The organism is Micromonospora tulbaghiae, from assembly GCF_900091605.1.
In the GTDB taxonomy this organism is placed as follows: Bacteria; Actinomycetota; Actinomycetes; order Mycobacteriales; family Micromonosporaceae; genus Micromonospora; species Micromonospora tulbaghiae.
The window spans coordinates 1-112,173 of record NZ_FMCQ01000005.1; the positions used below are offsets into that span (position 1 = coordinate 1).

106 protein-coding genes, 2 tRNA genes and 3 pseudogenes (1 of these 111 only partly in view) are annotated in these 112,173 nt (G+C 73.4%); 65 read left to right on the forward strand and 46 right to left on the reverse strand.

The window, feature by feature from the left end:
* The 4 genes from GA0070562_RS16010 to GA0070562_RS16025 form a co-directional block, all read left to right on the forward strand.
* Positions 1-728: ABC transporter ATP-binding protein (locus tag GA0070562_RS16010; RefSeq protein ID WP_091422096.1), on the forward strand; the 728-nt coding region annotated here is incomplete at its 5' end.
* Positions 725-1,729, forward strand: coding sequence for an ABC transporter permease (locus tag GA0070562_RS16015; protein WP_091422099.1), 1,005 nt, complete (start codon positions 725-727; stop codon positions 1,727-1,729). The genes GA0070562_RS16010 and GA0070562_RS16015, both read left to right, overlap by 4 nt.
* 13 nt (positions 1,730-1,742) lie before the next feature.
* Complete coding sequence (locus GA0070562_RS16020; protein WP_091422104.1) at positions 1,743-2,729, forward strand: ABC transporter permease; 987 nt, start codon at positions 1,743-1,745, stop codon at positions 2,727-2,729.
* 107 nt (positions 2,730-2,836) lie between these two features.
* Complete coding sequence (locus tag GA0070562_RS16025; RefSeq protein WP_091422106.1) at positions 2,837-4,582, forward strand: ABC transporter substrate-binding protein; 1,746 nt, start codon at positions 2,837-2,839, stop codon at positions 4,580-4,582.
* 46 nt (positions 4,583-4,628) lie between these two features.
* On the opposite strand, the gene GA0070562_RS16030 is transcribed toward GA0070562_RS16025, so the two are convergent.
* Positions 4,629-6,773, reverse strand: coding sequence for a prolyl oligopeptidase family serine peptidase (locus GA0070562_RS16030; RefSeq protein ID WP_091422110.1), 2,145 nt, complete (start codon positions 6,771-6,773; stop codon positions 4,629-4,631).
* Between the two features lie 85 nt (positions 6,774-6,858).
* Between GA0070562_RS16030 and mshB the strand changes: the two genes are divergently transcribed.
* The 3 genes from mshB (at position 6,859) to GA0070562_RS16045 (ending at position 8,824) form a co-directional block, all read left to right on the forward strand.
* Entirely contained in the window at positions 6,859-7,782 is a 924-nt protein-coding gene (gene mshB, locus GA0070562_RS16035) for an N-acetyl-1-D-myo-inositol-2-amino-2-deoxy-alpha-D-glucopyranoside deacetylase (RefSeq protein WP_175438760.1), read from the forward strand.
* A complete protein-coding gene (locus GA0070562_RS16040) occupies positions 7,779-8,273 on the forward strand; it encodes a hypothetical protein (RefSeq protein ID WP_091422117.1) in 495 nt (164 codons plus the stop codon). Before mshB ends, GA0070562_RS16040 begins: the two co-directional genes overlap by 4 nt.
* 86 nt (positions 8,274-8,359) lie before the next feature.
* Positions 8,360-8,824 (forward strand): hypothetical protein, encoded by a 465-nt coding sequence (locus GA0070562_RS16045; RefSeq protein ID WP_091422119.1) that lies wholly within the window; start codon positions 8,360-8,362, stop codon positions 8,822-8,824.
* A 12-nt stretch (positions 8,825-8,836) separates the two neighbouring features.
* Here the strand turns inward: GA0070562_RS16045 and GA0070562_RS16050 are convergent, their stop codons facing one another.
* Entirely contained in the window at positions 8,837-9,808 is a 972-nt protein-coding gene (locus GA0070562_RS16050; RefSeq protein ID WP_091422122.1) for a GNAT family N-acetyltransferase, read from the reverse strand.
* Positions 9,809-9,887: 79 nt separating this feature from the next.
* Here GA0070562_RS16050 and fdxA point away from each other — a divergent pair, with 79 nt between their 5' ends.
* From fdxA to GA0070562_RS16075, 6 genes and pseudogenes are all read left to right on the forward strand, one after another.
* On the forward strand, positions 9,888-10,214 hold the full coding sequence (gene fdxA, locus GA0070562_RS16055) for a ferredoxin (RefSeq protein ID WP_091422126.1): 327 nt from the start codon (positions 9,888-9,890) through the stop codon (positions 10,212-10,214).
* A complete protein-coding gene (gene dapC, locus GA0070562_RS16060) occupies positions 10,211-11,320 on the forward strand; it encodes a succinyldiaminopimelate transaminase (protein WP_091423223.1) in 1,110 nt (369 codons plus the stop codon). The genes fdxA and dapC overlap by 4 nt, the downstream gene beginning before the upstream one ends.
* Position 11,321: 1 nt before the next feature.
* On the forward strand, positions 11,322-12,338 hold the full coding sequence (locus GA0070562_RS16065) for a prephenate dehydrogenase (protein ID WP_091422129.1): 1,017 nt from the start codon (positions 11,322-11,324) through the stop codon (positions 12,336-12,338).
* A gap of 5 nt (positions 12,339-12,343) precedes the next feature.
* Positions 12,344-12,901, forward strand: a pseudogene (locus tag GA0070562_RS16070) (SIMPL domain-containing protein); the annotation flags it as partial.
* Between the two features lie 3 nt (positions 12,902-12,904).
* Positions 12,905-12,988, forward strand: a pseudogene (locus GA0070562_RS31035) (SIMPL domain-containing protein); the annotation flags it as partial.
* On the forward strand, positions 12,988-13,635 hold the full coding sequence (locus GA0070562_RS16075) for a nucleoside/nucleotide kinase family protein (RefSeq protein ID WP_091422132.1): 648 nt from the start codon (positions 12,988-12,990) through the stop codon (positions 13,633-13,635). The pseudogene GA0070562_RS31035 and the gene GA0070562_RS16075, both read left to right, overlap by 1 nt.
* Before the next feature lie 43 nt (positions 13,636-13,678).
* On the opposite strand, the gene GA0070562_RS16080 is transcribed toward GA0070562_RS16075, so the two are convergent.
* Both GA0070562_RS16080 and GA0070562_RS16085 read right to left on the reverse strand, forming a co-directional pair.
* Positions 13,679-16,264, reverse strand: a complete 2,586-nt coding sequence (locus tag GA0070562_RS16080; protein ID WP_091422135.1) for a hypothetical protein — start codon at positions 16,262-16,264, stop codon at positions 13,679-13,681.
* Positions 16,265-16,347: 83 nt separating this feature from the next.
* Complete coding sequence (locus GA0070562_RS16085; protein ID WP_091422138.1) at positions 16,348-16,914, reverse strand: sugar O-acetyltransferase; 567 nt, start codon at positions 16,912-16,914, stop codon at positions 16,348-16,350.
* Positions 16,915-17,054: 140 nt separating this feature from the next.
* Between GA0070562_RS16085 and GA0070562_RS16090 the strand changes: the two genes are divergently transcribed.
* A complete protein-coding gene (locus tag GA0070562_RS16090; protein WP_091422141.1) occupies positions 17,055-20,405 on the forward strand; it encodes a S8 family serine peptidase in 3,351 nt (1,116 codons plus the stop codon).
* 51 nt (positions 20,406-20,456) lie between these two features.
* Here the strand turns inward: GA0070562_RS16090 and dapD are convergent, their stop codons facing one another.
* On the reverse strand, positions 20,457-21,416 hold the full coding sequence (gene dapD, locus GA0070562_RS16095) for a 2,3,4,5-tetrahydropyridine-2,6-dicarboxylate N-succinyltransferase (RefSeq protein WP_091422142.1): 960 nt from the start codon (positions 21,414-21,416) through the stop codon (positions 20,457-20,459).
* Positions 21,417-21,520: 104 nt separating this feature from the next.
* On the opposite strand from dapD, the gene dapE reads away from it, so the two are divergent.
* On the forward strand, positions 21,521-22,594 hold the full coding sequence (gene dapE / locus GA0070562_RS16100; RefSeq protein WP_091422145.1) for a succinyl-diaminopimelate desuccinylase: 1,074 nt from the start codon (positions 21,521-21,523) through the stop codon (positions 22,592-22,594).
* A gap of 46 nt (positions 22,595-22,640) precedes the next feature.
* Here the strand turns inward: dapE and GA0070562_RS30275 are convergent, their stop codons facing one another.
* On the reverse strand, positions 22,641-22,805 hold the full coding sequence (locus tag GA0070562_RS30275; protein WP_175438761.1) for a hypothetical protein: 165 nt from the start codon (positions 22,803-22,805) through the stop codon (positions 22,641-22,643).
* Between the two features lie 173 nt (positions 22,806-22,978).
* Here GA0070562_RS30275 and GA0070562_RS16105 point away from each other — a divergent pair, with 173 nt between their 5' ends.
* From GA0070562_RS16105 to GA0070562_RS29975, 8 genes and pseudogenes are all read left to right on the forward strand, one after another.
* A complete protein-coding gene (locus GA0070562_RS16105; RefSeq protein ID WP_377640090.1) occupies positions 22,979-23,842 on the forward strand; it encodes an LOG family protein in 864 nt (287 codons plus the stop codon).
* Positions 23,843-23,845: 3 nt separating this feature from the next.
* Complete coding sequence (locus GA0070562_RS16110; protein ID WP_091422149.1) at positions 23,846-24,391, forward strand: LOG family protein; 546 nt, start codon at positions 23,846-23,848, stop codon at positions 24,389-24,391.
* 378 nt (positions 24,392-24,769) lie between these two features.
* Positions 24,770-28,396, forward strand: coding sequence for an ATP-dependent helicase (locus GA0070562_RS16115; protein WP_175438783.1), 3,627 nt, complete (start codon positions 24,770-24,772; stop codon positions 28,394-28,396).
* 55 nt (positions 28,397-28,451) lie between these two features.
* Complete coding sequence (locus GA0070562_RS16120) at positions 28,452-31,856, forward strand: ATP-dependent helicase (RefSeq protein WP_091422152.1); 3,405 nt, start codon at positions 28,452-28,454, stop codon at positions 31,854-31,856.
* Positions 31,857-32,060: 204 nt separating this feature from the next.
* Positions 32,061-32,264, forward strand: coding sequence for a transcription antiterminator/RNA stability regulator CspE (gene cspE, locus GA0070562_RS16125; RefSeq protein WP_013288421.1), 204 nt, complete (start codon positions 32,061-32,063; stop codon positions 32,262-32,264).
* Positions 32,265-32,441: 177 nt separating this feature from the next.
* A pseudogene (locus GA0070562_RS16130) lies at positions 32,442-33,846 on the forward strand (DEAD/DEAH box helicase).
* Positions 33,847-33,960: 114 nt separating this feature from the next.
* On the forward strand, positions 33,961-34,146 hold the full coding sequence (locus GA0070562_RS16135; RefSeq protein ID WP_091422159.1) for a hypothetical protein: 186 nt from the start codon (positions 33,961-33,963) through the stop codon (positions 34,144-34,146).
* Positions 34,147-34,261: 115 nt separating this feature from the next.
* Positions 34,262-34,432 carry a GNAT family N-acetyltransferase gene (locus GA0070562_RS29975; protein WP_225853322.1) on the forward strand — a complete coding sequence of 57 codons (171 nt, stop codon included), beginning with the start codon at positions 34,262-34,264 and terminating at the stop codon, positions 34,430-34,432.
* A gap of 11 nt (positions 34,433-34,443) precedes the next feature.
* Here the strand turns inward: GA0070562_RS29975 and GA0070562_RS16140 are convergent, their stop codons facing one another.
* The 4 genes from GA0070562_RS16140 to GA0070562_RS16155 are packed head-to-tail and all read right to left on the reverse strand — an operon-like array spanning position 34,444 to position 37,603.
* Positions 34,444-34,887 carry an RrF2 family transcriptional regulator gene (locus GA0070562_RS16140; RefSeq protein ID WP_091422161.1) on the reverse strand — a complete coding sequence of 148 codons (444 nt, stop codon included), beginning with the start codon at positions 34,885-34,887 and terminating at the stop codon, positions 34,444-34,446.
* 4 nt (positions 34,888-34,891) lie between these two features.
* Positions 34,892-35,776: an ABC transporter permease gene (locus GA0070562_RS16145; protein ID WP_030503657.1), complete on the reverse strand. Its 885-nt coding sequence runs from the start codon at positions 35,774-35,776 to the stop codon at positions 34,892-34,894.
* Positions 35,766-36,545 (reverse strand): ABC transporter ATP-binding protein, encoded by a 780-nt coding sequence (locus GA0070562_RS16150; RefSeq protein ID WP_091422165.1) that lies wholly within the window; start codon positions 36,543-36,545, stop codon positions 35,766-35,768. Before GA0070562_RS16150 ends, GA0070562_RS16145 begins: the two co-directional genes overlap by 11 nt.
* Positions 36,542-37,603 carry an ABC transporter substrate-binding protein gene (locus tag GA0070562_RS16155; protein ID WP_091422170.1) on the reverse strand — a complete coding sequence of 354 codons (1,062 nt, stop codon included), beginning with the start codon at positions 37,601-37,603 and terminating at the stop codon, positions 36,542-36,544. Before GA0070562_RS16155 ends, GA0070562_RS16150 begins: the two co-directional genes overlap by 4 nt.
* Positions 37,604-37,834: 231 nt before the next feature.
* Here GA0070562_RS16155 and GA0070562_RS16160 point away from each other — a divergent pair, with 231 nt between their 5' ends.
* The 3 genes from GA0070562_RS16160 to nudC are packed head-to-tail and all read left to right on the forward strand — an operon-like array spanning position 37,835 to position 41,473.
* Positions 37,835-39,145 (forward strand): M16 family metallopeptidase, encoded by a 1,311-nt coding sequence (locus GA0070562_RS16160; RefSeq protein ID WP_091422175.1) that lies wholly within the window; start codon positions 37,835-37,837, stop codon positions 39,143-39,145.
* Positions 39,146-39,200: 55 nt separating this feature from the next.
* Positions 39,201-40,529, forward strand: a complete 1,329-nt coding sequence (locus tag GA0070562_RS16165) for a M16 family metallopeptidase (protein WP_091422181.1) — start codon at positions 39,201-39,203, stop codon at positions 40,527-40,529.
* Positions 40,526-41,473 (forward strand): NAD(+) diphosphatase, encoded by a 948-nt coding sequence (gene nudC / locus GA0070562_RS16170; protein ID WP_091422184.1) that lies wholly within the window; start codon positions 40,526-40,528, stop codon positions 41,471-41,473. The genes GA0070562_RS16165 and nudC overlap by 4 nt, the downstream gene beginning before the upstream one ends.
* 155 nt (positions 41,474-41,628) lie before the next feature.
* Here nudC and GA0070562_RS16175 read toward each other — a convergent pair whose 3' ends face one another.
* From GA0070562_RS16175 to GA0070562_RS16185, 3 genes are all read right to left on the reverse strand, one after another.
* A complete protein-coding gene (locus tag GA0070562_RS16175; RefSeq protein ID WP_091422188.1) occupies positions 41,629-41,898 on the reverse strand; it encodes a hypothetical protein in 270 nt (89 codons plus the stop codon).
* A gap of 196 nt (positions 41,899-42,094) precedes the next feature.
* Positions 42,095-42,334, reverse strand: coding sequence for a DUF397 domain-containing protein (locus GA0070562_RS16180; protein ID WP_091422192.1), 240 nt, complete (start codon positions 42,332-42,334; stop codon positions 42,095-42,097).
* 71 nt (positions 42,335-42,405) lie between these two features.
* Positions 42,406-43,386, reverse strand: a complete 981-nt coding sequence (locus GA0070562_RS16185) for a helix-turn-helix domain-containing protein (protein WP_091422195.1) — start codon at positions 43,384-43,386, stop codon at positions 42,406-42,408.
* Between the two features lie 202 nt (positions 43,387-43,588).
* On the opposite strand from GA0070562_RS16185, the gene GA0070562_RS16190 reads away from it, so the two are divergent.
* A complete protein-coding gene (locus GA0070562_RS16190; RefSeq protein ID WP_091422199.1) occupies positions 43,589-44,842 on the forward strand; it encodes an MFS transporter in 1,254 nt (417 codons plus the stop codon).
* Between the two features lie 58 nt (positions 44,843-44,900).
* Here GA0070562_RS16190 and GA0070562_RS16195 read toward each other — a convergent pair whose 3' ends face one another.
* On the reverse strand, positions 44,901-45,143 hold the full coding sequence (locus tag GA0070562_RS16195) for a mycoredoxin (RefSeq protein WP_091422205.1): 243 nt from the start codon (positions 45,141-45,143) through the stop codon (positions 44,901-44,903).
* Between the two features lie 91 nt (positions 45,144-45,234).
* Between GA0070562_RS16195 and GA0070562_RS16200 the strand changes: the two genes are divergently transcribed.
* The 3 genes from GA0070562_RS16200 (at position 45,235) to GA0070562_RS16210 (ending at position 48,238) form a co-directional block, all read left to right on the forward strand.
* The gene (locus GA0070562_RS16200) at positions 45,235-47,358 is read left to right on the forward strand and encodes an ATP-dependent DNA helicase UvrD2 (protein ID WP_091422210.1); all 2,124 of its coding nucleotides are present in this window, start codon (positions 45,235-45,237) and stop codon (positions 47,356-47,358) included.
* A gap of 129 nt (positions 47,359-47,487) precedes the next feature.
* On the forward strand, positions 47,488-47,742 hold the full coding sequence (locus GA0070562_RS16205; protein ID WP_091422214.1) for a hypothetical protein: 255 nt from the start codon (positions 47,488-47,490) through the stop codon (positions 47,740-47,742).
* A 130-nt stretch (positions 47,743-47,872) separates the two neighbouring features.
* The gene (locus GA0070562_RS16210; RefSeq protein WP_091422217.1) at positions 47,873-48,238 is read left to right on the forward strand and encodes a WhiB family transcriptional regulator; all 366 of its coding nucleotides are present in this window, start codon (positions 47,873-47,875) and stop codon (positions 48,236-48,238) included.
* 314 nt (positions 48,239-48,552) lie between these two features.
* Here the strand turns inward: GA0070562_RS16210 and GA0070562_RS16215 are convergent, their stop codons facing one another.
* The 3 genes from GA0070562_RS16215 to GA0070562_RS29980 all read right to left on the reverse strand — a co-directional run bounded on the left by GA0070562_RS16215 (position 48,553) and on the right by GA0070562_RS29980 (position 51,367).
* On the reverse strand, positions 48,553-49,899 hold the full coding sequence (locus tag GA0070562_RS16215; protein WP_091422220.1) for an ABC1 kinase family protein: 1,347 nt from the start codon (positions 49,897-49,899) through the stop codon (positions 48,553-48,555).
* Between the two features lie 10 nt (positions 49,900-49,909).
* The gene (locus tag GA0070562_RS16220; RefSeq protein WP_139135464.1) at positions 49,910-51,022 is read right to left on the reverse strand and encodes a TOMM precursor leader peptide-binding protein; all 1,113 of its coding nucleotides are present in this window, start codon (positions 51,020-51,022) and stop codon (positions 49,910-49,912) included.
* A 177-nt stretch (positions 51,023-51,199) separates the two neighbouring features.
* Positions 51,200-51,367, reverse strand: a complete 168-nt coding sequence (locus GA0070562_RS29980; protein WP_007464795.1) for a DUF5679 domain-containing protein — start codon at positions 51,365-51,367, stop codon at positions 51,200-51,202.
* Positions 51,368-51,840: 473 nt separating this feature from the next.
* Between GA0070562_RS29980 and GA0070562_RS16225 the strand changes: the two genes are divergently transcribed.
* Positions 51,841-52,362, forward strand: coding sequence for a M48 metallopeptidase family protein (locus tag GA0070562_RS16225; RefSeq protein WP_091422225.1), 522 nt, complete (start codon positions 51,841-51,843; stop codon positions 52,360-52,362).
* A 109-nt stretch (positions 52,363-52,471) separates the two neighbouring features.
* Positions 52,472-53,101: a hypothetical protein gene (locus tag GA0070562_RS16230; protein WP_091422228.1), complete on the forward strand. Its 630-nt coding sequence runs from the start codon at positions 52,472-52,474 to the stop codon at positions 53,099-53,101.
* Between the two features lie 100 nt (positions 53,102-53,201).
* Here the strand turns inward: GA0070562_RS16230 and GA0070562_RS16235 are convergent, their stop codons facing one another.
* Positions 53,202-54,473 carry a zinc-dependent metalloprotease gene (locus tag GA0070562_RS16235; RefSeq protein WP_091423230.1) on the reverse strand — a complete coding sequence of 424 codons (1,272 nt, stop codon included), beginning with the start codon at positions 54,471-54,473 and terminating at the stop codon, positions 53,202-53,204.
* 115 nt (positions 54,474-54,588) lie between these two features.
* Between GA0070562_RS16235 and GA0070562_RS16240 the strand changes: the two genes are divergently transcribed.
* From GA0070562_RS16240 to GA0070562_RS16265, 6 genes are all read left to right on the forward strand, one after another.
* Positions 54,589-55,602, forward strand: coding sequence for a YlbL family protein (locus GA0070562_RS16240; RefSeq protein ID WP_175438762.1), 1,014 nt, complete (start codon positions 54,589-54,591; stop codon positions 55,600-55,602).
* Positions 55,603-55,730: 128 nt separating this feature from the next.
* Positions 55,731-58,718 (forward strand): UPF0182 family membrane protein, encoded by a 2,988-nt coding sequence (locus tag GA0070562_RS16245; RefSeq protein WP_225853321.1) that lies wholly within the window; start codon positions 55,731-55,733, stop codon positions 58,716-58,718.
* 147 nt (positions 58,719-58,865) lie between these two features.
* Positions 58,866-59,375 (forward strand): RNA polymerase sigma factor, encoded by a 510-nt coding sequence (locus GA0070562_RS16250; RefSeq protein ID WP_013288396.1) that lies wholly within the window; start codon positions 58,866-58,868, stop codon positions 59,373-59,375.
* Complete coding sequence (locus tag GA0070562_RS16255; RefSeq protein ID WP_091422240.1) at positions 59,365-60,291, forward strand: hypothetical protein; 927 nt, start codon at positions 59,365-59,367, stop codon at positions 60,289-60,291. The genes GA0070562_RS16250 and GA0070562_RS16255 overlap by 11 nt, the downstream gene beginning before the upstream one ends.
* 50 nt (positions 60,292-60,341) lie before the next feature.
* Positions 60,342-60,415, forward strand: a tRNA-Met gene (locus GA0070562_RS16260).
* Between the two features lie 134 nt (positions 60,416-60,549).
* Positions 60,550-60,623: transfer RNA gene (locus GA0070562_RS16265), tRNA-Met, on the forward strand.
* A 41-nt stretch (positions 60,624-60,664) separates the two neighbouring features.
* Here the strand turns inward: GA0070562_RS16265 and GA0070562_RS16270 are convergent.
* Together GA0070562_RS16270 and GA0070562_RS16275 are read right to left on the reverse strand one after the other, a co-directional pair.
* Positions 60,665-61,240 carry a TetR/AcrR family transcriptional regulator gene (locus GA0070562_RS16270; protein ID WP_091423233.1) on the reverse strand — a complete coding sequence of 192 codons (576 nt, stop codon included), beginning with the start codon at positions 61,238-61,240 and terminating at the stop codon, positions 60,665-60,667.
* Positions 61,227-62,759, reverse strand: coding sequence for an MFS transporter (locus GA0070562_RS16275; RefSeq protein WP_091422243.1), 1,533 nt, complete (start codon positions 62,757-62,759; stop codon positions 61,227-61,229). The genes GA0070562_RS16270 and GA0070562_RS16275 overlap by 14 nt, the downstream gene beginning before the upstream one ends.
* Positions 62,760-62,896: 137 nt before the next feature.
* Between GA0070562_RS16275 and GA0070562_RS16280 the strand changes: the two genes are divergently transcribed.
* Positions 62,897-63,145: a hypothetical protein gene (locus GA0070562_RS16280; RefSeq protein WP_091422247.1), complete on the forward strand. Its 249-nt coding sequence runs from the start codon at positions 62,897-62,899 to the stop codon at positions 63,143-63,145.
* A gap of 49 nt (positions 63,146-63,194) precedes the next feature.
* On the opposite strand, the gene GA0070562_RS16285 is transcribed toward GA0070562_RS16280, so the two are convergent.
* The gene (locus tag GA0070562_RS16285) at positions 63,195-64,520 is read right to left on the reverse strand and encodes an ABC transporter substrate-binding protein (protein WP_091422252.1); all 1,326 of its coding nucleotides are present in this window, start codon (positions 64,518-64,520) and stop codon (positions 63,195-63,197) included.
* 121 nt (positions 64,521-64,641) lie between these two features.
* On the opposite strand from GA0070562_RS16285, the gene GA0070562_RS16290 reads away from it, so the two are divergent.
* On the forward strand, positions 64,642-65,475 hold the full coding sequence (locus GA0070562_RS16290) for a phosphoribosylaminoimidazolesuccinocarboxamide synthase (protein ID WP_091422255.1): 834 nt from the start codon (positions 64,642-64,644) through the stop codon (positions 65,473-65,475).
* Between the two features lie 3 nt (positions 65,476-65,478).
* On the opposite strand, the gene glpK is transcribed toward GA0070562_RS16290, so the two are convergent.
* Positions 65,479-66,963, reverse strand: coding sequence for a glycerol kinase GlpK (gene glpK, locus GA0070562_RS16295; protein WP_217493429.1), 1,485 nt, complete (start codon positions 66,961-66,963; stop codon positions 65,479-65,481).
* A gap of 64 nt (positions 66,964-67,027) precedes the next feature.
* Between glpK and GA0070562_RS16300 the strand changes: the two genes are divergently transcribed.
* Positions 67,028-67,966, forward strand: a complete 939-nt coding sequence (locus GA0070562_RS16300) for a ribose-phosphate diphosphokinase (protein ID WP_091422264.1) — start codon at positions 67,028-67,030, stop codon at positions 67,964-67,966.
* An 8-nt stretch (positions 67,967-67,974) separates the two neighbouring features.
* Here GA0070562_RS16300 and GA0070562_RS16305 read toward each other — a convergent pair whose 3' ends face one another.
* A complete protein-coding gene (locus GA0070562_RS16305; RefSeq protein WP_091422268.1) occupies positions 67,975-68,442 on the reverse strand; it encodes an ATP-binding protein in 468 nt (155 codons plus the stop codon).
* A gap of 115 nt (positions 68,443-68,557) precedes the next feature.
* Here GA0070562_RS16305 and macS point away from each other — a divergent pair, with 115 nt between their 5' ends.
* Together macS and GA0070562_RS16315 are read left to right on the forward strand one after the other, a co-directional pair.
* Positions 68,558-69,679, forward strand: coding sequence for a MacS family sensor histidine kinase (gene macS, locus GA0070562_RS16310; RefSeq protein ID WP_091422273.1), 1,122 nt, complete (start codon positions 68,558-68,560; stop codon positions 69,677-69,679).
* An 11-nt stretch (positions 69,680-69,690) separates the two neighbouring features.
* Positions 69,691-70,323 carry a response regulator gene (locus GA0070562_RS16315; protein WP_175438784.1) on the forward strand — a complete coding sequence of 211 codons (633 nt, stop codon included), beginning with the start codon at positions 69,691-69,693 and terminating at the stop codon, positions 70,321-70,323.
* 4 nt (positions 70,324-70,327) lie between these two features.
* Here the strand turns inward: GA0070562_RS16315 and GA0070562_RS16320 are convergent, their stop codons facing one another.
* The 3 genes from GA0070562_RS16320 to GA0070562_RS16330 all read right to left on the reverse strand — a co-directional run bounded on the left by GA0070562_RS16320 (position 70,328) and on the right by GA0070562_RS16330 (position 72,707).
* Entirely contained in the window at positions 70,328-70,900 is a 573-nt protein-coding gene (locus GA0070562_RS16320) for a DUF5709 domain-containing protein (RefSeq protein ID WP_091422280.1), read from the reverse strand.
* Between the two features lie 80 nt (positions 70,901-70,980).
* Positions 70,981-71,652 (reverse strand): ATP-binding protein, encoded by a 672-nt coding sequence (locus tag GA0070562_RS16325; protein ID WP_091423236.1) that lies wholly within the window; start codon positions 71,650-71,652, stop codon positions 70,981-70,983.
* A 56-nt stretch (positions 71,653-71,708) separates the two neighbouring features.
* Positions 71,709-72,707, reverse strand: a complete 999-nt coding sequence (locus GA0070562_RS16330; RefSeq protein WP_091422283.1) for an SDR family oxidoreductase — start codon at positions 72,705-72,707, stop codon at positions 71,709-71,711.
* A 191-nt stretch (positions 72,708-72,898) separates the two neighbouring features.
* Between GA0070562_RS16330 and GA0070562_RS16335 the strand changes: the two genes are divergently transcribed.
* Positions 72,899-74,167, forward strand: coding sequence for a glycosyltransferase (locus GA0070562_RS16335; protein ID WP_091422285.1), 1,269 nt, complete (start codon positions 72,899-72,901; stop codon positions 74,165-74,167).
* Here GA0070562_RS16335 and GA0070562_RS16340 read toward each other — a convergent pair.
* Genes GA0070562_RS16340 through aroA form a run of 4 tightly spaced genes read right to left on the reverse strand, consistent with a single transcriptional unit; the run spans position 74,050 to position 78,347 of the window.
* Positions 74,050-75,015, reverse strand: a complete 966-nt coding sequence (locus tag GA0070562_RS16340) for a hypothetical protein (RefSeq protein ID WP_175438785.1) — start codon at positions 75,013-75,015, stop codon at positions 74,050-74,052. The two genes, GA0070562_RS16335 and GA0070562_RS16340, sit on opposite strands and share 118 nt — an antisense overlap.
* A gap of 60 nt (positions 75,016-75,075) precedes the next feature.
* A complete protein-coding gene (gene hisN / locus GA0070562_RS16345; protein WP_091423240.1) occupies positions 75,076-75,894 on the reverse strand; it encodes a histidinol-phosphatase in 819 nt (272 codons plus the stop codon).
* 60 nt (positions 75,895-75,954) lie between these two features.
* Positions 75,955-77,076: a ribosome small subunit-dependent GTPase A gene (gene rsgA / locus GA0070562_RS16350; protein ID WP_175438764.1), complete on the reverse strand. Its 1,122-nt coding sequence runs from the start codon at positions 77,074-77,076 to the stop codon at positions 75,955-75,957.
* Positions 77,046-78,347 (reverse strand): 3-phosphoshikimate 1-carboxyvinyltransferase, encoded by a 1,302-nt coding sequence (aroA, locus tag GA0070562_RS16355; protein ID WP_091423248.1) that lies wholly within the window; start codon positions 78,345-78,347, stop codon positions 77,046-77,048. Before aroA ends, rsgA begins: the two co-directional genes overlap by 31 nt.
* A gap of 102 nt (positions 78,348-78,449) precedes the next feature.
* Between aroA and GA0070562_RS16360 the strand changes: the two genes are divergently transcribed.
* From GA0070562_RS16360 to rsrA, 5 genes are all read left to right on the forward strand, one after another.
* Positions 78,450-79,157, forward strand: coding sequence for an SOS response-associated peptidase (locus GA0070562_RS16360; RefSeq protein ID WP_091422288.1), 708 nt, complete (start codon positions 78,450-78,452; stop codon positions 79,155-79,157).
* A gap of 213 nt (positions 79,158-79,370) precedes the next feature.
* Positions 79,371-79,763, forward strand: coding sequence for a WhiB family transcriptional regulator (locus GA0070562_RS16365; protein ID WP_091422293.1), 393 nt, complete (start codon positions 79,371-79,373; stop codon positions 79,761-79,763).
* Between the two features lie 98 nt (positions 79,764-79,861).
* A complete protein-coding gene (locus GA0070562_RS16370; RefSeq protein WP_091422297.1) occupies positions 79,862-80,473 on the forward strand; it encodes an alpha/beta hydrolase family protein in 612 nt (203 codons plus the stop codon).
* Positions 80,474-80,700: 227 nt separating this feature from the next.
* Positions 80,701-81,510 (forward strand): sigma-70 family RNA polymerase sigma factor, encoded by an 810-nt coding sequence (locus GA0070562_RS16375; RefSeq protein ID WP_091422299.1) that lies wholly within the window; start codon positions 80,701-80,703, stop codon positions 81,508-81,510.
* A 2-nt stretch (positions 81,511-81,512) separates the two neighbouring features.
* Positions 81,513-81,800, forward strand: a complete 288-nt coding sequence (rsrA, locus tag GA0070562_RS16380; RefSeq protein WP_091423251.1) for a mycothiol system anti-sigma-R factor — start codon at positions 81,513-81,515, stop codon at positions 81,798-81,800.
* Between the two features lie 78 nt (positions 81,801-81,878).
* Here rsrA and GA0070562_RS31040 read toward each other — a convergent pair whose 3' ends face one another.
* The gene (locus GA0070562_RS31040) at positions 81,879-81,953 is read right to left on the reverse strand and encodes a 50S ribosomal protein bL37 (RefSeq protein WP_370461611.1); all 75 of its coding nucleotides are present in this window, start codon (positions 81,951-81,953) and stop codon (positions 81,879-81,881) included.
* A gap of 238 nt (positions 81,954-82,191) precedes the next feature.
* Between GA0070562_RS31040 and GA0070562_RS16385 the strand changes: the two genes are divergently transcribed.
* Both GA0070562_RS16385 and GA0070562_RS16390 read left to right on the forward strand, forming a co-directional pair.
* The gene (locus GA0070562_RS16385; RefSeq protein WP_013288370.1) at positions 82,192-82,407 is read left to right on the forward strand and encodes a biotin/lipoyl-binding carrier protein; all 216 of its coding nucleotides are present in this window, start codon (positions 82,192-82,194) and stop codon (positions 82,405-82,407) included.
* Positions 82,404-82,916, forward strand: coding sequence for a GNAT family N-acetyltransferase (locus tag GA0070562_RS16390; RefSeq protein ID WP_091422302.1), 513 nt, complete (start codon positions 82,404-82,406; stop codon positions 82,914-82,916). The genes GA0070562_RS16385 and GA0070562_RS16390 overlap by 4 nt, the downstream gene beginning before the upstream one ends.
* Positions 82,917-82,963: 47 nt before the next feature.
* Here GA0070562_RS16390 and GA0070562_RS16395 read toward each other — a convergent pair whose 3' ends face one another.
* Positions 82,964-83,539, reverse strand: coding sequence for a TetR/AcrR family transcriptional regulator (locus GA0070562_RS16395; protein WP_091422306.1), 576 nt, complete (start codon positions 83,537-83,539; stop codon positions 82,964-82,966).
* Positions 83,540-83,658: 119 nt separating this feature from the next.
* Here GA0070562_RS16395 and GA0070562_RS16400 point away from each other — a divergent pair, with 119 nt between their 5' ends.
* On the forward strand, positions 83,659-85,251 hold the full coding sequence (locus GA0070562_RS16400) for an MDR family MFS transporter (RefSeq protein WP_091422309.1): 1,593 nt from the start codon (positions 83,659-83,661) through the stop codon (positions 85,249-85,251).
* Positions 85,252-85,321: 70 nt separating this feature from the next.
* Here the strand turns inward: GA0070562_RS16400 and GA0070562_RS16405 are convergent, their stop codons facing one another.
* Positions 85,322-86,923: a tetratricopeptide repeat protein gene (locus tag GA0070562_RS16405; protein WP_091422311.1), complete on the reverse strand. Its 1,602-nt coding sequence runs from the start codon at positions 86,921-86,923 to the stop codon at positions 85,322-85,324.
* 185 nt (positions 86,924-87,108) lie between these two features.
* Here GA0070562_RS16405 and GA0070562_RS16410 point away from each other — a divergent pair, with 185 nt between their 5' ends.
* The gene (locus tag GA0070562_RS16410) at positions 87,109-88,137 is read left to right on the forward strand and encodes an SIS domain-containing protein (protein WP_091422314.1); all 1,029 of its coding nucleotides are present in this window, start codon (positions 87,109-87,111) and stop codon (positions 88,135-88,137) included.
* 25 nt (positions 88,138-88,162) lie between these two features.
* Positions 88,163-89,755, forward strand: a complete 1,593-nt coding sequence (locus GA0070562_RS16415) for a PAS domain-containing sensor histidine kinase (RefSeq protein ID WP_091422317.1) — start codon at positions 88,163-88,165, stop codon at positions 89,753-89,755.
* Here GA0070562_RS16415 and GA0070562_RS16420 read toward each other — a convergent pair.
* Entirely contained in the window at positions 89,730-91,277 is a 1,548-nt protein-coding gene (locus tag GA0070562_RS16420) for a glycosyltransferase family 39 protein (RefSeq protein WP_091422319.1), read from the reverse strand. The two genes, GA0070562_RS16415 and GA0070562_RS16420, sit on opposite strands and share 26 nt — an antisense overlap.
* A 645-nt stretch (positions 91,278-91,922) precedes the next feature.
* Between GA0070562_RS16420 and GA0070562_RS16425 the strand changes: the two genes are divergently transcribed.
* The 4 genes from GA0070562_RS16425 to GA0070562_RS16435 are packed head-to-tail and all read left to right on the forward strand — an operon-like array spanning position 91,923 to position 95,290.
* On the forward strand, positions 91,923-93,632 hold the full coding sequence (locus tag GA0070562_RS16425; protein WP_091423255.1) for a nitrite/sulfite reductase: 1,710 nt from the start codon (positions 91,923-91,925) through the stop codon (positions 93,630-93,632).
* A 22-nt stretch (positions 93,633-93,654) separates the two neighbouring features.
* Positions 93,655-93,813 (forward strand): IS1 family transposase, encoded by a 159-nt coding sequence (locus tag GA0070562_RS29990; protein ID WP_120573286.1) that lies wholly within the window; start codon positions 93,655-93,657, stop codon positions 93,811-93,813.
* Positions 93,810-94,559, forward strand: coding sequence for a phosphoadenylyl-sulfate reductase (locus tag GA0070562_RS16430; RefSeq protein WP_091422323.1), 750 nt, complete (start codon positions 93,810-93,812; stop codon positions 94,557-94,559). Before GA0070562_RS29990 ends, GA0070562_RS16430 begins: the two co-directional genes overlap by 4 nt.
* Positions 94,541-95,290 (forward strand): sirohydrochlorin chelatase, encoded by a 750-nt coding sequence (locus tag GA0070562_RS16435; RefSeq protein WP_175438765.1) that lies wholly within the window; start codon positions 94,541-94,543, stop codon positions 95,288-95,290. The genes GA0070562_RS16430 and GA0070562_RS16435 overlap by 19 nt, the downstream gene beginning before the upstream one ends.
* A gap of 63 nt (positions 95,291-95,353) precedes the next feature.
* On the opposite strand, the gene GA0070562_RS16440 is transcribed toward GA0070562_RS16435, so the two are convergent.
* Positions 95,354-95,611, reverse strand: a complete 258-nt coding sequence (locus GA0070562_RS16440) for a WhiB family transcriptional regulator (RefSeq protein WP_013288358.1) — start codon at positions 95,609-95,611, stop codon at positions 95,354-95,356.
* A 447-nt stretch (positions 95,612-96,058) separates the two neighbouring features.
* Positions 96,059-97,009, reverse strand: coding sequence for a diacylglycerol/lipid kinase family protein (locus tag GA0070562_RS16445; RefSeq protein ID WP_091422330.1), 951 nt, complete (start codon positions 97,007-97,009; stop codon positions 96,059-96,061).
* Between the two features lie 43 nt (positions 97,010-97,052).
* Between GA0070562_RS16445 and GA0070562_RS16450 the strand changes: the two genes are divergently transcribed.
* Positions 97,053-97,454, forward strand: a complete 402-nt coding sequence (locus tag GA0070562_RS16450; protein ID WP_091423258.1) for a hypothetical protein — start codon at positions 97,053-97,055, stop codon at positions 97,452-97,454.
* Positions 97,455-97,522: 68 nt separating this feature from the next.
* Here the strand turns inward: GA0070562_RS16450 and GA0070562_RS16455 are convergent, their stop codons facing one another.
* The 3 genes from GA0070562_RS16455 to sodN are packed head-to-tail and all read right to left on the reverse strand — an operon-like array spanning position 97,523 to position 98,885.
* Complete coding sequence (locus GA0070562_RS16455; protein WP_091422333.1) at positions 97,523-97,927, reverse strand: ATP-binding protein; 405 nt, start codon at positions 97,925-97,927, stop codon at positions 97,523-97,525.
* 32 nt (positions 97,928-97,959) lie between these two features.
* Complete coding sequence (locus GA0070562_RS16460) at positions 97,960-98,484, reverse strand: GNAT family N-acetyltransferase (RefSeq protein WP_091422337.1); 525 nt, start codon at positions 98,482-98,484, stop codon at positions 97,960-97,962.
* Complete coding sequence (gene sodN, locus GA0070562_RS16465; protein WP_013288353.1) at positions 98,481-98,885, reverse strand: superoxide dismutase, Ni; 405 nt, start codon at positions 98,883-98,885, stop codon at positions 98,481-98,483. Before sodN ends, GA0070562_RS16460 begins: the two co-directional genes overlap by 4 nt.
* A 78-nt stretch (positions 98,886-98,963) precedes the next feature.
* Between sodN and GA0070562_RS16470 the strand changes: the two genes are divergently transcribed.
* The 3 genes from GA0070562_RS16470 (at position 98,964) to GA0070562_RS16480 (ending at position 101,675) form a co-directional block, all read left to right on the forward strand.
* Positions 98,964-99,302: a S26 family signal peptidase gene (locus GA0070562_RS16470; RefSeq protein WP_091422340.1), complete on the forward strand. Its 339-nt coding sequence runs from the start codon at positions 98,964-98,966 to the stop codon at positions 99,300-99,302.
* Between the two features lie 157 nt (positions 99,303-99,459).
* Complete coding sequence (locus GA0070562_RS16475) at positions 99,460-100,635, forward strand: NAD(P)-dependent malic enzyme (protein WP_091422344.1); 1,176 nt, start codon at positions 99,460-99,462, stop codon at positions 100,633-100,635.
* 77 nt (positions 100,636-100,712) lie between these two features.
* Positions 100,713-101,675, forward strand: a complete 963-nt coding sequence (locus GA0070562_RS16480; RefSeq protein WP_175438766.1) for a zinc-binding dehydrogenase — start codon at positions 100,713-100,715, stop codon at positions 101,673-101,675.
* Between the two features lie 4 nt (positions 101,676-101,679).
* On the opposite strand, the gene GA0070562_RS16485 is transcribed toward GA0070562_RS16480, so the two are convergent.
* From GA0070562_RS16485 to GA0070562_RS16495, 3 genes are all read right to left on the reverse strand, one after another.
* Complete coding sequence (locus GA0070562_RS16485) at positions 101,680-102,645, reverse strand: alpha/beta hydrolase family protein (RefSeq protein ID WP_091422347.1); 966 nt, start codon at positions 102,643-102,645, stop codon at positions 101,680-101,682.
* A 40-nt stretch (positions 102,646-102,685) separates the two neighbouring features.
* On the reverse strand, positions 102,686-103,219 hold the full coding sequence (locus tag GA0070562_RS16490) for a nucleotidyltransferase domain-containing protein (protein ID WP_091422349.1): 534 nt from the start codon (positions 103,217-103,219) through the stop codon (positions 102,686-102,688).
* 114 nt (positions 103,220-103,333) lie between these two features.
* A complete protein-coding gene (locus GA0070562_RS16495; RefSeq protein ID WP_091422352.1) occupies positions 103,334-104,437 on the reverse strand; it encodes an alpha/beta hydrolase family protein in 1,104 nt (367 codons plus the stop codon).
* Positions 104,438-104,618: 181 nt separating this feature from the next.
* Here GA0070562_RS16495 and GA0070562_RS30280 point away from each other — a divergent pair, with 181 nt between their 5' ends.
* Entirely contained in the window at positions 104,619-104,792 is a 174-nt protein-coding gene (locus GA0070562_RS30280) for a hypothetical protein (protein ID WP_175438767.1), read from the forward strand.
* A gap of 84 nt (positions 104,793-104,876) precedes the next feature.
* Here GA0070562_RS30280 and GA0070562_RS16500 read toward each other — a convergent pair whose 3' ends face one another.
* The gene (locus GA0070562_RS16500) at positions 104,877-105,989 is read right to left on the reverse strand and encodes an acetate/propionate family kinase (protein ID WP_091422355.1); all 1,113 of its coding nucleotides are present in this window, start codon (positions 105,987-105,989) and stop codon (positions 104,877-104,879) included.
* Positions 105,986-108,061 carry a phosphate acetyltransferase gene (gene pta / locus GA0070562_RS16505; protein ID WP_091422358.1) on the reverse strand — a complete coding sequence of 692 codons (2,076 nt, stop codon included), beginning with the start codon at positions 108,059-108,061 and terminating at the stop codon, positions 105,986-105,988. Before pta ends, GA0070562_RS16500 begins: the two co-directional genes overlap by 4 nt.
* Positions 108,062-108,154: 93 nt before the next feature.
* On the opposite strand from pta, the gene GA0070562_RS30285 reads away from it, so the two are divergent.
* Entirely contained in the window at positions 108,155-108,688 is a 534-nt protein-coding gene (locus tag GA0070562_RS30285) for a hypothetical protein (protein WP_175438768.1), read from the forward strand.
* Complete coding sequence (locus tag GA0070562_RS16515) at positions 108,681-110,990, forward strand: bifunctional polysaccharide deacetylase/glycosyltransferase family 2 protein (RefSeq protein ID WP_091422361.1); 2,310 nt, start codon at positions 108,681-108,683, stop codon at positions 110,988-110,990. Before GA0070562_RS30285 ends, GA0070562_RS16515 begins: the two co-directional genes overlap by 8 nt.
* A gap of 36 nt (positions 110,991-111,026) precedes the next feature.
* Here GA0070562_RS16515 and GA0070562_RS16520 read toward each other — a convergent pair whose 3' ends face one another.
* Positions 111,027-111,206 carry a DUF6104 family protein gene (locus GA0070562_RS16520; protein ID WP_091422365.1) on the reverse strand — a complete coding sequence of 60 codons (180 nt, stop codon included), beginning with the start codon at positions 111,204-111,206 and terminating at the stop codon, positions 111,027-111,029.
* A gap of 66 nt (positions 111,207-111,272) precedes the next feature.
* Positions 111,273-112,173 carry the final stretch of a multifunctional oxoglutarate decarboxylase/oxoglutarate dehydrogenase thiamine pyrophosphate-binding subunit/dihydrolipoyllysine-residue succinyltransferase subunit gene (locus GA0070562_RS16525; protein ID WP_091422369.1) on the reverse strand. It continues 2,843 nt past the right edge of the window, so only the last 901 of its 3,744 coding nucleotides appear in the window; its start codon lies beyond the right edge, outside the window; the stop codon is at positions 111,273-111,275.

The following is a 112,173-nucleotide window of genomic DNA, read 5'->3' on the forward strand; positions in this document are numbered from 1 at the left end:
TCTTCCAGGACCCGTACGCGTCGTTGAACCCGCGGCACACGGTCGGGCGGATCGTGGCGATGCCGTTGCAGGTCAACGGGATCACCCCGCCCGGCGGCGTCAAACACCGCGTCCAGGAACTGCTGGAACTGGTCGGCCTGAACCCGGAGCACTACAACAGGTACCCGCACGAGTTCTCCGGCGGGCAACGCCAGCGCATCGGCATCGCCCGCGCCCTGGCATTGAAACCGAAACTGATCGTGGCCGACGAACCCGTCTCCGCGCTGGACGTGTCCATCCAGGCGCAGGTCATCAACCTGCTACGCGACCTGCAAAAAGATCTGGACCTGGCGTTCGTGTTCATCGCCCACGACCTCGCCGTCGTCCGGCACTTCTGCCACCGCGTCGCCGTCATGTACCTCGGCAAGATCGTCGAGATCGGCGACCGCGACACCATCTACACCCGCCCTCAGCACCCCTACACCCGAGCACTGCTGTCCGCCATCCCCGACGTCACCGCCCTCGGCCCCGCCGGACGCATCCGCCTCACCGGCGACGTCCCCACCCCACTCAACCCACCATCAGGCTGCCGCTTCCGCACCCGCTGCTGGAAAGCCACCGACCACTGCGCCAGCGAGGAGCCGGCGCTGGTCACGCGGGACGGCGGCGGGCAGCTCACCGCCTGCCACTACCCGGAGAGCGGACCGGTCGGCGTGCCGACCGGCGAACCCGTGGAGGTGTCGAAATGAGCCTGTCGCCGGTCGAGGGTGTGGCGCTCGCCGAGATCGAGTCCCCCGGGCAGGAGCCGGACGAGAAGAAGCGGCTGGTCGGCCGCTCACCCGGCCAGCTCGTCTGGGCCCGGCTGCGGCGCGACCGCACCGCCATGGTCAGCGGCATCGTGCTGGCCCTGTTCATCCTGGTGGCGGTGGCCGCCCCGCTGATCCAGCGGCTCTACGGCGTGTCGCCGAACCAGCAGTTCGGTGAGCTGCTGGACTCCACCGGCATGCCGCTGGGCTACGTGGGCGGCGTCAGCGGCGACCACTGGTTCGGGCTGGAACCGGGCCTGGGCCGGGACATCTTCATCCGGATGATCTACGGCATCCGGACGTCGCTGCTGATCGCGCTCGGCGCCGCGCTCGTCACCACGACGATCGGCGTGGTGCTCGGGATCGTCGCCGGCTTCCTGGGCGGCGTGGTCGACGCGGTGATCAGCTGGATCACCGACGTCGCGCTGGCGTTGCCGTTCCTCATCTTCGCGCTGGCCGTGGTGCCGACGTTCTCGCTGCGCTTCTACGGCCCCCGGGACGCGGTACCGACGTGGTTCGCGGTGACCACGCTGATCGTGGTCTTCGCCGCGTTCGGCTGGACCGGCACGGCCCGGCTCGTCCGGGGCCAGGTGGTCTCGCTGCGCGAGCGGGAGTTCGTGGAGGCGGCGCGGGCCAGCGGCGCCGGGCTCGGGCACATGCTGTTCCGGCAGTTGCTGCCGAACATCTGGGCCCCGATCCTGGTGGCGTTCTCGCTCGCGGTGCCGTCGTACGTCACGGGGGAGGCGGCGCTGTCCTTCCTCGGCGTCGGCCTGCCCGAGTCGGTGCCGAGCTTCGGCCGGATGATCTACCGGAGCATCGACTACCTGCAGACCGATCCGGCGTACGTCTTCTTCCCCGGCATCACCATCTTCGCGCTCGTGCTGGCGTTCAACCTCTTCGGCGACGCGCTGCGCGACGCGCTCGACCCGAAGTCGTCACGGTAGGGGGTTCGACGCCATGGTGCGGTTTCTGCTGAAGCGGCTGCTGCTCGCCGTCTCGGTGCTGCTGGCGGTGAGCATCGTCAGCTTCCTCATGTTCTTCGCGCTGCCCCGCGACCCGGTGACCGGCATGTGCCCGAAGAACTGCAACGCCGAGCGGCTGGAGCGGGTGCGCACGGAGCTGGGGCTCAACGACCCGAAGCCGACGCAGTACGTCAACTACATGAAGGGCATCTTTGTCGGCCGTGACCTGGGCAGCGCGCAGGGCGGCAAGTGCGAGGCGCCCTGCCTCGGCTACTCCTACGTGAACAGCGAGTCGGTGACCGACACGTTCGCCCGGGTGCTGCCGGTGACGTTGAACATCGTGCTCCCGGCGGCGGTGCTCTGGCTGGCGCTCGGGGTGGGACTCGGGATGATCTCGGCACTACGGCGGGGGTCGCTGCTCGACCGCATCTCGATCGGGTTGACGCTGACGTTCGCGTCGCTGCAGCTCTACTTCGTCGGCGCCGTCCTGCTGCTGATCTTCGTGTACTCGCTGAAGATCCTGCCGACACCCCGGTACGTGCCGTTCCTGGAGAACCCGGTGGAGTGGGCGCGCGGCCTGGTGCTGGCGTGGGTGACGCTCGCGCTGCTCTTCTCCGCGATCTACGCCCGGCTGTCCCGGGCGCAGATGCTGGAGACGCTCTCCGAGGACTTCGTCCGGACCGCGCGGGCCAAGGGCGTGGCGAAACGCAAGGTGTACGGGCGGCACGCGCTGCGCGCCGCGATCACGCCGATCGTGACGATCGCCGGCATCGACGTCGGCGCGGCGCTGGGCGGCACTGTCATCACCGAGACGACGTTCGGCATCCAAGGGCTGGGGCGCACGGCGGTGGAGGCGGTGCGCCAGGGCGACCTGCCGACCATCATGGCCACGGTCCTGGTGTCGGCGTTGTTCGTGGTGGTGGCGAACATCATTGTCGATCTGCTCTACGCGTTCATCGATCCCCGGGTGCGCCTCGGCTGACCCGGGCTTAGCCGGTGGTCGATCGTTGTGGCCCCGTTATCTGCTCGAAATTTACCGCGAGTGAAAGCTAGGCGAAGCTTTCCTTCATCGGACCCGAGGAGTTGAGTATGCGAGCAAGACTCGCCACCGCCGTGGGCGGCGCGATGGCACTGGTGGTCGCCCTCAGTGCGTGCAGCAAGAACACCGGCGACAGCGGCGACAGCGTGGACACGAACAAGCCCCGCAGCGGCGCCATCGCGACCGACCCGAAGGACTCGCTCGGCCCCGCGGCTGAGGTGCCCGGCGCGGCCAAGGGCGGGACCTTCTACATCCTGCGGGAGAGCAAGATCTCCCACCTGGACCCCCAGCGGGTCTACTCGTTCGCCGGCCTGATGGGCAGCCAGCTCTACGCCCGCTTCCTCACCACCTTCAAGGACGACGGCAAGGGCAACGTCACGCTGGTCGGCGACCTGGCCGAGACGCCCGGCAAGAACGTGAACAACGACTGCAAGGTCTGGGAGTTCACGATCAAGGAGGGCGTCAAGTTCGAGGACGGCCGTCCGATCACCTCCAAGGAGATCGCGTACGGCATCGCCCGCTCGTTCGACCCGGACCTGACCGGCGGCCCCACCTACCTGCAGGAGTGGCTGGCCGACACCCCGCAGTACGACACCAAGTGGGACTTCAAGAAGAACAAGACCTCGCTGCCGCCCGGCCTGACCACGCCGGACCCGCGCACGCTGCGCTTCGAGTTCAGCAAGCCCCGCTGCGACCTGCCGTTCGCGGTGTCGCTCCCGGCCACGGCGCCGCTGCCGCCGGACAAGGACACCGGCGTCAACCTGGACAACATGCCGTTCTCGTCCGGGCCGTACCGGTTCACCAAGATCCAGCCCGGCGTGGAGATGGTGCTGGAGCGCAACCCGAACTGGGACCCGGCCACCGACGCGGTGCGGCACGCGTACCCCGACAAGTTCGTCTGGACCCTTGGCCCGGACCAGAACACCCAGACCAACCGGGTCCTCGCCGGCACCGGCAACGACGCGGCGGCGGTGGCCAGCGGTGGCGTGCCGTCCGAACTGCTCGCGAAGATCACCGGTGACCCGGCGCTCAAGGCGCGGATGATCGTCGCCGCGACGCCGAACGTGTTCCGGCTGAGCATCAACACCACCCGCGTCACCGACCTGTCCGTGCGGCAGGCGATCAACTACGCGATCGACCGCAGCAGCATCACCAAGAACCTCGGCGGCCCGTACGGCGCCATGCCGCTGACCACGCTGCTGCCCCCGACCACGCTCGGGTACAAGAAGTTCGACGCGTACCCGGCCGGTGAGAGCGGCGACCCGGCGAAGGCGAAGGAGGCGCTGGGCGGCAAGCCGGTCAACCTGGTGCTCGGCACCGGGGACGAGACCTGGCAGCAGGAGACCGCCACCCAGGTCAAGAACGCGCTGGAGAAGGCCGGCTTCACGGTCACCGTCAAGCCGATCCCGGCCGACGGCTACCTCGACTTCGTGAAGAAGAAGGACAACCCGTGGGACATCTGGGTCGACTCCTGGGCGGCCGACTGGCCCAGCGGCGCCTCGGTCCTGCCGGTGCTCTTCGACGGTCGCGGCCTCAAGGCCGAGGGCAACAGCAACACCTCCCAGCTCAACAGCGAGGCGATCAACGCCGAGTTCGACCGCGTGCTCGCCCTCGACCCGGCCAAGCAGGCCGACGAGTGGAGCAAGCTGGACGAGAAGCTGATGAAGGAGTCGGCGCCCGCGGTGCCGCTCTACAACGAGGTGGTCTCCGTGGCCCACGGTGAGAAGGCCGGCGGCCTCTTCATCGGCAGCATCTTCGGCTGGCCCAGCTTCGTGAACGCGTACGTCAAGCAGTAGCCACACCCGTGGTTGACGGAAGGGCCCCTCGTCGAGGGGCCCTTCCTCACAGGTAGCGGCGCAGGAAGTCCAGCTCCAGCCGGAGCAGGCGCTCGGACACCCCACCGGCGGCCAGGTGGCTCGCGCCGGTGAGCGGCAGCACCGCGTGCGGGCGGCCGGTGGACAGCAGCGCGGCCGACAGCCGCAGCGTGTGCGCGGCGAGCACGTTGTCGTCGGCCAGGCCGTGCACCAGCAGCATCGGCCGGGCCTGCGCCGGGTCGCCGAGCGGCTCGGCGGCCAGTTCGACAAGCGAGTGGTGCGCGTAGACGTCCATCCCGTCGTCCGGCATGCCCAGGTAGCGCTCGCTGTAGGCGGTGTCGTACAGCGCCCAGTCGGTGACCGGCGCGCCGACGATCGCGCACTTGAACAACTCCGGATGGCGCAGCACCGCCAGCCCGGCCAGCCAGCCGCCGAACGACCAGCCGCGCACCGCCACCCGCTCCAGGTCCAGATCCGGGTGCTTGTCGGCGAGCGCGGTGAGCGCGTCCACCTGGTCGGTCAGGATGACGTCCGCGACCCGGCGGTGGATCGCCTTCTCGAACGACGGCGCGATGCCCGGGGTGCCCCGGTTGTCGATGGTGACCACAGCGAAGCCCTGCTCGGCCCACCACTGCCGTTCCAGCCAGACGCCGCGGGCGGCCACCACCTCCTGGTGGCCGGGCCCGCCGTAGACGTCCAGCAGCACCGGCAGCCGGGTGCCCTTGACGTGCTCGGCCGGGTACAGCACCGCGCTGGGCAGCCGCCGGTCGGTCACCCGGACCATCGTCGGCCGCGGCGCGTACGAGCAGGTGGCGGCGAACGAGCGCAGCTCGGCCACCTCGCGGTCGCCGTGCCACACCCGCCAGCGGACCCCGGCGTGCTCCAGCGAGGCGATGCCCACCGCCAGCGTCGACCCGCCGATCGAGGCCGTGTGCCAGCCCGGGTCGCTGCCCATCCGGCGGGCGTCCATGCCGCCGCCGATGGTGGTCCGCACCCGGTAGAGGTGGCGCTGGCTCGGCTCGCCCTCGCTCGCCTCGACCAGCAGGTCCGCCGCCGCGTTCGGGCCGTTCGGCAGCCGCCCGACCACCCGTCGCACGTACAGCGAGGGTGGGGTGAGCAGCGTGCCGTCGGCGAACAGGCAGCGCGCGTCGTACCCGTCGTGGGCCAGCTCGCCACCGACCAGCACCCGCCCGTCGGGCAGGTGCGCCGGGGTTCCCGGGATCGGCTCCACCCAGCGCGGATCGGCCAGCTCGGCGTGCACCTGCGTCTCCCCGGTGCGCGGGTCCACCGCGAGCACCAGGCCGTGCTGCTGCGAGCGGCGCAGCACGGTGATCAGCGGCCCGCCCTCGGCCCAGTCCACCGAACTCAGGTACGGATAGGTCTCCCGGTCCCAGTGCACGTCGACCCAGCCGCCGTCGAGGTCGAGCAGGTGCAGGCTGACCTCCGCGTTCGGCCCACCCGCCACGGGGTACGCGAGTGACGTCGGCGGGCTCGCCGGGTCGGCCGGGTCGTGCAGGTACCAGCGTTCCAGGCGGGACTCGTCGACCCGGGCGGCCAGCACGCTGCGGCCGTCCGGCGCCCACCAGTAACCCCGGTAGCGGTGGAACTCCTCGGCGGCGATGTGCTCGGCCAGGCCCCAGGTGACGCCGCTGTCCTCCCCGGCGAGCAGGTTGTCCGTACCGTCCGGCTCCACCACCCGCAACTGGCCCCGGCGCACATCCTCGGCGGCGTCGGTGACGTACGCCAGCCGCTCGCCGGCCGGGTCGGGCCGCGGGTCGATCACCGGCCCGGCGGCTGCCACCTCGACCACGTCGCCGTGCACCAGGTCGGCCCGGAACAGTCGTCCGGCCAGCGCGAACGCGGCGACCCGGCCGGCCGAGTCCAGCGCGTACGAGCCGATGCCGCCGGAGCTGAGCCGCAACCGCTCGCGCAGCGCCCGTTCACCGGGGGCGAGGCGGGCCGGCTCGGCGTCGGTGCCCAGCAGCACCGCCGGGTCCGCGACCAGTCGTTCCTCGCCGCTGTCGACGTCGAGCAGCCAGAGCGCGTCGGCCGGGTCCTCCGGTCCCGCGGAACGCAGGAAGATCACCCGGGCGCCGTCGCCCGCGACGGAGACGGCGCGCGGCGCCCCGTGGCTGAACCGACGGGTACGGGCGGCCAGCTCGGGAAAGTCCACGCCTGCAGAGTAGGCGGGTGCCGGGGGTGATGTGGCCGACCTGGGCGGACGCATCACCGTCGAGCGGGCAGGACCGCCGGTTAGAGTGACGGGCGTGACGACCCTGCCCGACCGACGCCTCCTGCTGGTCCACGCGCATCCCGACGACGAGTCGATCGGCACCGGCGCGACGATGGCGCACTACGCCGCCACCGGCGCCCACGTCACGCTCGTCACCTGCACGCTGGGCGAGGAGGGCGAGATCCACGTCCCGGCGCTGGCCCAGCTCTGCGCGGCCGAGGCGGACCAGCTCGGCGGCTACCGGATCGGCGAGCTGGCCGCCGCCTGCGCCGCGCTCGGCGTCACCGACCACCGGTTCCTCGGCGGCGCGGGCCGCTACCGCGACTCCGGGATGATGGGCCTGACCACCAACGAGCACCCGCGGGCGTTCTGGCAGGCCGACCTGGACGTCGCCGCCGGGTACCTGGTGGAGGTCATCCGCGAGGTCCGCCCCCAGGTGCTCGTCACCTACGACCCGGACGGCTTCTACGGCCACCCCGACCACATCCAGGCGCACCGGGTGGCGATGCGGGCGGTGGAGCTGGCCGCGGCCGAGGGGATCGCCCCGGCGAAGGTCTACTGGACGGCCATGCCGCGCAGCGTGCTCGACGCGGGCCTGGAGACGTTCACCGAGTCCTCGGACAACCCGTTCGCCGGCATCGAGAGCGCCGACGAGCTGCCGTTCGGCACGCCGGACGCGGAGATCGCCGCCCGGATCGACGGGACCGACCAGCACGCCGCCAAGGAGGCGGCGATGCGCGCCCACGCCACCCAGATCCCGGCCAACTCCTGGCTCTACTCGATCGCCGGCAACTTCGGCGGCGAGTTCATGGGCGTCGAGTACTACACGCTCGCGGTCGGCGAGAAGGGCCCGGGCGCCGGCCCGTACGGCTGGGAGGACGACCTCTTCGCCGGGATCGCCCTGGACGGCACGCACCGGTCCCCGGTCGCGGCGGCCGGTCTCCGGTGACGCTGCCGGCCGTACCCGTGTCGACCCTCCCCGAGCAGCCGCCGACGGCCGCGACGCCGAGCCCGGCGGAGCGGATGCTCGACCGCGCGCTGCGGGTGGCCGGCGGCGTCGTGACGGTCTGGGCCGGCGTCCTGCTGGCGCTGCTCGACCTGATCTTCGCGACCTGGGCCTGGGAGACCGTGCAGGGCCGCTCCGGCGGGCTGCGGGCGCTTCTCGGGGTCGGCCTGGTGGCCGCCGGGGTCGTCGCCGTGGTGGCGACGACGGTGCTGCTGGGCCGGTTCGCCCACCGCTCGACGGGTACGCGCTGGGCGGTGGTGCTCGGCGCGCTGCCGTGGTTCCTGGTGATCGTGGTGGGGGGTTTCCGGACCGTCGAGGGCGATCTGGCGCTCGCCGGTGACAACGTGCTCGGCCTCGCGTTGATCGTGGCCGGCGCGGTCACGTTCGCGGTACTGGGCTTCCGGCACCTGGTGACACCACCGGACGCACGGTGAGGTGCTGACGCCGCACAGCTCGCGGTGGTAGACATTCCTGCCAAGAGGCCCGCCGAGGGAGCGGGCGGTACGGCTGGAGGCGTGCGATGACTCAGCGGTGGCGTGCGGTAGGCGTGCTGGCGGCCGCGTTGTTCGGGGTGAACGTGGTGGCCCGGCTGGTCATCAGATTCGCGTTCCCGGACGACGACACCGCCTCCGGCCGCGTCTCGCTCGCCATGTTCCTGGTCATCGGGCTGATCCTGGCCGGCACCGCGTTCCGGTGGGGCGCCGACCGGCCGCTGGGCCGCTGGGCCGGCGAGCTGGCCGTCGCGGTCGCGGTCGCGCTGGCGCTCACCGTGTTCGTCGGCCCGCTGGTGGTCGGGGAGAACCCGTTCGGTGGCGGCGCCGGCCTCTTCTTCGCCCAGATCTGGCTCTATCTCGCGGCCACCGCGGCGGGCGTGCTGGTCGGTTACCTGATCCTGACCGCGCTGGGCCGGGACTACCGGTCCCGCCAGCTCAAGCGGTACGCCGAGATGAAGCGCACCCGGCCCCGCAAGATCGTCCGGCGCTGACCGGAGCGCCGCTCAGGCCGCCGGGGCGACCCGGGTCAGGTAGGTGTGGTGGGTGGTGAAGCCGAGCCCTCGGTAGAGCGCCACAGCGCCGGTGTTGCTCTGTTCGACCTGGAGGAACGCGTGGGTGGCGCCCTCGCCGGCGCCCCACCCGGCCAGTGCGCGTACGACAGCGACCGCGAGCCCTCGGCGGCGCGCCTGCGGCACCGTCTCCAGCAGGCTGACACCGAGCCAGCGGCCCTCGCCGGTCACCGTGCCCCGCCCGACCGCGAGCAGTCGGCCGTCTTCGCGCAGCTCGGCGAAGCGGACCCGGGGCGTCCCGGTGAGCACCTGCCGGGCGGCGTCCGGCAGCCCGCCCTTGCGGCCGGCGGCGATCGCCAGCCAGTCGTCGGCCGGAGCATCCGCCAGCGTCACCGGCGGCACGTCGGTGGCCGGTGCCGCGGTGGCCGGCGGCGCCGTCAGGGTGCGCAGCGGGACGGTCTGCACCAGCACCGGGGGCCGGGACGTCCAGCCGCGCGCGTCCAGCTCCGCGCCCACCGGGGCGGCCAGCGGCAGCGGGGTGTTCACCAGCGCGGGCCCGCCGCGCTCGGCGTACCAGCGCTGCACCGCGTCCAGCGCGGCGGGCAGCGGGCGGTCCGGGTCGCCGACCGGCAGCGCGCTGTTCGCCCGCCCGGTCCAGCCGTCGGCCCAGCGCAGCCGCCAGTCGCCGAGCCGTCCGCGTACCGGTGCGGGCCACGCCTCGTCGGCGGCCAGCTCCAGCGCGACCACGGCGGCGGCGGTGGGCCGGCGGGCCGGTGGCACCCGCTTTGCCCGGTGCACCTCGGCCACCGGTACGCGCAGCGGCCCGGCGTCGGTGGACAGGGTGATGTGGGTCTCGCTCAGCTCCACGAGCTCGCCGAGCGCGTCGGAGAACAGCGTGCGGCCCTCGCGAATCCCCACAATCCGGCGGACCACGATCCGGTGTCCCACGTCCTGCTGTCGGAGCACGATCGACCCCCTCCCCGGCGAGATACTAGGCTCTTACCGTTGCGGTTGATCGCGACGAGTCTTGCGGAGGAGAAGACCGGTGACCTACATCATCGCCGAGCCGTGCGTGGATGTGCTCGACAAGGCATGCATCGAGGAGTGCCCGGTCGACTGCATCTACGAGGGCAACCGGATGCTCTACATCCACCCCGACGAGTGCGTCGACTGTGGTGCCTGTGAGCCGGTCTGCCCGGTGGAAGCGATCTTCTACGAGGACGACGTCCCGGAGCAGTGGAAGGACTACACCGGGGCCAACTACGAGTTCTTCGAGGAACTGGGCTCGCCCGGTGGCGCCTCGAAGATCGGCAAGGTGGAGAAGGACGCCACCTTCGTCGCCGCGCAGCCGCCGCGCGGCGAGGGCCACTGAACCGGCGCACGCCGGTCTCGGCACGGCTGCCCGACTTCACCTGGGACACCCTGGACGCCGCGGCCGCCACGGCCGCGGCGCACCCGGACGGTCTCATCAACCTGTCGATGGGCACGCCGGTCGACCCGGTGCCAGACCTGATCCGGCAGGCCCTGGCCGACGCGTCCAACGCGCCGGGCTACCCGCTCACCGCCGGTACGCCCGCCCTGCGGAACGCGATCGCGGCCTGGGTCGCGCGGGCCTGCGGCGCGGGCGTCGACGGGCTGGGCGTGCTGCCCACGATCGGCTCCAAGGAGCTGGTGGCCTGGCTGCCCACGCTGCTCGGGCTCGGCCCCGGTGACGTGGTCGTGGTGCCGTCGGTCGCCTACCCGACCTACGAGGACGGGGCCCGGCTCGCCGGCGCGACGACGGTACGCACCGACTCGCTGACCGCGCTGGGCCCGGATCCCCGGGTCCGCCTGGTCTGGGTCAACTCGCCGGGCAACCCGACCGGCCGCGTGCTGCCCGCCGCCCACCTGCGCAAGGTGGTCGAGTGGGCGCGCGAGCGCGGCGCCGTGGTCGCCAGCGACGAGTGCTACCTGCCGTTGGGCTGGGACGCCGAGCCAGTCTCGGTGCTCTCGCCGCAGGTGTGCGGCGGCTCGTACGACGGCGTGCTGGCGGTGCACTCGCTGTCCAAGCGTTCCAACCTGGCCGGCTACCGGGCCGGGTTCGTCGCCGGTGACCCGGCGCTGGTGGCCGAGCTGCTCAAGATCCGCAAGCACGCGGGCCTGATCGTGCCGGCGCCGGTGCAGGCCGCCATGGTGGCCGCGCTCGGCGACCAGGAGCACGCCGACGCTCAGCGGGAGCGCTACCGCGCCCGGCGGGAGAAGCTGCGCGAGGCGTTCACCGGCGCCGGCTTCACAGTCGAGCACTCGGAGGCCGGGCTCTACCTGTGGCTCACCCGGGACGAGGACTGCTGGGAGACGGTGGACCGGCTGGCCCGCCGGGGCATCCTGGTGGCCGCCGGTGTCTTCTACGGCCCGGCCGGCGCCCGGCACGTCCGGGTGGCCCTCACCGAGTCCGACGAGCACGTGGACGCGGTGGCCGGGCGGCTCGCCGGGGTATGACGTGGCGGGCGGGCTGGCGCGGGCGGCGGTGGTCGGCACCGGGCTGATCGGCGGTTCGGTGCTGCTGCGGCTGCGCGACGCCGGGCTCGACGTCGCCGGCTGGGATCCCGATCCGGCGGCCCGCCGGCAGGTACGTGACCGGGGCGTCGACGCTCCCGGCACCGTCGAGGAGGCGGTCACCGGCCGGGACGTGGTGTTCCTGTGCGGCCCGCTGCCCACGCTGCCGACGACGCTGGCCCGGGTCGCCGCCGTGACCGACGACGGCTGCGTGCTGACCGACGTGGGCAGCGTCAAGGCCGAGGTGAGCACCGCCGCCACCGTCCAGGGGCTCGGGCATCGCTTCGTGCCGGGCCACCCGATGGCCGGCGCGGACCGGGCCGGAGCGGGCGCGGCCAGCCCGGAGCTGCTCGACGGCGCCGCCTGGGTGCTCTGCCCGGGGCCGACCGGCCTGAGCGCGTTCCGGCGGCTGGCGGTGCTGCTGGTGGACGTCTTCCACGCCCGGGTGGTGCCCATGTCCGCCCCGGAGCACGACGGCGCCGCCGCGCTCGCCTCGCACGTACCGCACGTGCTGGCCGGCGCGCTGGCCGGGACCGTGCACCGGTCGGCGCTGCGGGACGCGGTGCTGACGCTCGCCGCCGGCAGCTTCTCCGACGGCACCCGGGTCGCCGGCGGGCCGCCCGAGCGGACCGCGAACATGCTGCTCGGCAACCGGGACCGAGTGCTCGCCGAACTGGACGCGCTCGGCGCGTTCCTGGACGAGCTGACCGTTGCGCTGCGCGGTGGCGACGCCGGCGCGCTGGCCGACCGGTTCGCCGAGGGGCGGGACGTCCGCTCCACGCTGCGGGCTCGTACGTTCACCGCACACCGGCGGGAGTTCCCGGCCGCCGCCGACCACGCTGGCGAGCTGGCGTACCTGCGGGAGCTGGGCGCGGCGGGCGGCCACCTGAGCGAGGTCCGGGAGGCGGCCGGCGCGGTCACCTACATGGGGCACCTGCCGGCCACCCCGCCGTTAGGCTGAGCGGCATGGCGGACGCACCGGTCGTGGCGGTACGCGGTGAGGCTTACCGGGAGGTGGCTCCCGAGCTGGCCCGTTTCACGGTGACGGCGACGGCGCGGGACCGGGACCGGGAGACCACGCTGACGCGGCTGGCCGAACGGGCCGCCGCGGTGCGCGCGCTGCTCGACGCGGCCGAGCCGGCCGTGGAGCGCCGGGAGACCGGCCAGGTCCACGTCTGGCCGGTGACGAAGCGCTCCGGCGACCGGGTGGTGGCCTATCAGGGCAGCGTGAGCACCACTGTGACGACCACCGACTTCACGGCGCTCGGTGACCTGATGCTCCGCCTGGCCGACCAGGAGCAGGTCGAGGTGGCCGGGCCGGTGTGGTCGCTGCGGCCGGACAGCCCGGCCTACCGCGAGGTGCGGCACGCCGCCATCGCCGACGCGCTGGTCCGGGCCCGGGAGTACGCCGAGGCGCTCGGCGCCCGGGTGATCGCGTTGCGCGAGCTGTCCGACACCGGGATGAGCGCCGGCCCGCCGATGATGGTCAAGGCGGCGTACGCGCGCTCCGGCGAACAACCGGAGTTCGAGCTGGAACTGGACCCGGCGCCGCAGCCGGTGCAGGCGGCGGTCGAGGCGCGGTTCACCATCAGCGAGCCGGTGCTGGGCTGATGCCACAGGCGGAAGTACTCCCGCTCGACGAGCTGGTCGCCCGGGCGCGCGCGCTGGCCGAGGACGGCCCGCGTCAGCTGCTCGGCATCGCAGGCGCGCCGGGGGCGGGCAAGTCCACACTGGCGGAACGGATCGTGGCCGCGCTCGGCCCGGTCGCCCGGCTGGTCCCGATGGACGGCTTCCACCTGGCCGGGTCGGCGCTGGAACGGCTCGGCCGGGCCGACCGCAAGGGCGCGCCGGACACGTTCGACGTCAACGGCTTCGTCTCCGTGCTGCGCCGGTTGCGCCGGCTGGAGCCGACGTCGGTGTGGGCACCGGAGTTCCGCCGCGACCTGGAGGAGCCGGTCGCCGGGGCGATCGAGGTGCCGCCCGAGGTGCGCCTGGTCGTCACCGAGGGCAACTACCTGCTGCTGCGGGACGACCCGTGGGAGGAGGTGCGCACGCTCGTACACCAGATCTGGTTCCTCGACCTGGACGCGGAGCTGCGGCTGCGCCGGCTCAGCGCCCGCCACGAGTCGTACGGGAAGTCGCCCGAGCAGGCCCGTGCCTGGGCGCTCGGCAGCGACGAGGAGAACGCGCGGCGGGTCGCCGGCACGGCCGCGCACGCCGACCTGGTGGTACGCCTGGCCGACCCGCCGCGGGCGTGACGCCGGGCGTCACCGGCCGACCCGCCGTCGCAGTGGCGCACGGTCAGCCGGTCCGCTGCCGGGGTGACGGCACGGTGCGGCGCAGCAGCCGGGCCACCACCGCCCGCTCGCGGGTGAACTGCACCGCCTCCGGGTAGCCGCTGTGGCTGCGGATGGGCGGGTCGGCCACCTCGCCGCCGGACGGGTGCAGCGCCTCCGGGTCGGCCACCGGCACGTCCCGCTGACCGGCGCTGACCTGCCAGCCCAGCGGGTCGGTGTCCCGCCAGAAGTTCGTCCAGGCCACGTGCCCGCCGGGCCAGGTGAGCGCGCCGGCCAGCGCCCGCAGCCGTTCCGGCCCGAAGTAGGACGGGAAGACCCGCCCGTAGAGCCGGGTGAGCTGGCAGCCGTAGGAGAAGAACCAGGTCCGTAGCCGCCACCGGCGGGGCAGTTGCAGCAGCACCGCGGCGCAGATGACGGTGCCCTGACTGTGCCCGGAGAGGATGACGCCGTCCATCCGGTCGTTGTGGTGCGGCGGCAACGCCAGCAGCCCCGCCACCCGGGTCTGCAGCTCCGGTACGGCGCGTTCGGCGTAGCTGGGCGGCGCGAGCGGATGCGCGGCGCGGGGCCAGAACGTGCACACGTCCCAGATCACGCCGACCGAGCGGCGGACCGAGTCGGTGCGGTAGACGAGCAGCCCGAGCGCCGCCATCACGACCGGAAGCCAGCCGAGGACCGTGTCGCCGCGCTCGGCGGTCCAGTGGATGGCGGTCTGCCAGCCGGACGGGGACAGCGGGCTGGGCCGTTCGCCGGACAGCGCGGCGGCGCAGCAGAGGGTGACCAGGATCGCGCAGAACGCCGCGTAGCAGCCCAGCAGCCGTACCGCGTGCTCGCCGACCAGCCGGTGCAGCGCCCGGTAGGTGCTGACGTCGCGGCAGCGCCGCAGGTCGTGTGCGGACAGGCCGGGTGTGGCGGCCAGCCGGGCGTACTCGACCCGGCGCAGGCGGTGCAGCAGGACGACCGCCCGGATCAGCAGCCCGATCAGCGCGGCCAGGCCGACCGCGCAGGCCAGCCCGGCCCAGAAGACGGCCAGTGGCGGCACGACGCGGCTCGGGCCGCTCGGCTCGGCCGATCCGTCGAGCCGGTCGCTGACCCAGTAGAGCAGCCCGGCGCAGTACGCCACCGCCATCATCCAGCCGAACCCGGCGATGACCGCCGGGGCGCAGCCCCGCCAGGCCAGATCGGTGTACGCGCCGAGCGGCTGGGTCGGCACCGCCGGCCGCAGGCGGGGCAGGAACAGTCCGGCGGTGGCCAGCGCGACGGCCGGGCCGACGAGCATCCAGGTACGCAGCTCGTCCGGCGCGGCGGGCAGCGCGGGCAGGCCGCGTTCGATCCAGGCCGCACCGAGCGGCAGCAGCAGCATGCCGGCGGCGGGCCCGGCCAGCGCCCGGCGGCCGGAGCGGTTCGCCGCGGCGATGGCGAGCAGCAACAGCACCTGGTACGCGATGAGCCAGGCGATCGCGGTGTCGTACCCGGGCAGGGACCGGTCGGCGTGACAGCCGGCGGTGTCCGGTTGCGCGGCGCATCCGGCCGGCGGCCGGTACGTCGACAGCGGCTGCCCGGCCGCCCCGTCGGGGAGCAGCAGCAGGGCGAACGAGCCGATCAGTGCGAGCGCGGTGAGCGTCGCTACCGCCGCGCTCCACCGGCCGAGCGGGGTGGCGCCCTGACGCCGGCTCAGCCACGGCCGGGCGACCGCCACCACGGCGATCATCACCACGACGGCGAGCAGCGCCACTGTGGGCCAGGCGACGGCGGCCCGGACACCGTGCGGCGGGTCCATGATCAGCACCGCGGTGACCGGTACGGCGGCGGCGCTGACCGCCCCGGTGCACAGGTGCAGCACGGCGGCCCGGCGCAGTTGCCCCTCGCCGTTCCAGAACGTCGGGTCCTGGAGCGGGTTCTGCGGGGGTTCACGCGGGTCCGGTCGTTCGACCGGCTCCCCGCCCTCCCGGGCCGGCGCGTGGTGGTGCGGGTCGGCGGGCATCTGCGCCTCGTACTGGTAGGTGCGGAAGGCGACGAGTCCGATCGCGGCCAGCACGAGCAGTGGCAGCAGCAGCCCGAGCGCGAGCGCCCGGGTGTCCTCGCGCCACCAGGAGTCGCCGAGGAACTCCCACGGGCCGGGGAGCCGGCCGAGGCAGTCGGCCTCCACGCACTGCCAGCCGATCAGATCCACTCCGACGCCGGTCAGGGTGAGGACGAGCGTGCAGGTCAGGCTCAGGCAGAACAGGCGGATGAGCCAGGCGGTGATGCCGGACCGGCTGGCCCAGCGTTCCTGGTCGGGGTCGGGCGGGATGCCGGCGCGGGCGTGCAGCGCGACGTTCGCCAGTGCGAAAGGGAGCATCAGCGTCCACAGCGCCCGTTCCACGTCCCGCCGGGTCCGCGCGCCGGAGGTCAACTGCCCCCAGCTGTACGCCTCGACCGTGATCGGGTCGTCCCGGCCCGCGGTGCTCGACCGGTAGAAGCCGGTCACCTGACCGCCGGCGACCAGCGCTGGTTGCGCACTGTCACCGTTGGCGCCGGCGGTCAGGCCGAGCAGCTGATCCGGCGGGGTGTTGGAGACCCCGTGCACGCGCAGTTCGAGGACCCGTTCCATTGTGCCTCCCGGTAAGCGTCCTGCTACCCAGAGTGCGCGACGGGTCGGAAATCCGCATCCGCTGGAACGGTTGTTCTCGCAGCTCAGGACGGTTGAGTCAGGTTCCTGATCGGCCGAGCGGGGTTACCCACCGCCACTACGTTGGCCGGCAGATCGCGGGTGACCACCGCGCCGGCGCCGACCACCGTGTTCTCGCCGATGGTCACTCCGGCCAGCACGATCACGCCCCCGCCGAGCCAGACGTTGTCACCGATGGTGATCGGCTGGGCCGACTCCCACTTCGCCCGGCGCGCCTCCGGCTCCACCGGGTGGGTGGCGGTGAGCAGCTGCACGTTCGGTCCGATCTGGACGTCCGCGCCGATGGTGATGCGGGCGACGTCGAGGAAGACCGCGTTGAAGTTGACGAAGGTGCGCGGGCCGATGTGCGTCCGGTGTCCGTAGTCGCAGTACAGCGGCGGCCGGACCCAGGCGTCCTCGCCGAGTGAGCCGAGCAGCTCGCGCAGGGCGGCGAGGCGGCCCGGCGGGTCGTCGGCGGAGCTGCGGTTGAAGCGTTCACCGAGCCGGGCCGCGCGCTCCAGGTCGGCGATGATCGCGGGGTCGTCGGCGATGTACTGCTCGCCGGCCAGCATCCGGTCCTTCATGGAGGTCATCGCTCGATCGTCCCGGCCGGCCCGGGAACGGGGTGGCGGTTCCGTCGGATCGGCGACTTCCCGTTGCATACGCGGTATGTAATTCTGATATCCGCGTCGATGTGTCTCTCATCGATGAAACGTCCGACGAAGGAGGAAGGTTGCTCCGGAACCGCAGAAAGCTGACGGCGCTCGGCCTCGGCCTGGCGCTGGCGCTCGGCCTGCCGGTGCCCGCGCTGGCCGCCGCGCCCACGGCGCCGACCGGCCCGTCCGCCCGTACCGGGCCGTCCGCCCAGCCCGGCGCCCACCCGGTCACCGTCACCCTGATCACCGGCGACCGGGTCAGCGTCGCCCCCGGCGGCCGTGCCGCGGTACGCCCCGGCGCCGGCCGTGCCGGCATCCAGTTCGTGGTCGGGCGGGAGCGCGACCGGCTCACCGTGCTGCCGCAGGACGCGCTGCCGCTGGTCCGCGCGGGCAAGCTCGACCGGCGGCTGTTCGACGTGACCGGGCTGATCGAGGCCGGCTACGACGACGCGCGCCGCGGCACCGTACCGCTGCTCGTGACGTACCGGCCGGGGGTGGCCCGGCGGACGGCGGACCCGCTCGCCGGCGCCCGGGTGATCCGCGACCTGCCGGCGATCGACGGCGCGGCTGTCGTCGCCGACAAGAGCGACACCGGCGCACTCTGGAAGGCGTTGAGCGCGGACCGCTCCGGCGCCCGGCTCGACGCGGCGGGGGGTGTCGACCGGATCTGGCTCGACGGCCGGCGGCGGGTGACGCTCGACCACAGCGTGCCGCAGATCGGCGCGCCGACCGCCTGGGCCGCCGGCTGGACCGGGAAGGGCGTGCGGGTCGCGGTGCTCGACACCGGCGTCGACCTCACCCACCCGGACCTGGCCGGCAAGGTCGCCGAATCGCGCAACTTCACCGAGGAGGCGGACCCGGACGACATCGTCGGGCACGGCACGCACGTGGCCTCCACCATCGCCGGCAGCGGCGCCGCCTCCGGCGGGAAGTACCGGGGCGTGGCGCCGGACGCCACGCTGCTGTCCGGGAAGGTCTGCGAGATCTACGGCTGCACCGAGTCCGCCATCCTGGCCGGCATGCAGTGGGCCGCGGCCGAGCAGCACGCCACGGTGGTCAACATGAGCCTCAGCGGCGGCGACTCCCCGGAGGTGGACCCGCTGGAGGAGGCGGTCGGGACGCTCACCGAGCAGCACGGGACGCTCTTCGTGATCGCGGCCGGCAACGACGGCGCCGACGGCTCGGTCGGCTCGCCGGCCACCGCCGACGCCGCGCTCGCGGTCGGCGCGGTGGACCAGGACGACGCGCTCGCCGACTTCTCCAGCCGCGGTCCCCGGGTCGGCGACGGGGCGATCAAGCCGGACATCACCGCGCCCGGGGTGGAGATCGTGGCCGCACGGGCCGCGAACGGTCAGATCGGCGACCCGGTGGGGGACCGGTACGCCTCGCTGTCCGGCACGTCGATGGCCGCCCCGCACGTGGCCGGCGCGGTCGCGCTGCTCGCCCAGCAGCACCCCGGCTGGACGCCCGGCCGCTACAAGGCGACGCTGATGGCCTCGGCGAAGCCGCACCCGGAGCAGACCGCGTTCCAGCAGGGCGCGGGCCGGGTCGACCTCGCTCGCGCGATCACGCAGCAGGTGACCAGCGAACCGGCGTCCGTCTCGTTCGGCGTGGCGACCTGGCCGCACACCGACGACCAGCCGATCAGCCGGACCGTGACCTACCGCAACGGCGGGAACGCCCCGCTCACGCTGGACCTGAGCACCGAGTTCACCGGGCCGGGCGGTCGGACCGCACCGGCCGGCATGCTCACCCTCAGCACGTCCCGGCTCACCGTTCCGGCGGGCGGCACCGCCCAGGTGACGGTCGTGGCGGACACCCGGCTCGGCGGCGCCGACGGCTACTGGACGGGCCGCCTGCTCGCCCGCGCCGGCGACGCGGTGGCGGTGACCCCGCTCGCGGTCGACCGCGAGGTGGAGAGCTACGACCTGACCGTCACGCACCGCAACCGTTCCGGTGCCCTGACCGACGGCTACTACACGAGCCTGCTCGGGCTCGACGACGGCAGCTACCGCGACGTGTACGACGCCGACGGCGAGGCCCGGCTCCGGGTGCCCAAGGGCCGGTACGGCGTGCAGAGCCTGATCTTCGTGGACGGCGACCAGGGCTGGTCGGAGATCTCCTTCCTCGCCCAGCCGGAGCTGGTGGTGACCGGGAACCAGCGGCTCGCGCTGGACGCCCGGCGGGCGAAGCCGGTCCGCACCACGGTGCCGCAGCGCGGCGCGGCGCCGCTGCTGATCGACGTCACAGCGGCCTGGGGATTCGACGACTACTACGCCAGTTTCGGGCTCTGGACCGACAGGTTCGAGGGCCTCTACTCGGCCCAGGTCGGCCGTGGCGTCTCCGACAAGGTGTTCGTCGGCTCCCTCGCCAGCCAGTGGGCCGAGCCGACCGCGCCCGAGCGCAGCCCGTACTTCTACGGACTGAACGAGCTGTTCCCGGGCCGCTTCCCGACCGGCTTCGTCCGGAACTACCGGCCCGCCGACCTGGCCACGGTCGCCAACCGGTTCGCCGCCGGCTACACCGGGATGGACAACGAACTGGTCGTGTACCCGGAGCCCGACTACAACATGGGCGGCTCGGCGGTCATCCTGCCCGTCCAGGTGCCCGGCAAGCGGATCGACCACCTCACCACCACCCGGACCCGCTGGAGCGCCGAACTGGCCTTCGGTGAGCGGGACGAGGACGGCTGGTTGCAGCCGCGGGCGGTGCTGGAGTCCGGGCCGACCCGTTACCGGGCCGGTCACACCTACCGCGACGAGTGGAACAAGGCCCCGTTCGGCCCGTCGTTCCCGCAGCCGCGGTGGCCGGAGCAGGGCATCACCCGTACCGGCGACACCCTCGTGGTCTCGCTGCCGGTGCACAGCGACGCCGCCGGGCACCCGGGCGGCTCGCTGAACGACACCGAGCAGACGCGGCTCTACCGCAACGGCAAGCTGTTCGCCGAGTCGCCCTACCCGGGATACGGCGAGTTCACGCTGCCGCCGGGAACGGCGAACTACCGGTTGGAGACCACGGCGACGCGCGGCTTCACCGACCTGAGCACCGAGGTCTCGGCGAGCTGGACGTTCCGCTCCAAGCGGGTTCCGGGTGACGTGCCGGCCCGGCTCCCGGCCATGGCGGTCCGGTTCACCCCGCCGCTGGCGGTGGACAGCTCCGCCCCGGCGGGCCGGACGTTCACGGTGCCGGTGACGGTGCAGCGCCAGCCCGGCGCGCCGTCCGGCCGGGTCGTGGCGCTCACCGTCGACGTCTCGTACGACGGCGGGAAGACCTGGCGCAAGGCGGCGCTGAAGAAGCAGGGCGGGGCGTGGACGGCCACCGTCCGGCACCCGGCCGGCCCGGGGTACGCGTCGCTGCGGGCCACCGCCCGTGACGACGCCGGCAACACCGTGACCCAGCGGATCATCCAGGCGTACCGCCTGCGGTGAGCCGGCCGTCCGGGTCCGCGCGGTGAGCGCGGACCCGGACGGGGGTACGGCTCAGTCGTTGGCGTGCAGCGCGGCGTTGAGCGTGATGCCCTGGCCGGTGCGGGGCTTCGCCTCCAGCGCGCCGGTCACCGAGTTGCGCCAGAACAGCAGTCCGTCGACGCCGGACAGCTCGCGGGCCTTGACCACCCGGCCGTCCGGCAGCGTGACCTTGGAACCGGCGGTGACGTAGCAGCCGGCCTCCACCACGCAGTCGTCGCCGAGCGAGATGCCGATGCCCGCGTTCGCGCCGACCAGGCTGCGCTCGCCGATGCGCACCTTGTCGGTGCCGCCGCCGGAGAGCGTGCCCATGATCGAGGCGCCCGCGCCGACGTCGGAGCCGTCGCCGACCACCACGCCCTGCACGATGCGGCCCTCGACCATCGAGGTGCCCAGCGTGCCGGCGTTGAAGTTGCAGAAGCCCTCGTGCATGACGGTGGTGCCGGCGGCCAGGTGCGCGCCGAGCCGGACCCGGTCCGCGTCGGCGATCCGCACCCCCGACGGCACCACGTAGTCGGTCATCCGGGGGAACTTGTCCACCCCGTACACGGCCAGGTGGCGGCCGGCGGCCCGCTCGATGACGCGCAGCTCGTCCACCCGCTCCGGCGGGCAGGGCCCGGCCGACGTCCAGGCCACGTTCGCCAGCTTGCCGAAGATGCCGTCGAGGTTCAGCTCGTTGGGCCGCACCAGGCGGTGGGAGAGCAGGTGCAACCGCAGGTACGCGTCGGCCGCGTCCTTGATCGGGTCGTCCAGCGAGCCGATCACGGTGGTCACCTCGACGGTACGCAGGCCGGGCAGCGCCCGCTCACCGATCGCGCCCGGCGGCAGGTCGAGCACGTCGGCCTGGTCCTCGCCGGGCACCAGCGGCAGCTCGCCCAGGCCCAGCTTGCCGGTCGGGTACCAGGTGTCGAGTACCTGGTCCTCGGCGGTGACGGTGGCCAGGCCGATGCCCCAGGCGGATGGTGCGGACGTCACGATGTCACCCTTTCCTCCGGCAACGGCGTCCGCCGCTGCTCGCGGCCGCGGGCCTCGCCGAACGTGTTCCCTGGCCCGTCGAGGTTGACGGTACCGTGCGAGACATGCAGAACCCGTTGACCCCCGAGGTCCTGGCCGATCCGGTGGCGCTGACCCGCGCCCTGGTCGACATCGAGTCGGTCTCCCTCAACGAGAAGGCGATCGCCGACTGCGTCGAGGAGGTGCTGCGCGGTGTGCCGCACCTGACCACCTACCGGCACTCGAACACCGTCATGGCCCGTACCGACCTGGGCCGGGCGCAGCGCGTGGTGCTCGCCGGCCACCTGGACACCGTCCCGCTCAACGGCAACTTCCCCTCGACCATGCGCGGCGACCTGATGTACGGGTGCGGCACCTCCGACATGAAGTCCGGGGTCGCCTTCGCGCTGCACCTGGCGGTCACGCTGCCCGACCCGCGCTACGACGTCACGTACTTCTTCTACGAGGCCGAGGAGATCGAGTCGAAGTACAACGGCCTCACCCTGGTCGCGCAGAGCCACCCCGAGTGGCTGGAGGCCGACTTCGCGGTGCTGCTGGAGCCGACGTACGGGATCGTCGAGGCGGGTTGCCAGGGCACCATGCGGGCGGTGGTCACCACGCACGGCGAGCGGGCACACGCGGCGCGCTCCTGGCACGGGGTGAACGCCATCCACGGCGCGAGCGAGGTGCTGCGGCGGCTGACCACGTACGACGCCCGCCGGGTGACGATCGAGGGCTGCGACTACCGCGAGGGTCTCAACGCGGTGCGGATCACCGGCGGGGTGGCCGGCAACGTCATCCCCGACCGCTGCCAGATCGAGATCAACTACCGGTACGCCCCGGACCGCGACCCGGCGGGCGCCGAGGCGCACCTGCGCGAGGTCTTCGCCGGCTTCGAGCTGGAGGTCACCGACGCGGCGGCCGGAGCGCCGCCCGGACTGGACAGCGCGGCGGCGCAGGAGTTCCTGGCGGCGGTGGGTGCCGCGCCGATCGGCAAGCTGGGCTGGACGGACGTGGCGCGGTTCGCGGCCATGGGCATCCCGGCGCTGAACTTCGGCCCCGGCGACCCGAACCTCGCGCACCACAAGGACGAGCACGTCGAACTGACCAAGATCCGGGACGGCGCGGCGACGCTGCACCGCTGGCTGGCCCCGGCCTGACGCCCTGCGATCCGGGGCCCGCGCCCGCCGCACGGGCCCCGGATCGTCAGACGGTCGTCGTCGTCAGGGGTGCGTCCGCATCGCCGGTCTCGCCGGTCAGGTCGGACCGGTGGGTCTCCATCATCCGGGCGCGGCGGCGCTCGGCCACCACGTCACGGATCCGCCGCTGCATCTGACGGCGGATCCGGATCATCTCGCTGTTACTGATCAACGCTGGCTCCTCCCCCGAAGGCGCGTCGCCCGGGGTATACCGGGTATGTGAATAGTAAGACGTACGTGCGACCGAATTAGTTGCCCGGATCCCAAAGATTTCTCCGGCTCCCGGGCCTTCGCGCCGCGCCCGGGCCGCTCTACTACGGTGACCCCATGGGCGAGAGCAGGGGAATGGCGGCCGGGGACGGCCAGCGGGAGGAGCGGAACCGGGGAGAACGGCACCGCGGGGCGGTGACGCTGCGCAACCGGGCGATTCCGACGAGTACGGCTGATCAGCGGCTGCTCGACTCCCGGGGACGCAGCGACTGGAAGACCAAGGACGCCTGGCGTGCGCTGCGGATCCTCTCCGAGTTCGTCGAGGGCTTCGACACCCTCGCCGACCTGCCCCCGGCGGTGAGCGTCTTCGGCTCCGCCCGCAGCAAGCCGGACAGCCCGGAGTGCCGGATGGCCGAGGAGCTGGGCGGCGCCCTCGCCCGGGCCGGGTACGCGGTGATCACCGGCGGCGGCCCCGGCGTGATGGAGGCCGCCAACCGGGGCGCCGGTGAGGCGGGTGGCCTCTCCGTCGGGCTCGGCATCGAGCTGCCGTTCGAGCAGGGCCTCAACGACTGGGTCGACCTGGCCATCGACTTCCGCTACTTCTTCGCCCGCAAGACCATGTTCGTCAAGTACGCCCAGGCGTTCGTGGTGCTTCCCGGCGGCTTCGGCACCCTGGACGAGCTGTTCGAGGCGCTCACCCTGGTGCAGACCGGCAAGGTGACCCGCTTCCCGGTCGTGCTGATGGGCACCGACTACTGGCGCGGGCTGCTCGACTGGCTGCGCGGCACCATGGCTGCCGAGGGCAAGATCGGCCCGGTCGATCTCGACCTGATCCGCCTCACCGACGACGTCAACGAGGCGGTACGCCACATCGTGGAGGCCGAGGCGGTGCTCTCCGCCGAGCAGGAGGCGGTTCGCGAGGAGGCGGTCGCCCGGGTGGCAGCCGACCAGCGCGCCGCCGCCGAGGCCGCCCCCGAGGGCCCGGCGGGACGGAGCTGACCCGTGGCCAACGTCTGTGTCTTCTGCGCGTCCTCCCGCACTCTTGACGCCCGCTGGCTGGCGCTCGCCACCGAGACCGGTGAGGAACTGGCCCGGCGCGGGCACACCCTGGTCAGCGGTGGCGGCTGTGTCGGCATGATGGGCGCCGTGGTGCAGGGCGCGCGGGCGGCCGGCGGCCGCACCGTCGGCGTCATCCCGCAGTCCCTGGTCGACCTGGAGGTCGCCGACCTGGACTCCGACGAGCTGCTGGTCACCGACAGCCTGGCCAGCCGCAAGACGCTGATGGACGAGAAGTCCGACGCGTTCGTCGCGCTGCCCGGCGGCCTCGGCACGCTCGACGAGCTGTTCGAGGTCTGGACCACCGCCACCCTGGCCCTGCACGCCAAGCCGATGGTGATCGTGGACGTGGACGGGTTCTACCGGCCGCTGCTCGACTGGATCCGCGGGCTCGGCGAGCAGCAGTTCCTCAAGCCGGCCGCGCTGGACCTGCTGATGGTCGCCGACAGCGTTCCCGCCGCCCTGGACCTGATCGACGCCCGCCTGACCTGAGCCCTCTCGCTCTTGCCCCGTTTCCCTGGAGATCTTGGTAGTGAATGGCCCCTATGGGGGCACTTTCCTACCAAGATCTATGCGGATCTCGGTAAGCGGGAAGCTTTTCTCGAATGGTGGGTGTCGGCCGGTTCGCGTCGGGGAGGTGCCGGCCCGGGGTTGATCGCAGTCGCGGCGGCATGCGTCACGGCTGTCCTGGCCGGGGGCCGCCTCGGTATCCGATCGCTGTTCTGGACGCGGCGCTGCCTCGGCGTCCGACGCCTTCGCATCCTTCGACCGGAATCAGCAGGTGCGGTTGTCGCGTCACTCGAATGACCTGCGGCGCGCGGGGTGGACGTCGGTTTCCGGGTGTCGTACCGGCGTGGTGGGATGTCGGTGATGCAGGCGTACCGGTTGGTGCGCCGGCCCGGCGGCGCGGGGGCGGGGGTCACCCACGACGCCGGGGCGGGGCAGGGGGTGGGTCGGCCCGGCGGGCCGGCCGAGGTGGAGCCGCGATCCGGGGGGTCGGCGGGCGATGCCGCGCACCCGGCGACCGCCACGCCGCCCGGGAACGCCACGCCGCCCGGGAACGCCCTGCCGCGGACGGCGACCGGCGCGCCCTCACCCGGCAGCGCCTCGCCGCAGAGCGCGGCCGGGCAGCCCGCGAGCATCGGGCGCTGGGCCGATCCGGTGCAGGCGGAGGTGGTCGCGCACACCGACGGGCCGATGCTCGTCGTCGGTGGTCCCGGCACCGGCAAGACGACGACGCTCGTCGAGGCGGTCGCCGCCCGCGTGGCCGAGGGCGTCGACCCGGAACGGATCCTCGTGCTCACCTTCGGCCGGCGCGGCGCCACCGAGCTGCGCCACCGGATCGAGGCGCGGATCGCCGGGGACGGACACCGCGTGGTCCGCGAGCCGCTGGTGCGCACGTTCCCGGCGTACGCCTTCGGGCTGCTGCGCCGCGCGGCGGCCGAACGCGGCGAACCCTCGCCCCGGCTGCTCACCGGCCCCGAGCAGGATCTGATCATCCGTGAGCTGCTCGACGTGGTGGGGGACGAACCCGGCGACGACCCGGTCGGCTGGCCGGAGGACATGCGGCCGGCGCTGCGTACCCGGGCGTTCGCCCAGCAGCTCCGCGACCTGCTGATGCGTGCCGCGGAGCGTGGCGTCGGCCCGGTCGAGCTGGCCCGGCTGGGCGAGAAGCTGGGCCGCGCCGACTGGCCGGCCGCCGCGCGCTTCCTGCGGGAGTACGTCGCCGTGCTCGCCCTGCGCGACGTGAGCAACCGGGGCTCGGTGGCGTACGACCCGGCGGAGCTGGTGCGTGCCGCCACCGGCATGCTGCTCGACGATCCCGAGCTGCTGGCCGCCGAGCGCCGTCGGCTGGCCCACGTGTACGTCGACGAGCTGGCCGACACCGACCCGGCCCAGCTCGAACTGCTCGCCGTGGTGGCCGGTGGTGGCCGTTCCCTGGTGGCGTTCGCCGACCCCGACTCGTCCACGTATGCGTTCCGCGGCGCCGACCCGGCGGGCGTCACCACGTTCCCGCACCGCTTCCGGACCGCCTCCGGTGCGCCGGCCGCGCAGATCACGCTGACCACCTCGTACCGGGCCGGTCCGGAACTGCTCGCGGCCACCGCCCGGCTGGCCCGGCGGCTGCGAGGTCCGGCGGCGCACCGGCGGCTGCGCCCGCTTCCCGGCACGCCGGCCGGATCGGTGGAGGTACGGACGTTCCGGTCCGCCACCAGCGAGTCGGCGTGGCTGGCGCACGCGTTGCGCGAGGCGCACCTGCTCGACGGCGTGCCCTGGTCCCGGATGGCGGTGCTGGTCCGATCCACCGGCCGGCAACTGCCGTCGCTGCGGCGCGCGCTGCACACAGCCGGTGTGCCGACCGTCGTGCACGGCGAGGACCTGCCGCTGCACCTCCAGCCGGCGGTCGCGCCGCTGCTGCTCCTGCTGCGCTGCGCGCTCGAACCCGACCGGCTGGACGAGGAGTCGGCGGTCGCGTTGCTGCACTCGCCGCTGGGCGGCGCCGACCCGCTGGCCGAACGGCGACTGCGCCAGGGGCTGCGGGCGCTGGCGCTGGCCGGCGGAGACCGCCGTCCCTCCGGCGAGCTGCTGGTGGAGGCGCTCCGCGACCAGGCCGAACTGGCCACCATCGAGCGTCGCTGGGCGGCACCCGCGCAGGCCGTGGCGCACCTGCTCGCGACCGCCCGGGAGACGGCCGGCCGACCCGGCGCCACAGTCGAGGACGTGCTCTGGGCCGTGTGGCGGGAGAGCGGGCTGGCCGAACGCTGGGCCGGGGCGATCACCCGGGGACGGGCGGCCACCGGCGAGCACGAGACCGCCCAGCGCTGGCGGGCCGAGGCCGCCGACCGTGACCTGGACGCGGTGCTCGTCCTCTTCGACGCGGCGGCCCGGTTCACCGACCGGTTGCCCGGCGCGCGTACCGAGGTGTTCCTCGACCACGTCCTCGGGCAGGAGCTGCCCGCCGACACGCTCGCCGCCGCCGCCGACCGGGGCGACGCGGTACGCCTGCTCACCGCGCACGCCGCCAAGGGCCTGGAGTGGGACCTGGTCGCGGTGGCCGGGGTGCAGGAGGGCGTCTGGCCGGACCTGCGCCTGCGCGGCAGCCTGCTCGGCTCGGAGCGGCTCGTCGACGTGCTCGCCGGTCGCGCCGACGGGGCCGGGCTGCGGGCCAGCCTGGTCGGGCAGACGTCCGCGCTGCTGGACGAGGAGCGGCGGCTGTTCCACGTGGCGATCAGCCGCGCGCGACGGCGGCTGCTGGTCACCGCTGTCGCGTCCGCGGCGGTCGGCGGGGACGACCACGAGGAGCAGCCGAGCCGCTTCCTGCACGAGCTGGCCGCCGCCGACCCACCCGCCACCGGCGGAACCGGCCCGGCTCCGACCGGCCCCACCGGGAACGGGCCGAACCGTCCGACCGGTCCGGGCACGCCCGGGCGAGCCGCGGACGGGCCGGTGCCGCACGGGGACGAGCATCCGCAGGACGGGCCGCCCACCGCGCTCCCGGTCACCCTGCCGCCGCGTGGGCTCACCCTGTCCGCGCTGGTGGCGGAGCTGCGTACCGCGGTCACCGACCCGGCGACGCCGATCACCCGGCGGCACGCGGCGGCGGGGGAGCTGGCGCGGCTGGCCGCCGCCGGGGTGCCCGGCGCGCACCCGGACGACTGGTGGGGGTTGCGCGGTCTCTCCGACGACCGGCCGCTCGTCGACGAGGGCGAGCCGGTGCGGGTCACCCCGTCGGCGATGGAGAGCGCGTTGCGGTGCAGCCTGCGCTGGCTGCTGGAACGGCACGGCGGCAGCGGGCCGGCGAGCGCCGCGCAGGGCGTCGGCAACCTGGTGCACGCCGCCGCGATGCTGGCCGAGGACGCCAGCGTCGACCGGGAGGCGTTGCTGGAGTACGTGGCGGCCCGGTTCGACGCGATCGAGCTGGCCGCGCGGTGGATGGCCGGTCCGGAGCGGCAGCGCGCCGAGGCGATGGTGGACAAGCTGCTGCGCTGGCTGGCCGGCAACCCCCGCCGGCTGCTCGCGATCGAGCACGAGTTCGCGGTCCGCCTCGACGACCCGTCCCGCCCGATCCAGCTGACCGGCCGCGTCGACCGGCTGGAGGTCGACGCCGAGGGACGGCTCGTGGTGATCGACCTGAAGACCGGCAAGTCGACGGCGGTCACCGAGCGGGAGGTGGCCGAGCATCCGCAGCTCGGCGCGTACCAGGCGGCGGTGGAGGCGGGCGGGTTCGCAGAGTTCGGCGAGGAGCCGGGCGGTGCCGCGCTGGTGCAGCTCGGCACCGGCGCGCGGGACGCCAAGGAGCAGACCCAGGCCGCGGCGGGGGAGGGGCCGGAGGCGGGGTGGGCCACCGCGCTGGTGCGCCGTACCGCCGACACGATGGCCGCATCCACGTTCGCCGCGGTGGCGAACTCCAAGTGCCGGGTCTGCCCGGTACGCACCAGCTGCCCGGTCTCCGGCCAGGGCCGCCAGGTGGTCGAGCCACCGCCGGAGGGCTCGTGAGCGCGAGGAGTGAGCCGGTTTTGCGAGCCCCGCAGTCGCGAACAAGGACCGAGCCGTGAGCGTTCAGCCGGCGCTGTTCGGCGCCTCTGCCACGCCCGCGCCGCGCACCGCCGACGCCGGGCCCCGCTACACGCCGGTCGAGCTGGCCCGGCTGCTGCGGCTGCCCGCGCCCACCCGGGAACAGGCCGCGATCATCGCCGCGCCGGTGGAGCCGCTTCTGGTGGTCGCGGGCGCCGGCTCGGGCAAGACCGAGACGATGGCGGCGCGGGTGATGTGGCTGGTGGCCAACTCCTACGTGCGCCCCGAGCACATCCTCGGCCTCACCTTCACCCGCAAGGCGGCAGGTGAGCTGGCACACCGGGTCCGGACCCGGCTCGACCAGCTCATCCGGCGGCTCGGCCGGCAGGGGCGGGATCCGCACGACGACCCGCTGGCGGGCGAGCCGACCGTGTCGACCTATCACTCGTACGCCGGGCGGATCGTCACCGAGCACGGGTTGCGCGCCGGGTACGAGCCGACCACCCGGCTGCTCACCGAGGCGTCCCGCTGGCAGCTGGTCGACCTGCTGGTGCGCAACTACGACGGCGACATGTCCGAGGTGGACCGGATGCCGTCGACCGTCACCGACGCCGTGCTGGCGCTCGCCGGTGAGCTGGACGAGCACCTGGTCGACCCGGACGAGCTGGCCGCCTGGACCGGCCGGTTCTTCGCCGACGTGCAGTCCCGCCCGGGCCGCGTCTACGCGGACGTCCGCAAGGCGCTCCAGCTCCAGCGGACCCGGCTGAAGCTGCTGCCGCTGGTGCGCGCGTACGCCCGGCGCAAGGACGACTTCGAGGCGATGGACTTCGCCGACCAGCTCGCCCGCGCGGCCCGGGTGGCCCGCGACCACCCCGGCGTCGGGGTGATCGAGCGGGACCGGTTCCGGGTGGTGCTGCTCGACGAGTACCAGGACACCAGCCACGCCCAGGTGGTGCTGCTCAACGCGCTGTTCGGTGGCGGCCACCCGGTCACCGCCGTCGGCGACCCGTGCCAGTCCATCTACGGCTGGCGCGGCGCCAGCGCCGGCACGCTCGACCGGTTCCCCACCGAGTTCGGCCGTACCGACGGCAGCCCGGCTGACGTGCTCAGCCTGACCACGAGCTGGCGCAACCGGCCGGAGATCCTCGGCGTCGCCAACACGCTCTCGGTGCCGCTGCGGGCGGCCGGCGCGCGGGTGCCGGAACTGCACGCCGCGCTCAGCGTCCGCGATCCGATCCCGCACCGCACGCCGGGCGGGCAGGCCGGCGGCACCGTGCACTGCGCGCTGCTGGAGACGTACGCCGACGAGGCCGACTGGATCGCGGACAGCGTGCTGGCGGCCTGGCGGGGGGCGGCCGGGATGCCGGGCGCGCTGCCCGAGCACATCCCGGCCGACCGCCGCCCCACCACTGCGGTGCTGGTGCGGCTGCGCAGCCAGATCCCGGCGATCGAGGCGGCGTTGCGCGCCCGCGGGCTGCCGGTCGACGTGGTCGGCCTGGGCGGGCTGCTGGACACCCCGGAGGTGCGGGACGTGGTGTGCACGCTGCGCGTGCTGGCCGACCCGACCGACGGGGCGGCGCTGCTGCGGCTGCTGACCGGCGCGCGCTGGCGGATCGGGCCGCGTGACCTCGTCGCCCTGCACCGCCGCGCTCGCGCGATCGCCCGCGGGCGCCGGGAGCTGACCGGCGACGAGGGCCCGGAGATCACCGTGGACGCGCTGGACGAGGCCACGCTCGTCGAGGCGCTGGCCGACCTGGGGCCGGCGCAGGCGTACTCGGCCGAGGGCTTCGCGCGGCTGCGCTCGTACGGGATGGAGCTGGCGCTGCTGCGCTACCGGCTCGACCAGTCACTGCCGGAGCTGATCGCGGACATCGAGCGGACCATCGGGCTCGACGTCGAGGTGGCGGTCCGCGCCGGCCGGGACGGCGCGGGCGACGCCGGGCTGGCCCGTGCCCACCTGGACGCGCTCGGCGACGTGGCGGCCCGGTTCAGCGGCGAGACGCCCGGCGCCACGCTCGCCGGTTTCCTCGCCTACCTGGCCGCGGCCGAGGACGAGGAGCGCGGGCTGGCGCCCGGTGAGGTCGAGGTGGTGGCCGGCGCGGTGCAGGTGCTCACCGCGCACGCCGCGAAGGGCCTGGAGTGGGACGTGGTGGCGGTGGCCGGGATGACCCGGGGCGTCTGGCCGGGGCCGGTCCGCAACTCCGACCACTGGCTGGGCGGGCTGGGCGTGCTGCCGTTCCCGTTGCGCGGCGACGCGGACGGGCTGCCCGAGCTGGCCCTGCCGGAGGCTGAGGACCAGCGCGGGGTGGCCCGGGCACTGACCGAGTTCACCGACGCGTGGCGGGCGCACGACGAGCGGGAGGAGCGCCGGCTGGCGTACGTGGCGGTGACCCGTCCCCGCCGGCTGCTGCTTTGCTCCGGCTACTGGTGGGGCGAGGGGACCAAGCGGTTCCGCGGCCCGTCGGTGTTTCTGCGCGAGGTGCACGACGCCTGCCTGGCGGGTGCGGACGGGCACGTGGTGGACGCGTGGACGCCCGAGCCGGCCGGGGACGCGGTGAACCCGACCACCGAGACGGTGCTGCGGGCCGAGTGGCCGGCCGACCCGCTCGGCGCCCGCCGGCCGGCGCTGACCGAGGCAGCGGCGCTGGTCCGCCGGCACCTGGCCGACCCGGAGACGGCCCGCCGGGAAGCGGCAGTGCTCGCCACCAGCGGAGCGGCTGAGGACGCCGAGGTGGCCCGCTGGCGGCGCGAGGCCGATCTCCTGCTCGCCGAGCGGGCGGAGCTGGCCCGGCAGGCCGAGGCGGTCGAGGTGGAGTTGCCCGGCCAGCTCTCGGTGACCCAGCTCGTGGCGTTGCGCCGCGACCCGGAGGCGCTGGCCCGGACGCTGCGCCGCCCGATGCCGACCGAGCCGAACCCGTACGCCCGGCGCGGCACCGCGTTCCACGCCTGGCTGGAGCAGCGCTTCGGCGCCGACCGGCTGCTCGACGTGGACGAGTTGCCCGGCGCGGCGGACGAGGACGCGGCCCCGGACGAGGCGCTCGTCGAGTTGCAGGAGCGCTTCCTGGCCGGCGAGTGGGCCGACCGGGTGCCGGTGGAGGTGGAGGTGCCGTTCGCCACCGTCATCGCCGGGGTGGTGATCAGGGGGCGGATGGACGCCGTGTTCGCCCGGCCGGGCGGGCGTTACGACGTGGTCGACTGGAAGACCGGGCGGCAGCCGGCCGGCCGGGAGGCCGACGCGGCGGCGGTGCAGCTGGCGGTCTACCGGCTGGCCTGGGCGGAGCTGGCCGGGGTGCCGGTGGAACGGGTCGGCGCCGCGTTCCACTACGTGCGGGACTCCGCGAACGTTCGTCCGGCCGACCTGCTCGACGCGGAAGGGCTGGCCGCCTTGGTGGCCGCCGTGCCGGAAATCCCGGGGGATCTCCCGCGGCGCACGAATCCGTGATACGTTGAACGGGTTGCAGTTTTGGTTTCCAGAGACTCTGTGTGCGCCTGGCGGATTGTGGCCCCAGGCGCTCTTTGTTGTGTCCGGAGTTCTCCGGGCGGGGCGACCAGCAGCGACAGGCACGCCGCGTATTCCACGCGCGGGGTGCTCCTCTCCGGCCCGCAACACGTGCGGGCCGACCGTTCCGTCAAGGAGACGAAACACATGGCAATTGGCACCGTCAAGTGGTTCAACGCTGACAAGGGCTTTGGCTTCATCACCCCGGACGACGGCGGCGCCGACGTCTTCGCCCACTTCTCGGCGATCCAGACCTCCGGCTACCGGAGCCTGGACGAGAACCAGCGGGTCGAGTTCGAGGTGACCCAGGGCCAGAAGGGCCCGCAGGCGGAGAACATCCGCCCGCTCTGATCTTCGGATCAACCGGCACCACCACCGCGCCCTCTCGGGCGCGGTGCACGGGCCGGCCCGCCTCTGCTGGGCCGGCCCGTCCCTTCGGTTCGTGCTTGTGACCACCGGTGACGCCGGTGACGCGCCGTCTTCCGGCGCCCTTCCTCGACACGTGCCGCCTCGAGGAAGGCTTTTCGCATGACCACGACCCTGCCCACGTTCGCCGCCACCGGCCTGGCTCCGGCGCTCATCTCCGAGCTGGCCGCGCAGGGCATCGCCGCGCCGTTCCCGATCCAGACGGCCACGATCCCGGACTCGCTGGCCGGCCGCGACGTGCTCGGCCGGGGCCGTACCGGCTCCGGCAAGACGCTCGCGTTCGGGCTGCCGCTGCTGCACCGTACGGCCGGCCGCCGGGCCCGCCCGGGCCGCCCGCTCGCGCTGGTGCTCGTACCCACTCGGGAACTGGCCGCGCAGGTCACCGCCGCGCTCGTCCCGTACGCCGCCGCCCTCGGGCTGCGCTGCGCGACAGTGGTCGGCGGGCTCTCGCTGACCCGCCAGGCGGCCGCGCTGCGCGCCGGCGCCGAGGTGCTGGTGGCCACGCCGGGCCGGCTGCACGACCTGATCGACCGCGGGGACGCCCGGCTGGACCAGGTGACCATCACCGTGCTGGACGAGGCCGACCAGATGGCCGACATGGGCTTCCTGCCGCAGGTGACGAAGCTGCTGGAGCAGGTCGCCCCCGGTGGTCAGCGGATGCTCTTCTCGGCCACCCTGGACCGTGGCGTGGACCGGCTGGTCCGCCGCTTCCTGGCCGACCCGGTGACGCACTCCGTCGACCCGGGCACCGCCACCGTCACCGCGATGACGCACCACGTGCTGCACCTTGAGGCGGACGACAAGCAGGCCGCGCTGGCCCACATCGCCGCCCGCGAGGGCCGCACCATCGTCTTCATCGCCACCAAGCACCGCGCCGACCGGGTGGCCCGGCAGTTGCTCGCCAAGGGCGTACGCGCCGCGGCGCTGCACGGCGGTAAGTCGCAGCCGCAGCGCACCCGCATCCTGGAGCAGTTCCGCACCGGCCAGGTCACCGCGCTGGTGGCCACCGACGTGGCGGCCCGGGGCATCCACGTCGACGGGCTGGACCTGGTGGTCAACGCCGACCCGCCCGCCGAGGCCAAGGACTACCTGCACCGGGGTGGCCGGACCGCGCGGGCCGGCGAGTCGGGCACCGTGGTCACCCTCGTCCTGCCGGAGCAGCGCCGCGACGTCGCCCGGCTGATGAGCACCGCGGGCATCAACCCCAAGACCACGCGGGTACGCCCCGGCGACGGTGAGCTGAGCCGGCTCACCGGCGCCCGGGAGCCGTCCGGCGTCCCGGTGACCATCACCGCGCCCGCCGCCGCGCACCCCGCCCCGGCGACCCGCCCTCGCCGGCGCCCGCGCCGCCGCTGACCGCAGCCCGCGTCCGACCGGCCCTCCGTCTGGCCGGTCTCGCGTCTGTGCGGGCCGCGCCCGAGCGGCCTCGCGTCCGGCCAGCCTGCGTTGTCCGGGCCGGCCCCGCCTGACCGGTTCGCCTCCGATCGGGCCGAGCGTTCATTCCTGAGTCGGGAATCAGTCGATGTTCGGTCGGCTGCCCGACTGTGCGTCCGCCGCGTGACGGTGATGCTGTCGCGCGGAGAACCGGTCGGGGGGTCGGCCGGGCGTGGAGGGAGCGGTCATGGCGGGGGACGCCGGCTCAGGCGGAGCGCGGGAAGTGCTGCTGGTGCTCGCGGTGGCGGGCGCCGGCCTGGCGCTCGCCGCGGTGGCCGCGTTCGGGCCGTGGCAACCGTCCGGCGACGGCCCGCAGGACCGTGGCGCCGCCCGCAGCTTCACCCCCGGGATGAGCGCCCCGCAGGCCCAGTAGCGGCCCGGAAAGGGGCGATGCCCGGACTGGCCGGCCGCCTACGATGCGACGGTGGACTCTTCGGTGACCGTTCGCGGGGGCCGGGTCGAGGACGCCGCCCGGATGGCACGTGTGCATGTCCGGTGCTGGCAGGAGACGTGCGCTGTGGGTCGCCGACCCCAACCCCCGTGCCCAGGCGTTCTACCGCAGGCACGGCTTCGTGGCCGACGGCACGATCCAGGTTCAGGACGGTGTACGGGAGATCCGCATGGTCCGCGACGGGCAGGTGCGGCCGCCGGCACCGTGACCGGACGAGCGTCAGGGTGCCGCGGCCCTGTCGCTCAGCAGGTCGGCGAGCGTGGTCCGGTCCACGACGAGGGCGATCGCGCCGTCCACCGCCAGCCACACGTCCCGCAGGCCGGTGGCCACGCCGTGGTAGCCGGCCCGGTCGGCGGGGATGCCACGGACGCTCGTGATCGCGCCACCCACCGCGCGCAGCACGTCGCCCACACTGATCTCGTCCGGCGGGCGGGTCAGCGCGTACCCGCCCTCGGTGCCGCGATGGCTGTGCAGAAGTCCGGCCCGGCGCAGGTCGAGCAGAATCCCCTGGAGGAAGCTGAGCGGGATGTCCTGGCTCTCGGCCAGGCTCGCCGCCTTGACCAGCTCGCCGCCGCCGGCCGCCGGGTCGCCAGTGGTCCCGGCGACGTCGGCGACGGCGAGCATGGCCCGGAGCGCGTAGTCGGCGCGCGCGGAGATGTACACGACGTCAGTTGCCGGCCTGGTCCAGCACGCCCCAGCGGCGGCGGATCGCCTTGTCGGCGGCCCCGAACGCGGTGTCCACGAGCAGACCCACCACCAGGATGACGATCATGATCGCCATCAGGCGTGGCGCCTCGCTCAGCTCGCGCGCGTACGTGAGCTGAGCGCCGATCGAGGTGCGGGTGGCGATGACCACCAGCAGCTCACCGGCCATCAGGCTGCGCCAGGCGAACGCCCAGCCCTGCTTGAGTCCCGCCACGATGGCGGGGAGCGCGGCCGGCGCGATCACGTACCGGTAGAGGTTGAGCCCGCGCGCGCCGAGGTTGCGGCCGGCGCGGACCAGCAGCGGCGGCACGTAGTCCACGCCGTGGATGACGCCGTTGGCTACCGACGGCGCGGCGCCGAGCACCACCACGAAGAAGATCGCCTGCTCGCTGAGCTGGAACAGCAGGATGGCCAGCGGGAACCAGGCGATCGACGGCATCGTCTGCAACGCGGTGATCATCGAGCCGAGCGCGGCCCGGAGCACCTTGACCCGGGCCACGCCCAGGCCGAGCAGCAGGCCGACCGCGACCGCGGCGGCGAAACCGACCGCCGCCCGCCGGGCGGTGGTGGCCAGGCCCTCCCAGAGCGCCGAGCTGAGCAGGTACTCCCCGAGGTCGCCGAAGACCACTGCCGGGCCGGGCAGCGCCCACGGCTCCTTCCACCCGGACCAGACCACCGCCTGCCAGATCGCCACCGCGAGCGCGAGCGCGGCGAGCTTCGGCCAGGTGGCCGACCACAGGCGGCGTACCCGGGACGGGCCCTTCTCCCGGCCGGCGATCTCCAGCGCGTCGAGGCCGGAGATCTCCGCGTCGGCCCGCGCCGATGCGGACAGGGTGTCACTGGCCATGCCGGCCCACCTCCTTGCGCAGCCGGTCGGTGACCTCGGCGGCGATGGCCGAGACCTCCGGCGAGTCGATCCGCCGGGGGCGCGGCACGGCGACCTCGGTGGAGTAGATGATCCGGCCGGGCCGGCTGGAGAGCAGCACGATGCGGTCGGCGAGCCGGGCCGCCTCGCGGACGTTGTGCGTGACGAACAGGACGGTGAGCTTGCGCTCGGTCCAGATCCGCTCCAGCTCGTCGTGCAGGATGTCGCGGGTCATCGCGTCCAGCGCGCCGAACGGCTCGTCCATCAGCAGCACCGGCGTCTCGAGCGCGAGCGTGCGGGCCAGCGCGACCCGCTGCCGCATCCCGCCGGAGAGCTGGTGCGGCCGCTTACGGCCGAACTCGGACAGGTGGACCGTGCGCAGCAGCTCGGACACCCGCTCCTTGCGCTGGTCGCGGGGGAGTCCGCGCAGCTTCAGCGGCACCTCGACGTTGCCCTCGACGGTGAGCCACGGGAACAGCGCCGGCTCCTGGAACATCAGTCCCGGGTTGACGCCCTCGCCCAGCTCGATCGCGCCGCCGCTGGCCCGGTCCAGTCCGGCGACCAGGTTGAGAAGCGTGCTCTTGCCACAGCCGGACGCGCCCACCATGCAGACGAACTCGCCCGGAGCGACGTCCAGCGACAGCCCGTCCAGCGCCAGGACCGCCTGCTCGCCCTGGCCGTACACCTTCGTGACGCCGCGCAGCGCGACCGAGCCGGTCGCGCTGCGCGGGGTCGTGCTGGTCGACGTCACGGCTGGCTGACCTCGGCCTTGCCCTGCGCCTTGAGCACCTCGTTGAGGTACTTCAGGTCGTAGAGGCCGTTCAGGTCGGCCGGCTGGGTGAGCCCGACCGCGACCGCGTGGTCCAGACCGGTCTTCAGCGACGACGGGATCGGGTCGTTGGTGAACTCCAGCGTCGGCCAGGCCTGCTTGATCAGCTTGAGGTCCAGCGGCTTGCCGGTGATCTTGCCGATGTGGTCGGAGATGGCCTGCTGCGCCTCGTCCGGCTTGGTGTTGACGAACTCGTTCGCCGCTACCTGGCCCTCGACCAGCTTCTTCACCACGTCCGGGTGCGCCTTGAGGAACTTGGTGCTGACCAGCAGGTTGGTGATGACGAACTTCTTGTCCGGCCAGAGGTCGCGCTCGTCGACGAGCACCTTGCCGCCGGCGTTCACCAGACGGGAGACGAACGGCTCGGGCACCCAGGCGCCGTCGATGGCGCCGCTGCCGAACGTCTCGATCGTCTGCGCGTTCTCCTGCGGCACGATCTTGACGTCGCCGCCGCCCTCCTTGGTCGTCTCCAGGCCCTTCTCCTTGAGCCAGAAGCGCAGCGCCACGTCCTGGGTGTTGCCGAGCTGCGGGGTGGCGATCTTCTTGCCGCGCAGCTGCTCCACCGAGGTGATGCCGGGCTTGACCACGAGCGCGGCGCCGCCGGACGCGGCGCCGGAGACGACCCGGACCGCCTCGCCCTTGGACTTGGAGAAGGCGTTCACCGTCGGGTTCGGGCCGATGTACGTGGCGTCGAGCGCGCCGGAGAAGACGGCCTCGATGGCGGCCGGGCCGGCGTTGAACGTCTTGGTGTCCAGCTTGACGTCGCTGCCGAGCTTCTCGGCGAAGATCCCCTTCTCCACGCCGACCACGGCCGGGGCGTGCGTGATGTTGGGGAAGTAGCCCAGGCGCAGCGTCACCGGGCCGGACGCGGCGCCGGCGTCGCTGTCATCGCCGCAGGCGGCGGTGGTGCCGAGCGTGGCCGCGCCGACAGCGGCCAGGGCCGCCAGGGTGGCCAGGCGGCGCAGGGGAAGCCCTCTCATCGAATGTCCAATCCGCAGTATTCCTACTTAGTTGGTAGGAAGAGTGGGCCAGCGGTCCGGCGGCGTCAAGCCCCGTTCCGGGGGCCGCCCCCCCGCGACCTGGGATTTCCCGAGAATTCCCACCTGTTCGGTGGAGAAAGCGTGGCCGGTCGGACAACCGCCGGCACCGCCGTCCGGTGGGCCGCGGCACACCGGCGGTAGAGCCGGTACCGAGGCGCTAATGTCGATCTCGTGCCGACGCGGAGAGCGAAGATCCCAGCGACGAAGTACCCGGTCGAACGGTTCACCCTCGACAACGGCCTGCGCGTGGTGCTCACGCCGGACCGCAGCGCCCCGGTCATCGGGGTGGCGGTGGTCTACGACGTCGGCATCCGCTCCGAGCCCGAGGGACGCACCGGGTTCGCCCACCTCTTCGAGCACCTGATGTTCCAGGGCTCGGAGAACCTGGAGAAGTTGGCTCACTTCCGGCACGTCCAGGGCGCGGGCGGGACGTTCAACGGCTCCACCCACCTGGACTACACCGACTACTTCGAGACGCTGCCCGCCAACGCACTGGAACGGGCGCTGTTCCTGGAGGCCGACCGGATGCGCGGCCCTCGGCTGACCGAGGAGAACCTGCGCAACCAGGTCGACGTGGTCAAGGAGGAGATCCGGGTCAACGTGCTGAACCGGCCGTACGGCGGGTTCCCCTGGCTGACGCTGCCCCCGGTGATGTTCGACACCTTCCCCAACGCGCACGACGGCTACGGCTCCTTCGTCGACCTGGAGTCGGCCACCGTGGCCGACGCCGCCGACTTCTTCCACCGCTACTACGCCAGCGGCAACGCCGTACTGGCGGTGAGCGGTGACATCGACGTGGCCGAGGCGACCACGCTCGTCGAGCGGCACTTCGGGGACGTGCCGGCCCGGCCCGCCCCGCGACGGCCCGACTTCGCCGAGCCCGACCTGACCGCCGAGCGGCGCAGCACGTACACCGACGCGCTGGCCCCGCTCCCCGCGGTGGCCGGCGCCTGGCGGGTGCCCGACCCGATCAGCGACTTCGCCGGCTACCTGCCGTACGTGGTGCTGGCCGAGGTGCTCACCGACGGCGACGCCTCCCGGCTGGTCGAGCGGCTGGTGCAGCGCGACCGGTCGGTCACCGGCCTCGGCGGGTACCTCGGCTTCATGGGCGACCCGTTCGACGTGCGCGACCCCACCGCGCTGCTGCTCCAGGCCCACCTGCCGCCCGGCGGCGACGTGGACAAAGTGCTGCGCACCGTCGACGAGGAACTGGACCGGCTGGCGACCGACGGGCTGACCGATGGGGAACTGGCGCGTACCCAGGCCCGGATGGCCACCCACCTGCTGCGCGACACGGACGCGGTGCTCGGCCGCGCGTTGCGGATGGCGGTGCTGGAACAGCAGCGCGGCGAACCCGGCCTGCTCAACGACCTGCCCCGGCTGGTCGGCGAGGTGACCGAGGAGCAGGTCCGCGCCGCCGCCGCCACCCTGCGGCCGGAGCGCCGCGCGTCCGTCGAGGTCGTCGCCGGAGGTGGGCGGTGAGCGCGAGGAGTGAGCCGGTTTTGCGAGCCCCGCAGTCGCGAACGGAGATGGCCCAGTGACTACGACTACCGTCCGGCCGCTGCCGGCGCTCGGCCCGAACCGCCGCCTCAAGGTGCCCAAGCAGGCCGAGCGCACGCTTGCCAACGGCCTCACCGTGATCGCGGTACGCCGCTCCTCGGTACCGCTCGTCGAGCTGCGACTGTGGATGCCGTTCGGGCGCACGCACCTGGCCCGCGGCGGGATGCTGGCGCAGACCATGCTCTCCGGCACCGAGGCGCACAGCGCCACCGAACTGGCGGCCGAGCTGCAGAAGGTCGGCGGCGGGCTGACCGCCGGTCTCGACCCGGACCGGCTGATGCTCTCCGGCGCGGGCCTGGTCACCGGCCTGGACCGGATGCTGGAGCTGCTCGCCGAGGTGCTCACCGGGGCGACCTACCCGGCCGACTGGGTGGAGACCGAGCGGGACCGGCTGGTCGACCGCATCCAGGTCGCCCAGAGCCAGCCGTCGCACCTGGCCCGCACCGCGCTGCTCAAGCGGGTGTACGGCCGGCACCCGTACGCGGTGCAGACGCCCGACCCGGACCAGGTCCGGGCGGTCCGCCCGGCCGCGTTGCGCCGGCTGCACGCCGAGCGGGTGCATCCGGCCGGCGCGGTGCTGGTGCTCGTCGGCGACGTGGCGCCGGAGCGGGCGCTGGACGCGGCCGAGCAGGCGCTGGCCGGGTGGCGCGGTGACGGCCACGTCGCCGAGCTGCCGCCCGCGCCGCCGCTGGAACCCGGTCCCCTGCTGCTGGTCGACCGGCCCGGCTCGGTGCAGTCCTCGGTACGCCTCGCGCTCCCCGCGGTGCCGCGTACCCACCCGGACCACGCCGCGTTGCAGCTCGCCAACCTGATCTTCGGCGGCTACTTCTCCTCCCGCTGGGTGGAGAACATCCGCGAGGACAAGGGCTACACGTACGGGCCGCACTCGCTCGTCGAGCACTCGGTGGCCGGTTCGCTGCTCGTCGCCGGGGCCGAGGTGGCCACCGAGGTCACCGCGGCGGCGCTGGTGGAGACGAACTACGAGCTGGGCCGCCTGGCGACAGTGCCGCCGAAGGCCGACGAGCTGGAGCAGGCCCGCCAGTACGCGCTCGGCACGCTCCAGCTCGGCATGTCCACCCAGGCCGGTCTCGCGTCGCTGACCAGCGCGTACGCCGGCAACGGGCTGCGGCTGGACTTCCTCGCCGAGCACGCCGCCCGGCTGGCCGCCGCGACTGTGGACGACGTGGCCGAGGTGGCCGCCCGCTACCTGGCCCCGGCCCGCGCGGTCACCGTCGTGCTCGGCGACGCCGAGCGGGTGGCCGACTCGCTCGCCGCGCTGACACCGGTGCGTACGGAATCCGCATGAGCGGCGAATCCGCCCCGCCGTTGGCCCGGTCGACGCTCGACCGGGCCGCGCACCGGCGTACCGATCCGGGCTGGCTGACCGAGGCGTGGGAGCGGGCCCGGGTGCTGGTGCTGGACTCCACCGTCGAGGGGCGGGCGCTGGTCCGGGGCGCGTCGGCTCCGCCGGAGCTGGTCCTGGTCGGCCCCGGTGAGCTGTCCGAGGTGCCCCGGTCGGTGCCGATGTTCCTCGGCGTCGAGCCGGACGGCGTACCCGTGTTCGCGGTGGACGGGCCGCTGCCGGCGCTTCCCGAGACCCGTCCGGCCCACCTGCGCGAGGTCGGCCACCTGATGACCGACCGGGACGCGGGCCTGTTCACCACCGCGCTGGCGCTGCTCAACTGGCACCTGCGGCACGGGTACTCGTCGACGACGGGCAAGGCGACGAGCGCCGACGAGGCCGGCTGGTCGCGGATCGATCCGGACGGCGGACGGGTCTGGCCGCGTACCGATCCGGCCATGATCGTGCTGGTGCACGACGGTGTGGACGGCCCGGACGGCCGCTGCCTGCTCGGCAACAACGCGGCCTGGCCGCGCACCCCGGGACAGCGCCGCTACTCCTGCCTCGCCGGATACGTCGAGCCCGGCGAGTCGGCCGAGGCCGCCGTGCTGCGCGAGGTCCGCGAGGAGGTGGGCGTCCCGGTCGAGGAGATCGCGTACGTGGGCAGCCAGTCCTGGCCGTTCCCCGGATCGCTGATGCTCGGTTTCCTGGCCAAGGCCGACGCGGACGCGCCGATCCGGGTCGACCTGGCCGAGATCGCGCACGCGCGCTGGTTCACCCGCCGGGAGATCGGCGCGGCGCTCGCGGACGAGCCGGTGCCGGTGGGCGGGGGAGACCGGCTGGTCCTGCCGCCGCCGTCGTCGATCGCGTTGTTCCTGGTGCATCGCTGGCTCGACGGCCACTGCTGACCGCCTGACCGGCCGCCGTCGCGGGTGGACGCGGCCCCGACCCGGACCGTCGTTGCCGCGACGGTCGCGGGCCGGGAACACGTGCCGTCGAGGCCGGGTGAGGCGGGAAAGCGGCGGGGGAGGCCGGTCCGGCCACGACGGACGTCAGCGTCCGGTCATCCACCGTGCCAGCGGTACGGGTGCCCGGGGGCGGGTTCATCGATCGGCAGCACCTTGACCCGGTGCCGGCCCGCGCGCACGGCCCCGACTGCGGACAGTGCGCGGGCGAGCAGGAGGGCGGCGTCCCGGTCCTCGGCGTGGACGACCTGTCGGCGGGGCTCCGGCGTGCACGTCTCGTCCCGCAGGCGACCCCCGCCCGCCCAGGCGGCGGCGATGTCGGCGTCGGCGGCGGTACGGATCTCGGTGCGGACGATCAGGAACCGCATGGTGTCCCCCGGACAATCGGCGGTTACACGCTGGAACTTCCACGTCACTCCCGCGTCATGTTACGCCGATGTGTCCGCCCGGCAAGGGGAACGCGCCAGCTCGACCGATCGGGCGATCCCAGGTCAGCACCCTTGTCGGGGATGGACGCGCGAGGGGCCGCCGGCTCGCGCCGACGGCCCCCCGTGGTTCGCCGGATCAGTCCAGATCGAACTGACCGCTCTTCGTGCCGGTGAGGAAGCCGAGCCATCCGGCCCGGTCGAACAGCAGGACCGGTCCGCTCGGGTCCTTGCTGTCCCGCAGCGCCACGGTCGCCGGCCCGGAACCGAGCGGCGCGACCTCCACGCAGTTGGAGGTCTGGCTGCGGGTGCTCTTGCGCCAGGCGGCGCCGGCGAGCCGTCCCGAGAGGGCGGTCGTGCTGGTGTGGGTCTCGTTCATGGTGCTTGCTCCTGGTGAGGTGCTCCGATGGGACCGAGCGACGCCGGAGCGCGGGCGGTGTCCGTGCCGGATCACCGTTCCGTGGTGAGGCGCCCCGAGTCCCGGCGCCGCTGGGTCGGCGCCGTTGCCGCCCCGTACGCCACCGTGGACTCGACTGCCGTGCCGGTCAGCCGTCCCGTCGCCTCGATCAACCAGGAGAGGGTGTCCGATGCGGAGAGTGCCGACGAGCATAGCCACTCGAACACCACTTTATAGCGATTTAGGGTGTTTACCTCGGTCGACATGACGTCGGTGAACCCACCTTCGATCGCGAGTGTCTCCGGATCGAGGGGATCGGCGAACCGGTAGACCGAGAACGCGGTCGGCGGAAGGTACCAGTCACCGACCCGGGTGTCCCGCAGAAGCAGACGCAGCGTCACGTTCGGCAGCAGCGCCATCTCGCACAGGTGGACGAGCTGCTCGTGCAGCACCTCCGGCGGCCCGGCCCGCCGGCCGAGCGCGGCCTCCTCCAGCACCACCGTGTAGCGGGGCACCTCGGGGGAGCGGGTCAGCAGCGACTGCCGGGCCTGCCGCGCGCGTACCTCGGTCTCGGGATCCTCGCTCTCCGGGTCGCCGGCCTCGGCGGCGACCTGCGCGGCGGACATGATCCGGTGCCGGGCGTACCCGGGCGTCTGCAACAGCCCCGGCACCAGCACCGGGTTGTACTCGGAGATCTCCGCGCAACCGGCCTCCAGCTCGGCGAAGGCGCGCTGCTGCTGGGTCATCACCGGGAAGTTGCGCAGCCAGCCGCGCATGTCGCCGGCCTCGTGGGTGATCCCGGTCAGTTCCGCGCGCTGCTCCTCGTCGGCGCCGTAAAGCGTCAGCAACACGTCCACGTCGTCCGGGTCGGGACGGCTGCGGCCGTTCTCCAGACGGGACAACTTGGATGCGGAGGCCCAGCCGATCCGCTCGATGACCTGGTCACCGGTCAGACCGGCCTGTTCGCGGAGCCGACGCAGCTCGGTGCCGAGTCGACGACGGCGCAGAATCGGGCCTGGTACGGCAGGAGGCACGGCGTCCTCTTTCCCGTCGACCGTCGCTTGACGCGACGGTAACTGTATGAAATTCGCCCCCCACGGTCAGTATGGACGGCGCGACCGGCGTCGGAGGTTCCGGCAAGGGCGTGTCACGAGACAAAAAGAGGACTGTGGAGGGCGTCTTCACCAGCGCCCGCCCCCGACGCGCCCTGGTGGCGCACCCCGCCGGAGGGAACCCATGCGCACCGTCCTGCGCCGCCCCGACTTCCGTCTGCTGTTCGCCGCGCTCGTCGCGAGCATGGCTGCGGAGTCGGTCCTGCTGCTCGCCCTGGCCGTCTGGGTCAAGGATCTGACCGGTTCGGACAGCATGGCCGGGGCGACCATCTTCGCGGTCATCGCGCCGATGGCGCTCGCCCCGCTCGTCGGGTGGGTGGTCGACCGCTACCGCAGGCGACCCTTCTTCATCGCCGCCAACCTGGTCGCAGCAGTGCTGCTCGGCCCGCTGCTCACGGTCCGGGACCGCTCCGACGTCTGGGTGATCTACGTGGTCGCCGCGCTCTACGGACTCTCGTACATCACCCTCACCGCCGTGCTCAACGGACTGATCCGGCAGCTGGTTCCGGCCGATCTGCTGGCCGACGCGAACGGGCTGCTGCAGACCGTCCGGCAGGGGCTGCGGCTGATCGGGCCGCTGGCCGGGGCCGGCGTCTACGCCGCGGTGGGCGGCTGGCTGCTGGTCCTGCTGGCCATGACCGGCTTCCTGACCGCGGCGGCGGTGGTCGGGCGGCTGCGCGTGGAGGAGGGCGCACCGTCGCGGCCCGGTCGTCGCGGGCCGTCCGAGCTGGGCGCCGGGCTGCGCCACCTGACCCGGGAGCCGGCGCTGCGCCGGGCGCTGCTCGGGTACGGGCTCGGCTCGCTGGTGATGGGCTTCACCGAGTCGCTGATCTTCGCGTACGTCGATCTGGGCCTGCACCGCGACGCCGCGTTCGTCGGCGTGCTGGTCATGGTGCAGGGCGTCGGCGGACTGGTCGGCGGCCTGTTCTCGGCCGCCGTGGTCCGCCGGTTCGGCGAGGTCGGCGCGCTCGCCGCGGGCGTCACGTTCTTCGGGCCGGCCGCGCTGGCGCTGGCGTACCCCCGGTTGTGGCTCGGGGTGGTGGCGCTGCTGCTGGCCGGCCTCTCGCTGCCGCTGACGATGGTGGGGTTGAACACGCTGATCCAGCGGCGGACTCCGCCGCGGCTGCTGGGCCGGGTGACCGCCGCGGCGGAGGCGCTGGTCAGCGGGCCGCAGGCGCTCTCCATCGGCACCGGCGCGCTGCTCGTCGGCGTGTTCGACTACCGGCTGCTGTTCGCCCTGGTGGGGGCCGTCACCACGGCGGCCGGCGTCTACCTGTGGCGGGGCCGTCGGCTGACCACGCCGGTCACCGGGCCGGTCCGGATCCCGGCGCCCCGGCGGCCGGCCGACGACGGGGTGCTCAGTCGCGGGGGGTCCTGAACGACGGCGAGCGGCCGCACCCGGATCGGGTACGGCCGCTCGTGGTGTCGCGGGCGGATCAGCCGGGCAGCGCGGCCAGGTGCTGCTTGACCTGCGTGATCGAGGGGTTGGTCAGGGCGCTGCCGTCGGCGAAGCGCAGCGTCGGGACGGTCTGGTTGCCGCCGTTGACGCTCATCACGAAGTCCGCGGCCGCCGGGTCCTGCTCGATGTCGACCACCTCGTACGCGATGCCCTCCCGGTCGAGCTGCGACTTCAGCCGGTGGCAGTAGCCGCACCACGGGGTGGAATACATCGTCAGCATGGTCTGGTCCTCCAAGGGGTGGCTCGCGCCCGGTCCGATCAGGCCAGGCTAACCGCTGCAACGTCACACGATGCTGGGATGATTCCCTGCTGTGGGCGTTCACTCAGCGGCGGAACGGGTGCTGGCCGGGCTGGATCCGGAGCAGCGCTCGGCGGTGACCGCCCCGGCCGGCCCGGTCTGCATCCTGGCCGGCGCCGGCACCGGCAAGACCCGGGCGGTGACCTCGCGGATCGCGTACCGGGCGCTGACCGGCGACATCGCCGGCCGGCATGTGCTGGCGGTCACGTTCACCGCCCGCGCCGCCGCCGAGATGCGCAGCCGTCTCACAGTGCTCGGGGTGCAGGGCGTGCAGGCGCGCACGTTCCACGCGGCGGCGCTGCGGCAGGTCCGCTACTTCGCGCCCCGGCTGCTGGCCGGGCGGGCCATGCCGGAACTGCTGGACAGCAAGGTGCGGGTGGTCACCCTCGCCGCCGCCAAGGTCGGCCTGCGCGCCGACCGGGCCGCCGCGCGGGACCTGGCCGCCGAGATCGAATGGGCCAAGTCGTCGCTGGTCGAGCCCGGGGAGTACGTGGTCGCCGCGGCCAAGGCGCTGCGCGAGACGCCGTACGAGCCGGCCCGGGTGGCCGACGTGTTCGACGCGTACGAGCGGCTCAAGCGCGGCAACGGGGTGATCGACTTCGAGGACATGCTGCGCGCCGCGGTCTGGGGCATCGAGGAGCACCCGGACGTGGCCGAGCAGGTGCGCAACCAGTACCGGCACTTCGTGGTCGACGAGTACCAGGACGTCAACCCGCTCCAGCAGCGGCTGCTGGAGGCGTGGCTGGGCGGCCGGGACGACCTGACGGTGGTCGGCGACGCCAGCCAGACGATCTACTCGTTCACCGGTGCCACCTCGTCGTACCTGGTCGACTTCCCCCGCCTGCACCGGGGCGCGACTGTGGTCCGGCTGGTCCGTGACTACCGCTCCACCCCGCAGGTCGTCGGGCTCGCCAACGCGGTGATCTCGCAGGCCCGGGGCGCCGAGGCGCGGCTGCGGCTGGAGCTGCACGGCCAGCGCCGGCCCGGCCCGGAGCCGGAACTGCGGATCTTCACCGACGAGCCGGCCGAGGCGAACGCGGTCGCGGCGCGCTGCCGGGCGCTGGTGGCGGGCGGCACCCCGGCGCGGGAGATCGCTGTGCTGTTCCGCACCAACGCGCAGTCCGAGGCGTACGAGAAGGCGCTCTCCGAGGCCGGGGTGCCGTACGTGCTCCAGGGCGCGGAGCGGTTCTTCGAGCGGCCCGAGGTACGCCAGGCGATGATCGCGCTGCGCGCCGCCACCCGGTCGGCCGACGCGGGAACCCCGCTGCCGGCCGCTGTCGTCGAGGCGCTCACCGCTGTCGGCTGGGCGCCCGACGCGCCCCCGCCCGGCGGCGCCGCCCGGGAGCGGTGGGAGGCGCTCGCCGCGCTGGTCCAGCTCGCCGAGGAGTACGCGGCGCAGCCCGAGGCGGAGCCGGGCCTGACCGGGTTCAATGAGGAACTCGCCCGGCGGGCCGCCCAGCAGCACGTCCCCACGGTCGAGGGGGTGACGCTCGCGTCGCTGCACTCGGCGAAGGGGCTGGAGTGGGACGCGGTGTTCCTGGTCGGGCTGGCCGAGGGCACGCTGCCCACCACGTACGCGAAGACCATGGAGCAGGTCGAGGAGGAACGGCGGCTGCTCTACGTCGGGATCACCCGCGCCCGGGAGTGGCTCTGGCTGTCGTACGCCACCGCGCGCTCGCCGGGCGGGCGGGCCCGGCGGCCCTCCCGGTTCCTGCCCCAGCTCGACCGGTCCGGCGGCGGTGAGCGGGCGGGCGGCGCCGGGCCGGCGCGGCGGGCCGAGCGGCGCCGGCCGCAGGTGGTCTCGTGCCGGATCTGCGGCGCCACGCTGCTCGCCGGCGCGGACCGGAAACTGGGCCGCTGCCCGACCTGCCCGTCGGACATCGACGAGGAGCTGTACGAGCGGCTGCGCGAGTGGCGGCAGCGGGTGGCGGGCGCGCAGAAGGTGCCGGCGTACGTGGTCTTCACCGACGCCACGCTCACCGCGCTGGCCGAGCGGAAGCCCGGCCGCACGGAGGAACTGGTGGCGATCGCCGGGATTGGGCCCCGAAAAGTCGGGCTTTATGGGGATACGGTGCTCGCCCTGGTGGCGGGCGCCACGGTGGACGACGTCTGCCCACAGAAAACTTCTGAAAAGTAGCCGTAAATCGTTTGCCCTCGCCCGAGGGCGAGGAATAGCCTCATGACACACCTCGCGAGCGGCGCCGTTCTGGCTGCTCAAAGGGGATGAGTCCACGGTCGGCACGAGGAGAGTAGGGAGGTGGCACCAATGGTGATCTTCACTTATGAGCGTCTTGCGGCGATGCCGTCTGCCGTCGCTCCGCTGTCGGCCGTCCGGGTGGCCCTCGCTGCTCGACCGTCGGCTCCGCAGGTGCACCAGGTCCAGGTTCAGGCCGAGCTGAACCTGACCGTTGCGCCGATCGCCGGAGTCGAGGGGACCAGTGGCTTCGCGGGCATGGGCATCGATGGCGCCAAGAAGCGCACGGATGTCCGCGGCGTTCCACCTCGAGGTAGACCGGTCTGATCCATCAGACACCGGCTCACCTCGAGGCCGCGGAACCCGCTACCGGGATCCGCGGCCTCAGTTTTTTGCCCCGCCGAAGTACGTCGGAATGCGATCCACGAGATCGAAGTGAGAGAGAGGTGACCGGAGGATGAGTCTGGCGTTGGCCCCACTCGACGTGAGCGTCGAGGTGGAGGCGAACCTGCCCTGCCGGAAGTTCGACCCCGACCTGTGGTTCTCCGACTCGCCCGCCGAGCTCGAGCTGGCCAAGTCGCTCTGCGGGGACTGCCCGCTGCGCGTCGAGTGCCTGGCCGGGGCGGTGGAGCGAGCCGAGCCCTGGGGCGTCTGGGGCGGCGAGATCTTCGAGCGTGGCGCGGTCGTCCCGCGCAAGCGGCCCCGTGGCCGTCCGCGCAAGGAGGACCTCGCCCGTGACGCGCAGCTCCGGGTCGAGGCGGAGGCGCGACTGGCGGCCAGCGGGCTGTCCGAGTCGCGTAACTCCGTCCGGCTGGCAGCCTGACACACCTACGTTCCGAAACCGACCGATGCCGGTGTCCCTCCACCGGCCGACCTGAGAGAGAAATTCTGATGCTGAACCTGCCGAACGGATTCGAGATGCAACTACTCCACGAAGCGTTGTCCAGGGCCCGAATGCGCCGGCCTCAGGCCGGTCGCACCACCACGAGCACTGAGGCAACCCGTTCCGCCCGTACCGTCGCCATGCGGGGTCGCAGCCAGTCGGCCCGCGACCTGGGCGTTCTGTAGAACGATCGCGTGAGGAAGGGGCGGTGACCGACAGGTCACCGCCCCTTCGCCGTTGCTGGCCCTGGAGGCTCAGGGCACCGGCGCGAAGCCTGGCAGCCACCGTTCCAGGATCGACCGGTAGGGCGCCTTCGCCTCCAACTGGCAGAGCACCCCGATCGAACCCAGCGTGACCCGGTGGATCATCAGGTACGACGGGGGCAGGTTGAGCTGCCGGCTGAGCTGGTAGGCGGGGGAGCGAGGGCTGGCCAGTCGGGTCGCCTCGCCGCGCAGCCAGGCCCGGGTGAAGCGGAACTCGTCGGCGGCGATCGGCTCCAGCATCGGACGGAGGAAGTCGAGCACCGCCGGGGCGTCGATCGACTCGGTGCGGCTGACGAAGCCCTCGGAGCGCAGCCCCTCCACCACCGCGTCGGCGTCCCCGCGCAGCGCCAGCGCCGCGATCCGGCCGATCGGCTCCGGCGTGCCCTGCGGCATCCGGGCCACCGCCCCGAAGTCGATCACACCGAGCCGGCCGTCCGGGAGCAGCCGGAAGTTGCCCGGGTGCGGGTCGGCGTGCAGCAGCCCGGCCCGCTCCGGCGCTGACAGGTGCAGCTCGGCCATCAACCGGCCGGCCTCGTCGCGCTGCTCCTCGGTGCCCTCCCGGATGATCTGGGACAGCGGGATGCCCTCCACCCACTCGGTGATCAGCACCCGCGGCGCAGCGTCGAGCACCTCCGGGATGAAGATGTCCGGGTCGTCGGCGTACGCGGCGGCGAACGCGCGCTGCGACTCCGCCTCCAGTTCGTAGTCCAGCTCCTCGGTGATGCGCTCGCGCAGCTCGGCCAGGAGCGGCTTCACGTCCAGCCCCGGCTGGATGGCCCGGAACATGCCGCCGAGCCGGGAGAGCTGCTTGAGGTCGGCGAGCAGCGCGTCACCGGCACCCGGGTACTGGATCTTCACGGCGACGTCCCGGTGCTGTGGGCCGCCGTTCGGCCCGTACCCCGGGTCGCGCCAGACCGCGCGGTGCACCTGGCCGATGCTCGCCGCGGCGGCCGGGGTGTCGTCGAACTCGACGAACCGGTCGCGCCAGTCCGGGCCGAGCTGCTCGGCGAGCACCTTGTGCACTGTCGCAACCGGCAGCGGCGGGGCGGCCTCCTGGAGCTTGGTAAGCGCCTGCCGGTAGGGCGCGGCGACCTCCTCGGGCAGTGCTGCCTCGAACACCGACAGGGCCTGGCCGAACTTCATCGCCCCGCCCTTGAGCTGCCCGAGCACGCTGAACAACTGTTCGGCGGTGCGCTGCTGGATCTCGGCGGAGATGACGTCGGACGCGAGGCCGGTCACCCGCTTGCCCATGCCGAGGACGGTTCGACCGGCGAACCCGAGCGGCAGGGCGGCGAGTTTGGCGGTGCGGGACACGGCCCGGCGCGGGATGTCGGTCACCCGGCCATTGTTACTGACTCGGGGCCTCCGCTGCTGCCGTGCGGCGGGTAGCGGCCGGGGCCGACCGGATCGGGCGACGTCGGCAGCAACCGCAGGAGGGGTGTGGCGGCCACCGACGGTAGCGGATCCGGCCCGGACCGCGGATCTCCACCGCGCCTCCCAGCGTCTCCGGCTGGGTGCCGTCGAGCTGGGCCAGCACCTCGGCCGTCGCGAAGGCCGCCGCGGCGAGCCCGGTGGCGGCGGCGCAGGCCCGCTCGCCCCGGTCGGCGGCGAGCTGGGCGGCGAGCGCGGGCCAGTCCGGATCCCGGTCGCCGCGGTGCAGGTCGAGGCAGCGCAGGCAGGGACCGACGGGCGGGCGGACCAGCGGACCGACCACCGGTACGCCGCCGCGCAGGTCGAGCAGCAGGTGGGGCTGACGCCGGCGGGCGTACCCGGTGGCGAGCAGCTCGGCCGGACGGTCGACGCCGAGCTGCACCACGAGGTCCGGCCGGGTCGCCCGAGACGGGCCGGTGACAGTTCCGGGCGCACACCGCTCCAGCGCCGCGCGTACCGCCGGAGCCAGCGGCCGGCCCAGCTCCGCCGCGGTCAGGCCGGTTCCGACCAGGTCACCGGCACCGACCGGACCCGCCAGATCGGGTACGACGTGCCCGACGCCGGCCTGTGCCAGCGCGACGGCGACCGCCGCGCCGAGTCGTCCCGTTCCGGTGACCAGCACCCGGGCGGTACGGCGGCGGCGCAGCAGCCGAGCCGGTGTGCCGGGCAGGTCGGGCGACGCGAGCGCGAGCGCGGTGGCCTCGGCGGCCAGCCGGGCCCGGGCCGCTCCGGCCAGGTCACGGGGGAGCAGGGCCTGTGACGGCACCACCAGCCCGGCGTCCCGGAGCGTGTCGAGCAGGGCGCGTGCCTCGTCGGGCGGAACCCGGGCGGTGCCCGCCTCGGCCAGCACGGCGCGTTCGCTGCGGGTGCCGTCGAGCAGGTCGAGCAGGCGGGCCGTCCCCGGCGAGGACATCTCCAGCAGCACCGCGCGGCCGGGCGACTCGCCGAGCTGGAGCGTGTGCCGGTCGCGCCAGAGCCGGGTCAGGCCGGGCAGCAGGACGGGACGGACGAGCGGCGTCGGATCGGTCACGCCACTGATCGTGACCGTCTCCACTCGTTCCGTCGCTCGTTGTCCACAGGTGCGGCGAGCCGTGGCCAGCGTTGTCCACAGGATCTCGCCGGTTTTCCACAACCAGCCGGTAACTCTGTCGGCTACCCGACCGGGGAGGGCGGCCGACAGCCGCCCTCCCCGGGTCTGCCGTACGGGTCAGACCTTGGCCTTGCCCAGGATGCGGTTCACTGTTGTACCGCACACCGGGCACTTGCCCTTGGCCATGTTCATGCCGGTCTTCGAGACCTCCACGTGCCCCTCGAAGTCCCGCTTCTCCTTGCACTTCACGCAGTAACCGTTGTAGGTCTGGGCCTGGTCGGCCACGGTAGCCTCCTCGTCTCGTCCGCCGGAGGTGTCCCGGCGGGTCTCCCTGCGGCGGCCCACGCGTGGCACCGGCGCCGGGGGTTCTCCGCGGTCAGTCGCCTGACCGTGGTTGGCGGACCCTACCCAGGTACGGGCGGTTCCATGTCAGCTGTGCGCCGACTCTGTGAGCAAGTCGACGTCGAGAGTGTGCATGCCGAGTAACGTCGGATAAGTCAGTTTCGCGCGGACACGCCGGGTGAAGCGCCCAGATCCGCTTCGTGCGGCCCCGCCGACTGTCGCTCGTCGTAGATCACTTAACGTGAACAGGGCCGGTCAGGTGATGGTCAGCTACCGTCGCAAAGAATTTTTTCCGGACTCCTGACAATCAACCGCCACTTTCCGGGCGCGTGTCGTCGTGTTGACTCTTGCGGAGTCCTGGTCAGTACGCATTAGCTTTCCATCGTGACAGTCAACCGAGGCTGCGCGGACCGGTAATGACCGTGACGCGGAAGCCCGTCGTCGAGGTGCGGCGCAGCCAGCGTCGGCGGCGCACGGTGTCCGCGTACCGGGACGGGGAGCGCGTCGTCGTGCTGATCCCCGACCAGTTCTCCCGGGCCGAGGAGAGCGAGTGGGTCGACCGGATGCTCGCCCGGCTCGCCGCCCGCGAGGGCCGGCTGGCCCGCTCGGACGCCGAACTGCTCGCCCGCGCCGCCCGCCTGATCGACCTCTACCTGACCGAATATGGGTCGGCCGCCGCGCCGGCGAGCGTCCGCTGGGTGACCAACCAGAACGGCCGCTGGGGCTCCTGCACGCCCGCCGACCGCACCATCCGGATCTCGCACCGGGTCCAGGACATGCCCGACTGGGTGATCGACTACGTGCTGCTGCACGAACTGGCGCATCTCATCGTGCCCAGCCACAACGCCGAGTTCTGGGCACTGGTCGCCCGCTACCCGAGGTCGGAGCGTGCACGTGGCTACCTGGAGGGCGTGGCCGCCACCGCCGCCATCCCCTGACCTCTGCCGTGCGTCGATCATGAAGTTGACCCGGCGTTTCGTCCACTTCGTCACCGCCAACCTCGTGATCGCGCGCGGGTCCGCGTGGGGGTGGGGTTAAGGTCGGCGAATGTCGCGACGTGTGGTGGTGGCGCTGCTCGGCCCGGTGACCTGGTCGCCGCCCGGAGTCGAGCCGGCGCGATGGCGTACCGCGCTCGCCGAGGACGTGGTCGACCTGCTGGCCACGCTGAACGAGGTGGAGACCGCAGTCGCGGTGACGGCCCAGGACCGATGGCTGGCCGACGCGGTGGTCTGGCCCGGCACCGCCGTGTACGAGGTGACCGAGCCGACGCCGAACGCGGTGTTCGCGGCGGTGGCAGCCGGGCGGCACACGTCGAAGACGGGCGGCTACGACCAGGTGGCAGTGGTGGCGGCGGATGCGCCGGACGTGCCGGGGCTGACGCTCGGCAAGCTGCTGCGGCCGCTCACCACCCGGCCGGTGGCGTTGGCCCCGGCCGAGGGAGGCGGAACCGGACTGCTGGGGGTGGCGGCGCGGCTGCCCGTACCGGCGTGGCTGCCGGCGCTGGACCTGGACACGACCGAGCCGGCCGAGGTGCGGCGGGCGGCACCGAGCCCGGGGGACGTGGCGGTCACCGCAGGCTGGCGCCGGATGCGCGGCCCGGCCGACCTGGCCGCCCTCGATCCAGCGGTCGAGGGCTGGGAGACCACCCGCGCCCTGCTGTCCGGCCGCCCCGTCTGACACCCGTCGACGCGACGATCTTGGAGTTGTGGCACCTGACAAGAGCCGCACTCAGGACATCCTGGGCGCCACAACTCCAAGATCGACGGGATGGGCGCGGTCAGCGCTTGTCGTCGTCCTCGCCCGGGGACTTCTCCTCCGGGGCGCCCGGGGCGGAGAAGTCGAAGTTCGCCAGCTCGTCGTCGAGATCGGTGCTCGTCGTGGCGAACGCCTCCGGTGCGGCGAAGTCGTCGTCGGAGGGCAGCAGGTCCGGGTGGCCCCAGACGGCGTCCCGGCCGGCGATGCCGCGGTGCTCGGTCAGCGCCGCCCACAGCACCGTCGCCTCACGCAGGCGGCGGGGCCGCAGTTCGAGGCCGACGAGCGCGGCGAACGTCTGCTCCGCCGGGCCACCCGCCGCGCGGCGACGGCGGAACGCCTCGCCGAGGCGTACGACGTTGGGCAGGCGGTCACCGGCGGCGCTGTCGACGACGTGGCAGACCCAGCCCTCGACCAGGGCGAGCACGGTCTCCAGCCGAGCCAGCGACGCCTTCTGCGCGGGCGTGTCCTCCGGCGTGAAGATGCCCTCCAGCGCGATCGCCTGCATCGACTCCGGGTCGGTCGGGTCGACCCGGCCCATCGCCTCCTCGATCGCCTCCCGGTTGACCCGGATGCCCGCGGCGTAGTTCTCCACCGCGGTCAGCACGTGCCCGCGCAGCCACGGCACGTGCTGGAACAACCGCTGGTGGGCGGCCTCGCGCAGGGCCACGTAGAGGCGTACCTCGTCCTCGGGCAGCTCCAGGCCCTCGCCGTACACCTTGATGTTGGCGGGGACGAGCGCGGCGGTGCCGGCGGGGCCGAGCGGCAGGCCGATGTCACCGGCGGAGAGCACCTCGGCGGCGAGCGAGCCGAGCGCCTGGCCGAGCTGGCCGCCGAAGAGGGCGCCGCCGAGCGTGGCGACCATCGACTGCATCGGGCCGAGCTGGGCGCGGGCCTCCGGCGGCACCAGGTCGCCCATCGCGCCGACCATCCGGCTGGCCACCGGGTCGCAGAGCTTGCGCCACACGTCGAGCGTCTTGAAGATCCACTCGTTGCGGTTCCAGGCGACCGAGGTGCGGATGCCGGAGGGCCACGAGGTCGCCGGCTCCAGCCAGAGGTCGGCGATGCGCAGCGCCTCCTCGACCGCGTTGCGTTCGAACGGCGACACCGCCGGGTCGCCGGCGGCGGCGAGCTGGCTGGCGGCCACCTGCCGGGCGAGGTCCCAGTTGACCGGCCCGCTGCCCGGCGCCGAGAGCAGGTGCTGCAACTGCGACATGAACTGCTGCATCGCCGCGGGATCGTTGGGGTCTGGTGGTTGACCACCCGGGAGCGCGAAGCCGAACGGAATATCAGGCACGACGTCTACGGTACGCGGGCCGCGCCGCAGGTCGTGCCAGTCGGCGTTGCGCTGAGGGCGAAGTCCTCGGGTCACCGCGCCGGGCGGCGGGGTGCGGATCGGTACGCTCTGGCGCATGAGACGTCGCGGCGTGACCGTCCTTCTCGGTGCCCTGCTCACCGCCCTGCTCAGCGTCGGCGTGCTGAGCGTGCCGCTGCCGTACGTGGTGCTCGGCCCCGGTCCGACGGTGAACACGCTGGGCAGCGAGGACGGCAAGGAGGTCATCCAGGTGACCGGCCGCGCGACGTCCACCTCCGTCGGTCAGCTGCGGCTCACCACAGTCGGTGTCCAGCCCACAGTGCGGCTGCGGTCGGCGCTGGCCGGATGGTTCTCCTCGGACGAGGCGGTGGTGCCGCGCGAGCTGGTCTACCCGCCGGGGGAGTCGCAGGAGGAGGTCGAGAAGCGCAACGCGGAGGACTTCCAGAACTCGCAGACCAGCGCCGAGACGGCGGCGCTGCGCGAGCTGGGCTATCCGATCAAGGTGCTGGTCAAGGCGGTCACGCCGGGCGGCCCGTCGGTCGACGCGCTGCGGCCCGACGACGTGGTCACCTCGGTCGACGGGGCGCCGGTGACGAGCGCGGCCAAGCTCACCGAGCTGATCCGGGCGAAGCCGGCGGGCACCGCGCTGAAGATCGGCTACACCCGGGGCGGCACCCCGGGGACGGCCACTGTGACCAGCCGTGAGCAGGACGGCCGGCCGCGGATCGGCGTGGAGATCGACCAGCAGCAGTCGCACCCGTTCACCCTCAAGATCGACCTGGGTGACATCGGCGGGCCGAGCGCCGGGCTGATGTTCTCGCTCGGCATCATCGACAAGCTGGAGCCGGCCGACCTCACCGGCGGAAAGATCATCGCCGGTACCGGCACCATCGACGACGAGGGTCGCGTCGGCCCGATCGGTGGCATCGCGCAGAAGCTCGTCGGCGCCAAGGACGCGGGCGCGAAGGCGTTCCTGGTGCCCGCCGACAACTGCGCCGAGGCGGTCCGCAACCCGCAGCCGGGACTGCCGCTGCTGAAGGTCGCCACGCTGGGTGAGGCATTGAAGGCACTCGAGACGCTGCGCGCCGGGGGGCAGCCGACGCGCTGCTGAGGCGGGGCCGGGCGGCGGCCGGCGGGCGGATCGTGACGTGACCTTGACCCGACGTGCTCAGGAACACCCCGTACTCTTGGTGCCTGGTCGGAGCCGATCACATCGAGCGTGCGGAGCCAACAGTGGTCATGCGTAGCAGTCCCTTACCGAGGATGAGTCGGCGCGGACGCGTCACCATCGGTGTCCTGATCGGGGTGTTCATCTTGTTCACCCTCCTCGGGTGGGGGGTCAACGCCTGGACCGACTGGCTCTGGTTCGACGAGGTCCGCTACACCCAGGTCTTCACCGGCGTGCTCGCCACCCGGCTGCTGCTGTTCCTGGTGGTCGGCGCCGGCATGGCGCTGCTCGTCGGCGGCAACCTCTGGCTGGCCCACCGGCTGCGGCCCAAGATGCGTCCGCACTCGGCCGAGCAGGCCACGCTGGAGCGCTACCGGATGCTGCTGAGCCCGCGGCTCGGCACCTGGATCGCGCTCGCCGCCGTCGTCGTCGGGCTGTTCGCCGGTCTGTCCGCGCAGAGCCGGTGGGGCCAGTGGCTGCTGTTCCGCAACGGCGGCGACTTCGGCGTGAAGGACCCGGAGTTCGGCGTCGACGTCGGCTTCTACGTCTTCCAGCTCCCGTTCTGGCGCTACGTGCTCGGCGTCGGCTTCACCGCCGTGGTGCTGTCGCTGCTCGGCGCGCTCGCCGTGCACTACATCTTCGGCGGCGTCCGCCTTCAGGGCGTCGGCGACCGGATGACGAACGCCGCCCGCGCCCACCTCAGCTCGCTGGTCGCCGTGTTCGTGCTGCTCAAGGCCGTGGCCTACGTGCTCGACCGGCGGGCCATGCTGCTGGAGTACAACGAGGGCGCCAAGCTCTACGGCGCCGGCTACGCCGACGTGAACGCGCTGCTCCCGGCGAAGGAGATCCTCGCCTGGATCTCCGTCGTGGTGGCGATCGCGATCATCGTGTTCTCCAACGCCGTCATGCGGAACCTGGTCTGGCCGGGCATCTCGCTCGCCCTGCTCGGTGTCTCCGCGGTGGCGATCGGCGGCATCTACCCGTGGGCGGTGCAGACCTTCGAGGTCAAGCCGAGCGCCCGGGACAAGGAGGCGCCGTACATCGAACGCAGCATCAAGGCCACCAGGTCCGCGTTCGGTCTCGACGGCACGAAGACCACACCGTACGCGGCCAGCAATCTCGTTCCACCCGCCAGCCTCGCCACCGACACCTCCGTGGTGTCGAACATCCGGCTGCTCGACCCGCAGCTCGTCTCCGAGACGTACACGCAGCTCCAGCAGGTCCGCGGGTTCTACGACTTCGGCTCGAAGCTGGACATCGACAGGTACTCGGTCAATGACAAGACCTCCGACTACGTGGTCGGCGTCCGTGAGATCAACTACGGCGAGCTGACCGACCAGCAGAGCAACTGGATCAACCGCCACACCGTCTACACCCACGGATACGGCCTGGTCGCCGCCCCGGCGAACCAGGTGGTCTGCGGCGGGCAGCCGTACTTCGTCTCCGGCTACCTCGGCGAGAAGGCGCAGGAGGCGTGCTCCTCGCCGACCGAGGAGATCCCGGCCCAGCAGCCGCGGATCTACTACGGCGAGCGGATGGAGGCGAGTGACTACGCGATCGTCGGGCAGAACGGCGACCGCAACGTCGAGTTCGACCGCCCCACCTCCACCGGTGGCGAGCAGTACTACACCTACACCGGTGAGGGCGGCGTCAAGATCGGCTCGTTCCCGCGCCGGCTGCTCTACGCGATCAAGGAGCAGGAGTCGAACTTCCTGCTCTCCGAGGCGGTCAACGAGAACTCGAAGCTGCTGTACGTGCGTAACCCGCGCGACCGGGTGGAGAAGGTCGCGCCGTTCCTCACGCTCGACGGCGACCCGTACCCGGCGGTGGTCAACGGACGCGTCCTGTGGATCATCGACGGCTACACCACGGCGGCGACCTACCCGTACGCCGAGCGGGTCAACCTCCAGGCGGAGACCACCGACGAGCTGACCGGCCGGGGCACGTTCCAGCTCGCCCGGGAGAACGTCAACTACATCCGCAACTCGGTGAAGGCGACCGTCGACGCGTACGACGGCACGGTCAAGCTCTACTCGTACGACGACACCGACCCGGTGCTCAAGGCGTGGAACAAGGCGTTCGGCGGCGACCTGGTGCTGCCCAAGGGCGACATCCCGGCCGAGCTGGCCGAGCACTTCCGCTACCCGGCCGACCTGTTCAAGGTGCAGCGCAACCTGCTGACCAAGTTCCACGTCACCGACCCCGGCGACTTCTACTCCGGCCAGGACTTCTGGCAGGTGCCGAACGTGCCGGACGCGCCGGACAGCGGGCAGAAGCAGCCGCCGTACTACCTGTTCACCCAGTTCCCCGGGCAGGACGGGCCACGCTTCCAGCTGACCTCCGCGGTCACCCCGAACGGGCGGCAGAACCTCGCCGCGCTGGTCTCCGGGTCGTACGTCGACGGGCAGCCGAAGCTGGAGGTGCTGGAACTGCCGGATCAGACCCGGATCTCCGGGCCGACGCAGGTGCACCAGCAGATGACCAACAACGGCGACATCCGGCAGCAGCTCAACCTGCTCTCCTCCAACCAGGCCCAGGTGCAGTACGGCAACCTGCTCTCACTGCCGTTCGCCGACGGCATGCTCTACGTCGAGCCGGTGTACGTGAAGAGCAGCAGCCAGGACGCGTACCCGCTGTTGCAGAAGGTGCTGCTCTCCTACGGTGACGGCGGCTCGTACGTGGTGCTCGCCAACAACCTCGCCGACGGCATCAAGCAGCTCGTCGAGCAGGGCAAGCAGGCGCCGAACAACAACCCGCCGCCCAGCACCGACGACAACCCCACGCCGCCGCCGACAGGGGGCGACAACAACACGCCGCCGCCGATGAGCGGGGAACTGGCCCAGGCGGCTGCCCGGGTGCAGACCGCGATCGCCGAGGTCAAGGCCGCGCAGACGTCCGGCGACTTCGAGCGGTACGGGCGTGCGCTGAAGGCGCTGGACGAGGCGATGAGCGCGTTCCAGCAGGCCCAGGCCGCGGCCGGCGGCTCGGGCAACCCCGCGCCGTCGGGCAGCGTCTCGCCACCGGCGCCGACGTCACCCGCGCCGACACCGGGCGGCTGACGCCGAGCTGACACCACGAGCCCGTGGTCCGGGACCGCAACGGTCCCCGGACCACGGGCTCTGTCGTGAAGCGGACTTCCCGGCCGCAACCCCGCACCCCGCCGCGCCGTCAACAGTGCAGGTGAACGTGTGGGGGCGGGAGGGCACATGCGTGACGCGGACAGCTTCGACGACTTCTACCGCAGCACGTCGGGGCGGGCCGTCCGGTACGGCTACGCGGTGGCCGGCGACCCGGCCGAGGCCCAGGATCTCGTGCAGGAGGCGTACGCCCGGGCCTGGCGGCAGTGGGCGAAGCTGGCGGGCCATCCCGCGCCGGAGGCGTGGCTGCGGCTGGTGATCAGCCGGCTGGCGACCGATCGGTTCCGGCGGCTGCGCGGGTGGCGCCTCGCGGCCAGCCGCACCGGCCCGCCACCCGACGTCGGGCCGCCGGGCGAGGACACCGTGCTGCTGGTCGCGGCGCTGCGGCAGCTCCCGCCCCGGCACCGGCAGGCGCTCGCCCTGCACTACCTGTTCGACCTGCCGGTGGAGGAGATCGCCCGGGAGGCCGGCGTGCCCACCGGCACGGTGAAGTCCTGGCTGTCACGGGGACGGGCCCGGCTGGCCGAGCTGTTGCCCGGCGTCGCCGCCGAGGAGCTGGAGGTCAACGATGTCGCCTGAACTGCACCGCTACTACCGGTCCCTCGCCGCCGACACCGACGAGCGGGTCCTGCCGGCGCCGGACCGGCTGCGCCGCAGCGCCGACCGCCGGGCCCGACGCCGCGCCGCGCTCACCGTCCTGGCCGCCGCCGGCCTGGTCGCGGGCACGGTGGCCGGAAGCCAGCTGGTGCTCGCCGCCGGGCCGGGCCCCGACCCGGTTCCGCCCCCCGCGGGTACGCCCACCCCACGGCGTTCGTCCGCCGCGCCCTCGGTCGCGCCGTCGCCCACCACCGGATCGCCGACCCTCGGCCGTACTCCCGGCTCGCGGAGCCCGGTCGTGACCACCACGCCTCCGGCCGCCGCGGCCCCGACCACGGTCCCGGACCGGGCGTTCTTCGTGCTTCCCGCCGCTAACGACGCCGGCACGGGCAACTACTTCGGCCCGGGACCGGTGTTGCCGGCGCTGTGCGGGGCGACACCCGGCGACGAGCGGGTGGTGGCTCGGCGGGCCCGGTCGTTGCCGTACCGCCGGGCCGGCGCGCCGGCTGACGAGGTGCCGTCCGGCAACTACCGGCACAGCATCACGATCTACCGGTCCGGCGGCGCCGGCGCCGCGCTGGCCGAGCTGCGCGCGGCGGTCCGGGCCTGCCCCGAGCAGCCCGCCCGGGGCGCGCCGTCGGTGACGGTGCGGCAGCGTCTGCTGCCCGACACCGGGTACGGCGACGAGTCGGTGCTGTTCGAGACGCGGACGCCGTACCGGGACGCCAACGGCGATCCGAGCGGCGGCGACGAGGTGCACCTGGTGCGTGCGGTGCGCTCCGGCGACGTGGTGACGGTGCTGTGGGAGCAGGGCTGGGAGAGCACCTCGACCCAGCGTCCCCAGTTCGACGCGGACAGCCGCCGGGCGGTCGAGGCGATCCGGCGGTGGCTGGACTGAGTACCCGTTTTGCGCCTCCCCGGGTCGGTGCGCTACGGTTATCGAGCCGACGCGGGGTGGAGCAGCTCGGTAGCTCGCTGGGCTCATAACCCAGAGGTCGCAGGTTCAAATCCTGTCCCCGCTACTCATGACGAAGGCCCCGGAGTTCTCTCCGGGGCCTTCGTCGTTCCGGCCCGAGGCGCCCCGGAAACGGCCGGCGCCGGGATCGGGTACCCGGCTGATCTCCAGGATCGGGGTGCGATAAGCTGTATGAGCCGACGCGGGGTGGAGCAGCTCGGTAGCTCGCTGGGCTCATAACCCAGAGGTCGCAGGTTCAAATCCTGTCCCCGCTACAAAGGTTCAGGCCCGGAATCCACGGATTCCGGGCCTGAACTCATTCCGGCGCCGTCTCGGTGAGGGCGAGCAGTTCCGCGCGGGCCAGCCGGAGCTGCTCGTGCGTGACGTAGGCGGTGCCGATGCCGATGGCGATTCCCTCCGCGGCGTAGCGGACGGCCCAGACGCGGCCCGGCGGCAGGCCGTCGGCGGCGAAGGCGCGGTTCCAGCGTGCCGGGTCCTCGGGATCCACCGCGAGCACGTGCTCCATGCTGTCGACCCCGAGTTGCGCGAGCAGGCCGGTGGCGCTGTTCAGTTCCGCCAGGTACGCGCTGTCTCCGGTGAGGGCGCGCACGTACCCGCGGGTGAAGGCTCCGGGCCGGTCGTCGGCGGGGTCGACGTGGGCGTTCACCTCCGCCCAGAACCGGGTGATCACCTGCTCGACGAGGGCGGCGAACAGGTCCTCGCGGGAGGGGAAATGGTGCATCAGGCCGCTCTTGGTGACACCCGCCTCCTGGGCGATGGCGGCCAGGCTGACGTTGGCGCCGTGCTGGGTGACCACCCGTTCGGCGGCGTCCAGCACTGCTCGCCGGGTGCGTGCACGATCGCGGATCGGACGACGTTCAGTGGTTGACACGAACACCTCCACCGGACACGGGCTCGGAGGGAATGATCTTCCAGGCCACCACCGCGGCGCCGACCAGGATCACGGCGGCCACGAAGGTGGCGGACTGCATCGCCTGGGCGAAGGCGTCCTGTGCCGCGGCCACGACGCCGGGCGTCGGTGACCCGTACACGGCTGCGGCCAGGGAGTCCTCCGCCAGCGCCCGATCGGTGGCGGTGGCCCCGGCCGGGAGCGTCAGCGACGAGCGGTAGAGCAGTCCGTGCAGCGAGCCGAGGACGGCGATGCCGAGCGCGCCGCCCAGCTCGTACGCCGTCTCGGCCACCGCCGACGCGGCACCCGCGCGCCGCTCCGGGACGGCGCCGACGACGGCGTCCGTCGAGAGCGTCATGGCGACACCGATGCCGAGCCCGATGACGGCGAGGCCGACGCCCAGGCCCCAGTAGCTCCGCAGGTCGACGCTCATCCCCATGACGGCGAGTCCGACGGCGGCGGCCATCAGTCCCAGCCCGATCGCGCGGCCCGCACCCAGCCGCGCCAGCAGGACGCCGACCAGCGCCACCACGAGCACCGCGGCGAGTGTCCCGGGCAGCTCGGCGGCGCCTGCCTTCAGAGGGCCGAAGCCCCGGACCAGCTGGAGGTACTGGGAGAAGAAGAACAGCAGCCCCAGGAACCCGAAGATGGCCAGCACGTTGGCGGCCAGCGCGCCCGAGAACGCCGGCACCTTGAACAGCGAGACGTCGAGCAGCGGCACCGCCAGCCGGTTCTGCCGCCGCACGAACCACCATCCGGCCAGCAGCCCGGCCGCGGCTGCGGCCACGGTGAGGGCGTCGACCCCGTCACTGAACAGACGCTTGAGGGCGAAGACCAGCGGGACGATCGTGACGATGGACAGCGCCGAGGAACCCACGTCGATCCGCGCCGGCGCCTCGCCCTTCGACTCCGGCAGCAGCAGCCACCCCGCCACCAGCGCCAGCACCATCACCGGCACGTTGATCAGGAAGACCGATCCCCACCAGAAGCGCTCCAGCAGCGCGCCGCCCACCAGCGGGCCGAGCGCGGCCCCGGCGGTCGCCCCGGCGGACCAGAGCGCGATGGCCCGGGCCCGCTGAGCGCGATCGGCGAACATCGAGCGGACGATCGAGAGCGTCGACGGCATCAACGTGGCGCCGGCCAGGCCGAGAAGGGCACGGGCCGCGATCAGCACCTCCGGCGTGGAGGCGAAGGCCGCCAGCACGGACGCCGAGCCGAACCCCACAGTGCCGATCATCAGCAGCCTTTTCCGGCCGATCCGGTCGGCCAGGTTGCCCATCGTGATCAGGAGCCCGGCGAGGACGAAGGCGTAGATGTCCCCGATCCACAGGATCTGCGTGGCACTGGGCCCGATGTCCTCCGTCAGGGACGGGACCGCGAGGTAGAGGACCGTCCCGTCGATGGCGAGGAGAAGGACCACGAGGACGAGGACCACGAGGGCCGCCCATTCCCGCTTTCCGGCACGGGCCGGCGCGGGGTTGGAGCGCAGGGAGGAGGTCACCGGCCAACCGTAACAGTCCAAATGGACGGCTAATCGTGAATAACGCCACCCGGGCTGCGGCAGCGGCCCTTCGCCGCGTCCGGCGGCATCCTTCCGTCCGCCGTGCCCCGGTTGCGGGTCTCGGCGAGGATGGGGGCATGTCTGCATGGAACAAGTGGTGGGGCCGCCTGGGCGCGGTCCTCGGTACGGTCGTGCTCTCGGTCTTCGTGCCGGTCGCGGCCTGGGCGTCGTCGGGCACCGGCGAGATCGTGGTGGAGGCCGCGCGCCGGCGCTCCCGCGGCGGGTTCGGCTTCCTCGGCCTGCTCTGCTGCCTCGTGGTGGTCGGCGGCATCGTGCTGCTGGTGGTGCTGCTCACCCGCAACCGCCGCAACCGCCCCCCGCGCTGACACCCGCGCCCACCCCGCCCACGCCGAGAGGGCGAGCGGGTGGGGTGGGTCAGCCGGCCAGGGCGGCGTTCGCCTGGGCCATGAAGCGGGAGGTCGCGGTGCGGGCGCCGGCGCGCTTGCCGCGGATGCTCTCGGCCGCCTCGATCAGCAGCGTGCGCACCGCGGCGTGCCCCTTGGGCGGCGGCGCGGGTGACGGGCCGGCCAGGTCGTCCAGCTCGGCGCCGAGCGCCGCCATGCGCTTCTCGGCCCGGCCGGTCACCTCCGCGGTCACGAACGAGCGCACCTGCTTGCTGGCGTTCAGGCCGCGCTCGACGCCGAGGAGCCGGCCGGCGGCCACGTTCGTGGTCAGGAAGTCGAGCACGTCCACCACCGTCTCCGGGTGGCGGGTGCCCCGGAAACCGGCCCAGTACATCGACGCGCGCGGCCACTGCGCGGCGGGCGTGCCCGGGAAGGCGACCGCGCCCAGCTCGTCGTCGGTCAGGCTCTGCAGCTCGGGCAACTGGTGCGACCAGGCGAAGGAGGCCGCGGTGTGCCCGGTGACCACGAGCTGGCGGGCCAGCTCGCCGCTGTCGGCCTGCTCGACCAGGGCGGCGCTCGGTGTGGCCCGGTCGAAGCGCGCCACCTCCCAGAACTCGAACCAGGCGAGCAGTTCGGCGGAGCTGAAGCCGAGCTGCCGCCCCTGGTACAGCTCGCTGCCCTGGCCGCGCAGCCAGAGCCAGAACGCCCGGTAGTCGCCGGAGGCGTCCATGGTGCCCGCCACCCGGTTGCCGGAGGCGCGCGTGACGCGGGCGGCCCAGGTCACGTACTCCTTCCAGGACATCCCGGTACGCGGCTCGGGTTGCCCCAGCCGGCGCAGCAGCCGGCGGTTGAACACCAGCGCGGCGCTCGTCTGCGCGGCCGGCACGCCCACCGTGCGCTCGTCCACCCGGCCGTAGCGGGCCAGCTGCTCCGGTACCTCGCGCAGGTCGAGCCGCTCGTCGGCGACGTACCGGGTGAGGTCGAGCAGGATGTCCCGGCCGGCGTACTCGGCGAGCAGGGTGTCGTCGATCTGGAACAGGTCCGGCGCGTTCCCGCCGGTGGCCTGGGTGGCGATCCGGTCGTAGTAGCCGCCCAGCCCCTGCCAGGTGACCCGGAAGCTGACCCGTGGGTTCTGCTGCGAGTACAACCGCAGCGCCTGTTCGGTGGCCGCGGCCCGGCGGGCGCCGCCCCACCAGAACACGGACAGCTCGATCGGGCTCTCGTCGGCGGCCACCTCCTCCGGGCTGCACCCGGTGAGCAGCGGCAGTGCGCCGGCTGCGAGCGGCAGCCCGGTGAGCGCGCCGAGGAACCGTCGCCGGTCGAGCCCGGGACGGGGTACGGACTGCGGAGCGCGCACGAATCTCTCCGAAGGTGGGGTGGACGGATCATTTCACCGGCCCCCGGCCGGGTGTCAACGCCGGGCGGGGCGGCTGGTGGGCGCGCCCGGCGACCCGTGCCGGTCATGGTGTACTAGCGCCGTGGAACTTCTGCACTCGGGCAAGGTCCGGGACGTCTACGCCGACGGCGAGGACCTGATCCTGGTCGCCACGGACCGCGTCTCCATCTACGACGTGGTGCTGCCGACCCCGATCCCGGACAAGGGCCGTCTGCTCACCGCGCTGTCGCTGTGGTGGTTCGAGCAGCTGTCCGACCTGGTGCCGAACCATGTGATCTCCGCGACGGACGTACCGGCGGAGTTCGCCGGCCGGGCGATCCGCTGCCGGCGGCTCGAGATGGTGCCGGTCGAGTGCGTGGCCCGGGGCTACCTGACCGGCGGCGGCTTCACGGAATACCAGCGCACCGGCTCGGTCTCCGGAGTGCCGCTGCCCCGCGGCCTGGTGGAGGCGTCGATCCTGCCCGAGCCGATCTTCACGCCGTCGACCAAGGCGCCGAAGGGCGAGCACGACGAGCCGATCACGTACGAGCAGGTGGTGGACAAGGTCGGGCCGGAGGTCGCCGAGCGGTTGCGGCAGATCACCGTCGACGTCTACCGGCGCGGCGCGGAGATCGCCGCCGAACGGGGCATCCTGATCGCCGACACGAAGCTGGAGCTGGGCTGGGCGTCGGACGGCACGCTGGTCCTCGGTGACGAGGTGCTCACCTCCGACTCGTCCCGGTTCTGGCCGGCCGAGTCGTACCAGCCGGGCCGCGCCCAGTTCTCCTACGACAAGCAGTACGTGCGGGACTGGGCCACGTCGAGTGGCTGGGACAAGCAGCCGCCCGCGCCGGAGGTGCCGGCCGAGGTGATCGAGGCGACCCGGGCGCGCTACGTCGAGGTGTACGAGAAGCTCACCGGCAACCGCTGGGACTGACGCTCAGTCGACCCAGTCGAGCGTGCGCCGGACGGCCTTGTGCCACTGGCGCAGCTCGCGCTCCCGGTGCGCCGGGTCCATGGTCGACTCCCACTGCGCGTCCGAGCGCCACTTCTCGCGCAGCGTGGCCAGGTCGGGCCAGAACCCGACGGCCAGGCCGGCGGCGTACGCGGCGCCGAGGCACGTCGTCTCGGTGATCCGGGACCGCACGACCGGCACGTCCAGCACGTCGGCGAGGAACTGCATGAGCAGCTCGTTGCCGGTCATCCCGCCGTCGACCCGCAGCCGGCGCAGCGCCACGTCGGAGTCGGCGTTCATCGCGTCCACCACCTCCCGGGTCTGGAAGGCGGACGCCTCCAGCACCGCGCGGGCCAGGTGGCCCTTGGTGATGTAGCCGGTCAGCCCGGCGATGACGCCCCGGGCGTCGCTGCGCCAGTGCGGGGCGAACAGGCCGGAGAAGGCCGGCACCACGTAGCAGCCGCCGTTGTCGTCGACGGTGCGGGCCAGCTCCTCGACCTGCGGGGCCGTGGAGATCAGGCCGAGGTTGTCGCGCAGCCACTGCACCAGCGAGCCGGTGACCGCGATGGCGCCCTCCAGCGCGTACACGGCGGGCTGGCCCTCGATCCGGTACGCCACCGTGGTGAGCAGGCCGTGCCGCGACGGCACCGGGCTGGCGCCGGTGTTGAGCAGCAGGAAGCTGCCGGTGCCGTAGGTGCACTTGGCCTCGCCGGGCTGGAAGCAGGTCTGCCCGAACAACGCCGCCTGCTGGTCGCCGAGCGCGCTCGCCACCGGCACTCCGGCCAGCACCCCCTGGGCGGTGCCGTACACCTCGGCCGAGCTGCGGATCTCGGGTAGCACGGCGGCCGGGATCCGCAGCGCGTCGAGCAGCTCCGGGGCCCAGTCGAGCGTCTCCAGGTCCATCAGCATGGTGCGGCTGGCGTTCGTCACGTCGGTGACGTGCCGGCCGGTCAGCTTCCAGATCAGCCAGCTGTCCATGGTGCCGAACAGCACCTCGCCGCGCTCGGCCCGCTCGCGCAGCCCGTCGACGTGGTCCAGCAGCCAGCGCAGCTTCGGGCCGGCGAAGTAGGTGGCCGGGGTCAGGCCGGTGCGGGTCCGGAGCCGCTCCTCGTCGTACGTCCCGGTCAGCTCGCGCAGCAGCGGGCCGGTGCGCGTGTCCTGCCAGACGATCGCGTTCGCCACCGGGCGACCGGTCTCCCGGTCCCACACCACAGTGGTCTCGCGCTGGTTGGTGATGCCCACCGCGGCGAGCATCTCGGTGCCGATGTCCGCGCCGGCCAGCGCCTCGCGCACCACGTGCTCGACGTTCGTCCAGATCTCCTCGGCGTCGTGCTCGACCCAGCCGGGGCGGGGGAAGACCTGCCGGTGCTCGCGCTGGGCCACGGCGACGATCTCACCGGCCCGGTCGAAGACGATGCAGCGCGAGGACGTGGTGCCCTGGTCGATGGCGGCGACGAACTCTGCGGTCACGGCAGCACCGTACCCGCCGTGAGCGCCCACCGTCTCCCTCCTGCGGCCCGTACGATCATCAGACGTGCGTGACATTGCCGTGTTCAGCGGGTCGGCCCATCCCGACCTCGCCGCCGAGATCTGCGCCCACCTCCACGTCCCGCTGCACCCGGTGCGGGTGTCCCGGTTCGCCAACGACTGCCTGGAGGTGCAGTTGCAGGCGAACTGCCGGGAGCGCGACGTCTTCCTCATCCAGCCGCTGGTGCCGCCGGTGCAGGAGCACCTGGTCGAGCTGCTGCTCATGATCGACGCGGCCCGGGGAGCGTCGGCCGCGCGGATCACTGTGGTGCTGCCGCACTACGCGTACGCGCGGTCGGACAAGAAGGACGCGCCGCGCATCTCCATCGGCGGCCGGCTCGTCGCCGACCTGCTCACCTCCGCCGGCGCGCACCGGGTGCTGGCCATGACGCTGCACTCGCCGCAGGTGCACGGCTTCTTCAGCGTCCCGGTGGACCACCTGCACGCGCTGCGCGAGCTGGCCGCCCACTTCAAGGGGTACGACCTGAGCAACGCGGTGGTGGTCTCGCCGGACCTGGGCAACGCCAAGGAGGCCGCCGCGTTCGCCCGGATGCTGGGTACGCCGGTGGCGGCCGGCGCGAAGCAGCGCTACAGCGACGACCGGGTGCAGATCAGCACGATCATCGGCGACGTGACGGACCGGGACGTGATCGTGCTGGACGACGAGATCGCCAAGGGCAGCACGGTGATCGAGCTGATCTCGCACCTGCGCGAGCGGCAGGTCCGCTCGATCCGGCTGGCCTGTACGCACGGCCTGTTCTCCAGCGGGGCGCTGGAGCGGCTGAGCGCACAGGAGGGCGTCCTGGAGATCGTCTGCACCAACACGGTGCCGATCCCGGCGGACAAGCGGGTGCCGAAGCTGGAGGTGCTGTCGGTGGCGCCGGCGCTGGCCGAGGCGATGCGGCGGATCCACAACGGGGAGTCGGTGAGCGCCCTGTTCGCCTGACGGGCGGGTCAGCCGTCCATCGGGCCGGTGGCGGGCTGGCGGGTGGCGAGCGCGGCGGTGATCCGGACGACGGTGCCGGCGTCGCCGCTCTCCACCTCCATCGCGTCGCTCAGCTCCCGGGCCAGCCAGAGGCCCCAGCCGCCGGCGGTGTCCGGCGCGGGCCGGTCGCGGTCGCGCAGCCGCCGTTCGCTGATCCCGGGCCCGTGGTCGGCGACCTCGCAGACCAGTTCGCCGTCCCGCTCCCAGAGCCGTAGCCAGCCCTGCCCGCCGCCGTGCCGGACCGCGTTGGTGATCAGCTCGTTGACCGCCAGCACGAAGTCGTCCAGCCGTTGGCCGGACAGGCCCGACCCGTGCGCGCAGGAGGTGACCGAGTGCCGCAGCCCGGTCACCTGCGCCTGGTCGAAGGCCGTGGCGAGAAGCAGGGAAGGTTCGATGGGCACAACCGTACGCGGTGCGGGGAGTTCTGCGTCTGTCATGACCCCGTCCCGACGATGGTTCTCGACGACTTTCGCGGCATTTCCACCGTACGTCAGGGTTTCTCAAGCCGCACCGCCCGGGGTGCCCTGGACCGGCTGTGACAGGGTGACGCACATGCCGTCGTCCTCCGGCCTCGAGGGCCCCTTCTGGCGATCGATCGCGGTGTTCCGCTTCGCCGCGCTCGCGTACGTCGGACTGGTCGTGCTGCGCGACGCGGACCGCTACGCGCACCCGGTCGCCGCGGGCGGTGTCCTGCTGGCGATGCTGGCGTGGAGCGGCGTGACGGCGGCCGGGTACGGCCGTCCGGCCGGGCGGCGCTGGCCGCTGCTCCTGGCCGACCTCGGCGTGGTGCTGGCGATCATCCTGGTCACGCCCTGGGTGGTGGGCCGCGCGGCGCTCGCCGCCGGTGTGCCGATGCTGACCGCCGCCTGGCTGGCCGGGCCGGTGCTGGCCTGGGCGGTCTCCGGTGGCCGGCGGCGCGGCGCGGTGGCCGCGCTCGTGCTCGGCGGGGCCGACCTCGCCACCCGGGACCGGATCAGCCCGTCCGCGCTGACCGGGGCGATCCTGATGCTGCTCGCCGGTGTGGTGGTCGGGCACGTGGCGCGGCTGGCGGTGGAGGCGGAGGAGCGGTTGCAGCGGGCGGTGGAGTTGGAGGCGGCCACCCGGGAGCGGGAGCGGCTGGCCCGCGACATCCACGACTCGGTGCTCCAGGTGCTCGCGCTGGTCCGGCGACGCGGCGCGGACCTGGACGGCGAGGCGGCCGAGCTGGCCCGGCTGGCCGGCGAACAGGAGGCGGCGTTGCGGGCGCTGATCGGCCGGGCGGGCGCGCCGCCGGATCCGGGCGGTGACGAGCAGGACCTGCGCGACCTGATCGACAGGTACGCCTCGGCCACGGTCGTGGTGTCCGCGCCCGCCACACCGGTGCCGCTGCCGGCGCGGGCCGCCGGTGAGGTGGGCGCCGCGGTCGGCGCGGCGCTCGACAACGTGGCCCGGCACGCCGGCGGGCGGGCCTGGGTGCTGATCGAGGACGAGGAGGAGAAGGTGACCGTCTCGGTACGCGACGAGGGGCCGGGCATTCCGCAGGGACGGCTGGCGGAGGCCGCCGCGCAGGGGCGGCTCGGGGTGGCGCAGTCCATCCGGGGCCGGGTGGCGGACCTGGGCGGCGAGGTGCGGATCGTCTCCGCGCCCGGTGCCGGCACCGAGATCGAGCTGGTCGTGCCGAGGAGGCGTGGGTGAGCCTCCGGGTGATGGTGGTCGACGACCACCCGATGTGGCGCGAGGGCGTGGCCCGCGACCTCACCGAGGCCGGTCACCAGGTGGTGGCGACCAGCGGGGAGGGCCGGCAGGCGGTGCGGGTGGCCGCGGCGGCCCGCCCCGACCTGGTCGTGCTCGACCTCCAGCTGCCGGACATCTCCGGCGTCGAGGTGATCCGGGGTCTGCGCGCCGCGCTGCCCGAGGTGCGGGTGCTCATGCTCTCGGCCAGCGGCGAGCCGCAGGGGGTGCTCGACGCGGTCAAGGCCGGCGCCACCGGCTACCTGACCAAGTCGGCCGCACCGGCGGAGTTCCTGGACGCGGTGCGCCGCACGGCGGCCGGTGAGCCGGTGTTCACGCCCGGCCTGGCCGGGCTGGTGCTGGGGGAGTACCGGCGGCTGGCCGCCGCGCCGCCCGCCCCGCACGACGAAGCACCCCGGCTCACCGAGCGGGAGACCGAGGTGCTGCGTCTGGTCGCCAAGGGGCTGTCCTACAAGCAGATCGCCGACCGGCTGGGCCTGTCCCACCGGACCGTGCAGAACCACGTGCAGAACACCCTGGGCAAGCTCCAGTTGCACAACCGGGTCGAGCTGACCCGGTACGCGATCGAGCGGGGTCTGGACGACTGAGCGGTCAGTGCGCGTCCGGCGGCCGGGTCTCGTGCACCGCCAGCTCCTCCGCGCTGGCCCCGCCGCCGGCCGCGCCGGCGTCGTAGGCGACGTTGTCGGTCTCCTGGTCGGTGTGCGCGCCCTCGTCCGGCTCGACCAGCCGGCCCACCTGGTGGTCGGCGACGGTGCCGAGCTGGCCGTGGTCGTACACGGACACCGGGGAGTCCGGGTCCGAGACCGGGCCCGGGTCGATCACGTCGGCGTCGAGCTGGGCCTGCGCGGCGGCCTCCTCGCTGTCCGCCTCGGCGGCGATGTCCGGGTCGACCGGGCCGGCGAGCGGATCGTCGGCGGGACGCTCGTACTGCTCGCGATGGAGCTTGTAGTCCAGCGACTCGCCGTCGAGTTGCTCCTCCGCCGTGGTGCCGAACTGGTCCACGGCGACCGGCGTGCGGTCACCGGGGAGCTGGGCCGGCGCCGGGCCGTCCGCCTCGCGCCCGGTCAGCACGTCGTCGTTGGCGGTGGAGTCGTCGTCGGCGGTGTCGGGCAGACCCTCCGCCTCGGGATCGGACACGGGGGTGGGGTACTCGTCGTCGCGCATGCTCGGGAACTACCCACTGCGCTCCCCGCCCTAACCGCAACCGGCCGGGTGGATCGGGAGTAACGGGGCGAAAGGGTACCTCAGTTGCGGAACGCCGCCTCGTCCTCGGCGTACAGCACGCACCACACCACCTTGCCGTCGGGCAGCGCCGTGCTGCCCCAGCGCCGGGCCACCGTGTCGATGAGCAGCAGCCCTCGCCCACCCACCGAGTCCACCGGCGCCGGACCGCCGTACGCGGGCCGCCCGGACGCGTGGTCCCGCACGGCCACGTGCAGCGCGCCGCCGCGCGGGGCCAGCCGGAGCGTCATCGGCGTGACGGCGTGCGCGACCACGTTGTTGACCATCTCGGTGACCGCGATGCAGGCCGGCTCGATCAGCTCCGGCAACCCCCACCTGGCGCACCCGCCCGTCACCAGCATCCGTGCCTCGCGGGCCGCCTCGACCACCGGGGACAGCTCGACGTCGAGCGGCTCGGGCGGCGCGTCCGGTGGTGGCCCGTCCGGGTCGAGCACCAGCTCGGCGGCGGGCCAGTCGGCGACCGCCCGGCAGACCTCGTCCAGCGCGTCGCGTGCCAGCGGGTCGGGGATCCGCACCCCGGACAGGTCCACCAGCAGCACCCCAGGGCGCTGCCACAACCGGGCGAGCAGGGCGTCCCGTACGGCCTGCACCTCGGAGCGGTCGAGGATCCCGGTCAGCCGGACCGTCGGGGAGGAGTCGTCGGCCTCCACCAGGCAACGCGCATCCGTCGGCATGATCGCCCCATTGTGCACGTCGGTCCGCGCCCGCGCACCGGTCCGGTCGACGGGACTCACGGCCGGCCACCTCGGGACCGGCGGCTGATCGCCGCCACCGTGCCGACAGCGGTGCCGGCGGCCAGCCCGACCGCCGCCGTCAGCCGCAGCACCTGGCCGCGCCGGCCGGACCACCCGTCGGTCCGCTCCGCCGCCGAGTCCGGCGTGAAGACGGCTCCGGTGGAGTCGGCGCGTACGCCGGGGCCGAACTGGGTGCGCGCGGTGTACCAGCCCAGCACGCGCTCGGCCAGCGCCGGGGCGAGCCGCCACTGGAGCCCGATCAGCCGGGCCGCGCCGCCCGCGTACGCCTCCCGCCGGGGCCGGCGCAGCAGCTTGACGATCGTCTCGGCGACCATCTCCGGCGGGTACACCGGCGGCGGCGGGGTCAGTTCCCGGCCGGAGTGGTTGGCCGCGTGCCGGAAGAACGGCGTGTCGATGGTGGCGGGCAGCACCGTACAGATGGAGATGTTGCCCCGGCCGGTCACCCGCAGCTCCTGCCGCACCGTGTCGGCCAGCCCGCGGATCGCGTGCTTGGTCGCGTTGTACGCCGACTGGTACGGCATCGCCACCTCGGCCAGCACCGAGGCGTTGTTGACCAGCACCCCGCCGCCGGCCGCGCCCAGCCAGGGCAGCGCGGCGCGCGTGCCGTACACGGCGCCGAGCAGGTTCACGTCCACCACCCGGCGGAACTCGGACACCGGGATCTCGTCGAACAGCCCCACGGTGCCCACTGCCGCGTTGTTGATCCAGGCGTCGATCCGGCCGAACTCGGCCACCGCCCGTCCGGCCAGCCGCTCCACCGCCTCCGGGTCGGTCACGTCGGTGGGTACCACCAGGGCCCGCCCGCCCAGCTCCCGGCAGAACGCCGCGACGCGGCGCAGCGCGGACTCGGTACGGGCGGCCAGCACCACGTCGGCACCCCGGCGGGCCAGCGCGTACGCGGTGGCCGCGCCGATCCCGCTGGAGGCACCGGTGATGACGACGGTGGCGTCGGAGAGGCTGCGGGTCAGCGGCATTCCCCGTCGGTACCCCCGGTCCGGGCCGTCATGCCGACCGTTTTCGACGGTGATCGGGTCCGGTCGGCTGTCCCGTCCGCGGGACGTCCTGGCCGGGTGACCCCGATCTGTCAGGTTTGGGCGCACCGGGCCTGGGTTAATGGGACGCTCTGACCGGAGACCCCGCTCGCGAGAACGCATGGAGGTGCACCATGCGCGTCGGCCTTGTATGCGCGCACGCCGGCTCGTCCACCGACGGTCCCACCGTCGGGACCCAGGAGCACATTGCGCGCGTGGCGGCGGAACTCGCCGCCCGGGGCCATGACGTCCGCGTCTACGAGCGCCGTGCCGCGTCCGCCCAGCCCGCCCTGACCGAACTCGACGGCTACCGGGTGGAACGTGTCCCGGTCGGCCCGCCCGACATGCTCTCCACCGCCGAGCTGGTGCCGTTCGTCGCCGAGTACGGCCGCTGGCTGGCCGGGCAGTGGGCCGGGGACTGGACCCCCGACGTGGTGCACGGGCACTACTGGGTCGGCGGCCTGGCCGCCGCCCACGCGGTACGCGCCACCGACATCCCGGTGGTGCAGACGTTCCACTCGCTCGGCGTGGAGCAGTTGCGTCACCTCGGCCGTGAATACGGCGGGCCGGGCGAGCGCATCCCGCTGGAGCGGGCACTGACCCGGGCCGTGGACGTCGCGGTGGCCCAGTCCAACGACGAGGTCGACGAGCTGACCCGGATGGGTCTGCAACGCACATCGGTGGCGATGGTGCCGACCGGGGTGGACACCGGCCAGTTCCACCCGGACGGCGAGGCGGCGCCGCGGGACCAGCGGCCCCGGATCCTCTCCGTCGCCGGGCTCGCGCCCGGGCACGGCCAGGACGACCTGATCCGGGCGATGCGGCTGGTCGGCGACGCGGAGCTGGTGATCGCCGGCGGCCCGCCGGCCGAGCGACTGGACGGGCACGCCGAGGCGCGCCGGCTGCGCGAGCTGGCCGAACGCGCGGGCGTGGCGGAGCAGGTGAAGCTGGTCGGCGCGGTGCCGCACGACCAGATGGCCACCTGGTACCGCTCCGCCGACGTGGTGGCCTGCACGCCGCACTACGCGTCAGCCGGGCGGGTGTCGCTGGAGGCGATGGCCTGCGGCGTTCCGGTGGTCGGCTACGCCATGGGCGGCATCGCGGACGCGGTGGTGGACGAGGTGACCGGCAAGCTGGTGCCGCCGGGCGACGTGCGCACGCTCGGGGTCACGCTGCGCCGGCTGCTGTCGGACAACGCCGGACGGTTCGCGTACGGCCACGCCGCGGTGGACCGGGTCCGGTGCAGCTACACCTGGGAACGTACCGCCGCCGCGCTGGAGCGCCTCTACGAGCGGGTGATCGGGCGGCGCCGTCCGGCCACGCCGATCGAGCCGACGCCGGTCGAGGTGACGCCGCCGGTCGAGGTGGTCGTCTCGGAACGGGGACCGGTCGAGGCGGCCTGAACCGGCACCATCCCGGCGCCCACGATCGCCTTCTGGCGGGCGCCGGCATGGTGGTGCTGCGGTTCGGCGTATCGGGTCAGGCCCACCACCGCGGCCAGCGTCACCAGGAAGCCGAGCCCGGCCAGCCACTCCCGGCCGGGCCAGATCTTGTCGTTGAGCAGCAGCAGGCCGACGATCGCCGCGGGTACCGCGCCGGCGGCGTCCATCGCTGCCACCGCCGCCGTGGTCGACCCGCGCTGCATGGCCAGCCCGAGCAGCAGCTGACCGATCACCGAGTGGACGATCAGCAGGTAGAGCAGCGGGTCGCGGACGAACGCCTCCACCGACCCGGCCGAGGCGAGCGGCCGGGCCGCCACCGCCGCGGCGGAGAACGCCATCCCGGCCAGTGAGCCGAGCACCACCGACCCGAGCGCGCCGTGCAGCCGGGCGGCGAAGAAGCCGGAAGCGGCGATCGCGACCACCGCCACCGCCAGGCCGACCAGCCCGGCGGTGCCGAGCTGCCGCGACGGCGCGGGCTGGGCGGAGAGCACGAGCGCGGTGATGCCGGCGAACAGCAGCACCAGCAGCACCACCTCGGCGGCCGGCAGCCGCCACTTGAGCACCAGCACGCCGAGCACGGCGGTCACCCCGAGCCCGGCCGCCACGCTCGCCTGCACCAGGAACAGCGGCAGGTCGCGGCGGGCCAGGAACGCCAGCACGAAGCCGACGACCTGGCAGGCCAGGCCGATCAGGTACGTCCGGTGCCCGGCGAGGCGCAGCAGCAGCCCGGGATCGAACGTGTGGTGCACAGTGGTCCGCGCGGCCGCGACCGACTGGAGGAGGTTGGCGAAGCCGTACGCGATGATCATCGCCGCCAGGAAGCACCAACCGGAGGAAACCACCTGGCGAGGATAGAGGCTCTGCCTGGGTCAGCGCTCGGCTGGACGGCCGAGCCGGGCCAGGATGTCGTCGTGCAGCGCCCCGTTGCTGGCCACGGCGCTGATGTCGGCGGAGTCGGCACCGCCCGGGGCGGGCCGTCCGGCCAGGTCGGTGATCGTTCCGCCCGCCTCGGTGACGATCGGGACCAGCGCGGCGACGTCCCACAGCGACAGTTCCGGCTCCACCATCACGTCCAGTGCTCCCTCGGCCAGCAGCATGTAGCCGTAGAAGTCGCCGTACGCGCGGCTGCGCCAGGTGTCGCGCATGAGCTGGAGCACCGCGTCCAGCCGGCCGGCCTGCTCCCATCCTGTCAGCGACGAGTAACAGAAGCTCGCGTCGCCGAGCGCTGTCACGCCGGAGACCCGGATCGGCGTGCCGTCGGCCGGGCCGGTGCCGGCGAACGCGCCCGCGCCGAGCGCACCCCACCAGCGGCGGCCCAGTGCCGGGGCGGAGACCAGGCCGAGCACCGGCCGGTCGTGCTCCAGCAGCGCGATCAGCGTGGCCCAGACCGGTACGCCCCGGACGAAGTTCTTCGTGCCGTCGATCGGGTCGATCACCCAGCGCCGCCCGTCGGGGCCGGCCGGCGGCTGCTCGCCGTACTCCTCGCCGAGCAGGCCGTCGCCGGGACGGTGGGCGGCCAGCAGCGCGCGGATCTCCCGCTCCACCGCGGTGTCCGCGTCGGAGACCGGGGTCAGGTCCGGCTTCGACTCGACGCGCAGGTCGAGCGCGCGGAACCGGGCCGAGGAGACGGCGTCCGCGGCGTCGGCGAGCAGGTGGGCGAGGGCGAGGTCGTCGGCGTACCCGGTCATGACCGACACGCTAGTGGCGGCGGCCCGGCCTGCGACGGCGGGTCGCCGCCGGTCCGCCGGTCAGGAACCGGCGAGCGGGTCGCCGGGGTTGCGCTCCGGCTCACGCGGGTCGCCCTCGCCGCTGCGCGAGGCCAGCAACCGGCGGTACGAGGCGAGCCGGCGCGCGTCCGCCTTCCCGGCGGCCACCCAGGCGTCGAGCGCGCAGTCCGCCTCGTCCGCGGTGTGCGGGCAGTTGGCGGGGCAGTCCACTGTTGCCTCGACCAGGTCGGGGAAGCCGTGCAGCAGGCTCTCGGCGGACACGTGCGCCAGTCCGAAGCTGCGTACCCCGGGGGTGTCGACGATCCAGCCGGTGTCGCCGCCGGGCTCGGCGGGCAGGCGCAGCGCCACCGCGCTGGTCGAGGTGTGCCGGCCCCGGCCGATCGCGCTGACCGTGCCGACCGCCCGTTCGGCGTCCGGGACGAGGCGGTTGACCAGCGTCGACTTGCCCACCCCGGAGTGACCCACCATCACCGAGACCCGGCCCGCGAGCAGTGCCCGCAACGCGGCCAGGTCGGAGTCCGGGCGGATCAGCACGTACGGCAGCTCCAGCTCGGTGTAGTAGCCGAGCACCGCCTCCGGGCCGGCCAGGTCGGCCTTGGTGAGGCAGAGCAGCGGCTCGATGCCGGCGTCGTACGCGGCCACCAGGCAGCGGTCGATGAACCCGGTACGCGGCGGCGGGTCGGCGAGCGCGCTGACGATCACCAACTGGTCGGCGTTCGCCACCACGACCCGTTCCAGCCGCCCCTCGGCGGTGGTCTCGTCGTCGTCGGCGGTACGCCGCAGCACCGACGTCCGCTCGGCGATGCGCACGATGCGGGCGAGCGCGCCCGGCGCCCCGGAGCTGTCCCCGACCAGCCCCACCCGGTCGCCCACCACCACCGACTTGCGTCCCAGCTCGCGGGCGCGCATGGCGGTCACGAGCGGCGCGTCGGGCCCGGCCCCGGACAGCACGCAGGTGTAGCGGCCCCGGTCGACGGCGATGACGAAGCCCTCGACGGCGTCGGCGTGGCGGGGCCGGGTGCGCGTTCGCGGGCGCGACGACCGGCCCGGCCGGACCCGGACGTCGTCCTCGTCGTACTCACGCCGCTTCGTCGCCAGGACGTCCCCCGCTCTCAGTTCTTGCCGGTCACCATCCCCGACCATAGTGCCGGGAACTCGGGCATGGTCTTGGAGGTGCACGCCACGTCGTCGACCTCGATGCCGGGGACGGCCAGCCCGGCCACCGCGGCGGCGTGCGCCATCCGGTGGTCGGCGTACGTGCGGAACGTCCCGCCGCGCAGCGGGCGGGGCCGGATGTCCAGCCCGTCGCGGGTCTCGGTGATGTCCGCGCCGAGCGCGGTGAACTCCTTGGCGAGCGCGGTGACCCGGTCGGTCTCGTGGCCGCGGATGTGGCCGATGCCGGTGAGGCGGGACGGGCCGTCGGCGAGCAGCGTGAGCGCGGTCAGCACCGGGGTCAGCTCGCCGACGTCGGAGAGGTCGGCGTCGAGCCCGCGCACCGTGCCGGTGCCCCGGACGGTCAGGCCGTCGGTGCCGAGGCTCACCTCGCCGCCCATCCGGTGCAGCAGCTCCCGGAGCCGCTCGACCGGCTGGAGGCTGCTGCGCGGCCAGCCCTGCAGCGTCACCTCACCGCCGGTGACCAGGGCGGCGGCGAAGAACGGCGCGGCGCCGGACAGGTCCGGCTCGATCTCCCAGCCGCGCCCGGACAGCGGGCCCGGCTCGACCGTCCACACGTCGGGCGTGGTGTCGTCGACGGCGGCGCCGGCGGCGCGCAGCATCTGCACCGTCATCCGCACGTGTGGCGCGGACGGCACCGGCGGCCCCTCGTGCCGGACCACGACACCCCGGTCGAAGCGCGGCGCGGCGAGCAGCAGCCCGGAGACGAGCTGGCTGGACGCGGAGGCGTCGATCACCACGTCGCCGCCTGTCACCCGGCCCGCGCCGAGCACGACGAGCGGCAGGCTGCCGACCGGGGGAGCGTCGATGCGGACGCCGAGCGCGCGCAGCGCGCCGATCAGCGGCCCGAGCGGGCGGGTCCGGGCGTGCGGGTCGCCGTCGAACGTGACCCGCCCGGCGGCCAGCCCGGCCACCGGGGGCAGGAAGCGCATCACGGTGCCGGCCAGGCCGACGTCGACGTGCGCCGGGCCGGCCAGCGGATAGGGACGGACCAGCCAGCGGTCATCGTCCGAGACGGACATGTGCGCGCCCAGCGCGCGCAGGCCGCCGGCCATCAGTTCGGTGTCCCGGGCGCGCAGCGGCCGGGCGAGTGTCGACGGCCCGCCGGCGAGCGCGCCGAGCACCAGGGCCCGGGCGGTCATCGACTTGGAGCCGGGCAGGCGCAGCGTCGCGGCGACCGGGTCGCTCGCGGTCGGCGCGGTCCACGGCTGCGGCGGACGCGTCGCGGTCGGATTGCTCACGGTCACATTCTGCCAAGCTCGCGGGCCGGTGGGACCATCCGCCGCCGCTGCTCCCGTTGGGCGGGACAGCCGGAACGTCCGGATGCGGCTAGCGTGGGCGCCATGTGCGGGAGGTACGCCACGACCCGGAGCGCCGCCGACCTGAGCGCGATGTTCTCCTCGGCCGACGAGACCGGCGGGGTCGCGCCGGACTACAACGTCGCGCCGACCGACCCGGTGCCGCTGGTCCGGCTCGCCCCGGAGGGGCACCGGCTGCTCTCCCTCGGCCGCTGGGGCCTGCTCCCGCAGTGGTCGCGCAGCGCCGCCGGGGCCGCCCGCATGATCAACGCGCGGGCCGAGACGGTCGCCACCAGCCGGGCGTACGCGCCGTCCTTCGCCCGCCGCCGCTGCCTGGTCCCCGCCGACGGGTGGTACGAGTGGGTCCGCCTCGCCGACGGCCGGCGCCAGCCCTACTTCATGACCCCGCGGGACGGCTCGGTCCTGGCCTTCGCCGGCATCTGGTCGGTGTGGGAGTCGGCCGGTGCGGCCCGGCTCACGTTCAGCGTGCTCACCACCGCTGCGGTCGGCGAGCTGGCCGAGGTGCACGACCGGATGCCGCTGCTGCTGTCGCCGGAGCGCTGGGCGGGATGGCTCGGCCCGGTCGAGGAGCCGGCGGAACTGCTCACGCCGCCGGACGCCGGCCTGCTCGACGGGCTGGAGATCCGGCCCGTCTCCCGGGCCGTGGGGGACGTCCGCAACGACGGCCCGGAGTTGATCGCGCCGGTGGCTCCGGCGGGTGTCGAGACGGCCGCCGGACCGACGCTGTTCTGATCACGCTCCGCCACATTTGCGTGTACCCGTTTGTCGGGGTTGGGCCGCAAAAGTCGCCCGGACGTTCAGTCAGTTTCATCGAAGACTCTTGTCCTTACGCATGCGAATGCGATAGAACACAGCGCCGGTGATGGGCGTCTGTTCGCACGGGGCGGATGACACCCATCGATCTTGTAAAGATCTACGCCGGTTCCCACGGGGGAGGTGGGTGTATTGACACGGGCACGTATGCCGCGTCCGCACGAGGTAGCCGCCGCGCGGCGCGATCCGCGACTGCTGCGGGCGCTGAGCGAACGACGCCAGGAAGACGCGTGGCGCACCAGGGGCACCTGTCAGAACGTCGATCCGGAGACGTTCTTTCCGGCACCGAACGAACCGGCCGACGCGGCGGTGGCGCTCTGCCGCACCTGCGACGTCCAGGGCTCCTGCCTGGCCTGGGCCCTGGAGGTGGGCGACTGCCACGGCGTCTGGGGCGGCACCACGCCGCGTGAGCGGCGCGCCATGCTGGTGGCCTGGCGCAGCGAGGTACAGCCGGATCCGGACGCGCTCGACGACGCCGGCCCGCCGGTGCGCGACCGCCTGCTCACGCTGGTTCCGCTGAGCTGATCACGACGTCGCCCGTGGCCCGCTCCGGCAGGCCGCGGGCGACGTCCGTTTCCGCGCCCGAGCACCGGCGAACCGGCCGGACCGCGCAGAATGAGCCGGTGCGGCACGACGACGACATCGACACACCACGTGGGCCCGCCCGGCTCCGGTTCGCCCCACCCGCCGACGGCACGACGGTGCTGGTGCTCGGCCACGGCGCCGGCGGTGACGTGGACGCGCCCGACCTGACCGCCGTGCGGGACGCGGTACTCGCCGCCGGGGCCGGGGTGGCCCTGGTGACCCAGCCGTACCGGGTCGCCGGGCGACGCGCGCCCGCTCCCGCCGGGCACCTCGACGAGGCGTGGACGGCGGTGCTGGCCGAACTGCGCCGGCGCGCCCCGCGGGTGCGCCACTGGGTGGTCGGGGGCCGTTCCAGCGGCGCCCGGGTGGCCTGCCGTACCGCCGCCGCCGTCGGGGCGGCCGCAGTGGTGGCGCTGGCGTTCCCGCTGCACCCGCCGGGACGACCGGAGCGCTCCCGGGCCGGGGAGCTGCTCACCGGGCTGCCCACCCTCGTCGTCAACGGCGACCGGGATCCGTTCGGCGTACCCGAGCCGGGCCCCGGCATCGAGGTCGTGGTCCGGCCGGGGGAGCGCCACGACCTGCGCGGCGATCCGGCCGGCACGGCCGCCGTGGTGCGGGACTGGCTGCGCGTACACGGGTGGTCGTCCTGACCGGGCGGCGCGCGCCGTGACCGTCCGCCGCGGCGGGTCGTTGCACCGGTTGGTGCCGGCCGCCCGGTTCGGGCGCGCCGGGGCCACCCTCCCAGGCCCTTCCTGGTCCCAGCGTCGGTCGCGGCCGAGGCCGGGACCAGGATCGGGTGGGGCGGAGGAATGCCGCACCCCACACCTCGCGTTACCTCCCTTGGACGACGACAGAGCCAGCGCGAGGGGGGTGACCGGTGCCGATCGAGACACGGAGCCGGGAACGGGACGAACGGGACGAGCGCCAGCTCCGGCGGCTGCTCGACGCGCCGGAGTGGCCCGCGGCGGCGTCGGTCGTGAGCACCGGCACACACTCCGGAAGTGAATCTGCCGGCAAGCGGGTACGCGTATCCTCGGCGGGAAAGCATCCGACGCGAGGGGATGTGCGGTCGACCACCGAGAAGACGGACGAGCGCAGGGCCCGCTTCGAGCGGGACGCGATGCCCTTCGTCGATCAGCTCTACGCTGCCGGACTGCGGATGACCCGCAACCCGGCCGACGCGGAGGACCTGGTTCAGGAGACGTACCTGAAGGCGTACGCCGCCTTCCACCAGTTCGAGCAGGGCACGAACCTGAAGGCCTGGCTCTACCGGATCCTGACCAACACCTACATCAACACCTACCGCAAGCGGCAGCGCCAGCCCATCCAGGCGCCGACCGAGGAGATCACCGACTGGCAGCTCGCCGAGGCGGAGTCGCACACGTCCAGCGGCCTGCGCTCGGCCGAGACGGAGGCGCTCGACCGGCTGCCGGACAGCGACGTCAAGGAGGCCCTCCAGCAGTTGCCGGAGGAGTTCCGCCTGGCCGTCTATCTGACCGACGTCGAGGGCTTCTCCTACAAGGAGGTCGCCGACATCATGGGCACGCCGATCGGCACCGTGATGTCCCGTCTGCACCGTGGCCGACGTAATCTGCGGAAACTGCTGGAGCAGTACGCGGCGGAGCGGGGTTTCAGCGCCGCGTCGTCGAAGAAGGGTTCGACCGCCGCCGCCGGCCGGGAGGTGTGACCGTGAGCTGTGGACAACCGCACGAGACGGACTGCCGCGAGGTGCTCGCCGAGGTCTACCTCTACCTCGACCTGGAGTGCGCCGAGGAGCGCCGGGTCCTGATCCGGCACCACCTGGACGAGTGCGGGCCGTGCCTGCGCGAGTACGGCATCGAGCAGGAGGTCAAGGCGCTCGTGGCCCGCTGCTGCGGCAACGAGGCGGCGCCGGAGAAGCTGCGCGAGCGGCTGCGGCTGCGGCTGACCGAGCTGGTGGTCTTCGAGACCGCCGAGTCCCGCGAGTTGGCCGACTGACTTACGACGGAACGGCCCGGGTCCACAGGACCCGGGCCGTTCCGCGTGTCCGGCGCGTACGCCGGGGCGATCCGATGATCAGGAGTTGGGGCGCTTGCCGTGGTTGGCGGCGCTCTTCTTACGGGCCTTCTTCTTGCGGGCCTTCTTCGCCATGCTCTGCCTCCTTGTGCTGGTCACTGTTCCGTCCGCGGCTGGGCGCGGCGGAGGTCGCGGTGTGGCCCCTCCGGGCTCGCCGGTGGCCGACCCGCACGATGCTAGTGCCGTCACCGCCCGCCGGGGCGCGGCGGGGCGGATCGCGCGGCGGTGGTGCGCGGCCCGGCGTGACCGGCGTCATGATTGGATACCGTTCGCAGGATTGTCGGGGAGCTGTCGGGGAGAGGGAGGGCCGGAGATGGCCGAGGAGATCCGCGCCGAAATGGTGGCGAACGTCTGGAAGGTCGTCGTGTCGGCCGGCGACACGGTGTCCGAGGGCGACACCCTCGTCATCCTGGAGTCGATGAAGATGGAGATCCCGGTGGTCGCCGAGTCCGACGGCGTGGTGCAGAAGCTGGCGGTCAACGAGGGTGACGTGGTGCAGGACGGCGACCTGATCGCGGAGATCGGTTGACCGGCCTGCGGGTACGCCGCGCCGAGCCGGCTGACTTCCCGGCCGTGGCCCGGCTGACCGTCGCCGCGTACGAGGCGGACGGCCAGCTCAAGGACGAGAGCGGGTACGCGCCGGTGCTCGCCGACGTGGCGACCCGCGCCGAGACCGGCGAGGTGCTGGTGGCCGTCGACGACGCCACCGGTCAGGTGCTCGGCGCGGTGACGTTCGTGCTGCCGGGGACCCCGTACGCCGAACTCGCCGGCCCGGGGGAGGCCGAGTTCCGGATGCTCGCTGTGGATCCGGCCGCCCAGGGCCGGGGTGCCGGCGCCGCGCTCGCGGCCGCGTGTGTGGCGCGCGCGACGGAGCTGGGCTGCACGGCCGTGGTGATCTGCGTACGCGCCGGGATGGCGGCGAGCGCCCATCGCCTCTACGAGCGGCTCGGTTTCGTCAGGTACCCGGAGAAGGACTGGACCCCGCTGCCCGGTATCGACCTGCGCGGCCTGCGGCTGGACCTGACCCGGGCAGGCTGAATCCGGCCGCGGCCGGCTGAATCTCACCGCGGCTGACGCGGCGCGGCTCAGCCCTGGCCGTTCTCGCCGATCTTGGCGAGCAGTTCGTCGGCCACCTGGAGCGCGATCCGCTTGCGCTCGTCGTCGGTGATGCCCGGCGCGCGTACCGCGAACCAGCTGCTGTGCACCGCGAACAGCGTGAGCGCGGCGCGGAGCTGGGCGGCGGGTGACTCGTCGCCCCGGCACAGCTCGTGGGCCAGCCGCATCATCCGGTTGCGCATCTGCTGGCCGGCGACCAGGCTCTTGAGCACTGTCTGGTTCTGCTCGAAGAAGCGCATCACCTGGGGCAGGTCGCCGGCGAACATGCTGTCGGCGTACCGGCTGATCAGGGCGCGCCGGGTCGCCAGCGTGGGCGGCTGGTCGGCGGCCCAGGCGATCAGCTCGTCCATGCGGCGCAGCCGGTCGTCGACCAGGCTGGTGACGATCTCGTCCTTGCTCTTGAAGTGGTAGTAGAGCGCCGCCTTGGTCACACCCAGCCGCTCGGCGATCTCCCGCAGTGACGTCTTCTCGTAGCCGTGCTCGGTGAAGAGTTCCAAGGCGACGGCCTGGATCCGCTGCCGCGTGCCACCTGTGGTCTCCCTCACCGGCCGACATCCTTTCAATCCGCTTGACGTGCGCCCGTCATGAGCTTACCGTCCGGCTAGTAAGCAAACTAGCCGGGCGGCAAGTAAGTCGATCATCCGATCTGCGGGGGAGCCTACCGATGAGTCAACCAGCCCAGGTGATCACGAGACCCAATGTCCGGGTCGTCCTGTTCGGTCTGATGATCGCGATGATGCTCGCGATGCTCGACAACATGATCGTCAGCACCGCGCTGCCGCGGATCGTCTTCGAGTTCGGCGGCGCCGACCACTTCACCTGGGTGGTCACCGCGTACGTGCTGGGCACGACCGTCTCCACGCCGATCTGGGGCAAGCTCGGCGACCTCTACGGCCGCAAGACCGTCTTCCTCACCGCTGTGGTCGTGTTCCTGGTCGGCTCCGCGCTCTGCGGCATGTCCGGCTCCGGCGTCTTCGGCGGCACCGACACCGGCATGATCGAGCTGATCGCGTTCCGCGCCGTCCAGGGCCTCGGCGCGGGTGGCCTGATGGTCGGCGTCATGGCGATCATCGGTGACCTGGTCCCGCCGCGTGAGCGGGGCCGCTACCAGGGCATGATCGCCGGCATCATGGCCATCGCCATGGTCGCCGGGCCGCTCGTCGGTGGCTTCATCACCGACCACCTCTCCTGGCGCTGGGCGTTCTACGTCAACCTGCCGCTGGGCGGCGCGGCGCTGCTGGTCCTCGCCACCACCATGCACCTGCCGAAGTACCGCACCGAACACAAGATCGACTGGTTGGGCGCGGCGCTGCTGTCCGTCGGCATCACCGCGATCGTGCTGGTGACCACGTGGGGCGGCAACGAGTACGACTGGGTCTCGCCGCAGATCCTCGGCCTGGCCGTGCTGGCGGTGCTGGCGCTCGGCGTGTTCGCGCTGGTCGAGCGCCGCGCGCCGGAGCCGATCCTGCCGCTGAGCCTGTTCACCAACCGCAACTTCGCGCTGATCTCGGTGATCGGTTTCCTGCTCGGCTTCGCCATGTTCGGCGCGATGAACTTCCTGCCGCTCTACCAGCAGACCGTCCAGGGCGCCTCGGCCACCAACAGCGGACTGCTGCTGCTCCCGCTGATGTTCGGCATGCTCGTGGTGTCGCTCGTGGTGGGCCGGACCATCACCAGGACCGGCCGCTACCGCGTCTTCCCGATCGTCGGCGGCGTGGTGATGGCCGCCGGGATGGGCCTGCTCAGCCTGCTGGACGTGGACACCAGCAAGACGCAGTCCTCGCTCTACATGATCGTGCTCGGCGTCGGCATGGGCTTCCTCATGCAGACCTCGATGCTGATCGCGCAGAACAGCGTGGAACAGAAGGACCTCGGCGCGGCCAGCGGCGCCGCCACCTTCTTCCGGTCCATCGGCGGCTCGTTCGGCGTCTCCCTCTTCGGCGCGATCTTCGCCAACCGCCTGGCCGACTCGGCGGCCGGTCCCGCGTTCGCGGGCTCGGGCGGTGGTGAGGGCGGCGCGATGGACCTGGAGGCCCTCAAGAAGCTCACCGGCCCGATGCGCGAGGCGGTGCTCGGCGGCCTCTCCGACGCGATCTCGCACGTCTTCTTCTGGGCCGTCCTCTTCACGGTGGCCGTACCGGTGCTCGCCTGGTTCATCAAGGAGGTGCCGCTGCGCGCGACTAACGACGTGCCGCCTGCCGGCGCCACCCCGGAGGACCAGGCCGAGGCCGCGCTCGGCAAGGCCCCCGTCGCCTGACACGCCGTCCGTCGCGGCCCCGCCACCCCTGAGGGGTACGCGGGGCCGCGCCGTGTCTGCCGCTGCGCGGTCAGCCGCGGCGGAACAGGGCGGTGAGCCGTCGCCAGAGACGCCGCAGCGGGCCGCCCTCGGCACCGGCGATCAGCCGGTCGGCGGTGGCGCGTGTCGCCGCGTCGAGCGCCGGGGTGGCACGCGCCAGGTACGCCAGCGACACCGCCACCGGGGTACGGCGGACCGGCCCGGTTGCCACCCCGGCGATCCGCCCGGCCACCAGCGCGGCCACGTCGGTGCGGGTGTCCGGGTGCACCCAGGCGGCGGTGACCAGGGCGAACAGTGCCGCCTCGGCGGCCGGGCCGAGATCGCCGGCGGCCAGTTCCCCCAGCACCCGCCGCCGGGTCGACCGCTCCCACGGCTCGTCGGTGCGGTGGTGCAGCAGGCCGAGGCAGGCCCAGACCTGCGCGCAGCGCGTCCACAAGGCCGGATCCTGCCCGCCGAGCACCCGGCCCAGCGCGGTCGCCGGCGCCTCCGGCGGGTGTGCCAGCAGGGCGAGCAGGTCGGCGAGGTCCAGTGTGGCCAGCCCGACCGCGGCGTCGTACGCGGCCGGCGGGTGCGCCCAGGCGGGGTGCGCGAGCTGCTGGAGCCGCCGTGCCGCGGCCGCCGAGGGGGCGGGACCGTCCGGGGCCGGGTCCTCGTCGCCCGCCGGGGTCACCTGCCCGAGCCAGGGGCGCCCTCGGCAGCATTCGGCGAGGTCACCGTGCTCGTGCGTGTCGTCCGGGTGGTCGCGGACGAAGTCGGCGAGCGCCACCAGGTGGTCCACGTCCCCGTCGCGCAGGTAGCGCAGCCGGTGCGCGGTGTGCACGGCGCAGTCGAACGCCGGATCCCTCGCCAGCGCCCGGTCGACCCAGCCCAGCGCCGCGTCGAGCCGGCCGTGGTCGGCCAGCGTGCCGGCGATGTCCGCGTAGACCGCGAGGTCGTCGGGGTCGAGCGCGACAGCGCGTTCCAGTGCGGCGAGCGCTTCGGCGGTCCGGCCGGCGCTGCGGTACGCGTACCCGAGCCACACCTCGCCGAGTTTGGTGGGCTGCGCGCGTACCCCCCGGGTGGCCCAGGTGACGGCGAGGGTGACGTCGCCGAGGCGCCGGGCCAGCGCGGACGCCGCGCCCAGCAGCAGCGGGTGGGCCGGATGGACGGTGATCGCGTTGCGGGCCAGCGTGAGGTACGGCGCGAGCGGCTCGCGCAGCCGGCGCGGCGCGGGGTCCGGCGCCGCCGCGCAGACCTGCATGAGGATCCGGGCGGTGCGCTCGGGATCGAGACGTTCCGGCAGGTCGGCGGCGGTCACCCAGGGCACGGCGGCCCAGGGCGCGGCGGGCGCGTAGCCGGTGGCGGCGGCCAGAAGGTCGAGTCCCTCGGCGGGACGGCCGGCGGCGGCGAGCAGGTGTGCGCGGGCTACCACGGCGCCGACGAACGCCTGCTGGCCGAGCGGGAAGAGGTCGAGGTCGCCGCCGCTCGCCGCGTTCAGCCGGGCGAGCGTCTCGTGCGCCTCGGGCAGCGTGGGGGAGCGGACCAGCGCGGCGGCCACGTGGTCGGCGGCGTGCCGCAGGTCGCCCTCGCCCAGTGCCAGCCGGGCCAGCGCGAGTTCCTCCTCCGCGGAGAGCGCGGCGTCGTCCTCGGGCACGTCGTCCTCTCGCCGGGGTCGGTCGGTCAGCCGGGCAAGCCTAGGGGATCTTCCGTCGATTAGTGATCCACTGCGCACTCCTGCTCGTTGCGTTGATTGATACCGCTTAAACGTGCAAGACTGAGCATCGAACGCGCGGGAAACGCGCAGAAGGAGGTTCTGGAGTGACGCGTCCAGGGGCCGGTATGGCCGCCGACATCGACGAGCAGCCGGCCGGTTACGAGCGTCTGCTCTCCACCGAGCACGCGGCGGCCATCGCCGAGGTGGCGGCCGTCGTCGCCGAACGCCGCCCCCGGCACGTGGTCTTCACCGCCCGCGGCACCTCCGACCACGCCGCGCTCTACGCGGCCTACCTGACCGAGATCCGCCTCGGGCTGCCCGCCGGGCTGGCCTCACCGAGCGCGATCACCGTCTTCGGCGCCCGGCCCGACCTCTCCGACGCGCTCGTCGTCGGCGTCAGCCAGAGCGGCGGCTCGCCCGACCTGGCCGAGGTGCTACGGGTCGCCCGCGCCTCCGGCGCGCTCACCCTCGCGGTCACCAACAACCCCGGCTCGCCGCTGGTGGAGACCGCCGAACTGAGCGTCGACATCGCCGCCGGCCACGAGCGCGCCGTCGCCGCCACCAAGACCTACACCGCCGAGCTGCTCGCGCTGCTCATGCTCATCGAGGGCGTACGCGCCGGCGACGGCGTGCTGCCCGCCGAGGAGCGCGCCGCCCTGAGCCGCCTGCCCGAGCTGGCCGCGCAGACACTCGCCGACGACACCCCGGCCCGGCTCGCCCCGCGCTACCGGTTCGCCGCCCAGCTCGTCACCACCGGCCGGGGCTACGCGTACCCGACCGCCCGGGAGGCGGCGCTGAAGCTGATGGAGACCTCGTACCTCCCGGCGCTCGCCTTCTCCGGCGCCGACCTGCTGCACGGACCGCTCGCCATGACCGACCCGGACGTCCCGGTGCTCGCCGTGGTCGGCTCCGGCCCCGGCGGCACGTCCATGCGCGAGGTGCTGCCCCGCCTCGGCGAGCGCCGCGCCGACGTGGTCGTGGTCGGCTCCGCCGAGGTCGGCGAGACCCGGATGGCGGTGCCCGAGGTCGACGAGCGGTACGCGCCGCTGCTCGACATCCTGCCGCTGCAGCGGCTCGCGCTGTCCCTGGCGCTGGCCCGGGGCGAGGACCCGGACGCGCCGCGCGGCTTGAAGAAGGTCACGGCGACGATGTGAGGTCCGGCGTGGCACGCTGTGTGGCGTGTCCACCCTCCGTGACCTCGCCGAGGAGCACACCGCGCTCCGACCGGCCGACATCGACCACCTGCACCGGATCGCCGGCGACTGGCAGCTGCTGTCCGACCTGTCCTTCGCCGACCTGCTGCTCTGGGTGCCGGTGGACGGTGACGGCACGTTCCTCTGCGTGGCCCAGGTCCGTCCCACCACCGCGCCGACCGCCTACCTGGACGACCAGGTCGGGCGCATCGTCGGCGGGGCCGAGGTGGCCCACCTCGAGGTGGCCCACCGGCAGGGACGGATCTGGCGCGAGGGCGACCCGGTGTGGTACGGCGACGTCCCGGCCCGCCACGAGGCGATCCCGGTCCGGCTGCGCACCGGCGACGGTGAAGCCGGCGAGGTGATCGCCGTGGTGGGCCGGGACACCAACCTGTCCACCGCGCGCACCCCGAGCCAGCTCGAACTGAACTACCTGACCACGGCCGACGACCTCGCCCAGATGATCGCCGACGGCACGTTCCCGCCGCCCCGGCACCCGGGCGAGACCACCTCGGCGCCCCGCGTCGGCGACGGCCTGGTGCGGCTCGACGCCAACGGCAAGGTCACCTACGCCAGCCCGAACGCGCAGTCCGCGTACCGCCGCCTCGGCTACGCCTCCCACCTCGTCGGTGAGGACCTGGCCAAGCTGCACCGCCGGCTCGCCGGCGACCCCCTCGAAGGCACCGACGCGGGCAACGCCGTGCTCGCCGCGCTGCGCGGCGAGGCGCCACCCCGCCGGGAGATCGACGCCCGCGGCGCCACCATGCTCACCCGGGCGCTGCCGCTGATGCCCGCCGGAGTGCCGATCGGCGCGCTGGTGCTGGTCCGCGACATCACCGAGGTACGCCGACGCGACCGCGCCCTGATCACCAAGGACGCCACCATCCGGGAGATCCACCACCGGGTGAAGAACAACCTCCAGACCGTCGCCGCGCTGCTGCGCCTCCAGGCCCGGCGCGTCGCCATGCCCGAGGCGCGGGTGGCCCTCGAAGAGTCGGTACGCCGGGTCGCCTCGATCGCGCTCGTGCACGAGACGCTCTCCATGTCCAGCGACGAGGCGGTCGAGTTCGACGGCATCGTGGACCGCGTCGCCAGCGCCGCCACCGAGGTCGCCGCCACCGAGGTGAGCGTCGGGATGCGCCGCCGCGGCACCTTCGGCGTGCTGCCCGCCGAGATCGCCACCTCGCTGGTGATGGTGCTCAACGAGCTGCTGCTCAACGCCGTCGAGCACGGCTTCCCGCCGGCTGACGAGGAGGCCGCTGCCCCCGCGCCCGCGGACGCGCTCCGGCCCGAGGCCGAGGTCACCGCGCCCCGGCCCGAGGTGGTGGTCACCGCGCACCGGGCGCGCAAGCAACTGCACGTCTCGGTCACCGACAACGGCCGGGGACTGCCCGAACAGTTCGACGCCGAACGCGGCGGCAACCTGGGCCTGCAGATCGTCCGGGCGCTGGTCACCGGCGAGTTGCGCGGCACCATCGACCTGCGCAACAGCGCCGACGGCGGCACCGAGGCGGCCATCGTCGTACCGCTGGCCCGCGGCACCACCGACCGCCTCACCGGACGAGCAGGGCCACCGTGATCCCCGGGCGCGGCCACACCTGCCGCACCGTGTAGCCCGCGCGCAGCGCGTCGCCCTTCGCCCCCGGCACCGCCGCCAGCGGGTCCGCACGCCGGCCGGTGACCACCAGCCAGACCCGGTCCACCCCGGCCAGGCACCGCGCCGGGTCGTCGCACTCCACGGCCCAGAGGCTCGCGCCCTGACGCTGGTCGCGGACCACGAGCACGTCGCGCGGCAGCCTCGACCCCAGGTGGTACGCCATGCCGAGATCCGGGAACAGCCAACCGTCCCGGGGTGCGTAGACGATCGTGTCGCCCGGCCGCTGCCCGGCGCCGATGACGCCGGCCGCGCCCGCGTAGTCGACGGGGGAGCTGCGCGGCCACTCGTGGGTACGGCGCAGGGCCGCCTGATCGGGCAGCCCGAGCAGGCCCGCCAGCACCACGACCGCGAGTCCGGCCGCGAGCGGTCGCAGTGTCTTCTGTGGTGCCGTGATGTGCGAACCGGCCCGCGTTGTCCTCGCCGGTGCGGTCCGCGGCGCCCCCGCCGGTGCGGCGCCGGCCAGCAGGCAGGCGAACGGCACGGTGAAGACCAGGTAGCGGGTCACCCAGAGCGGCACCACCGTCCCGGCGGCGAACACCAGCAGCACCGGCAGCAGCACGGCGGCGGCGGGCAGCAGCGCCCGACGTCCCAGCCGGGCCGCGCCGAGCGCCGCGAGCGCGAGCACGAACCCGCCGACGGCGCCGCTCTGCGCCAGCGCGCCCGGTAGCGCCGCCAGGTCGGGCAGGCGCGCCGGATCCACCCAGTCGAGTTGCCGCCCACGCTGTCCCCGGGCCACGAGCGCCAGCGGCGTGACCAGCAGAACCGCCGGCAGCAGCGCCACCAGCCACCACGCGAACACGGCCGGCTTCCGCTGTGTGGCGGCCGAGTCCCGGTGGGCCGGGTCGTCGGAGTCGTCAGCGCGTGGCGGGTCGACGCCCGCGGCGGACGGGCCGTACGCGGCGACCAGTAACACCACCACCGCGTGCGCGGCGAGCAGCGTGAGCGCGAGCAGATGGAACAGGCCGAGCGCGGCGACCGCAGCGGCGTACCCGGCCCAGCGCCACCGTCCCGGCCGGCGCAGCGCCTCGACCAGCAGCAGTGTGGCCAGCACGGCGAGCAGCGTCGCGAGGGCGTACGGGCGGGCCTCCTGGCCGTACCGCGAGGTGACCGGCAGCACCGCGAACAGCAGTCCGGCCAGCAGCCCGGCGCGGCGGCCGACCAGCACCGCGCCGAGGCGGGCGGTGAGCGCGGCCGCCACCGCCATGGCCAGCGCCGAGGGCAGCCGCAGTGCCGTCGGCGACGTGCCGGCCAGCGCGGTCCAGCCGTGCATGAGCAGGTAGTAGGGCCCGGTCGCGGCGTCGATGGTGCGGGTCATCCGGACCAGGTCCGGTACCGGCCGGGTGGCGGCGCTCCAGGTGGCCAGCTCGTCCCGCCACGGCTGGGCGTGCCCGATGCCGGCCAGTGTCACCACGAGCGTGAGCAGTCCCGGAACCACCCACACCACCGGACCCGAACGGGCACGGCCAGGAACGGGCGCGAACCTCCTCACCCCCGCAGCGTCACACGCCGGTTGCCGTCACCCCGCCCGCTCCACCAATTCCCACCCACCCGGCCCCGCCCTCTCCCGCCCCCGGCCCGTCGCCGCCCCGTGCCCGTCGATCATGAAGTTGACGGCACTCACCGTCCCTTTTGTCCCCGCCAACTTCATGATCAACGGGGCGGGGTGGGTGGGGTTGAGTTTGTTGACCAAGGAGATTGCGGGCCCGGGGTGGTGGGCTGGGGGACGTTAAGTCCTTGATCGCCGCGGGAGGGGTAGGGGGCGGGGAAGGGCGGGGGTGGAAGGGGGGCGATCTTCGGGTGGGGCCCGTGATGTGGGATCACAGGGCGGAGCTGTGGTCGGGCGGGGCGGGGTGTGGCAGCATGAGGCACATGACCGCCGCTGTCGTCCGCCGCTTCGTGGCTCGTCGCCACGTCGATTACGGCCGCGTGCGCAGCGCGATCTGTCCGGCCCACTGACGACGCCCGACCCTTCCGTCTCGGGCGCGTACTCGCGCCGGCCGTCATCGACATCGCCGTCCACGGCCCTCTCCAGGGCCGGCCGCCGCGTCCGCGCTCCAGGCACCGCAGCAGACCCATGGAGGACGCCGCGATGGCGGTCAGCAGCACCCCGACCCGTCCCGACAGCCCGGCGCCTGCCGCCCGTGCGCCCCGCCGGCCACGCGGCGAGGGGCAGTGGGCGCTCGGGCACCGTGAGCCACTCAACCCCAACGAGCGGATCAAGAAGGACGACGACCCGCTGAACGTGCGGGACCGGATCGAGAACATCTACGCCCACCGCGGTTTCGCCTCCATCGACCCGCAGGACCTGCGCGGCCGGTTCCGCTGGTGGGGCCTCTACACCCAGCGCCGGGCCGGCATCGACGGCGGGCGTACGGCGGTGCTGGAGCCGCACGAGCTGGAGGACGAGTTCTTCATGCTCCGGGTGCGGGTAGACGGCGGCCAGCTCAACCTGGCCCAGCTCCGCGTGATCGCGGACATCTCCCGGGAGTTCGCCCGGGACACCGCCGACATCACCGACCGGCAGAACATCCAGTACCACTGGATCCGGGTCGAGGACATGCCGGAGATCTGGCGCCGGCTGGAGGCAGTCGGCCTGCAGACCACCGAGGCGTGCGGCGACTGCCCCCGGATCGTGCTCGGCAGCCCGGTGGCCGGGGTGGCCCGGGACGAGGTGCTCGACCCGACCCCGGCGATCGACGAGATCGTCCGCCGGTACGTCGGCGACAAGGCCTACTCCAACCTGCCCCGCAAGTTCAAGACCTCGATCTCCTGGCTGGTCGACACGCCGTACGAGGCGAACGACATCTCGTTCCTCGGCGTGGAGCACCCGGAGCACGGGCCCGGGTTCGACGTGTGGGTCGGCGGCGGGCTCTCCACCAACCCGATGCTCGCCAAGCGGCTCGGCGTCTGGGTGCCGCTGAACGAGGTACCGGACGTCTGGGCCGGTGTGGTCGGCATCTTCCGCGACTACGGCTACCGCCGGCTGCGCAACCGGGCCCGGCTGAAGTTCCTGGTCGCCGACTGGGGCGTGGAGCGCTTCCGGGAGGTGCTGGAGAAGGAGTACCTGGGCCGGACGCTGCTCGACGGTCCGGCCGCGGACCTGCCGGCGAAGCCGGTCGACCACATCGGCGTGCATCCGCAGAGCGACGGCGCGAACTACGTGGGCGCGGCCCCGGTGGTGGGCCGGGTCTCCGGCACCCAGCTTGCGCAGCTCGCCGACGTGGTCGAGGCGCACGGCAGCGGCCGGGTGCGGCTCACCCCGTACCAGAAGCTGCTCGTGCTGGACGTGCCGCCGGAGCGGACCGAGGAGCTGGTCGCGGCGCTGCGCGGAATCGGCCTGGAGGCCCGGCCGTCGGCCTGGCGGCGCGGCACGATGGCCTGCACCGGCATCGAGTTCTGCAAGCTCGCGATCGTGGAGACCAAGCGGCGCGGCGAGGATCTGGTCGCGCGCCTGGAGGAGCGGCTGCGCGACTTCGACGCGGACATCTCCATCCACCTCAACGGCTGCCCGAACGCCTGCGCCCGCACCCAGGTCGCGGACATCGGGCTCAAGGGCCAGCTTGTGGTCGGCCCGGACGGCCGGCAGGTCGAGGGCTTCCAGGTGCACCTCGGCGGCGGCCTCGGCATGGCGCAGGGGCAGACCGCCGGCTTCGGCCGCAAGCTGCGCGGCCTGAAGACCACCGCCGAGGAACTTCCGGAGTACGTGGAACGGCTGGCCCGCCGCTACCTGGCCGGCCGGACCGAGGGTGAGACGTTCGCCAACTGGGTGATCAGAGCCGACGAGGAGGAGCTCCGATGAGCGAGCGAAGCGAGGTGGCGCGATGAGCGATGCCCGATCCGCGCCTCTCTACTGCCCGTACTGCGGGGAGGAGGACCTGCGGCCGCACGAGGCCGGGCACGGCGCCTGGGAGTGCCACGCCTGCGCGCGGGTCTTCACGGTGAAGTTCACCGGCCTGCTGAGCCGGGCGGTGAACCGGTGACCGGCCTCGTCTCCGCCGCCGGCCTCGGCCTGATCGGCTCGGCCGAGCCGGCCCGCCGCGACCCGGAGGAGCTGCGCGCGCTGGCCGAGGAGGCCGGCCGGGAGCTGGCGGACGCGCCCGCGATCGAAATCGCCCGGTGGGCCGCGGAGACGTTCGGCGAGCGGTTCTGCGTGACCAGCTCGATGGCCGACGGCGTGGTGGCGCACCTGGTGTCCCGGGTCGCGCCCGGCGTCGACGTGGTGTTCCTGGACACCGGGCTGCACTTCCCGGAGACGCTGAGGGTCCGCGACGAGGTGGCCCGCCGGATGCCGGTGCGGGTGCGCTCGATCCGGCCCCGGATGACCGTGGGCCAGCAGGACGGCCAGTACGGCCCGCGCCTGTTCAACAGGTCCCCGGACGACTGCTGCCAGCTGCGCAAGGTGGAGCCGCTGGAGCGGGCGCTGTCCGGGTACGACGCCTGGGCCGCCGGGCTGCGCCGGGACGAGTCGCCGACCCGGGCGAACACGCCGGTGGTGGGCTTCGACGCGCGGCGCGGCAAGGTCAAGGTGAACCCGATCGCGGCGTGGACGCAGCGGGAGGTGGACGCCTACGTGGCCCGGTACGACATCCCGGTGAACGAGTTGTTCGCCCGCGGTTACGGCTCGATCGGCTGCTGGCCGTGCACCCGGCGGACGAAGGCGGGGGAGGACCCCCGGTCCGGCCGCTGGGCGATGTTCGAGAAGACCGAGTGCGGTCTGCACACCTGAGCGCCGGGCCACCGGTGGTGCTGGTGGCCCACGGCAGCCGTGACCCGCGTGCGGCCGAGGCGACGCGGGCGCTGGCCCGGGCCGTGGCGGACACGTGCCCCGGCCGTCCGGTGCTGCCGAGCTGGCTCGACCACACCGATCCCGGGCCGGCCGAGGTGCTGCGCGGGCTGGCCGCCGCCGGTCACTCCCGGGCGGTGCTGGTGCCGCTGCTGCTGACCGCCGCGTACCACCGGAAGGTGGACATCCCGGCGGCGGTCGCGGCGGCCGGCGCGGACATCGAGGTACGGGTGACCGACGTGCTGGGGCCGACCGGCGGCGGGGTGGACGGCGGGCTGTTGGACGGGCTGCGCCGCCGCCTGGCGGAGGCGACCGGTGACGGGCCGGGCGGGCTGGACGCGGTGGTGCTGGCGGCGGCCGGCACCCGGGATCCGGCGGCGCGTGCCTCGGTGGGGCGGGTCGCCGCGGCGTTCGGCGCGGGGCTGGGCGTGCCATGCCGCGTCTCGTACGCCTCGGCGGCGCCCCCGGAGGTCGGCGGCGCGGTGGCGCGACTGCGCGCCGCGGGTGCCCGCCGGGTCGCGGTGGCGGCCTACTTCCTGGCCCCGGGCCGGTTCCACGACGGGGTACGCATGTCGGCCCGGTCGGCCGGCGCGGTGGCCGTGGCGGATCCCCTGACCGACCTGCCGGAGCTGGCGGACCTGGTCCGGCGGCGGGTGGAGGCGGTGGCGGGCTGACCCGGTCCGGGACAGCAGAACGCCCCGGCCGGAATCCCGGCCGGGGCGTTCAGCGTGTACGGGTCAGGCGGAGTGAGCGCGCAGTACCCGGAGACCGCCGCGGCGCTTCACCGCGCGACGCTCCTCTTCGCTCATCCCACCCCAGACGCCGGCGTCCTGACCGGACTCCAGCGCCCACTGCAGGCACTGGTCGGTCACGGGGCAGCGCCGGCAGACGGCCTTCGCCTGCTCCACCTGCAGGAGGGCCGGGCCGGACGTCCCGATCGGGAAGAACAGCTCCGGGTCCTCGTCGCGGCAGACCGAATCGTGGCGCCAGTCCATGGCGGCAACACTCCTCATTCTTAGTGGGTGGCCAGATAACGCTTCGTTGCTATTTCTATTTGCGTCCGCATTGCCGAAAGGTGACGGTCAGCATCCATCAATTCGGCGCAGCGTGAGCAGGCTGTGGGGTGCCTGGACCTGCTGGAACAGCTCAACCGAACGAGCATATCCAGGCAATGTCCCGGCAACACGAGTTCGCTTGTGAATACTTTCACGAACTACAGCGATGTCAAGGGTGGCGCTCGGAAAAACTCCGAACAGTGAGCGGGCTCACCACCCATTTGTCCGGGTTTGCCAGAGCCCTGGTTACCCGGCGTGCCACAGTCGATAATCAATGTAGTACGGTCTGCGTGACGTTGCTGACATTTCCGGCACCCTTCCTCGGCGTGGCGGCCACCGCGCCCGCGCGGCGGGGGGTCCGCGTCAACCGACTGGGATACCCGAGACCTAGCAGATTACTCTCAGTGCGGCCGGAACGGATGTGAATCGGACTTTCTCCCGCTCGCCGAGGTAGTCCCCGTCCAACTGGAACGGCAACGGGCGGTCCGAGACCACGGTGAACTCCGCCACGTCGTGCAGCCGCAGCACCTGCTTGCCGTGCGGATCCGGTTGCCTGGAGAAGAACTGCACCGCCGTACGGGCCGTGCTGGCCACCCGCAGCCGCCGCAGCGCGAGCACGTCGAGCCCGAGGTCGAACGACGCCTCCGGGTTCGGGTTGATCTCCCGGTCGCCCAGGTACGTCCACGGCGCGGTGTTCTGGATTATCGCGGTGGCCAGTTCCGTCGCGGGCGCCTCACCCGGGCGCTCCAGCGTGATCGACGGGTGGCGGCGGTCCGAGCCGACGAAGTACTGACTCGCGGTGGAGCGGAAGTAGAGCGCCGGGGTGGAGACGCGCCCCTTCTTGCGGGCCTGTTCCACCCGGCGGATCACCGCCGCGTCCAGCCCGAAGCCGGCGCAGAACGTGAAGTAGCGGTCGTCGGCCCGGCCCAGCCCGATCGTGCGCGACCGGCCCAGCCGCAGCCCTTCGAGGATCATGCTGGTGCCGTCCGGCCACTCCCGGGGCAGCCCGAGCGCGCGGGCGAAGACGTTTGTCGAACCGCCCGGCACGGTGGCCAGCGCGGGCAGCCGCTCGGCCGAGGTCTGTCCGGTACGGAACGTCGGCGGCTCCGCCGCCATCAGGCCGTTCACCACCTCGTTGACGGTGCCGTCACCGCCGAGCGTGACGACCAGGTCGACGCCCTCCTGGGCGGCCTCCCGGGCCAGGTCCATGGCGTGGCCCCGTCGGCGGGTGTACCGCACCGACAGGTCGACTTCACTGCGCAACGCCCGGACCAGCACGTCCCGGCTGCGCTCGCTGGTGGTGGTGGCCTTCGGATTGACCACCAGGACGGCCCGCATGGGCGGCACTGTACCGCGACTACCCGCCGGTATCGTGGCGCCCGTGACGATCGACTCCGACCCGCTCCCCGGCACGCTGCGCGCCGCGGTGCTCCTGCTACGTGCCCAGGCGGTGGCGCTGGGGCTGATCGCGGTGTGGCTCATCTGGTCCGACCTCACCGCCGACACGACGGATCTGACCTCGGCACTGCTGGTGACCGTCTTCGCCGTCGGCGGCGCGGTGGCGCTCTGGGCGCTCGGCGGCGCGCTGTCCCGCCGCCGCGCCGGCGCCCGCGCGCCGGCCATCGTGCTGCAGCTCATGCTGCTGCCGGTCGGCTGGTTCATGATCGAGGGCGGCATGGGGTGGCTCGGGGCGCCGCTGATGGCGCTCGGGATCGGCATGGTCGGGCTGCTGGTGAGCGGTCCGACCAACCGCGCGCTGGGCTTCGGCGAGCAGGCCCGCTGAACGCCGGCCCAGGCACCTGAACGCAGGCCCGGCCCGGACACCGCCGGGCCGGTGACCGCGAAGACCGGTCAGAAGCCGGCGCGCCGGGTCAGCAGCGAGATGGTGGCCCGGCCACCGGACGCGTGGGCGTTCGCCCCGGTGGTCAGCGCGGTGAGCACCTTCCACGCGAACGACGACTCGGACGGGAGCGTGGCGCCCCGGACCGTCGGCACCGTCACCTCGACGGTGAGCGCGTCCTCGGTGACCGCGAAGCGGCACTCGAGTTCGGCGTCGCGGGTGGCGATGGCGAGCAGCATGGCGCACGCCTCGTCGACGGCGATGCGCAGATCCTCGATCTCGTCGAGGGCGAACTGGAGCCGGGCCGCGAGGCCGGCCGTGGCGGTGCGGAGCACGCCGAGGTAACCACCGTCGGCGGGCACGGTGAGGTGGACGACATCATCGTCCGTCGTCGGGTGCCCGGTCAGTTGAGTCACGGCTCCTCCCTCCGGTGCGGGACTCTACCCGGTCAGAGGGCGGGCCGCGTGGGCGCGGCCGTCGCGTGCGTGGCGAGCTCGTGCAACGCCGGCCCGGCCAGGCGGTACGGGGTCCACTCGTCCATCGGCGTGGCGCCGATCGCGGCGTAGAAGCGGGCCGCCGGATTCCAGTGGATCATCCACCACTCCAGCCGCTGGTAGCCGCGCTCCACGCAGATCGCGGCGAGCGTCGCCAGCAGCATGCGGCCCGCGCCGGTGCCCCGGGCGGCCGGGCGGACGTAGAGGTCCTCCAGGTAGATGCCGTGTACGCCGGCCCAGGTGGAGAAGTTGAGGAACCAGAGCGCGAAACCGAGCGGCCGGTCCGACGCGTCGACCGCGACGTGGCCGTACAGCGCCGGTGACGGGCCGAACAGGGCCGCGTCGAGCTGGTCCGTGGTGAGGTGGCACTGCTCGGGCGCGCGCTCGTACTCGGCGAGTTCGTGCACCATGGCGACGACGGCCGGTACGTCCTCGGGACGTACCGGCCGGATCGTCGGAGTGCCGTCGGGCGACGTCACGCCTGCTTGGTCTCCCAGAAGATCTTCGAGATCTCGTCGATCTTCGCCAGCAGCTCGTCGGCCTTGGCCGGGTCGGTGCCGCCCTTGGCGCCGGCCGCGCCGGCCAGCTTGGTGGCCTCGTTGAACAGCTGGTGCAGGTGCGGGTACTTCTCGAAGTGCGGTGCCTTGAAGTAGTCGGTCCAGAGCACCCACAGGTGGTGCTTGACCAGCTCGGCCCGCTGCTCCTTGATCAGGATGGCGCGGGTGCGGAACTCCGGGTCGGTGTTGGCCTGGTACTTCTCGCAGATCATTTTGACCGACTCGGCCTCGATCCGGGCCTGGGCCGGGTCGTATACGCCGCAGGGCAGGTCGCAGTGAGCGCTGGCCGTCACCCGGGGCGTGAGGATGCGGGGAAGGCGCATCAGGGTCCTCCATGGGTTGTTTGCGATGATCCAAGACGACATTACTCCTGGAGACGCCCTCAGGGGCTGGGAGGTGACATGGCGCCCACCGGTGGACCTCCGGCTCTGCGCGGCCCGCTGGTGCCGGTGCTGGTGACCGGCCCGTCCATGTCCCCGACGCTGCGTCACGGCGACGCGGTGCTGGTCCGCACCGGAGGCCGGCCGGTACGTCCCGGGGACGTCGTCGTCGCGGTGTTCCGCAGCCGTCCCGACCTGCTCGTCGTCAAGCGGGCGGTGGAACCCCGCGACGGCGGATGGTGGTTGCGCGGCGACAACGAGTTCGTCGCCGACGACTCCCGGGCGTACGGGGTCGCCGACGTCCGCGGCCGGGTGGTGGCCCGCTGGTGGCCGCGTCCGGGACGGGTCAGGAGCAGGTAACGACCGGAGCGGATATGACCCCGCTCACATACTGGGTGCCGAAGCGTGACTATGCTCGAAAAGTGCCCGGGTGACCCCCGCACCGCCGCGCCGCCGGTCGCTGACCACCGCTGACCACGCCGGCCGGTCCGTCTGCTCGACAGATCCTGGAGTCACCATGTCTTCGTCCACCCCGGACCCCGCCGATCCCGTCTTCCGCCTGCACGTCGGCGGCAAGATGGCAGTCGCCTCCACAGTGCCGCTGACCAGCCGCGAGGACCTCTCCCTCGCGTACACGCCGGGCGTCGCCCGGGTGTGCGAGGCGATCGCCGCCGACCCCGCGCTCGTCGACACCTACACCTGGGTGTCGCACACCGTCGCCGTGGTCACCGACGGTTCCGCCGTACTCGGTCTCGGCAACATCGGCCCGCGCGCCGCGCTGCCCGTGATGGAGGGCAAGGCGGTGCTGTTCAAGCAGTTCGCCGGCGTGGACGCGGTGCCGGTCTGCCTGGACACCCAGGACGTGGACGAGATCGTGGCGACGGTCAAGGCGCTCGCGCCCTCGTTCGGCGGGATCAACCTGGAGGACATCAGCGCACCGCGCTGCTTCGAGGTGGAGCGCCGGCTCGACGAGGCGCTGGACATCCCGGTCTTCCACGACGACCAGCACGGCACCGCGATCGTGGTGCTCGCCGCGCTGCGCAACGCCGCGACGCTGCTCAACCGCAAGCTCGGTGACCTGCGGGTGGCGGTCAGCGGCGCGGGCGCGGCCGGGGTGGCGGTCACCAAGATGCTGATCGCCGGCGGCGTCGACCCGGACCGGGTGGTGGTGTGCGACTCGCGCGGCATCATCGGCCGGCACCGCGAGCTGACCGGCACCAAGGCCGAGCTGGCCGAGATCACCAACGCCGAGGGCCGGCAGGGCGACATCACCGAGGCGCTGCGCGACGCGGACGTGCTCGTGGGCGTCTCCGGCGGCCAGATCCCGGAGGCGGCGGTGGCCGGCATGGCCCCCGGCGGCATCGTGTTCGCGCTGGCCAACCCCACCCCGGAGGTGCACCCCGAGGTGGCCGCCCGGCACGTGGCTGTGGTCGCCACCGGGCGCAGCGACTACCCGAACCAGATCAACAACGTGCTCGCGTTCCCGGGCGTGTTCCGTGGCGCGCTGGACGCCGGGGCCACCCGGATCACCGACTCGATGAAGGTGGCCGCCGCCGACGCCATCGCCGGCGTGGTGGCCGAGTCGCTGACCGCCGACGCGATCGTGCCGTCGCCGCTGGACCCGCGAGTCGCCCCGGCGGTGGCCGAGGCGGTCGCGGAGGCCGCCCGCCGCGACGGGGTCGCCCGCCGCTGACGTGTACGAGAAGGGGCCCGTCCTGTCGCGTTTCGCATAGGACGAGCCCCTTCTTAACTGCTGCTCAGCTTGTTACCGTGCCGATCATGCGTGCTGCCTTCGCCTCGGCCTTCGACGCCGACAACCCGCTCGCCGCGCTCGCCGTCGGCGACCGTCCCGAGCCGACCCACCCGCAGGACGACTGGGTCACGGTGCGGGTGCGGGCCAGCTCGCTCAACCACCACGACCTCTGGTCGCTGCGCGGCGTGGGTCTGACCGCCGACCAGCTCCCGATGATCCTGGGCTGCGACGCGGTCGGCACCGACCCGGACGGCAACGAGGTGGTCATCTACCCGGTGGTGCCCACCCCTGGCGACCCGCGTGGGGTCTCCATCCTCTCCGAGCACTACCAGGGCACGTTCGCCGAGCTTGTCGCCGTACCCCGGATGAACCTGCTGCCGTTGCCCGACGGCCTGTCGGCGACCGACGCGGCGTGCCTGCCGACGGCGTGGCTCACCGCCTGGCGGATGCTGACCACCAAGGGCCGGGTCGCCGACGGCGAGTCGGTGCTGGTCCAGGGCGCCGGCGGTGGCGTGGCCACCGCGGCCGTCGCGCTCGGCGTCGCGCTCGGCAAGCGGGTGTACGCGACCAGCCGCGACGCCGCCAAGCGGGAGCGGATCACCGAGCTGGGCGCGACCGCGCTGGAGCCCGGCGCGCGGCTGCCGGAACGGGTCGACGTGGTGATCGAGACGGTCGGCGCGGCCACCTTCGACCACTCGCTGAAGTCGGCCGCCCCGACGGCCCGGATCGTGGTCTCCGGCGCCACCGCCGGTCACGAGCCCAAGATCAACCTGCGCCGGGTCTTCGCCATGCAGCTGGAGATCCTCGGCACCTCGATGGGCACCCCGGACGAGCTGACCGAGCTGCTCGCGTTCTGCGCCGAGCACGAGGTGCGCCCGGTCGTCGACCGGGTGGTGCCGTTCAGCGAGATCTCCGAGGCGTTCGCCCGGCTGCACTCCGGTGAGGTCTTCGGCAAGGTGGTCGTCGACCACACCGCCTGACGCCTCAGAGCCGGTCGTCCAGGGTGGCCAGGCCGCCCCGGGCGGCGTCGGCCGGGAGGCGCTTCTTCGCCGCCGGGTCGCCGTAGAGCGTCCAGCGGAGGAACTCGACTGTGGTGTCGGCGACCACGCCCAGCGCCTTGCCGTCGCCGAGCAGCGCCCGGCCGTGGTCGCCCTTGGGCAGGCTGAGCATCGCCTTCGGCCACGGCACCGCGTCGTACACGGCCTTGCCGGCGGCGTACGACACCACCTCGTCGGCCTCCCCGTGCACGAACAACTGCGGCGCGGCGGCGCCGGCGAAGGCGGTGCCCACGCCGAGCGCGGTACCGGCGAAGACGATGCCCGCGTCCAGCCGCTCGTCCCGGCCGGCGGTGAACAGCCCGATCGTGGTCACGCCACCGGCGCTGTGCCCGGTCGCGGCCACCCGCTCCGGGTCCAGCCGGCCGCGCAGCGGATCACCCGCCTTCTCACCCAGCGCGAGCACCTGCGTCAGCACGTACGACACGTCGGCCGGCTGGTTGAGCACGTCCAGCGGGTTGCCGTCGGTGCCCCGGGAGGTGTGCGGGAAACGCGGCGCGGCGACCACGAAACCGGCCGCCGCCCAGCGCGTCAGCAGCGCCTGGTAGTCCTCCGGCCGCGCGCTCAGGCCGTGGCTGAACAGCACCACGGGGAACCGCCCGTCCGCCGCCGGGGCGGAACGCTCGACCGCGCCACGGGCAGCGCCCGCCGCCGGATACCAGAGCGTCACCGGCAACGGCCGGTCGCCGTCGCGGTTCAGCTTCACCTGGCGTACGCCGACCGCGAAGCTCTCCGCAGGCGCCTTGCCGGCGGGTACGCGCGGAGCGGGTGTGGTGGTGGTCGGTGGGGCGTCGGGTGCGGGCCGCCCGGCCGGGGCGGTGGGCTGCTCCGAGCAGCCGGTGAGGGCGGCGCCGAGCACGGCGGCGGTGAGCAGGGCGACGGGACGACGGCGCATGAACTCGATTGTGCCTCGCGATCGGGGCAACCAGGCCCGGTCAGCGCGCCGGGTGACCGCCCGCTGACGCCCGGAGACGCGCCAGGTCGGCGGCGTCCTTGGCCCGGCGGGGGCGCTCCGGCATCCAGACCGGGAACATCTCCTTGAACTCGATCTGCGCCGCGACGCTGATCACCGGCGCCGTGAGCGTGCCGATCCGGCCCGGCCGCCCGGCCAGCATGCCTTCCGGCAGGAGCGTGCCCGCCCACGGTCCGGCGCCGACGACGACCCGGCCGTCCGCGTCCCGGTCGAGGTACGCGAAGCTCAGTTCGACGTCGTCGCGCAGCAGGTCGAGCTGCGTCGTGGCGGGCATCCGGGGGTCGGGGCGCCAGCCGAGCGCGCCGAGCCGGTCGGCCAGCGTGTCGGCGTCCCGCCGCCAGCAGTACCAGTCGACGTCGACATGCGGCCGGGTCACTTCGCCGAGGTGGAAGTCCATCGCCCACCCCCCGCGCAGCCACACGTCCGCCCCGCAGGCGTCGCACACGTCGACGACCTCGCGGATCGCCCCCAGCTGCCGCCCGTCCAGCCCGTCCACCCCGGCACCCTACCCACCCCGCCCCGGGGCGCGTCGATCATGAACTTGGCGGCGATCGCTGTCCGGTTTGTCGCCGTCAACTTCATGATCGACGGTGCTCGGGTGGGGCAGGGGTCAGGTGGGGAGTGAGCGGGTGGTGAAGGTGGTCAGGTCGGGGGCTGTGGCGTCGGTGGGGAGGCGGCGCAGGGCGGCGCGGTCGGCGTAGAGCGTCCAGCGCAGGAAGTCGGTGGTGGTGGCGAGCACCTGGGCGAAGCCGGGTCGCCCGGGCGTCAGGTACTCGCCGTGGCCCTGACCGGTGAGGCTCAGGAAGGCGGCCGGCCCGAGACAGCGGGCGTACGCGGCCCGGCCGATCGGCTCCGGCACGATCCGGTCGGCGCTCCCGTGCACGAACAGCATCGGCGCGAGCGGCCGGGAGAGCCCGGCGACCATCCGGCCACCGGCGATCACGATTCCGGCCCGTACCGGGAACGGCTGCCCGGAGGCGAACATGCCGAGCGTGGTGTGCCCGCCGGCCGAGTGCCCGGCGGCGGCGAACCGGTCCACTGCCATGTGCGCGCCGAGCGGATCCCCGGGCCGGGCGCCCAGCCGGACCAGGTGTCGGATCAGTCGCCAGGCGTCGGCCGGCTGGTTGCGGACGTCGTCGCGGGTGAAGGCGCGGGCGCGCTGGTTCGTACGCGGATAGGTGGGCGCGACCACCACGAAGCCGGCGGCGGCCCAGCGGCTGGTCAGCGCCGCGTGCAGGGCGGGCAGGCTGCGCAGCCCGTGGCTGTAGAGCACCACCGGGAACCGGCCGGCGGCGAACGGGGCTCCCGGCCGGACGCGGGGTCCAGGGCTCGACGGTGTGGCGCGTCCGGAGCCGGACGGGGCCGCGGAGACGGACGGGCGAGAAGGCAGGGCCGAAGCGCGAGGCCCGCGCGGGCCGGACAGGACCGGCGCGAGATCGACACCAGCCGAGCCGGGACCAGCCGAAACAGGGCCGGCCGACACGGGGCCGGCCGTGTACGGCGGTGCGGAAGACTGCTGTGCCGGGTACCACACGGTGACCGGCAGCGGCCGCCTGCCGTCCGGATCGAGCGTGAACTGTCGCATCCCGACCGCGTACTGGTGCTCCGGCGCGGGCCCGACGGCGGCCGGGACCGGGTCGGACGTGGCCACGGCCGGGCCGCAACCGGCCAGCAGCGCCGTCATCAGCGCGGCGACCAGCCGCTGCCCCCTCACACCTGCACGGTAGGCAGCCGAGCGGTCGGCCCGCGCCCGCCGTCCGGGCCGGTCGGTGCCGCCACCCGGGCGGCTCCCGCCTCCACCGGGTGGCCGGGTTCGCCCGATCCCGCCGACCGGATCCGCAGGTGGCGGCCCGGCGGGACATTCCGGTCCGGGCGGCTTCGCTAGGGTCAGCCGCATGGCTGAGAACTACACCGACCCGAGTGGCAACACCGCGCAGTTCCGCGCATTCGTCGATTCTCCCGAGCCGGCCGCGTCGGCGTCGCCGCCGTCACGCCTGCCGCTGATCGCCGGCGTGGCCGTCGCCGCCGTGGTGGTGGTCGCCCTGGTCGCCTGGATCGCCCTGGGCTGACCCGGCCCGCGCGGGAAGCGAGGCGGCGAGCAAGCATGGTCCGGCCCCGGCTTACGCCGGGGATCCGGCGCACGTGACACGCGGTCAGACGCCCAGCACCTCGCGGGTCTCGCGGGCGATCTCCCGCTCCTCGTCGGTGCCGACCACGAGCACCGCCACCTCCGCGCCGTCCGGGGAGACGACCCGGTCGCCGTGGCCGTCGTTGCGCGCCGGGTCGACCGCGACGCCCAGCCGCTCCAGCCCGGCCAGCGACGCCGCCCGCACCGGTGCGGCGTGCTCGCCGACCCCGGCGGTGAACGCGATCGCGTCGACCCGGCCGAGCAGCGCGTAGTACGCACCCACGTAGCCGGTGATCCGGCGGCAGTAGACGTCGAACGCCAGCGTCGCTTCCGGGTCGCCGGCGTCGCGGCGGGCCAGCACCTCCCGCATGTCGTTGACGCCGGTCAGCCCGAGCAGGCCGCTGCGGTGGTTGAGCAGGTCGTCGATGTCGTCCACGACCATGCCGCCCTCGCGGCGCAGGTGGAAGATGACTGTCGGGTCGAGGTCGCCGCTGCGGGTACCCATCACCAGGCCCTCCAGCGGGGACATGCCCATCGAGGTGGCCACGCTGCGGCCTCCCTGGACCGCGCACGCGCTCGCCCCGTTGCCCAGGTGCAGGGTGATCGTGTTCAGCTCGTCGTACGGGCGGTCGAGCAGGTCGGCGACGCGACGCGAGACGTACGCGTGCGAGGTGCCGTGGAAGCCGTAGCGGCGGACGCCGTACCGCTCGGCGGTGGCCTTGTCGATCGCGTACGTGGCGCCGGCCTCGGGCAGCGTGTGGTGGAACGCGGTGTCGAAGACCGCCACCTGCGGGGTGTCCGGCAGCGCCTCCCGGGCCACCCGGATGCCGGCCAGGTTGGCCGGGTTGTGCAGTGGCGCCAGCGGCACCAGATCCTCGATGGCGGCCACGACCGCGTCGTCGATGCGTACCGGCGCGCTGAACTTCCGCCCGCCGTGCACCACCCGGTGGCCGACGCCGGACAGCCCGGTCAGGTCTAGCCGGCCGATGATCTCCCGGACCGCGCTCTCGTGGTCGGCCGGCCCGCCGCCGGGTTCGCCGATCCGCTCGACTGTGCCCTTGTCCAGGACGTCGTCGCCGTCGTACAGCCGGTACTTGACCGACGAGGACCCGCTGTTGAGGACCAGGATGCGGCTCATTCCGACGCCTCCGCGGCGGCCTGGATGGCGGTGATCGCCACCGTGTTGACGATGTCCGCCACGGTAGCGCCCCGGGACAGGTCGTTCACCGGCCGGCGCAGGCCCTGCATGACCGGCCCGACCGCCACCGCCCCGGCCGACCGCTGCACCGCCTTGTACGTGTTGTTGCCGGTGTTGAGGTCCGGGAAGATGAACACGGTCGCCCGCCCCGCGACCGGGCTGTCCGGCAGCTTGGTGGCCGCCACCTGCGGGTCGATCGCCGCGTCGTACTGGATCGGTCCCTCGACCAGCAGGTCGGGCCGGCGTTCCCGGACCAGCTTCGTGGCCGCCGCGACCTTCTCCACGTCGGCGCCGGCGCCGGAGCTGCCGGTGGAGTACGACAGCATCGCCACCCGCGGCTCGATGCCGAACCGGGCCGCGGTGTCGGCAGACGAGATGGCGATGTCGGCGAGCTGGTCGGCGTCCGGGTCGGGGTTGACGGCGCAGTCGCCGTACACCAGCACCCGGTCGGCGAGCAGCATGAAGAAGACGCTGGAGGCGACCGAGACGCCGGGCACGGTCCGGATGATCTCGAACGCGGGCCGGATGGTGGCGGCTGTGGTGTGGGTGGCGCCGGAGACCATGCCGTCGGCGTGACCGGTCTGCACCATCATCGTGCCGAAGTAGTTGGCCTGCGCCACGATGTCGTGCGCCAGCTCCACTGTGACGCCGCGGTGGGCGCGCAACTGCGCGTACGCCTGGGCGAACTCGTCCCGCCACGGGCTGGTCGCCGGGTCGACGATCTGGGCGTCACCGAGGTCGACGCCCAGTTCCCGGGTCCGCCTGGCGATCTCGTCCGGGCGGCCGAGCAGGGTGATCTCCGCGACGCCCCGGCGCAGCAGCACCTCGGTGGCGCGCAGGATCCGCTCGTCCGCGCCCTCGGGCAGCACCAGCCGGCGGCGCCGGGCGCGGGCCCGGTCGATCAGGTCGTTCTCGAACATCAGCGGGGTGACCCGCGCGGACCGGCTGACCCGCAGCCGACGGGCCAGGTCGTCGGTGTCCACGCAGCGTTCGAACGCGCCGAGCGCGGCCTCGACCTTGCGCGGGTTGGCGGTGCTGGGGCGGCCCTCGATGCGGCTGGACGCGGACACCGTGTCGTAGCTGTCGCTGGGCACCGACAGCACTGGGAGCCCGGTGTTCATCCGCTCGACCAGGCGCATGGCGCGCGGGTCGGGCTGTTCGCCGAGCGTGAGCACCAGCCCGGCCAGCGACACCTGCCCGGCCACGTGCGCGGCGCCGGCGGCGACCAGCAGGTCGGCGCGGTCGCCCGGGGTGATCACCAGCGCCCCGTCGGTGAGGTGGTCCAGCAGCGTCGGCACGTGCGCCGCGCCCACCACGTAGTCGAGCACGTCGCGGTCGAGCGCGGTCTCGTCGCCGGTGAGCACGGTGCCGTGCAGCGCCGCCGCCACCTCGGCCACCGTCGGCGCCGACACGGTCGGCACCTCCGGGATCGCGTACGCGGGCACCGGCAGCTCGGGCAGCGTCATGGGCTCCGGCACGCGGTTGGCCAGTGCCGCGATCACCGTCGCGCCGAGGTCGACCAGATCGTGGTACGCGCCACGCAGTGCCGCCGCGATCGAGTCGGGCGCCTGCCCGAACCCGTCCACCACGGGCACCACGACGCTGCCGAACTCGGTCGCCAGGCGGGCGTTGAAGGCCAGCTCGCGTGGCCCGGTGCCGTCGCCGTAGGCGAAGTCGCTGCCGACCACCACTATCGCCGGGCAGCGCCGTTCGACCTCCCGGTAGCGGGTGACGATCCGGGAGATCAGCTCCTCCCGGCGGCCGTCCGCGACGAGCGCGCTCGCCTCGGCGTACGTGGCGCCGTACAGCTCGTCGACCGGCAGTTCCATCCGGTAGCGCTCGGTGAGCAGGGCGAGGATCGGGTCGGCGCCGTCACCGGCGACGAGCGGCCGGAACGCGCCTATCCGTTCCACCTGCCGGGACAACAGCTCGGCCAGCCCGAGCGCCACTGTCGATTTTCCCCCGCCGGAGCCGACGCCGGTGAGGTACACGCTGCGAGCCACGGCACCCAACCTACAAGATCGAGGTCGGTGCTGTCCGTTCTGCCTGGTCAGCACGGCTAGCCGGGGGAGAAGGTGGGAATTTCTCGCATCTACACTTGGCTTGTGGAAGGCCCGACCGCACTGATTCCTGTCGTACCGGAATCGCCCCCCGTCTTCGTCGACCCGAGCGGGCGGCGACGCCGGCGGCTGCGCCGTCTCGCCTACTGCGCCGGCGCGGCGGGTGTGATCTACACGGTCATGGTCGGAGTCAGCTTCGCCGGCGGGCCGATCACCCCGGACACCGTCATCCCGTTCGTCGAGCCGAGCACCGAGCAGCGGCTGCCGTCGCCGGGCCAGCCGGCGTCGCCGTCACCCGCGGTCACCCGTGCCACGCCGGCGACGCCCACCGACGTCGGTACCGCCGCGACACGTGCGCCGGCCACCTCCGCCTCGCCCGCAAGCGCGGTCCCACCCAGCCCCGGGTATCAACGCCCGACCCGGCCCGCCCCGACCGCGCCCCGGACCACCCAGGCGCCGGCCACCACCGCGCCGCCCACCGCCCCCACCGACGAGGTGCCGCCGCCCGCTGTCGACCCGCCGTCCGTCGTCGACCCGCCCGCCGACCCCGCCGCGCCGGCCGCGCCCGCCGATGAGTGACGAGGCACCCACCCGCCCGTCGAACCGCGACCAGCCCACCGTCCCGCTGGGCCCCCGCCGCGTGCACGCCCTCCGGCGGCCCCGGGCCGGACGGCAGCCGGACGAGGCCACCGTCGTCCTGGACGTCCGGCAGCTCCCCGGCGCGCGCCGGTCCCGCGGCCGGCGTCTGCTGCCCCGGCCGAGCTGGGCCCTGGTCGCCATGGTCATGGTCGTCCTGGGCGGCCTGCTGGTCGTCGAGGCGTACACGAACGCCGCGTTCGTGCCCGACAACCGGGTGACGTCCGGCAGCCAGCGGGAGGTCCCCAGCTCGGTGATCGGAGGCGGCCCGATCGTCAACGTCGGCGCGGAGGGCCGCACCCAGTCGCACCGCCTGCCGCCGCGTACCGTCGCGCTCACCTTCGACGACGGACCCGACCCGCAGTGGACGCCGGAGGTGCTGCGCGTCCTGGACAAGTACCAGGTGAAGGGCACCTTCTTCGTCATCGGCTCGCAGGTCGTCCGCAACCCGGAGGTGACCCGCCGGCTGGTGGCCGAGGGACACGAGCTGGGCGTGCACACGTTCACCCACCCCGACCTCGCCGCGCTGCCGGAGTGGCGGCGCGAGCTGGAGTACGCGCAGACGCAGCTCGCCATCGCCAGCACCACGGGCGTCCGGCCGTCGCTGCTGCGGTTCCCGTACTCGTCCCGCGCCGACGCGTACACCGACCGGGACTGGCCGATGCTGCGGCAGGCGGGCGAGCTGGGCTACCTCACAGTCGTAAACGACGTCGACAGCCGGGACTGGGAGCTTCCGTCGGCCGAGGAGATGGTCGCCAACGCCACGCCCGACGGGACGGCCGGCACGATCGCGCTCTGGCACGACGCGGGCGGCGACCGGTCCGGCACCGTGGCCGCGCTGGACCGGTACATCCCGGCGATGCTGGAACGCGGGTACCGCTTCACCACGGTCAGCGAAGGGCTCAACCACACGCTCGCGGCCGCCGGAGTGTCCGGCCCGGTGGGCGGGCAGACGGCGGCCTCGCTCGACGAGCGGTTGCGGGGCCACGTGCTGGTCGGCGCGGTACGCGTGGCCGACGGCATGTTCGGGGTGCTCGGCGTCTTCTTCGTGCTCGTCGGGGTGCTCACCGTCGGCCGGACCCTGCTGCTGTTCGTCCTGGCCACACAGCACGCGCGCCGCCGCCGTCGCCGCGACTGGTCCTGGGGGCCGCCGGTCACCGAACCGGTCTCGGTGATCGTGCCCGCGTACAACGAGCGGGAGGGCATCGCCGCGGCGGTCCGCTCGCTGGCCCTGGGCGACCATCCCGGCGGCATCGAGGTGGTGGTGGTCGACGACGGCTCGACCGACGGCACCGCCGACATCGTCGCGGCGCTGGGGCTGCCGAACGTCCGGGTCGTCCGCAAGCCCAACGGCGGCAAGCCGAGCGCCCTCAACACCGGCGTCGCGCTGGCCCGGCACGACCTCATCGTCATGGTCGACGGCGACACGATCTTCGAGCCGGACTCGGTCCGCCGGCTGGTCCAGCCCTTCGCCGACCCCCGGGTCGGCGTGGTCGCCGGCAACGTCAAGGTCGGCAACCGCCGCGGCCTGATCGCCAAGTGGCAGCACATCGAGTACGTCATCGGCTTCAACCTCGACCGCCGCCTCTACGAGACGCTGCGCTGCATGCCCACCGTCCCGGGCGCGATCGGCGCGTTCCGGCGTCAGGCGCTGGAGCAGGTGGGCGGCATGACCGACGACACGCTGGCGGAGGACACCGACGTCACCATCGCCATCGGCCGCGCCGGCTGGCACATCGTGTACGAGGAGAGCGCCCGCGCCTGGACCGAGGCGCCGACCACCATCGGCCAGTTGTGGAAGCAGCGGTACCGGTGGAGCTACGGCACCATGCAGGCGATGTGGAAGCACCGGCGCTCGGTGATCGACAGCGGCCCGTCGGGCCGGTTCGGACGGCGGTGCCTGTCGTTCCTGACGCTCTTCGGTGTGCTGCTGCCGCTGGCCGCACCGGTGATCGATTTGCTCGCGATCTACGGGCTGATCTTCCTGGACCGCAGCGACACGGTGGTGGCCTGGCTGGCGATGCTCGCGCTCCAGCTCCTCACCGCGGTGCTGGCCTTCCGGCTGGACCGGGAGAAGCTCGGCGTGCTGTGGGTGCTGCCGTTGCAGCAGTTCGTCTACCGCCAGGTGATGTACCTGGTGCTGCTCCAGGCGGTCGGCACCGCGCTGACCGGCGGCCGGCTGGGCTGGCAGAAGCTGCGGCGTACCGGAGATCTCCAGGTGCTCGGGCGGGGCGCGACCGGCTGAGGCCCGGCCGCGCGGCGCGTCGGTCCGTCGCCCGGGTCAGTCGTCGTCCGGGTCGTCGAGACGGGCCAGCCAGGTGGCGAACCGCTCGATCGGGGTCTCGAACTCCGGGTTCAGGTCGACGAAGTCACGCAGCCGCTCGCCCAGCCACTCCATGCTGACCTGCTCGTCGCCACGGCGCTCGACCAGCTCCTCGATGCCACGGTCGGTGAAGTACACGGTGTTCCTCTCGTCGTCGTACGGCAGCGGCCCGCCCCGGGTCGGGACGGGCCGCTGCCGGTGGTGTCACGGGCGGGGGAGAGCCGCCTCGATCAGCGCGTTCTGCTCGACCTCGTGCATCTTCGCGGAGCCGACCGCCGGTGCGGCGGCGGCCGGGCGGGAGATGCGGCGCAGCCGGACCTCGGGCAGGTGCTCCAGCAGGTTGAGCGCGACGAACGACCAGGCGCCCTGGTTGGCCGGCTCCTCCTGGACCCAGGCGAAGTCCTCGGCGTTCGGGTACTGCGCCAGCGCGGCCCGGACCTCCTCGACGGGCAGCGGGTAGAGCTGCTCCATCCGGATGATCGCGGTGTCCGTGACGCCCCGCTCCTGCCGGGCCTGGAACAGGTCGTAGTAGACCTTGCCCGAGCAGAGCAGCACCCGCTTGACCTGCTCCGGCGCCGGAGCAGCGGTGTCGGCCAGCACCGGGGAGAACGTCCCGGTGGTGAAGTCCTCCACCGGCGACACGCAGAGCTTGTGCCGCAGCAGCGACTTCGGCGTGAACACCACCAGCGGCTTGCGCTTGGGCGACAGGGCCTGGCGGCGCAGCAGGTGGAAGTAGTTCGCCGGGGTGGTCGGGATGGACACCCGCATGTTGTCCTCGGCGCAGAGCTGGAGGAACCGCTCCGGGCGGCCGGAGGTGTGGTCCGGGCCCTGGCCCTCGTGGCCGTGCGGCAGCAGCAGGGTCACCGCGGATCGCTGACCCCACTTCACCTCGCCGGAGGAGATGAACTCGTCGATCACCGACTGGGCGCCGTTGACGAAGTCACCGAACTGGGCCTCCCAGGCCACCAGCGCGTTGATGTTCTCCACCGAGTAGCCGTACTCGAAGCCCATGGCCGCGTACTCGGAGAGCAGCGAGTCGTGGACGAAGAAGCGCGACCGCTCGCCGTCGGCGGTGAGCGACTTCAGCGGCAGGTAGTCCTCGCCG

What these genes read in the sequence shown, in the direction of transcription:
- GA0070562_RS16015 (WP_091422099.1), top strand. Translation starts at nt 725, where the DNA reads ATGAGCCTGTCGCCGGTCGAGGGTGTGGCGCTCGCCGAGATCGAGTCC.
- GA0070562_RS16020 (WP_091422104.1), top strand. Translation starts at nt 1,743, where the DNA reads ATGGTGCGGTTTCTGCTGAAGCGGCTGCTGCTCGCCGTCTCGGTGCTG.
- GA0070562_RS16025 (WP_091422106.1), top strand. Translation starts at nt 2,837, where the DNA reads ATGCGAGCAAGACTCGCCACCGCCGTGGGCGGCGCGATGGCACTGGTG.
- GA0070562_RS16045 (WP_091422119.1), top strand. Translation starts at nt 8,360, where the DNA reads ATGACTCAGCGGTGGCGTGCGGTAGGCGTGCTGGCGGCCGCGTTGTTC.
- GA0070562_RS16075 (WP_091422132.1), top strand. Translation starts at nt 12,988, where the DNA reads ATGCCACAGGCGGAAGTACTCCCGCTCGACGAGCTGGTCGCCCGGGCG.
- GA0070562_RS16080 (WP_091422135.1), bottom strand. Translation starts at nt 16,264, where the DNA reads ATGGAACGGGTCCTCGAACTGCGCGTGCACGGGGTCTCCAACACCCCG.
- GA0070562_RS16085 (WP_091422138.1), bottom strand. Translation starts at nt 16,914, where the DNA reads ATGACCTCCATGAAGGACCGGATGCTGGCCGGCGAGCAGTACATCGCC.
- dapE (WP_091422145.1), top strand. Translation starts at nt 21,521, where the DNA reads ATGCAGAACCCGTTGACCCCCGAGGTCCTGGCCGATCCGGTGGCGCTG.
- GA0070562_RS16105 (WP_377640090.1), top strand. Translation starts at nt 22,979, where the DNA reads ATGGCGGCCGGGGACGGCCAGCGGGAGGAGCGGAACCGGGGAGAACGG.
- GA0070562_RS16115 (WP_175438783.1), top strand. Translation starts at nt 24,770, where the DNA reads ATGCAGGCGTACCGGTTGGTGCGCCGGCCCGGCGGCGCGGGGGCGGGG.
- cspE (WP_013288421.1), top strand. Translation starts at nt 32,061, where the DNA reads ATGGCAATTGGCACCGTCAAGTGGTTCAACGCTGACAAGGGCTTTGGC.
- GA0070562_RS16135 (WP_091422159.1), top strand. Translation starts at nt 33,961, where the DNA reads ATGGCGGGGGACGCCGGCTCAGGCGGAGCGCGGGAAGTGCTGCTGGTG.
- GA0070562_RS29975 (WP_225853322.1), top strand. Translation starts at nt 34,262, where the DNA reads ATGTCCGGTGCTGGCAGGAGACGTGCGCTGTGGGTCGCCGACCCCAAC.
- GA0070562_RS16145 (WP_030503657.1), bottom strand. Translation starts at nt 35,776, where the DNA reads ATGGCCAGTGACACCCTGTCCGCATCGGCGCGGGCCGACGCGGAGATC.
- GA0070562_RS16155 (WP_091422170.1), bottom strand. Translation starts at nt 37,603, where the DNA reads ATGAGAGGGCTTCCCCTGCGCCGCCTGGCCACCCTGGCGGCCCTGGCC.
- nudC (WP_091422184.1), top strand. Translation starts at nt 40,526, where the DNA reads ATGAGCGGCGAATCCGCCCCGCCGTTGGCCCGGTCGACGCTCGACCGG.
- GA0070562_RS16175 (WP_091422188.1), bottom strand. Translation starts at nt 41,898, where the DNA reads ATGCGGTTCCTGATCGTCCGCACCGAGATCCGTACCGCCGCCGACGCC.
- GA0070562_RS16180 (WP_091422192.1), bottom strand. Translation starts at nt 42,334, where the DNA reads ATGAACGAGACCCACACCAGCACGACCGCCCTCTCGGGACGGCTCGCC.
- GA0070562_RS16190 (WP_091422199.1), top strand. Translation starts at nt 43,589, where the DNA reads ATGCGCACCGTCCTGCGCCGCCCCGACTTCCGTCTGCTGTTCGCCGCG.
- GA0070562_RS16195 (WP_091422205.1), bottom strand. Translation starts at nt 45,143, where the DNA reads ATGCTGACGATGTATTCCACCCCGTGGTGCGGCTACTGCCACCGGCTG.
- GA0070562_RS16205 (WP_091422214.1), top strand. Translation starts at nt 47,488, where the DNA reads ATGGTGATCTTCACTTATGAGCGTCTTGCGGCGATGCCGTCTGCCGTC.
- GA0070562_RS16210 (WP_091422217.1), top strand. Translation starts at nt 47,873, where the DNA reads ATGAGTCTGGCGTTGGCCCCACTCGACGTGAGCGTCGAGGTGGAGGCG.
- GA0070562_RS16225 (WP_091422225.1), top strand. Translation starts at nt 51,841, where the DNA reads ATGACCGTGACGCGGAAGCCCGTCGTCGAGGTGCGGCGCAGCCAGCGT.
- GA0070562_RS16230 (WP_091422228.1), top strand. Translation starts at nt 52,472, where the DNA reads ATGTCGCGACGTGTGGTGGTGGCGCTGCTCGGCCCGGTGACCTGGTCG.
- GA0070562_RS16240 (WP_175438762.1), top strand. Translation starts at nt 54,589, where the DNA reads ATGAGACGTCGCGGCGTGACCGTCCTTCTCGGTGCCCTGCTCACCGCC.
- GA0070562_RS16245 (WP_225853321.1), top strand. Translation starts at nt 55,731, where the DNA reads ATGCGTAGCAGTCCCTTACCGAGGATGAGTCGGCGCGGACGCGTCACC.
- GA0070562_RS16250 (WP_013288396.1), top strand. Translation starts at nt 58,866, where the DNA reads ATGCGTGACGCGGACAGCTTCGACGACTTCTACCGCAGCACGTCGGGG.
- GA0070562_RS16255 (WP_091422240.1), top strand. Translation starts at nt 59,365, where the DNA reads ATGTCGCCTGAACTGCACCGCTACTACCGGTCCCTCGCCGCCGACACC.
- GA0070562_RS16280 (WP_091422247.1), top strand. Translation starts at nt 62,897, where the DNA reads ATGTCTGCATGGAACAAGTGGTGGGGCCGCCTGGGCGCGGTCCTCGGT.
- GA0070562_RS16305 (WP_091422268.1), bottom strand. Translation starts at nt 68,442, where the DNA reads ATGACAGACGCAGAACTCCCCGCACCGCGTACGGTTGTGCCCATCGAA.
- macS (WP_091422273.1), top strand. Translation starts at nt 68,558, where the DNA reads ATGCCGTCGTCCTCCGGCCTCGAGGGCCCCTTCTGGCGATCGATCGCG.
- GA0070562_RS16315 (WP_175438784.1), top strand. Translation starts at nt 69,691, where the DNA reads ATGGTGGTCGACGACCACCCGATGTGGCGCGAGGGCGTGGCCCGCGAC.
- GA0070562_RS16320 (WP_091422280.1), bottom strand. Translation starts at nt 70,900, where the DNA reads ATGCGCGACGACGAGTACCCCACCCCCGTGTCCGATCCCGAGGCGGAG.
- GA0070562_RS16325 (WP_091423236.1), bottom strand. Translation starts at nt 71,652, where the DNA reads ATGCCGACGGATGCGCGTTGCCTGGTGGAGGCCGACGACTCCTCCCCG.
- GA0070562_RS16330 (WP_091422283.1), bottom strand. Translation starts at nt 72,707, where the DNA reads ATGCCGCTGACCCGCAGCCTCTCCGACGCCACCGTCGTCATCACCGGT.
- GA0070562_RS16335 (WP_091422285.1), top strand. Translation starts at nt 72,899, where the DNA reads ATGCGCGTCGGCCTTGTATGCGCGCACGCCGGCTCGTCCACCGACGGT.
- GA0070562_RS16340 (WP_175438785.1), bottom strand. Translation starts at nt 75,015, where the DNA reads ATGATCATCGCGTACGGCTTCGCCAACCTCCTCCAGTCGGTCGCGGCC.
- hisN (WP_091423240.1), bottom strand. Translation starts at nt 75,894, where the DNA reads ATGACCGGGTACGCCGACGACCTCGCCCTCGCCCACCTGCTCGCCGAC.
- rsgA (WP_175438764.1), bottom strand. Translation starts at nt 77,076, where the DNA reads ATGGTCGGGGATGGTGACCGGCAAGAACTGAGAGCGGGGGACGTCCTG.
- GA0070562_RS16360 (WP_091422288.1), top strand. Translation starts at nt 78,450, where the DNA reads ATGTGCGGGAGGTACGCCACGACCCGGAGCGCCGCCGACCTGAGCGCG.
- GA0070562_RS16385 (WP_013288370.1), top strand. Translation starts at nt 82,192, where the DNA reads ATGGCCGAGGAGATCCGCGCCGAAATGGTGGCGAACGTCTGGAAGGTC.
- GA0070562_RS16400 (WP_091422309.1), top strand. Translation starts at nt 83,659, where the DNA reads ATGAGTCAACCAGCCCAGGTGATCACGAGACCCAATGTCCGGGTCGTC.
- GA0070562_RS16410 (WP_091422314.1), top strand. Translation starts at nt 87,109, where the DNA reads ATGGCCGCCGACATCGACGAGCAGCCGGCCGGTTACGAGCGTCTGCTC.
- GA0070562_RS16425 (WP_091423255.1), top strand. Translation starts at nt 91,923, where the DNA reads ATGGCGGTCAGCAGCACCCCGACCCGTCCCGACAGCCCGGCGCCTGCC.
- GA0070562_RS29990 (WP_120573286.1), top strand. Translation starts at nt 93,655, where the DNA reads ATGAGCGATGCCCGATCCGCGCCTCTCTACTGCCCGTACTGCGGGGAG.
- GA0070562_RS16440 (WP_013288358.1), bottom strand. Translation starts at nt 95,611, where the DNA reads ATGGACTGGCGCCACGATTCGGTCTGCCGCGACGAGGACCCGGAGCTG.
- GA0070562_RS16445 (WP_091422330.1), bottom strand. Translation starts at nt 97,009, where the DNA reads ATGCGGGCCGTCCTGGTGGTCAATCCGAAGGCCACCACCACCAGCGAG.
- sodN (WP_013288353.1), bottom strand. Translation starts at nt 98,885, where the DNA reads ATGCGCCTTCCCCGCATCCTCACGCCCCGGGTGACGGCCAGCGCTCAC.
- GA0070562_RS16470 (WP_091422340.1), top strand. Translation starts at nt 98,964, where the DNA reads ATGGCGCCCACCGGTGGACCTCCGGCTCTGCGCGGCCCGCTGGTGCCG.
- GA0070562_RS16475 (WP_091422344.1), top strand. Translation starts at nt 99,460, where the DNA reads ATGTCTTCGTCCACCCCGGACCCCGCCGATCCCGTCTTCCGCCTGCAC.
- GA0070562_RS16485 (WP_091422347.1), bottom strand. Translation starts at nt 102,645, where the DNA reads ATGCGCCGTCGTCCCGTCGCCCTGCTCACCGCCGCCGTGCTCGGCGCC.
- GA0070562_RS30280 (WP_175438767.1), top strand. Translation starts at nt 104,619, where the DNA reads ATGGCTGAGAACTACACCGACCCGAGTGGCAACACCGCGCAGTTCCGC.
- GA0070562_RS16500 (WP_091422355.1), bottom strand. Translation starts at nt 105,989, where the DNA reads ATGAGCCGCATCCTGGTCCTCAACAGCGGGTCCTCGTCGGTCAAGTAC.
- GA0070562_RS16515 (WP_091422361.1), top strand. Translation starts at nt 108,681, where the DNA reads ATGAGTGACGAGGCACCCACCCGCCCGTCGAACCGCGACCAGCCCACC.